Annotated in this window: 109 protein-coding genes (1 of these 109 cut by a window edge); 56 read left to right on the top strand and 53 right to left on the bottom strand. The window is 70.4% G+C overall.

From position 1 onward, the window contains the following. Positions 1-252: 252 nt before the first annotated feature. Entirely contained in the window at positions 253-462 is a 210-nt protein-coding gene (locus ABD987_RS18535; protein WP_345394521.1) for a hypothetical protein, read from the top strand. 39 nt (positions 463-501) lie between these two features. Here the strand turns inward: ABD987_RS18535 and ABD987_RS18530 are convergent, their stop codons facing one another. Beyond that, positions 502-780, bottom strand: coding sequence for a GlsB/YeaQ/YmgE family stress response membrane protein (locus ABD987_RS18530; RefSeq protein ID WP_345394518.1), 279 nt, complete (start codon positions 778-780; stop codon positions 502-504). An 82-nt stretch (positions 781-862) separates the two neighbouring features. Here ABD987_RS18530 and ABD987_RS18525 point away from each other — a divergent pair, with 82 nt between their 5' ends. After that, positions 863-1,426, top strand: coding sequence for a helix-turn-helix domain-containing protein (locus tag ABD987_RS18525; RefSeq protein WP_345394515.1), 564 nt, complete (start codon positions 863-865; stop codon positions 1,424-1,426). Further along, entirely contained in the window at positions 1,423-2,664 is a 1,242-nt protein-coding gene (locus tag ABD987_RS18520) for an MFS transporter (RefSeq protein WP_345394512.1), read from the top strand. Before ABD987_RS18525 ends, ABD987_RS18520 begins: the two co-directional genes overlap by 4 nt. Here the strand turns inward: ABD987_RS18520 and moeA are convergent. After that, positions 2,661-3,866, bottom strand: a complete 1,206-nt coding sequence (moeA, locus tag ABD987_RS18515; RefSeq protein WP_345394509.1) for a molybdopterin molybdotransferase MoeA — start codon at positions 3,864-3,866, stop codon at positions 2,661-2,663. The genes ABD987_RS18520 and moeA overlap by 4 nt on opposite strands. A 73-nt stretch (positions 3,867-3,939) precedes the next feature. On the opposite strand from moeA, the gene ABD987_RS18510 reads away from it, so the two are divergent. From ABD987_RS18510 to groL, 5 genes are all read left to right on the top strand, one after another. Beyond that, complete coding sequence (locus ABD987_RS18510) at positions 3,940-4,617, top strand: TIGR00266 family protein (protein ID WP_345394506.1); 678 nt, start codon at positions 3,940-3,942, stop codon at positions 4,615-4,617. A 2-nt stretch (positions 4,618-4,619) separates the two neighbouring features. Beyond that, on the top strand, positions 4,620-5,243 hold the full coding sequence (locus tag ABD987_RS18505) for an AIM24 family protein (RefSeq protein ID WP_345394503.1): 624 nt from the start codon (positions 4,620-4,622) through the stop codon (positions 5,241-5,243). Between the two features lie 103 nt (positions 5,244-5,346). After that, positions 5,347-5,553, top strand: coding sequence for a cold-shock protein (locus tag ABD987_RS18500; RefSeq protein ID WP_204093028.1), 207 nt, complete (start codon positions 5,347-5,349; stop codon positions 5,551-5,553). A gap of 66 nt (positions 5,554-5,619) precedes the next feature. Next, complete coding sequence (locus ABD987_RS18495) at positions 5,620-7,155, top strand: serine/threonine-protein kinase (protein WP_345394499.1); 1,536 nt, start codon at positions 5,620-5,622, stop codon at positions 7,153-7,155. A 236-nt stretch (positions 7,156-7,391) separates the two neighbouring features. Next, complete coding sequence (gene groL / locus ABD987_RS18490) at positions 7,392-9,020, top strand: chaperonin GroEL (protein WP_345394496.1); 1,629 nt, start codon at positions 7,392-7,394, stop codon at positions 9,018-9,020. A gap of 63 nt (positions 9,021-9,083) precedes the next feature. Here groL and ABD987_RS18485 read toward each other — a convergent pair whose 3' ends face one another. The 3 genes from ABD987_RS18485 to ABD987_RS18475 all read right to left on the bottom strand — a co-directional run bounded on the left by ABD987_RS18485 (position 9,084) and on the right by ABD987_RS18475 (position 10,034). Further along, positions 9,084-9,248: a hypothetical protein gene (locus tag ABD987_RS18485; protein ID WP_345394493.1), complete on the bottom strand. Its 165-nt coding sequence runs from the start codon at positions 9,246-9,248 to the stop codon at positions 9,084-9,086. A gap of 60 nt (positions 9,249-9,308) precedes the next feature. Then, positions 9,309-9,662 carry a hypothetical protein gene (locus ABD987_RS18480; RefSeq protein ID WP_345394490.1) on the bottom strand — a complete coding sequence of 118 codons (354 nt, stop codon included), beginning with the start codon at positions 9,660-9,662 and terminating at the stop codon, positions 9,309-9,311. A 144-nt stretch (positions 9,663-9,806) separates the two neighbouring features. Further along, a complete protein-coding gene (locus ABD987_RS18475) occupies positions 9,807-10,034 on the bottom strand; it encodes a PspC domain-containing protein (protein ID WP_345394487.1) in 228 nt (75 codons plus the stop codon). A gap of 139 nt (positions 10,035-10,173) precedes the next feature. Here ABD987_RS18475 and ABD987_RS18470 point away from each other — a divergent pair, with 139 nt between their 5' ends. Then, entirely contained in the window at positions 10,174-10,950 is a 777-nt protein-coding gene (locus tag ABD987_RS18470) for a nucleotidyltransferase domain-containing protein (RefSeq protein ID WP_345394484.1), read from the top strand. Positions 10,951-10,982: 32 nt separating this feature from the next. Here ABD987_RS18470 and ABD987_RS18465 read toward each other — a convergent pair whose 3' ends face one another. After that, positions 10,983-11,918, bottom strand: coding sequence for an o-succinylbenzoate synthase (locus ABD987_RS18465; RefSeq protein ID WP_345394481.1), 936 nt, complete (start codon positions 11,916-11,918; stop codon positions 10,983-10,985). Positions 11,919-11,987: 69 nt separating this feature from the next. Here ABD987_RS18465 and ABD987_RS18460 point away from each other — a divergent pair, with 69 nt between their 5' ends. Then, positions 11,988-14,795 carry an AfsR/SARP family transcriptional regulator gene (locus tag ABD987_RS18460; RefSeq protein ID WP_345394477.1) on the top strand — a complete coding sequence of 936 codons (2,808 nt, stop codon included), beginning with the start codon at positions 11,988-11,990 and terminating at the stop codon, positions 14,793-14,795. A gap of 519 nt (positions 14,796-15,314) precedes the next feature. Here ABD987_RS18460 and ABD987_RS18455 read toward each other — a convergent pair. Both ABD987_RS18455 and ABD987_RS18450 read right to left on the bottom strand, forming a co-directional pair. Further along, positions 15,315-16,076: a DUF4253 domain-containing protein gene (locus ABD987_RS18455; RefSeq protein WP_345394474.1), complete on the bottom strand. Its 762-nt coding sequence runs from the start codon at positions 16,074-16,076 to the stop codon at positions 15,315-15,317. A gap of 773 nt (positions 16,077-16,849) precedes the next feature. Beyond that, positions 16,850-18,496 carry a DNA repair helicase XPB gene (locus tag ABD987_RS18450; protein WP_345394471.1) on the bottom strand — a complete coding sequence of 549 codons (1,647 nt, stop codon included), beginning with the start codon at positions 18,494-18,496 and terminating at the stop codon, positions 16,850-16,852. Positions 18,497-18,575: 79 nt separating this feature from the next. Between ABD987_RS18450 and ABD987_RS18445 the strand changes: the two genes are divergently transcribed. Next, complete coding sequence (locus ABD987_RS18445; RefSeq protein WP_345394468.1) at positions 18,576-19,205, top strand: LppU/SCO3897 family protein; 630 nt, start codon at positions 18,576-18,578, stop codon at positions 19,203-19,205. On the opposite strand, the gene ABD987_RS18440 is transcribed toward ABD987_RS18445, so the two are convergent. Continuing rightward, on the bottom strand, positions 19,202-20,161 hold the full coding sequence (locus tag ABD987_RS18440) for an ABC transporter substrate-binding protein (protein WP_378214078.1): 960 nt from the start codon (positions 20,159-20,161) through the stop codon (positions 19,202-19,204). The genes ABD987_RS18445 and ABD987_RS18440 overlap by 4 nt on opposite strands. A 197-nt stretch (positions 20,162-20,358) precedes the next feature. On the opposite strand from ABD987_RS18440, the gene ABD987_RS18435 reads away from it, so the two are divergent. Both ABD987_RS18435 and ABD987_RS18430 read left to right on the top strand, forming a co-directional pair. Further along, on the top strand, positions 20,359-23,163 hold the full coding sequence (locus ABD987_RS18435; protein ID WP_345394461.1) for a sensor histidine kinase: 2,805 nt from the start codon (positions 20,359-20,361) through the stop codon (positions 23,161-23,163). 14 nt (positions 23,164-23,177) lie between these two features. Continuing rightward, positions 23,178-23,852, top strand: coding sequence for a copper homeostasis protein CutC (locus tag ABD987_RS18430; protein ID WP_345394458.1), 675 nt, complete (start codon positions 23,178-23,180; stop codon positions 23,850-23,852). A gap of 6 nt (positions 23,853-23,858) precedes the next feature. Here ABD987_RS18430 and ABD987_RS18425 read toward each other — a convergent pair whose 3' ends face one another. Further along, the gene (locus ABD987_RS18425; RefSeq protein ID WP_345394455.1) at positions 23,859-24,599 is read right to left on the bottom strand and encodes an IclR family transcriptional regulator; all 741 of its coding nucleotides are present in this window, start codon (positions 24,597-24,599) and stop codon (positions 23,859-23,861) included. Positions 24,600-24,695: 96 nt separating this feature from the next. On the opposite strand from ABD987_RS18425, the gene ABD987_RS18420 reads away from it, so the two are divergent. Beyond that, the gene (locus ABD987_RS18420; RefSeq protein ID WP_345394452.1) at positions 24,696-26,006 is read left to right on the top strand and encodes an MFS transporter; all 1,311 of its coding nucleotides are present in this window, start codon (positions 24,696-24,698) and stop codon (positions 26,004-26,006) included. A gap of 11 nt (positions 26,007-26,017) precedes the next feature. Further along, positions 26,018-27,418: an acyl-CoA synthetase gene (locus ABD987_RS18415; RefSeq protein ID WP_345394449.1), complete on the top strand. Its 1,401-nt coding sequence runs from the start codon at positions 26,018-26,020 to the stop codon at positions 27,416-27,418. Here ABD987_RS18415 and ABD987_RS18410 read toward each other — a convergent pair whose 3' ends face one another. From ABD987_RS18410 to ABD987_RS18395, 4 genes are read right to left on the bottom strand one after another with little or no spacing between them, the layout of a single operon-like run. Beyond that, the gene (locus ABD987_RS18410) at positions 27,419-28,159 is read right to left on the bottom strand and encodes an ESX secretion-associated protein EspG (RefSeq protein ID WP_345394446.1); all 741 of its coding nucleotides are present in this window, start codon (positions 28,157-28,159) and stop codon (positions 27,419-27,421) included. Beyond that, positions 28,159-29,421 (bottom strand): PPE domain-containing protein, encoded by a 1,263-nt coding sequence (locus tag ABD987_RS18405; protein ID WP_345394443.1) that lies wholly within the window; start codon positions 29,419-29,421, stop codon positions 28,159-28,161. Before ABD987_RS18405 ends, ABD987_RS18410 begins: the two co-directional genes overlap by 1 nt. Position 29,422: 1 nt before the next feature. Further along, positions 29,423-30,025, bottom strand: coding sequence for a DUF3558 domain-containing protein (locus ABD987_RS18400; RefSeq protein ID WP_345394440.1), 603 nt, complete (start codon positions 30,023-30,025; stop codon positions 29,423-29,425). Next, the gene (locus ABD987_RS18395; RefSeq protein WP_345394437.1) at positions 30,022-30,516 is read right to left on the bottom strand and encodes a hypothetical protein; all 495 of its coding nucleotides are present in this window, start codon (positions 30,514-30,516) and stop codon (positions 30,022-30,024) included. The genes ABD987_RS18400 and ABD987_RS18395 overlap by 4 nt, the downstream gene beginning before the upstream one ends. Before the next feature lie 532 nt (positions 30,517-31,048). On the opposite strand from ABD987_RS18395, the gene mdlC reads away from it, so the two are divergent. After that, positions 31,049-32,638, top strand: a complete 1,590-nt coding sequence (gene mdlC, locus ABD987_RS18390; RefSeq protein WP_345394435.1) for a benzoylformate decarboxylase — start codon at positions 31,049-31,051, stop codon at positions 32,636-32,638. Positions 32,639-32,669: 31 nt separating this feature from the next. On the opposite strand, the gene ABD987_RS18385 is transcribed toward mdlC, so the two are convergent. From ABD987_RS18385 to ABD987_RS18365, 5 genes are all read right to left on the bottom strand, one after another. After that, on the bottom strand, positions 32,670-33,536 hold the full coding sequence (locus ABD987_RS18385; protein ID WP_345394433.1) for an ABC transporter ATP-binding protein: 867 nt from the start codon (positions 33,534-33,536) through the stop codon (positions 32,670-32,672). A gap of 20 nt (positions 33,537-33,556) precedes the next feature. Beyond that, positions 33,557-34,378 (bottom strand): ABC transporter permease, encoded by an 822-nt coding sequence (locus ABD987_RS18380; protein WP_345394431.1) that lies wholly within the window; start codon positions 34,376-34,378, stop codon positions 33,557-33,559. Beyond that, a complete protein-coding gene (locus ABD987_RS18375; protein ID WP_345394428.1) occupies positions 34,375-35,145 on the bottom strand; it encodes an ABC transporter permease in 771 nt (256 codons plus the stop codon). The genes ABD987_RS18380 and ABD987_RS18375 overlap by 4 nt, the downstream gene beginning before the upstream one ends. A 1-nt stretch (position 35,146) precedes the next feature. Further along, positions 35,147-36,163 carry an ABC transporter substrate-binding protein gene (locus ABD987_RS18370; RefSeq protein WP_378214079.1) on the bottom strand — a complete coding sequence of 339 codons (1,017 nt, stop codon included), beginning with the start codon at positions 36,161-36,163 and terminating at the stop codon, positions 35,147-35,149. A gap of 496 nt (positions 36,164-36,659) precedes the next feature. Next, the gene (locus ABD987_RS18365) at positions 36,660-37,628 is read right to left on the bottom strand and encodes an ABC transporter substrate-binding protein (protein WP_345394817.1); all 969 of its coding nucleotides are present in this window, start codon (positions 37,626-37,628) and stop codon (positions 36,660-36,662) included. A 923-nt stretch (positions 37,629-38,551) separates the two neighbouring features. On the opposite strand from ABD987_RS18365, the gene ABD987_RS18360 reads away from it, so the two are divergent. The 7 genes from ABD987_RS18360 to ABD987_RS18330 all read left to right on the top strand — a co-directional run bounded on the left by ABD987_RS18360 (position 38,552) and on the right by ABD987_RS18330 (position 45,693). Beyond that, positions 38,552-41,533, top strand: a complete 2,982-nt coding sequence (locus ABD987_RS18360; protein WP_345394425.1) for a nitrate- and nitrite sensing domain-containing protein — start codon at positions 38,552-38,554, stop codon at positions 41,531-41,533. 14 nt (positions 41,534-41,547) lie between these two features. Next, the gene (locus ABD987_RS18355) at positions 41,548-42,006 is read left to right on the top strand and encodes a roadblock/LC7 domain-containing protein (protein WP_345394814.1); all 459 of its coding nucleotides are present in this window, start codon (positions 41,548-41,550) and stop codon (positions 42,004-42,006) included. A 25-nt stretch (positions 42,007-42,031) separates the two neighbouring features. Then, the gene (locus tag ABD987_RS18350) at positions 42,032-42,820 is read left to right on the top strand and encodes a DUF742 domain-containing protein (protein WP_345394422.1); all 789 of its coding nucleotides are present in this window, start codon (positions 42,032-42,034) and stop codon (positions 42,818-42,820) included. Further along, on the top strand, positions 42,801-43,409 hold the full coding sequence (locus ABD987_RS18345) for a GTP-binding protein (RefSeq protein WP_345394419.1): 609 nt from the start codon (positions 42,801-42,803) through the stop codon (positions 43,407-43,409). Before ABD987_RS18350 ends, ABD987_RS18345 begins: the two co-directional genes overlap by 20 nt. A 407-nt stretch (positions 43,410-43,816) precedes the next feature. Beyond that, positions 43,817-44,239, top strand: a complete 423-nt coding sequence (locus ABD987_RS18340; RefSeq protein ID WP_285457988.1) for a roadblock/LC7 domain-containing protein — start codon at positions 43,817-43,819, stop codon at positions 44,237-44,239. Positions 44,240-44,245: 6 nt separating this feature from the next. Continuing rightward, on the top strand, positions 44,246-45,001 hold the full coding sequence (locus ABD987_RS18335; protein ID WP_345394412.1) for a DUF742 domain-containing protein: 756 nt from the start codon (positions 44,246-44,248) through the stop codon (positions 44,999-45,001). A gap of 122 nt (positions 45,002-45,123) precedes the next feature. Continuing rightward, positions 45,124-45,693: a hypothetical protein gene (locus ABD987_RS18330; RefSeq protein WP_345394409.1), complete on the top strand. Its 570-nt coding sequence runs from the start codon at positions 45,124-45,126 to the stop codon at positions 45,691-45,693. A 149-nt stretch (positions 45,694-45,842) separates the two neighbouring features. On the opposite strand, the gene ABD987_RS18325 is transcribed toward ABD987_RS18330, so the two are convergent. After that, positions 45,843-48,083, bottom strand: a complete 2,241-nt coding sequence (locus ABD987_RS18325; protein WP_345394406.1) for a helicase-associated domain-containing protein — start codon at positions 48,081-48,083, stop codon at positions 45,843-45,845. A 95-nt stretch (positions 48,084-48,178) separates the two neighbouring features. On the opposite strand from ABD987_RS18325, the gene ABD987_RS18320 reads away from it, so the two are divergent. The 5 genes from ABD987_RS18320 (at position 48,179) to ABD987_RS18300 (ending at position 53,035) form a co-directional block, all read left to right on the top strand. Continuing rightward, positions 48,179-48,361: a hypothetical protein gene (locus tag ABD987_RS18320; RefSeq protein WP_345394404.1), complete on the top strand. Its 183-nt coding sequence runs from the start codon at positions 48,179-48,181 to the stop codon at positions 48,359-48,361. A 101-nt stretch (positions 48,362-48,462) separates the two neighbouring features. Next, positions 48,463-49,863 carry an NAD-dependent malic enzyme gene (locus ABD987_RS18315; protein WP_345394401.1) on the top strand — a complete coding sequence of 467 codons (1,401 nt, stop codon included), beginning with the start codon at positions 48,463-48,465 and terminating at the stop codon, positions 49,861-49,863. Positions 49,864-49,987: 124 nt separating this feature from the next. Further along, the gene (locus ABD987_RS18310; protein ID WP_345394398.1) at positions 49,988-51,544 is read left to right on the top strand and encodes an alpha/beta hydrolase; all 1,557 of its coding nucleotides are present in this window, start codon (positions 49,988-49,990) and stop codon (positions 51,542-51,544) included. Between the two features lie 94 nt (positions 51,545-51,638). Next, positions 51,639-52,109 (top strand): cyclic pyranopterin monophosphate synthase MoaC, encoded by a 471-nt coding sequence (gene moaC / locus ABD987_RS18305; RefSeq protein ID WP_345394395.1) that lies wholly within the window; start codon positions 51,639-51,641, stop codon positions 52,107-52,109. Further along, positions 52,106-53,035 (top strand): molybdenum cofactor biosynthesis protein MoaE, encoded by a 930-nt coding sequence (locus ABD987_RS18300; protein ID WP_345394392.1) that lies wholly within the window; start codon positions 52,106-52,108, stop codon positions 53,033-53,035. Before moaC ends, ABD987_RS18300 begins: the two co-directional genes overlap by 4 nt. A gap of 471 nt (positions 53,036-53,506) precedes the next feature. Here ABD987_RS18300 and ABD987_RS18295 read toward each other — a convergent pair whose 3' ends face one another. The 3 genes from ABD987_RS18295 to moaA form a co-directional block, all read right to left on the bottom strand. Further along, on the bottom strand, positions 53,507-54,142 hold the full coding sequence (locus tag ABD987_RS18295; RefSeq protein ID WP_345394389.1) for a transglycosylase family protein: 636 nt from the start codon (positions 54,140-54,142) through the stop codon (positions 53,507-53,509). Positions 54,143-54,646: 504 nt separating this feature from the next. Continuing rightward, positions 54,647-54,898 carry a MoaD/ThiS family protein gene (locus tag ABD987_RS18290; RefSeq protein WP_345394811.1) on the bottom strand — a complete coding sequence of 84 codons (252 nt, stop codon included), beginning with the start codon at positions 54,896-54,898 and terminating at the stop codon, positions 54,647-54,649. Positions 54,899-54,935: 37 nt separating this feature from the next. Then, the gene (gene moaA, locus ABD987_RS18285; protein WP_345394386.1) at positions 54,936-56,009 is read right to left on the bottom strand and encodes a GTP 3',8-cyclase MoaA; all 1,074 of its coding nucleotides are present in this window, start codon (positions 56,007-56,009) and stop codon (positions 54,936-54,938) included. 101 nt (positions 56,010-56,110) lie between these two features. Between moaA and ABD987_RS18280 the strand changes: the two genes are divergently transcribed. The 5 genes from ABD987_RS18280 to ABD987_RS18260 are packed head-to-tail and all read left to right on the top strand — an operon-like array spanning position 56,111 to position 59,730. Beyond that, a complete protein-coding gene (locus ABD987_RS18280; RefSeq protein ID WP_345394383.1) occupies positions 56,111-56,599 on the top strand; it encodes a MarR family winged helix-turn-helix transcriptional regulator in 489 nt (162 codons plus the stop codon). Positions 56,600-56,650: 51 nt separating this feature from the next. After that, on the top strand, positions 56,651-57,055 hold the full coding sequence (locus ABD987_RS18275; protein WP_345394380.1) for a TOBE domain-containing protein: 405 nt from the start codon (positions 56,651-56,653) through the stop codon (positions 57,053-57,055). Then, entirely contained in the window at positions 57,052-57,852 is an 801-nt protein-coding gene (gene modA / locus ABD987_RS18270) for a molybdate ABC transporter substrate-binding protein (protein WP_345394377.1), read from the top strand. Before ABD987_RS18275 ends, modA begins: the two co-directional genes overlap by 4 nt. A gap of 34 nt (positions 57,853-57,886) precedes the next feature. Continuing rightward, positions 57,887-58,654, top strand: a complete 768-nt coding sequence (locus ABD987_RS18265; protein WP_345394808.1) for an ABC transporter permease — start codon at positions 57,887-57,889, stop codon at positions 58,652-58,654. After that, the gene (locus tag ABD987_RS18260) at positions 58,651-59,730 is read left to right on the top strand and encodes a sulfate/molybdate ABC transporter ATP-binding protein (protein ID WP_345394374.1); all 1,080 of its coding nucleotides are present in this window, start codon (positions 58,651-58,653) and stop codon (positions 59,728-59,730) included. The genes ABD987_RS18265 and ABD987_RS18260 overlap by 4 nt, the downstream gene beginning before the upstream one ends. Before the next feature lie 50 nt (positions 59,731-59,780). Here ABD987_RS18260 and ABD987_RS18255 read toward each other — a convergent pair whose 3' ends face one another. After that, on the bottom strand, positions 59,781-61,487 hold the full coding sequence (locus tag ABD987_RS18255) for a multicopper oxidase family protein (RefSeq protein ID WP_345394372.1): 1,707 nt from the start codon (positions 61,485-61,487) through the stop codon (positions 59,781-59,783). A gap of 386 nt (positions 61,488-61,873) precedes the next feature. Here ABD987_RS18255 and ABD987_RS18250 point away from each other — a divergent pair, with 386 nt between their 5' ends. Together ABD987_RS18250 and ABD987_RS18245 are read left to right on the top strand one after the other, a co-directional pair. Next, complete coding sequence (locus tag ABD987_RS18250) at positions 61,874-62,668, top strand: HAD-IIA family hydrolase (RefSeq protein ID WP_345394369.1); 795 nt, start codon at positions 61,874-61,876, stop codon at positions 62,666-62,668. 36 nt (positions 62,669-62,704) lie between these two features. After that, positions 62,705-63,511, top strand: coding sequence for a metallophosphoesterase family protein (locus tag ABD987_RS18245; protein ID WP_345394366.1), 807 nt, complete (start codon positions 62,705-62,707; stop codon positions 63,509-63,511). Position 63,512: 1 nt separating this feature from the next. Here ABD987_RS18245 and ABD987_RS18240 read toward each other — a convergent pair whose 3' ends face one another. From ABD987_RS18240 to ABD987_RS18215, 6 genes are all read right to left on the bottom strand, one after another. Continuing rightward, complete coding sequence (locus ABD987_RS18240; RefSeq protein WP_345394363.1) at positions 63,513-63,887, bottom strand: YccF domain-containing protein; 375 nt, start codon at positions 63,885-63,887, stop codon at positions 63,513-63,515. After that, complete coding sequence (locus ABD987_RS18235; protein WP_345394360.1) at positions 63,887-64,648, bottom strand: PhzF family phenazine biosynthesis protein; 762 nt, start codon at positions 64,646-64,648, stop codon at positions 63,887-63,889. Before ABD987_RS18235 ends, ABD987_RS18240 begins: the two co-directional genes overlap by 1 nt. Positions 64,649-64,735: 87 nt before the next feature. Beyond that, positions 64,736-66,181 carry a hypothetical protein gene (locus ABD987_RS18230; RefSeq protein WP_345394357.1) on the bottom strand — a complete coding sequence of 482 codons (1,446 nt, stop codon included), beginning with the start codon at positions 66,179-66,181 and terminating at the stop codon, positions 64,736-64,738. A gap of 14 nt (positions 66,182-66,195) precedes the next feature. Beyond that, positions 66,196-66,759 carry a DUF3558 family protein gene (locus tag ABD987_RS18225; protein ID WP_345394354.1) on the bottom strand — a complete coding sequence of 188 codons (564 nt, stop codon included), beginning with the start codon at positions 66,757-66,759 and terminating at the stop codon, positions 66,196-66,198. Then, positions 66,756-67,262, bottom strand: a complete 507-nt coding sequence (locus tag ABD987_RS18220; protein ID WP_345394351.1) for a hypothetical protein — start codon at positions 67,260-67,262, stop codon at positions 66,756-66,758. Before ABD987_RS18220 ends, ABD987_RS18225 begins: the two co-directional genes overlap by 4 nt. Positions 67,263-67,481: 219 nt before the next feature. Continuing rightward, positions 67,482-68,261: an ESX secretion-associated protein EspG gene (locus ABD987_RS18215; RefSeq protein ID WP_345394348.1), complete on the bottom strand. Its 780-nt coding sequence runs from the start codon at positions 68,259-68,261 to the stop codon at positions 67,482-67,484. A 132-nt stretch (positions 68,262-68,393) separates the two neighbouring features. Between ABD987_RS18215 and ABD987_RS18210 the strand changes: the two genes are divergently transcribed. Then, positions 68,394-70,046 carry an AMP-binding protein gene (locus ABD987_RS18210; protein WP_345394345.1) on the top strand — a complete coding sequence of 551 codons (1,653 nt, stop codon included), beginning with the start codon at positions 68,394-68,396 and terminating at the stop codon, positions 70,044-70,046. Here the strand turns inward: ABD987_RS18210 and ABD987_RS18205 are convergent. From ABD987_RS18205 to ABD987_RS18195, 3 genes are all read right to left on the bottom strand, one after another. Beyond that, positions 70,043-70,810, bottom strand: a complete 768-nt coding sequence (locus ABD987_RS18205; RefSeq protein ID WP_345394342.1) for a serine protease — start codon at positions 70,808-70,810, stop codon at positions 70,043-70,045. The two genes, ABD987_RS18210 and ABD987_RS18205, sit on opposite strands and share 4 nt — an antisense overlap. A gap of 241 nt (positions 70,811-71,051) precedes the next feature. Further along, positions 71,052-72,020 (bottom strand): R2-like ligand-binding oxidase, encoded by a 969-nt coding sequence (locus ABD987_RS18200; protein WP_345394339.1) that lies wholly within the window; start codon positions 72,018-72,020, stop codon positions 71,052-71,054. A 16-nt stretch (positions 72,021-72,036) separates the two neighbouring features. Then, positions 72,037-72,657, bottom strand: coding sequence for a TetR/AcrR family transcriptional regulator (locus tag ABD987_RS18195; protein WP_345394805.1), 621 nt, complete (start codon positions 72,655-72,657; stop codon positions 72,037-72,039). A gap of 126 nt (positions 72,658-72,783) precedes the next feature. On the opposite strand from ABD987_RS18195, the gene ABD987_RS18190 reads away from it, so the two are divergent. Continuing rightward, the gene (locus ABD987_RS18190; RefSeq protein WP_345394336.1) at positions 72,784-73,404 is read left to right on the top strand and encodes an HAD family hydrolase; all 621 of its coding nucleotides are present in this window, start codon (positions 72,784-72,786) and stop codon (positions 73,402-73,404) included. A gap of 55 nt (positions 73,405-73,459) precedes the next feature. Here ABD987_RS18190 and ABD987_RS18185 read toward each other — a convergent pair whose 3' ends face one another. Next, positions 73,460-73,696, bottom strand: coding sequence for a hypothetical protein (locus ABD987_RS18185; protein WP_345394332.1), 237 nt, complete (start codon positions 73,694-73,696; stop codon positions 73,460-73,462). 132 nt (positions 73,697-73,828) lie between these two features. On the opposite strand from ABD987_RS18185, the gene ABD987_RS18180 reads away from it, so the two are divergent. After that, positions 73,829-74,215, top strand: coding sequence for a cold-shock protein (locus ABD987_RS18180; protein WP_007033367.1), 387 nt, complete (start codon positions 73,829-73,831; stop codon positions 74,213-74,215). Between the two features lie 339 nt (positions 74,216-74,554). On the opposite strand, the gene ABD987_RS18175 is transcribed toward ABD987_RS18180, so the two are convergent. From ABD987_RS18175 to ABD987_RS18165, 3 genes are read right to left on the bottom strand one after another with little or no spacing between them, the layout of a single operon-like run. After that, complete coding sequence (locus tag ABD987_RS18175) at positions 74,555-75,031, bottom strand: DUF2771 family protein (protein ID WP_345394329.1); 477 nt, start codon at positions 75,029-75,031, stop codon at positions 74,555-74,557. 10 nt (positions 75,032-75,041) lie between these two features. After that, entirely contained in the window at positions 75,042-77,021 is a 1,980-nt protein-coding gene (locus ABD987_RS18170) for an MFS transporter (protein ID WP_345394326.1), read from the bottom strand. Between the two features lie 56 nt (positions 77,022-77,077). Beyond that, positions 77,078-77,845 carry a glutaminyl-peptide cyclotransferase gene (locus ABD987_RS18165; protein ID WP_345394323.1) on the bottom strand — a complete coding sequence of 256 codons (768 nt, stop codon included), beginning with the start codon at positions 77,843-77,845 and terminating at the stop codon, positions 77,078-77,080. Between the two features lie 51 nt (positions 77,846-77,896). Here ABD987_RS18165 and ABD987_RS18160 point away from each other — a divergent pair, with 51 nt between their 5' ends. Genes ABD987_RS18160 through ABD987_RS18150 form a run of 3 tightly spaced genes read left to right on the top strand, consistent with a single transcriptional unit; the run spans position 77,897 to position 82,418 of the window. Continuing rightward, the gene (locus ABD987_RS18160; protein WP_345394320.1) at positions 77,897-79,147 is read left to right on the top strand and encodes a DUF3027 domain-containing protein; all 1,251 of its coding nucleotides are present in this window, start codon (positions 77,897-77,899) and stop codon (positions 79,145-79,147) included. Positions 79,148-79,154: 7 nt separating this feature from the next. Beyond that, on the top strand, positions 79,155-81,989 hold the full coding sequence (locus ABD987_RS18155; protein WP_345394317.1) for a sacsin N-terminal ATP-binding-like domain-containing protein: 2,835 nt from the start codon (positions 79,155-79,157) through the stop codon (positions 81,987-81,989). A 9-nt stretch (positions 81,990-81,998) separates the two neighbouring features. Next, positions 81,999-82,418, top strand: coding sequence for a GNAT family N-acetyltransferase (locus ABD987_RS18150; protein WP_345394314.1), 420 nt, complete (start codon positions 81,999-82,001; stop codon positions 82,416-82,418). Here the strand turns inward: ABD987_RS18150 and ABD987_RS18145 are convergent. Continuing rightward, positions 82,415-82,642 (bottom strand): DUF2530 domain-containing protein, encoded by a 228-nt coding sequence (locus ABD987_RS18145; RefSeq protein ID WP_345394801.1) that lies wholly within the window; start codon positions 82,640-82,642, stop codon positions 82,415-82,417. The two genes, ABD987_RS18150 and ABD987_RS18145, sit on opposite strands and share 4 nt — an antisense overlap. Before the next feature lie 81 nt (positions 82,643-82,723). Here ABD987_RS18145 and ABD987_RS18140 point away from each other — a divergent pair, with 81 nt between their 5' ends. The 3 genes from ABD987_RS18140 to ABD987_RS18130 all read left to right on the top strand — a co-directional run bounded on the left by ABD987_RS18140 (position 82,724) and on the right by ABD987_RS18130 (position 86,061). Further along, positions 82,724-84,181 carry an NCS2 family permease gene (locus ABD987_RS18140; protein WP_345394798.1) on the top strand — a complete coding sequence of 486 codons (1,458 nt, stop codon included), beginning with the start codon at positions 82,724-82,726 and terminating at the stop codon, positions 84,179-84,181. A gap of 75 nt (positions 84,182-84,256) precedes the next feature. Continuing rightward, positions 84,257-84,697: a MarR family winged helix-turn-helix transcriptional regulator gene (locus ABD987_RS18135; RefSeq protein WP_345394311.1), complete on the top strand. Its 441-nt coding sequence runs from the start codon at positions 84,257-84,259 to the stop codon at positions 84,695-84,697. Between the two features lie 116 nt (positions 84,698-84,813). Further along, positions 84,814-86,061, top strand: coding sequence for an MFS transporter (locus ABD987_RS18130; protein ID WP_345394795.1), 1,248 nt, complete (start codon positions 84,814-84,816; stop codon positions 86,059-86,061). Here the strand turns inward: ABD987_RS18130 and ABD987_RS18125 are convergent. The 5 genes from ABD987_RS18125 to ABD987_RS18105 all read right to left on the bottom strand — a co-directional run bounded on the left by ABD987_RS18125 (position 86,058) and on the right by ABD987_RS18105 (position 91,304). Beyond that, positions 86,058-87,098 (bottom strand): hypothetical protein, encoded by a 1,041-nt coding sequence (locus tag ABD987_RS18125; RefSeq protein ID WP_345394308.1) that lies wholly within the window; start codon positions 87,096-87,098, stop codon positions 86,058-86,060. The genes ABD987_RS18130 and ABD987_RS18125 overlap by 4 nt on opposite strands. Positions 87,099-87,444: 346 nt before the next feature. Continuing rightward, positions 87,445-88,068: a superoxide dismutase gene (locus ABD987_RS18120; RefSeq protein WP_345394305.1), complete on the bottom strand. Its 624-nt coding sequence runs from the start codon at positions 88,066-88,068 to the stop codon at positions 87,445-87,447. 354 nt (positions 88,069-88,422) lie between these two features. Beyond that, positions 88,423-89,085, bottom strand: coding sequence for a biliverdin-producing heme oxygenase (locus ABD987_RS18115; protein WP_345394302.1), 663 nt, complete (start codon positions 89,083-89,085; stop codon positions 88,423-88,425). Between the two features lie 69 nt (positions 89,086-89,154). Then, entirely contained in the window at positions 89,155-89,778 is a 624-nt protein-coding gene (locus tag ABD987_RS18110) for a TetR/AcrR family transcriptional regulator (protein ID WP_345394299.1), read from the bottom strand. Between the two features lie 26 nt (positions 89,779-89,804). Further along, on the bottom strand, positions 89,805-91,304 hold the full coding sequence (locus ABD987_RS18105) for a glutamate-cysteine ligase family protein (protein WP_345394296.1): 1,500 nt from the start codon (positions 91,302-91,304) through the stop codon (positions 89,805-89,807). A gap of 209 nt (positions 91,305-91,513) precedes the next feature. On the opposite strand from ABD987_RS18105, the gene ABD987_RS18100 reads away from it, so the two are divergent. Genes ABD987_RS18100 through ABD987_RS18090 form a run of 3 tightly spaced genes read left to right on the top strand, consistent with a single transcriptional unit; the run spans position 91,514 to position 93,384 of the window. Next, positions 91,514-92,329 carry a TrmH family RNA methyltransferase gene (locus ABD987_RS18100; RefSeq protein ID WP_345394293.1) on the top strand — a complete coding sequence of 272 codons (816 nt, stop codon included), beginning with the start codon at positions 91,514-91,516 and terminating at the stop codon, positions 92,327-92,329. Between the two features lie 36 nt (positions 92,330-92,365). After that, positions 92,366-92,983 carry a DUF2537 domain-containing protein gene (locus ABD987_RS18095; protein ID WP_345394290.1) on the top strand — a complete coding sequence of 206 codons (618 nt, stop codon included), beginning with the start codon at positions 92,366-92,368 and terminating at the stop codon, positions 92,981-92,983. Positions 92,984-93,024: 41 nt separating this feature from the next. After that, positions 93,025-93,384, top strand: a complete 360-nt coding sequence (locus ABD987_RS18090; protein ID WP_345394287.1) for an MmcQ/YjbR family DNA-binding protein — start codon at positions 93,025-93,027, stop codon at positions 93,382-93,384. A gap of 87 nt (positions 93,385-93,471) precedes the next feature. Here the strand turns inward: ABD987_RS18090 and sepH are convergent, their stop codons facing one another. The 3 genes from sepH to ABD987_RS18075 form a co-directional block, all read right to left on the bottom strand. Beyond that, a complete protein-coding gene (gene sepH / locus ABD987_RS18085; RefSeq protein ID WP_345394284.1) occupies positions 93,472-94,338 on the bottom strand; it encodes a septation protein SepH in 867 nt (288 codons plus the stop codon). 196 nt (positions 94,339-94,534) lie between these two features. Continuing rightward, entirely contained in the window at positions 94,535-95,686 is a 1,152-nt protein-coding gene (locus ABD987_RS18080) for a sensor histidine kinase (protein ID WP_345394281.1), read from the bottom strand. Next, positions 95,683-96,348, bottom strand: a complete 666-nt coding sequence (locus ABD987_RS18075; protein WP_345394278.1) for a response regulator transcription factor — start codon at positions 96,346-96,348, stop codon at positions 95,683-95,685. The genes ABD987_RS18080 and ABD987_RS18075 overlap by 4 nt, the downstream gene beginning before the upstream one ends. A 147-nt stretch (positions 96,349-96,495) precedes the next feature. Between ABD987_RS18075 and ABD987_RS18070 the strand changes: the two genes are divergently transcribed. The 5 genes from ABD987_RS18070 to ABD987_RS18050 all read left to right on the top strand — a co-directional run bounded on the left by ABD987_RS18070 (position 96,496) and on the right by ABD987_RS18050 (position 101,645). After that, the gene (locus tag ABD987_RS18070; protein WP_345394275.1) at positions 96,496-97,023 is read left to right on the top strand and encodes a hypothetical protein; all 528 of its coding nucleotides are present in this window, start codon (positions 96,496-96,498) and stop codon (positions 97,021-97,023) included. After that, positions 97,020-98,099, top strand: coding sequence for a peptidoglycan-binding protein (locus ABD987_RS18065; protein ID WP_345394272.1), 1,080 nt, complete (start codon positions 97,020-97,022; stop codon positions 98,097-98,099). The genes ABD987_RS18070 and ABD987_RS18065 overlap by 4 nt, the downstream gene beginning before the upstream one ends. After that, on the top strand, positions 98,096-98,788 hold the full coding sequence (locus tag ABD987_RS18060) for an ABC transporter ATP-binding protein (protein ID WP_345394269.1): 693 nt from the start codon (positions 98,096-98,098) through the stop codon (positions 98,786-98,788). Before ABD987_RS18065 ends, ABD987_RS18060 begins: the two co-directional genes overlap by 4 nt. After that, complete coding sequence (locus ABD987_RS18055) at positions 98,785-99,993, top strand: ABC transporter permease (RefSeq protein WP_345394266.1); 1,209 nt, start codon at positions 98,785-98,787, stop codon at positions 99,991-99,993. The genes ABD987_RS18060 and ABD987_RS18055 overlap by 4 nt, the downstream gene beginning before the upstream one ends. Positions 99,994-100,127: 134 nt before the next feature. Next, a complete protein-coding gene (locus ABD987_RS18050; protein WP_345394263.1) occupies positions 100,128-101,645 on the top strand; it encodes an amidohydrolase family protein in 1,518 nt (505 codons plus the stop codon). Between the two features lie 3 nt (positions 101,646-101,648). Here ABD987_RS18050 and serC read toward each other — a convergent pair whose 3' ends face one another. From serC to ABD987_RS18020, 6 genes are all read right to left on the bottom strand, one after another. Beyond that, a complete protein-coding gene (serC, locus tag ABD987_RS18045; protein WP_345394260.1) occupies positions 101,649-102,785 on the bottom strand; it encodes a phosphoserine transaminase in 1,137 nt (378 codons plus the stop codon). A 186-nt stretch (positions 102,786-102,971) separates the two neighbouring features. Further along, a complete protein-coding gene (locus tag ABD987_RS18040) occupies positions 102,972-104,318 on the bottom strand; it encodes a serine hydrolase domain-containing protein (RefSeq protein ID WP_345394257.1) in 1,347 nt (448 codons plus the stop codon). A gap of 141 nt (positions 104,319-104,459) precedes the next feature. Then, a complete protein-coding gene (locus ABD987_RS18035) occupies positions 104,460-105,080 on the bottom strand; it encodes a response regulator (protein ID WP_345394254.1) in 621 nt (206 codons plus the stop codon). Next, on the bottom strand, positions 105,077-106,240 hold the full coding sequence (locus ABD987_RS18030) for a sensor histidine kinase (protein WP_345394252.1): 1,164 nt from the start codon (positions 106,238-106,240) through the stop codon (positions 105,077-105,079). The genes ABD987_RS18035 and ABD987_RS18030 overlap by 4 nt, the downstream gene beginning before the upstream one ends. Next, complete coding sequence (locus tag ABD987_RS18025) at positions 106,237-107,049, bottom strand: ABC transporter permease (protein WP_345394249.1); 813 nt, start codon at positions 107,047-107,049, stop codon at positions 106,237-106,239. Before ABD987_RS18025 ends, ABD987_RS18030 begins: the two co-directional genes overlap by 4 nt. Next, positions 107,046-107,885, bottom strand: a complete 840-nt coding sequence (locus tag ABD987_RS18020; protein WP_345394246.1) for an ABC transporter ATP-binding protein — start codon at positions 107,883-107,885, stop codon at positions 107,046-107,048. Before ABD987_RS18020 ends, ABD987_RS18025 begins: the two co-directional genes overlap by 4 nt. A gap of 179 nt (positions 107,886-108,064) precedes the next feature. On the opposite strand from ABD987_RS18020, the gene ABD987_RS18015 reads away from it, so the two are divergent. Genes ABD987_RS18015 through ABD987_RS18000 form a run of 4 tightly spaced genes read left to right on the top strand, consistent with a single transcriptional unit; the run spans position 108,065 to position 112,246 of the window. Next, positions 108,065-109,588, top strand: a complete 1,524-nt coding sequence (locus tag ABD987_RS18015; protein WP_345394243.1) for an MFS transporter — start codon at positions 108,065-108,067, stop codon at positions 109,586-109,588. A 36-nt stretch (positions 109,589-109,624) separates the two neighbouring features. Then, the gene (locus tag ABD987_RS18010) at positions 109,625-111,337 is read left to right on the top strand and encodes an SDR family oxidoreductase (RefSeq protein ID WP_345394792.1); all 1,713 of its coding nucleotides are present in this window, start codon (positions 109,625-109,627) and stop codon (positions 111,335-111,337) included. Positions 111,338-111,351: 14 nt separating this feature from the next. Beyond that, complete coding sequence (locus tag ABD987_RS18005; protein ID WP_345394789.1) at positions 111,352-111,951, top strand: TetR/AcrR family transcriptional regulator; 600 nt, start codon at positions 111,352-111,354, stop codon at positions 111,949-111,951. A gap of 4 nt (positions 111,952-111,955) precedes the next feature. Next, complete coding sequence (locus ABD987_RS18000; protein WP_345394240.1) at positions 111,956-112,246, top strand: CPCC family cysteine-rich protein; 291 nt, start codon at positions 111,956-111,958, stop codon at positions 112,244-112,246. Positions 112,247-112,336: 90 nt separating this feature from the next. Here the strand turns inward: ABD987_RS18000 and ABD987_RS17995 are convergent, their stop codons facing one another. Beyond that, positions 112,337-112,426: the 3' portion of a citrate synthase 2 gene (locus ABD987_RS17995; RefSeq protein WP_345394237.1), read on the bottom strand. Its footprint extends 1,056 nt past the window's final position; only the last 90 of its 1,146 coding nucleotides appear in the window; its start codon lies beyond the right edge, outside the window; the stop codon is at positions 112,337-112,339.

The following is a 112,426-nucleotide window of genomic DNA, read 5'->3' as shown; positions in this document are numbered from 1 at the left end:
TGGGCTCTCCGCAATTCGTGGTCGGCGTGAACTCCGGCGGCGCCGTCCGGCGGCCGGTGGTGACGGCCCAACGCTACCGCCCGGTGCGTCCGGCGGGTCCGCACGCCCCTGGTCGGCGGGCCACGCCTCCCCCGTGCGGGGTTCCCCGGCGGGGTGGGGGTGACCACATCGGGATAACAGCCGGTCGCCGACGCCGATAACACACGGTAGTTAGGGCCGCTAGGGCGCCCGCCGGACCAGTAGAGGGAATCCATGTCAGCCTGTCTCGAACCAGCCGACGAAGAGCTCGCCGAGCTGTTCACGGCCTGGCAGCGGGACATCGTGGCGGTGCCGATCCCCACGCTGGTGGACCCGGGGCAGGCGGCCGAGATCGTGGCGCGGGCAGGCCGGGAGCGCCGGGTGCATGCGCCCCCCGACGGCGCACGCACCCGAGCGCGGGAACAGGGGAAACGTCTACTCTAATCGGCCGAGCGGCGACGGTTGCCGATCGTGGGCCAAATGTTACGAACGGTTACGGCTGGCCCAGCCGGACGCCAGCCGGAGAATCAGCAACAGGAGGATCGCGCCGAGAATCGCGACGCCGAAGCTGGGGAAGTCGAACTCGAAGTCCTTGGTGTGCCCGGTGGCGATCCGGTAGACGAAGCCGCCGAGTGCCGCGCCGACGATCCCGACGAGCACGCTGACCAGGCAACCCTGGCGACGCCGTTCGCGGCCGCCCACCACCACGTTCGCCGCCCAGCCCGCCAGGGCGCCGAAGATGATCCAGGTCAGGATTCCCATGATCCGAGCCTACCGGCGACCGCGCCCCGCAACTGTACAAGAGTTATTGAACAAGAACTGTTGTGCAACTATTCTTGTGGGCATGCCCGAACGTGAGGCCCACGACATCCGCGACTCGCGGGTGCTGGCCGCGATGTCCCATCCGCTGCGCCGCCGCCTGCTCGACCTGCTGAAACTCGACGGCCCGGCGACGGCGTCGGTGCTCGCCGAGAAGACGGGCCAGGCCGTCGGAAACATCAGCCATCACCTGAAGGTGCTGGCCACCAGTGAACTCGTCGAAGAGGCGCCGGAACTGGCACGCGACCGCCGGGAGCGCTGGTGGCGGCGGGTGCCGCGCGGGCTGAGCTGGGACGCCCTGGACTTCCCCGGCGACCCGATCGCCGACGCCGCCGAGTTCCTCAGCCTGGACCGCGAGACCACGATCGCACGGCAGTGGCTGGCCGACCGGGAGAGTTACCCCGTCGAGTGGCAGGCCGCGTGGTTCGCCAACGAAACCTGGGTCCGGCTGTCCGCGGCCGAACTGGACGAGCTGAGCACGCGGATCCTGACGTTGTTCCGGGAGTACTCGGATCGGGCGCTTCCGGACGACGGCGTCGAGCGGCGTCCCGTCTTCCTGGCCGCGCGGGCTTCACTCGGTCAGCCGTGACGACGCTTGTCCGGCCGGGCCTGTGGCGGCACCGGGACTTCCGGCTGCTCTGGGCGGGTGAGACGGCGAGCCTGCTCGGCAGCGCGGTCGCGAGCACCGCGCTGCCGCTGGTCGCGGTCGTGACCCTGCGGGCGAGCACGTTCATGGTCGGGCTGCTCGCCGCGGTGGCCTGGCTGCCGTGGCTCCTGGTCGGGCTCCCGGCGGGGGCGTGGGTGGACCGGCTGGCCAAGCGGCCGGTGATGCTCACCTGCAACACGGTGTCGGCGCTGGTGTTCGGCAGTGTCCCGGTCATGGCCGTGTCCGGGGCGCTCACCATGTCGTATCTGCTGGTCGCGGCGCTGCTCGGCGGGATCACGAAGGTGTTCTTCACGCTGGCCTACCGCGCCTATCTGCCCGCACTGGTCGAGGACGCGCATCTGCAGGAGGCCAACGCCAAGCTGCTGGGGAGCGACTGTGCCGCCGACATCGCCGGGCCGGGAGTCGCCGGGGTGCTGGCGAAGGTGTTCGGACCGGTGAGCGGGATTCTCGTCGACGCCGTCAGCTTCGGGGTCTCGGTTTTGTGCCTGAGTTTCGTTCGTACGAAAGAAAACAAGCCATTCGTGGAAAAGCGGCGGCTTCGCGCAGAAATCGGCGAGGGAATTCGTTTTGTGGCACGGGATCCGTATCTGCGGCCATTGATGATCTTTGGTGCCACTTCGAATCTCGCCCTGGACGGATATCAGGCGATCCAGATCGTTTTCTTCGCCAGGGACCTCGGTGCGGGTCCCGGCCAGATCGGTCTGGTGCTGGCGGTGGACGGGGCGGGCGGGGTGTGCGGCGCGCTGGTCACCAGGCGGCTGGCGGCGCGGTTCGGTACCGCGCGGGCGTTCCTGATCGGCGAGGGCGTGGCTGCGCCGATGATGCTGCTCGGGCCGTTCGCGAGCGGCGGCGCCGGGCTGGTGTTCCTCGCCGCCGCCGGGTTCGGGCTCGGGTCCGGGCTGGCCGTGTCGAACGTCCTGCTCGGCACGTTCCGCCAGCGGTACTACCCGCCCGAGCTGTTCGGCCGGATCACCGCGACCTACGCCGCGGTGAACTACGGCACGATCCCGCTCGGCGCGTTCCTCGGCGGCCTGCTCGGCGAGGTTCTCGGCGTGCGGCCGACGATGTGGCTGATGGGCGGCGTGCAGCTCGTCGCGTTCGGCCTGCTGATGCGCGGCCCGTTCCGCGCCCGCCGCGACTTCCCCGCGCGCGTGCCCTAGAGCAGCAGGACGTCGACCTCTTCGCCCTCGGTGGCCGCGTCGACGTCCTCCGGGAGCACGATCAGGCAGTTCGCCTGCGTGAACGCGGCGAGCAGGTGCGAACCCGGCCCGCCCCTCGGCCCGACGATCCCGGTGACCTCGCCGAGGACCGGGGTGTAGACGCCACGGCGGTACTGGCGGCGGCCGCGCGGCGAGGTCATCGACTCGGTCAGCCGCGCCCGCACCCGCCGCCGGTCGACGTCGGTGTGTCCCAGCGCGGTGAGCAGCGCCGGCCGCAGGAACGCCTCGAACGACACGAGCACGCTCACCGGGTTGCCCGGCAGAGTCACCACCGGCACGCCGTTCCAGCGCCCGGAGCCCTGCGGCCCGCCCGGCTGCATGGCGATCTTGGCGAACTCGACGCCCTGCCCGGTCAGCGCGTCCTTGACCACCTCGTACGCGCCCGCGCTGACCCCGCCCGAGGTCACCAGCAGGTCGGCGTCGGCGAGCTTCGGTTCGATCACCGCGCGGAACTCGTCGACGTCGTCGACGACGCTCCGGATCACCTCGACCGCACACCCGAGCCCGCGGATCGCGGCCGCCAGCATGACGCTGTTCGACTCGTAGATCTGCCCGTGCCGCAACGGTTCCGGCGCGTCGACCAGTTCCGACCCGGTGGACGCGACGAGCACCCGCAGCGGCCGGTGCACCCGAAGCTCGGCGAGTCCGACGGCGGCGGCGAGCCCGAGCTGGGAGTGCCCGAGCACGGTCCCCGCGCGCAACGCCACGGTGCCCTCGGCGACGTCCTCGCCGAGCCGCCGGATGTGCGCGTTCGCGGCCGCCGGGGCGAAGATCCGCACGGTTTCCGTGCCGCGGTCGGTGTCCTCGACCATCACCACGGCGTCCGCGCCGGGCGGCAGCGGCGCGCCGGTCATGATCCGGTGCGCGGTGCCCGCGGCCAGCGGCGCGACGTCGATCCGCCCCGCCGGGATGTCGTCGGCGACCGGCAGCGCCACCGGCGTGTCCCGGCCCGCGCCCGCGACGTCGGCGGCGCGGATCGCGTAGCCGTCCATCGCGGAGTTGTCGAAGGGCGGCAGCGACACCCCGGCACGGACGTCCTCGGCGAGGATCAGCCCGGCGGCGTCGGCGAGGGGGACAGTGGTCGCGGGCGCGGTGCCGAGCAGCTCGGCCACCTGTTCCCGGTAGGCGTCGACGGAGATCACGTGGACCATCCTCCCCGCAGGCGCCACTCGTGCAACACTCTCCCGGCGTCACACGAGAGTTCGGGGAGAAGAAATGCAGGTTCAGGTCCGTCAGCAGCCGTCGTTCGCGGTCGCCCGTCTCATGCTCGCGCCCGGCGAGCCCGCCAGGGTGGAGTCCGGCGCCATGATGGCGACCAGCTACGGCGTGCAGGTCGAGTCGCGGGCGCAGGGCGGGATCATGAAGGGGCTCGGCCGGGCCGTGCTGGGCGGGGAGTCGTTCTTCATCTCCACCTACACCGCCCCGCAGAACGGCGGCTGGGTCGACGTCGCGGCCAACCTCCCCGGCGACATCCAGGTCGTCGAGCTCGACGGCAGGGTCGGCTGGTGCGTCACCCGCGGCTGCTGGCTCGCGTCCTCGCACGCGATCCAGACCGAGACGAAGTGGGGCGGGTTCAAGAACCTCTTCGGCGGGGAGGGCGGGTTCCTCACCCACGCCGCCGGGCAGGGACAGCTCGTCGTCGCCTGCTACGGCGCGCTGGAGACGATCACGCTGCAGCCGGGCGAGGTCGTCACCATCGACACCGGGCACGTCGTGGCCTACGCCGACACCGTGCAGTACCAGATCCGCAAGGTTTCCAGCGGCATCATCCAGTCCATGAAGAGCGGCGAGGGCCTCGTCTTCGACTTCGCGGGTCCCGGCCAGGTCATGACGCAGACGCGTAACCCGTCCTCGCTAATCGGGTGGATCCTGAGTCACGTCCCGAGCCGCTAGTCATGCGCGTACACACCAGGCACACGCCCAATTTCGGGGTCGCCCGCGTGTTCCTCAATCCCGGGGAGGCGGTGCAGGCCACCGGGGAAACGATGCTCGCGAGCAGCTACGGCGTCACCGAAACCGCGCCGGCGCGCGGCGGCGTGCGGACCGGCAGGACCGGGCCGTCGGTCTTCACCGCGCCCGGCGACGGCGGCTGGATCGACTTCGCGCCGGTCGTGCCCGGCGACGTCTACCCGCTCGAATTCGACGGCACGACCGGCTGGTCGGTCCACCGCGACGCGCTGCTCGTGCGCCCGGCGTCGGTCCGGCACGACCAGACCTGGCCACAGCTGCAGCAGTTGTTCGGCGCGGACTCCGGTTTCCTGGAGCACTACAGCGGGACCGGCCCGCTCGTGCTGGCCGCGCCGGGTCCTGCCGAGCAGTTCGAGCTGGCGCGCGGGGAACTCGTCACGGTCAGCCCGGACTACCTGCTGGCCTACCCGGACACCGTGCAGTGCAGGCTGCGGGCGGTGGATCCCAGTGGCGCGCAGTCGTTGCGGACCGGCGAGGGGCTGGCGCTCGACTTCGCCGGTCCGGGCACGGTACTGGTACAAGCCCGCAACCGTCGTCTTTCCCGAAGCTGACCTTGGGACGAATTGCCCATTGCCGCCACCCGTAATTCCGGTAGCGTGAACCGCACTCCATCCGTTGCCGGGCAGCGGATCCTTTGTGTCGAGGGAGGGCGCCGTGGCAGTCGGCACCGTCAAATGGTTCAACTCGGAAAAGGGATACGGGTTCATTGAATCCGCGGAAGGGCCGGACGTCTTCGTCCACTATTCGGCCATCCAGGCGGAGGGATTCCGGACCCTTGACGAAGGCGACCGGGTCGAGTTCGAGGTGCAGTCGGGCCGGGACGGGCGCAGCCAGGCGGCCGACGTACGGAAAGTTTCCTAACCCGGAAAGTGACCGGTTGGGCGAACCGGAAGCAGCCTCCGAAACCAGGGCGTTAGGCTGCGCTGCGTGACAGGCGATGTGTCGGGGGACCTCACCGGTCGCCGGCTGGGCAACTACCGGATCGACGGGGTGCTCGGCAAGGGCGGCATGAGCGTGACCTACAAGGCCACGGACGTCCGGCTCGGCCGCAAGGTGGCGCTGAAGGTCATCGGTGACCACCTCGGGGCCGACGCGGAGTTCCGCGAGCGCTTCGTGGACGAGGCACGCAACACCTCCGCGATCGACCATGCCAACGTGGTGCCGCTGTACGACTTCGGCGAGCTCGACGGCATGTTGTACATCGCCATGCGCATGGTCGACGGCGGGGACCTGGCCGGGCTGATCTCCTCCGGCCCCATCGCGCCCGTCCGCGCGTTGTCCCTGCTCGACCAGGTCGCCGACGCGCTGGACACGCTGCACAACCGCGGTCTCGTGCACCTCGACGTCAAACCGGCGAACGTGCTGGTCACCAGCAAGGAGACCACCCGCGAGCACGTCTACGTCGCCGACTTCGGGCTGACCAGGCGCGGCGCGACCGGGCACCGCACGCGCGGTGGGGACTTCCTCGGCTCGCCCACCTACGCCGCCCCGGAGCACCTGCGCGGCGAACCGCTGGACGGGCGGACCGACCAGTACGCGCTGACCTGCGTCCTCTACGCCTGCCTCACCGGGAGCCCGCCGTTCAAGGGCGACGTCCCGACCGTGATCAAGGGGCACCTCAACGGCGAACCGCCGTCCATCGCCCGCGTGGTCGCCCTTCCGGGGGCGATCGACGAGGTGATCCGGCGGGGAATGGCCAAGAATCCCGCTGATCGCTTCCCCAGCTGTGTTGAGATGATCGCGGCGGCGCGGCAGGCCCTCGGCCCGCTCGCGACGGCGGACCAGCCACCTGGTCCGCCGGGCTCCGCGCCGACGCAGGCTCCGGCGCGTCCCGGACCGCCGCACAACGCAGCAGTGCAGGGAGAAGGGGGCCCCGTGCAACCGTACGGAGGACAACAGCCCGGCTACGGCCAGGGACAGGGGCCGCAGGGGCCACTGCCCGGTCAGCCACCACAGCCGCCGCAGGGGCCGCCTGGGCAGCCCTCGCAGCCCCCGCAGGGGATGCCGCCCCAGGGCCCGCCCCCGGGATACGGCTATCCGCCGCAGGGCATGCCGCCCGGTCAACCGGGCCCGGCGCCGCAGGGCTACGGCTACCCCGGCCAGCAGCCCGGGTACCCCGGCCAGCAGGGGATGCCACCGCAAGGCCCGCCGCCGGGGTACGGCCAGCAGGGCGACCCGATGCGGCTGCGCCCGCCCGTGCCCGCCGGGGGCGCGGACACCTTCCAACAGGCCAAGCGCGGCGGCGCGACCAAGTGGATCCTCGTCATCGTGGGCGTGCTCGTGGTGGTCGGTCTCGTGGTGGGCGGCACCTTGCTGTTCGGCAAGGACTCGGGCAACGGGGGCGGCGGACCGGCGACGACCGCGCCGAACATCCCGGTCGGCCCCGGCGGTTCGGGTTCCACCGCGCCGTCACCATCGTTGAAGACCCCGCCGACCTCCATCTCGATCAAGCCGAGCTCCTGACCTGGCGTTCTTGCACTCTCACCCGGAGAGTGCTAAACACGAACCTGGCACTCGGCAGTGTCGAGTGCCAGGCGCGCGGTCACCGATCGCGTGCCTGAAGGCCGGGACGGTGAGGCTCGCTCCTACCGGGGCAGTCGTCCGTCGCGGGCACCGAGCCTGGCCGTAGGACGTGTCCTGCTGCTGCCGTCGCGCTGGCGGCGGACCAGCAGCGCCCAATACCGGAGGACCACACCACAATGGCCAAACTGATCGCGTTCGACGAGGACGCCCGCCGCGGTCTTGAGCGCGGCTTGAACACCCTCGCCGAAGCCGTCAAGGTGACCCTCGGCCCGCGGGGCCGGAACGTCGTGCTCGAGAAGAAGTGGGGCGCGCCGACCATCACCAACGACGGCGTCTCCATCGCCAAGGAGATCGAGCTCGAGGACCCCTGGGAGAAGATCGGGGCCGAGCTCGTCAAGGAAGTTGCCAAGAAGACCGACGACGTCGCGGGTGACGGCACCACCACCGCCACCGTGCTCGCCCAGGCGCTCGTGCGCGAGGGCCTGCGCAACGTGGCCGCCGGCGCCGACCCGATCAGCCTGAAGCGGGGCATCGAGGCGGCCGTCGAGGCCGTCACCGAGCAGCTGCACAAGGCCGCCGTGCAGATCGAGACCAAGGAGCAGATCGCTGCTACCGCCTCGATCTCGGCCGCGGACCGCACCATCGGCGAGCTGATCGCCGAGGCGCTGGACAAGGTCGGCAAGGAAGGCGTCGTCACCGTCGAGGAGAGCAACACCTTCGGCCTCGAGCTCGAGCTCACCGAGGGCATGCGCTTCGACAAGGGCTACATCTCCGGTTACTTCGTGACCGACCCGGAGCGTCAGGAAGCCGAGCTGGAGGACCCGTACATCCTCCTCTTCGGTTCCAAGATCTCCACCGTCAAGGACGTCCTGCCGCTGCTGGAGAAGGTCATCCAGTCCGGCAAGCCGCTGCTGATCATCGCCGAGGACGTCGAGGGCGAGGCGCTCGCCACCCTGATCGTCAACAAGATGCGTGGCACCTTCAAGTCCGTCGCCGTCAAGGCGCCGGGCTTCGGTGACCGCCGCAAGGCCATCCTGCAGGACATCGCGATCCTGACCGGTGGCCAGGTCATCAGCGAGGACGTCGGCCTCAAGCTGGAGAACGCCGACCTGTCGCTGCTGGGCAAGGCGCGCAAGGCCGTCATCACCAAGGACGAGACCACGATCGTCGAGGGTGCCGGTGACGCCGACCAGATCCAGGGTCGCGTCAACCAGATCCGCGCCGAGATCGAGAACTCGGACTCGGACTACGACCGCGAGAAGCTCCAGGAGCGGCTGGCGAAGCTGGCCGGCGGCGTCGCCGTCATCAAGGCCGGTGCCGCCACCGAGGTCGAGCTGAAGGAGCGCAAGCACCGCATCGAGGACGCGGTGCGCAACGCCAAGGCCGCCGTGGAAGAGGGCATCGTCGCCGGTGGTGGCGTGGCCCTGATCCAGGCCGCCGAGGCCGCCTTCGCGGGCCTGAAGCTGGTGGGCGACGAGGCCACCGGTGCCAACATCGTCAAGGTCGCCGTCGAGGCGCCGCTCAAGCAGATCGCGGTCAACGCCGGTCTTGAGGGCGGCGTCGTGGCGGAGAAGGTCAAGGGCCTCCCGCAGGGCCACGGCCTCAACGCCGCCACGGGCGAGTACGAGGACCTGCTCGCGGCCGGTGTCCCGGACCCGACGAAGGTCACCCGCTCCGCGCTGCAGAACGCCGCCTCCATCGCGGCGCTGTTCCTGACCACCGAGGCTGTCGTCGCGGACAAGCCGGAGAAGGCTGCCGCCGCTCCGGCCGACCCGTCCGGTGGCATGGGTGGCATGGACTTCTGAGTCCGGCTGCTTTTTCCCGGCGAAGCCCGGTTCACCCTCGTGGTGGACCGGGCTTCGCCCGTTTCAGGACACCGGGTACAGGTACAGCAGCACCGGGATCAGCACGCCGGTCGCCAGCAGGCCCAGCCCCCAGCCCCACACGATGACCGCGCGGCGGGTGAGCCAGGACACGACGATCGCGGCGAGCGCGGGGTTCTCGGGCGGCGGGTTCGCCGGGGACGGGTCCATGCCAGGAGGACGCCCGGCGCGCCGACCTGGTGGCCGCTGTCCGGCGTTCGCCGTGGCCGCTCAGAACACGGCGAAGAACAGCAGCAGCGCGGCGGGCTGGAGGGCGCCGATGCCGAGCAGGACGAGACCGCCCGTCCAGGCGCGCGCCGCCCGGTTCGTGGTGAACACGACCACGATCGCGGCGATCGCGCACGGGACGCCGACCGCCGCGGGCAGCAGCGTCCACCACACCGGCCCCAGGTCCGTCCGGCGCTGACAGCCGTCGGTCAGCAGGTCCCCGGCACAGCGCGCCAGGAGTTGCCAGAGGTAGGACATCGCGCCGGTGACCGTGGCGACCCCGGCCGCGAGCAGCGGGACGAGCACCCGCGCCGCGACGACGGCGGGCGGAACCGGCGGTCCGAGTTCGACGGTCATGGCGGGCACCCCCGTCCAGGATGGCTCCCCGCCGAGTACGGCAAAAGGCCCGGAGGCGGTTTCGCCTCCGGGCCGTTATGCCCCCTGGTGCACCCCGGACCGTCTCGGCGGGCGCCGGCCCCCTGACACCGGCGCCCGCCGCTGTCAGGAGTCCGAGTTCTCTTCGGGCATCAGGATCGCCGCGGCCGCGTAGACCACGAGCGCCGTGCCGAGCGAGACGAAGGTGCCGACGACGAGCCCGATCCGCACGATCGCTGCGTCGACGCCGAAGTACTTGGCCACACCGCCGCAGACGCCCGCGAGCATTTTGTCGGTCCGGCTGCGACGGAGCTGCTTGATGGACTTTTCCGGGGTGTACACGCTGTTCGTCATGGCTCAATGTTCGCTCGCGGCGGGCCCTGCCACATCGGGGAACGGCCCGGAACCGGACCCTGGAGTCCGACCCTGAGTGGCCTCGGGGTCGGCGTAAATCAGATGCCGGGGCAGGGGGCCGGACGGTACAACTTCGGGCATGAAACACGACAGTCCCGAGTTCGCCGCCATCGCGGAACGGGGCACGATCCTGCGCTGCCAGGTCGGTTCCGGCCTGCACGGCACCGCCGTCGCCGGTCAGGACGACCGGGACGAGATGGGCCTGTGCGTGGAGCCCGCCGAGTACGTCGCGGGGTTGCGCCGGTTCGAGCAGTACCTTTTCCGTACCCAGCCCGACGGTGTCCGCTCGGGGCCCGGCGACCTCGACCTGATCGTCTACTCGCTGCGCAAGTGGATGCGGCTGGCGCTGACCGGGAACCCGACCGTGCTGTTGCCGTTGTTCGTGCCGGACAAGGAGATCGTGCGGATCGACGAGTTCGGCCGGGAGCTACGGGCCAACGCGGAGCGGATCGTTTCGCGCAAGGCCGGACTGCGGTTCCTCGGCTATTCCCGCGCGCAGCGCGCGCACCTGACCGGCGAGCGTCCCCCGCGGCTGAACCGGCCGGAGCTGATCGAGAAGTACGGCTTCGACACCAAGTACGCGATGCACATGGTGCGTCTCGGTGTCCAGGGCGTGGAACTGCTGGAGACCGGGAAGATCACGTTGCCGGTGCCCGAACCGTGGGGCTCGTGGCTGCGGGATCTGCGACAGGGCAGGCATTCCCGGCTGGAGGCGCTCGAAGTCGCGCGGGATCTGGAGGACCGGCTCGAGCGGCTGATCGGCGGTGCGTCGCCGCTGCCGGAGGAGCCGGACACGGCCTGGGCGGACGCCTGGCTCGTTGAGGCGTACCAGGCTTCGTGGCGGGCGGCCGCGTGAGCTGAAGGGCTTTCCCTTGGTTGGCAAGCCCTTCAGCTCAGGGCGCGTACCCTGGCGAGCCGGTCGCGCCAGTCGGACGCGAGCTCCGGTGGCGCGGCCACGGCGTCGGCGAGGTCCGGTTCCGGCGCGTGCCGGGGCACCGGCAGCTGTCCGTCCACAGGGGACAGTGAGCCGGTGCTGACATCGCCTGCCAGCAAGGAGATCGTGCCGAGGCCGCACGCGAAGCCGAGTTCGGGCAGGGCACCGGCCAGCGCCAGCCCGGCGGCGAGCCCGACGCTGGTGTCCACCGCGGACGACACCACGCACGGCAGTCCGCAGGCTTCGGCGACCTCCAGCGCACGCCGCACGCCGCCCAGCGGCGCCACCTTCAGCACCGCGATGTCGGCGGCACCGGCCACCGCCACCTTCAACGGGTCCTCCGCGCGCCGGATGGACTCGTCGGCCGCGATCCGCACCTCGACGCGGCGACGTACCTCGGCGAGCTCGTCGAGCGCCGGGCACGGCTGCTCGGCGTACTCCAGGCCGGCGGCGGCCCTGTCCAGTGCCTTGATCGCGGGTACCGCGGTCGCCACGTCCCACGCGGCGTTCGCGTCGACGCGGATCGCCCCGGCCGGGCCGAGCGCGTCGCGGACCGCCTCGACCCGCGCGCAGTCGTCGGCGAGCGACGACCGGGGATCCGCGACCTTCACCTTCGCGGTGCGGCAGCCCGACGCGCGGACGAGCGCGTGTGCCTTCTCCGGGGTGACCACCGGGACGGTGGTGTTGATCTCGACCCGTTCGCGCACCGGCGCCGGCCAGCCGCGCTCGCTCGCCTCCACCGCGGCGGCCAGCCAGGGAACGCTTTCGGCGTCGGAATAGTCGGAGAAGGGACAGAACTCGCCCCAGCCGGCGGCACCGTGGAGCAGGACGCCCTCACGCACCGTGATGCCACGGAAGCGGTTGCGCAACGGGATCGCGTAGATCTTCATCGTCGCCGATCATGCCACCCGGGGTGAACCAGCGGGAAACACGTGCTTGACGGGAGGATTCCGGCCAGAATGACGATCGTGGGCCTCGATTTCCGTGTGCTGGGTCCGGCCGAGGTCTTGGCCGAGGATCGGCCGCTGCAGCTGGGCGGCAGCAGGCCGCTGATCGTGCTGGCGGGGCTCCTGTTGCGGGCCAACCAGGTCGTGTCGGTCGACGAACTCGGCCGATGGTTGTGGGACGACGACCGCCGCCGGTCCAAGGGCGCGCTCCAGACCTACGTCCTGCGGCTGCGTCGCGCGCTCGGTGACCAGGTGGCGCTGCGTACCGAGCGCGGTGGCTACGTCATCGAGGTGGACGAGGGCGCGCTCGACCTGAGCCGGTTCCGCACGCTGGCCGAGCAGGGGAAGGCCGCCGGGGAGCGCGGCGAACTCCGCCAGGCTGTCACCTGCTACGCCGACGCGCTCGCGCAGTGGCGCGGCCCCGCGCTGCAGAACGTGGAATCGGAGGCACTGCACCGCGACGAGGCGGGCCAGCTCACCGAGGAACGGCTGCGGGTGCGCGAGCAGTGGGCCGACGCGGTGCTCGCGGTCGGCGAGTACGGCACGCTGATCCTCGCGCTGACCAGGATCACCCGGGAAAACCCGCTGCGCGAACGGTTGCACGAGCAGCTCATGATCGGGCTGTACCGCTCGGGCAGGCGCGCCGAAGCGCTCGAAGTGTACGACCGCATCAGTTCCGTGCTCGCCGAGGAACTCGGCCTCGACCCTGGCGCCTCGTTGCAGCGCACCCGGCAGCTGATCCTGACCGGCGAGGACGAGGAGGTCGCCGGTGTCCAGCGCGCGCACTACCGGCTCGCCGCGGAGCCGCCGGTGCCCCGCCAGCTGCCCGCGGACCTGCGCGCGTTTTCCGGCAGGGAGAGCGATCTCAAGGCGCTGCACGCGCTGGTGCCGGAGGCGCTGGACGCCGGCACGTCGACGCCGATCGCGTCCATCGAGGGGATGGGCGGCATCGGGAAGACCACGCTCGCCGTGCACTTCGCGCACGAGATCGGCGAACGCTTCCCCGGCGGCCAGCTGTACCTGAACCTGCGTGGCTACGGGCCCGGCGATCCGGTCGAGCCGCTCGCCGCGCTGCAGACGATGCTCACCGCGCTCGGTGTCCCGGCCGACGAGATTCCCTGCGGGCTGGACGATCGGGCCGCGCTGTGGCGTACGCACAGCTCCGGTCGACGGCTGATGATCCTGCTCGACAACGTCAACAGCACCGAACAGGTGCGTCCGCTACTGCCGGGGCCGGGCTGCCTGGTGCTGGTGACCAGCCGCTGGCAGCTGCGTGCGCTCGTCGCGACCCACGGCGCGCGGCGGATCGCGCTGGCGGAGCTGGCCGAGGAGGACGCCGTCGCGCTGCTGGCCTCCACGATCGGCGTGGACCGGACGAGCGCGGATCCGGTGGCGACCGAGCGGTTCGTGCGGTTCTGCGGTGGGCTACCGCTGGCGATCCGCATCCTCGCCGTGCGGGCCGGACAGTTCCCGGACCTGCCGCTCGGCGCGTTCGTCGCCGCGGTCGAGCGTGAACCGGACCGGCTGGGCTCGTTCGATCTCTCGGACGGCGACGGGACGAACATCCGCGCGGTGTTTTCCCACTCCTACCAGGCGCTGGACCCCGAGGCGGCGCGTCTGCTGCGCCTGCTCGGGACCTTCACCGGCGCCGACTTCACCACGCGCGCGGCGGCCGCGGCGGCGGGGCTGGACCCGGCGCGGGCCCGGCTGCTGCTGAGCATGCTGACCTCGGCGCACCTGCTCGCCGAACCGCGCCCCGGCCGGTACCAGTTCCACGACCTGATCCGCGCCTACGCGGGGGAGATCGCGCGACGGGTGGACGAGGACCGGACGCGGACGGCCGCGCTCACGCGGCTGGTCCGCTGGTACCTGGCCACGGCTTTCAACGCGTCGCAGGCGATGCGCCCGGAGCGGTTCTACCGGCTGCTCGACGCGGACGGCGCGGGCGGGCGCGAGTTCGGTGACTACCACGAGGCGCTGGACTGGTTCGGGGACGAGTGCGGCAACGTCATCGCGGCCGTGCACCTCGCCCGCGACCTCGGGTTGCACGGCGAGTGCTGGCAGCTCGCGTGGCTCGCGCAGTCCTACTTCGCCGCGAAGGCCCGGCTCGACGACTGGCGCGCGGTGTTCGAGGTCGCGCTCGAAGCCGCGCGGGCGGCGGGGAACCGGCCGGGCGAGGCGGGCATCCTCAGCGGGCTCGGTGTCGTCAACGGGGTGGCCAGGAACTACGCGGAGTCGCGGCGGTACCTGGAACAGGTGCTGGCGATCCAGCGTGAGCTCGGTTCGGCCGAGGGACAGGCGCGGGCGCGGTACAACCTCGCGATGGCCGCGCACAATCTCGACGACCTTCCCTGGGCCTACGAGCACGGAGTCGAGGCGTTGCGGATCGTGCGGGAGCTCGGCCTCCGCGCTTTCGAGGCGAGTGTGCTGCGCGCGCTCGGCGACATCTGCACGACGATGGGCGACCACGGGCAGGCGCTGGAGCTGGCGGAGAGCGCGCTCGCCGTCGAGCGGCCGAACGGCAGGCCCGAGGACGACCGGTTCTCCTTGCACACCAGGGGAACCGCGCTGATCGGACTCGGCAGGCGGGAGGAGGGCATCGCGTGCATGCGGCGGGCCGTCGACATGTTCTTCACCATGGGCGAGCAGTACGAGGCCGCAGATGTGCTGGCCCAGCTCGGTGCGATCCATCTGCGGTACGGCGCGCGGGCGGAGGCGCGGGACTACTGGCTGCGTTCGGTGCGGTTGCTCACCGAACTCGGTCATCCCGACGCCGACGACGTGCGTGCCAAGCTCGCGGCGCTCGTCAGCGGCTTCTGACCCGCGCGCGGAAACCTGCTGCGGGCGACCCGCGTGTCGACCCCCAGTCACAACACGCAGGCCACCCGCCCCCGCGTTCATACTCAACACGACGCCGCTCACTGTCCGCTGACTGTCGACCGTCGGCGTCCGCCGTTCGACGTGGGAAAGGCACCGCCGCCGGTCACGGTGAGGCATGGAAGTCCCATCGGTCGGGTGAGCCCGAGCCGGTGGACTGGGCCATTCGGCGGAAGCTGGCAATCATGGTTGGCTCCTCATCGGTCGCTGGGTTTCCGTCACCCGTGGCGCCGGGTGCGCAAGTGCTGGTGATGACAGCGGCGGCGAGCCGTCCAGAAGGCGGCCCGGCCCCGGATGGTGTGCTGACGCGCCCGGTCGTGGCGGCGCGAGTGGATCATGGACGCGTGTCCGGGGAAACCGGACGCGTGTCCTGAAAGCGCGCGCGTTGAAACCAGGCGCGTTGAAACCAGGCGCGTTGAAATCAGGGATATGCGGGCGGAGCGCGTGGTCAGTCCCATGTCGTCAGGCCCACGAGAACCGCCAGTGCCGTGCGCGGACCAGGCTCGCCGCGTATTCGCGGAGGTTGCCCGGCTGGCCGGTGAACGTGGGCAGGCTGAACGCGCGGTGCTCGGCGGCGACGGTGAGTGCCCGCGCCTGGGTGCGGGGCGGTGCCGCGACGGAGAGCTCCAGTGAATCGAAGCCGAGGACGATCAGCGTCGCGCCGAAGCGGTCTTCCCAGCTGCGCAGTACCGCGGACAGCTCGGCGACCTGATCGGTCGACTTGATCATCCCGGTCCAGCCGAGCAGTGCCGGGATGTCCGAAGGTCGCTCGGTCTGGACAAGGCCGAGCCGGTGCTGCCCGCGCGCGGCGAGCACCGAGCCGGTGTTGCCCGCCTCGGCCAGCGGATCGGACTTGCGGGCCGTCCGCCGGGCCAGACCGGGGAAGCGGTCGCCGAACGGACGCAGGCAGGCGCCCTCGCAACACGAACCGTCCCACCAGCGGGCGAGCACCGACTCCGGATCCGCCGAGCCGATCCGGTGCTCCGCGGGCGCGAGCCTGCCGCGATCGTCGATCCAGTCCTCGCCGTTGGCGGCGAACCGCTGGTCGTGCGGAATCAGCACCGGCCACAACCCGGACCGCTCGAACTCGGCGACGCAGCCGAGATAGCGCTCCGGCCGCGCCAGCGGCGTGTCCGACACCCAGAGGCGGCCGTGCCAGCGGCCGGGTGGCAGGGTCTGGACCGGCGGGGCCCCGGTGCCGGGGCGGATCGGTGCGATGGTCATGACTTCCCCTCGAACTGGTGTTCGGCTTGCGCTGCCGATACGAACACTAGTTCGAACCACCGACAGTTTCACTACCCCGATCGGAGGCTTCCCAAAACCCCAGGTCAACTGCGCTGCCGTGGCTCACCCGCACGCGGACGGTCCCCCTCCCACCCGGGGGGCGACCCCGAAATCAGTCTATCGAGGAGGGGTGACGAAAACGGGGGCGTCGCGAATCTGTGGACAGCCGGGGCGGTTGTGGACAACCCGGGCGTGGGCGGGTGGCGGGGTGCGAGGGAGCGGTCCGTGAATGCCACATTGAGGGACTCAGAGTCCCTCAATGTGGCATTCACGGACGGGGTTGGGGGCGTGGTGTTCGTGACGGCGTCGCGAACGGGGCGTGGGGGACGTTGAACGTCTCCAACGACGCGCACGAGACATCCTCACCCCGGCGCTCGCCCCCAGTGAGTGGTCTCTGAAGGCCACCTTGAGGGACTCTGACTCCCTCAAGGTGGCCTTCAGGGGCGTTCGCCCCTGGCCCGGTGCGGGGGCCCCGCAGGCGTGGCGTCGGTCCGTGAGGGACGCATCGAAGGACCTGGAGTCCCTCGGGGAGGCCCCCACGGACCGACCCGGCGAAGCCGAGCCCGGACAGGCCCGGCGAACCGGCCGCCCGTCCCGCGGCGCCCGCCCACAGCGCCCGCCCGACCGACCGCGGGGAAACCGCAATGCCGTGAAGGCCCCCTTACCGGCGCTCAATGCCGGTAAAGGGGCCTTCACGGAACGACGGCGAAGAGCTACAGCGGGCGCAGGAGGTCGTCCGCGTCCACGATCCGGTACGCGTAGCCCTGCTCCGCCAGGAACCGCTGGCGGTGCGCCGCGTACTCGGTGTCGACCGTGTCACGGGCCACCACCGAATAGAAGTGTGCCTGCCGCCCGTCGCCCTTGGGACGCAGCAGCCGTCCCAGCCGCTGGGCCTCCTCCTGCCGCGACCCGAACGTGCCCGAGATCTGGATGGCCACCGACGCCTCGGGCAGGTCGATCGAGAAGTTCGCGACCTTCGACACCACCAGCGTCTTCAGCTCCCCGCGCCGGAAGGCGTCGAACAGCTCCTCGCGCTCGCGGTTCTTCGTGGCGCCCTGGATCACCGGCGCGTCGAGTTCGTCGCCCAGCATTTCCAGCTGGTCGAGGTAGGCCCCGATCACCAGCGTCGGCTCACCGGCATGACGGTCCACAATGGACTTGATCACCGGGGTCTTCGTGCCAGCCGTGGCGGCGAGCTTGTAGCGTTCCTCGGTTTCCGCGGTCGCGTACGCCAGCCGCTCGGCATCCGTGAGCGTCACGCGCACCTCGGTGCACTCGGCCGGCGCGATCCAGCCCTGCGCCTCGATGTCCCGCCACGGGACGTCGTAGCGCTTCGGCCCGATCAACGAGAAGACGTCGCCCTCGCGGCCGTCCTCGCGCACCAGGGTCGCGGTCAGGCCGAGCCGGCGCCGCGACTGGAGATCCGCCGTCATCCGGAACACCGGCGCGGGCAGCAGGTGCACCTCGTCGTAGACCACGAGGCCCCAGTCCCGCGAGTCGAACAGTTCCAGGTGCTTGTACTCGCCCTTGGTCTTGCGCGTGATCACCTGGTACGTCGCGATGGTGACCGGCCGGATCTCCTTCTTCTCCCCGGAGTACTCGCCGATCTCCTCCTCGGTCAGCGAGGTCCGGGCGACCAGCTCGCGCTTCCACTGCCGCCCGGCGACGGTGTTCGTCACGAGGATCAGCGTCGTCGCCTCGGCCTTCGCCATCGCGGCGGCCCCGACCAGCGTCTTCCCCGCGCCGCAGGGCAGCACGACGACGCCGGAACCGCCCGCCCAGAACGCTTCCGCCGCCTGACGCTGGTAGTCGCGCAGCTCCCAGCCGTCCTCGTCGAGCGCGATCGGGTGCGCCTCGCCGTCGACGTAGCCCGCGAGATCCTCCGCGGGCCAGCCGACCTTGAGCAGCATCTGCTTGAGCCGCCCGCGTTCGGACGGGTGCACGATCACGGTGTCCTGGTCGATCCGCGCGCCCAGCATCGGGTTGATCTTCTTGTGCCGGAGGATTTCCTCGAGCACCGCGCGGTCGGTGGTGGTCATCACCAGCCCGTGCGCGGGGTGGTTGGCGATCTGCAACCGCCCGAAACGGCCCATCGTGTCGACGATGTCGATGAGCAGCGGTTGGGGTACCGGGAAGCGCGAGTACGTCGTCAGCGCGTCGACGACCTGCTCGGCGTCGTGCCCGGCCGCGCGGGCGTTCCACAGCGCCAGCGGGGTGATCCGGTAGGTGTGCACGTGTTCGGGCGCCCGTTCGAGTTCGGCGAAGGGCGCGATCGCGACGCGCGCGTCGTCGGCCATCGCGTGGTCGACCTCGAGCAGCACGGTCTTGTCGGACTGGACGATCAATGGGCCATCAGTCACACCACCCTTTATACGTTCCACGAGCCGCGCTCCGACCGGTGCCCCGCTGGTGGGAGGATGAACGCACAGGAGGGGACCCGTGACGACACCGACACCCGAACACAATCCGTTCCAGCCGCCGGAGTATCCGGCGGCGGGCACGGCCGCGCCCGCGACGGCCCAGGTCCCGGCGCGACGGCCGGTCAGCACGCGGGCGAAGGTCCTGATCGGGGCCGGCCTCGTCGTCGCGCTCGGCGCCGGGTCGGGTGCCGCGTTCGGCGTCGCGGCGCTGGTCCGGCTGTCCGGCACGCCGGTCGCGGGCAACTGCGTCTACCTGACCGACGAGGCGAGCGGGCAGCAGGCCTATCACGGCGTCACCTGTTCGGAGCAGCGCGCGACGTACAAGGTCGACAACGTCGTCAGCGGTCCGTCCACCTGCCGAGGCGGGGACTACCTGCGCTTCCGGATCTACGGCACCACCGGGAGCAAGAACGCGTCGAAGACGTTGTGCCTGGCGCTCAACGTCTCCTCCGGGGACTGTCTGCGCGAACTCGACGACGACGTGCGCATCAGTAAGGTCAGCTGCACCGACCCGGCCGCGCGGGCCCGCGCGACCGTGCACTTCGGCTCCTCCTCGGAGGACGGCTGTGGTGCGGAGGAGGACGCGCTGGTCTACGCGGGCCCGCCCGCGCGCACGGTGTGCCTGAGCCCGGCGGGCCAGAGCATCTAACCGTCCTGCCGGGGCAGCAGGCCCTGGACGTCCAGGCGGTTCGGGAGCGCGCCTGAGTTGTGCATCAGGTCGGCGACCCGTTGCAGACGGATGCCGTTGAGCGCCACCGGATAGCTGCCGAGCGAGATCAGCGCGGCCGTGGTCGGGTCGATGGTGGAAAACCGGGGCAGAGCCTCGCGTACGCGCGCGGGATCGGCCGCGTCGGCCTGCGCCTGGCCGAGCACCTTACGGAACGTCGCGAGCGTACGCGGGTTCGTCTGCGCGAAGATCCCCGAAGACGCGTACGCCGACATCGGGAACGACAGCGTCGCGCCGCGGTCGCCGTCGGCGAGGATGTGCGCGCCGAGTTCCTTCTCCGCGCGGGTGATGTACGGCTCGACCATCCAGGCCGCGTCGGCGGTCCTGGCCTGCAGCGCCTGCGGCATCTGCTCGAACGGGATGGGCTTGAGCTGCACCCGGTCGACGTCGACGCCCGCCGTGCCCAGCACCGACTTCGCGACCAGCGCGCCGACGTCGTCGATCATGTTCACCGCGATCTTCGGCGATTTCTTGCCGGTGGGCACGGTGTAGCCGGAATCGGGCAGGGTGACCAGCGCCATCGTGTTCGGGCCGGAGGTGTAGGCCTCTCCCTGCAACTGCAGCGAAGCGCCCGCCGCGGCCGCGCGGAACATCGAGACGTCACTGGCGAAGGCGACGTCGAGTTCGCCGGAGGACAGCTTCGGCAGGGCGTCGTCCTGGCCGACGTCGACGAGTTCGACGTGCAGGCCCGCCTGACCGAACTTCCCGTCCGCCACGGCGATCCGCAGCGGCGCGGTGTCGATGGCGTTGCCCACCCCGACGCGCAGCGTGGTCCGTTCCAGTGGCGCCGGGGTACTCGCGCCGGTGGAGCCGAACACGCCGCAGCCCGCCGTCGCCAGCACCGCGGCCAGTGACACTGCCATTCTGCGCATGATCATTCACTCTCACCTACCGAGAGAATCTGCCCGGATTGCTGGAGCTTAGGGTCCGTCCCCCATACGATCGCGGACGGGGCCGCAGCCCACCAGAGCGGCTTTCGGACTTTCTCGGAACGTTCTACTGTCCAGTAGGTTCGAGTAGCCGTCTCTCGATGTCGACCACGGGTGAGGTCCCCGTGGTGGGAAAAGGAAGCCAGGTGACCCGTCGCGACCAGCGTCCCCGCAAGGGCGGCGACGCGGCGGATCCGCATGCCCAGGTGGCGCAGGCCGGGGGGCGCTGGCGGCTGCGGAACTGGCGGCTGCGCACCAAGCTGTTCGCCGTGCTGCTCCTGCCGGGAGTGGCGGTCGTCACACTCGTCGGCCTGCGCATCAACAGTGATCTCCGCGAAGCCACCCAGCTCGCCGAGTTCGCCACGCGCGGCGGTGTCGACAGCACCGTCGCCGACGTCGTGCAGCAGTTGCAGCGGGAACGCGACCTGACGGTCCGGTACGTGGCGTCCAACCGGCCCGGCACCACCGGCGACCTCGCCGCCCAGCGCCAGCGTGTCGACAAGGCGATCGGGACCTTCGAGCGGACGCTGGCCGACAGCAAGCCCCGGCTCGGTGTGCAGGCCGCGGGTGGCCTGCAGGAGATGTCCGACCGGCTGCGCGTGCTCGGCGGCATCCGGTACTCGGCCGAGCACTCCGCCTACCCGGCGGACGCCGTGCTGCGCTCCTACAGCGGGGTCGTCTCCGGCGTGCTCGACCTCAGCGACGCGGCCGCCGCGGACGTCTCCGATCCCGAGCTGGGCAGGCTGCGGCTCGCGGGCAACGCGCTGGCGCGGATCAAGGACCAGATGTCGGTCAAGCGGGCGGTCATGGCGGAGGCGCTCGCGGCGGGCAACCTCGACCGCGAACGCACCCGCGCGCTGCTGGGCGCCGAGGCCGAGCTCGCCGCCGCGCGGTCGGACTACCGCACGTTCGCGACTCCGCAACAGCAGCGGATGTACGACGACACCGTGATCGGCCTCGTCGTCGACATCGGCAACAACATGGTCGAATCGGCCATCACCCGCGCCGCGAACGGGCAGGGCCTCGGCGGGCTCGACCCGGACCAGTGGGACACCTCGGCCACGCACACGGTCAACCTGACCTTCCGGGTGCAGCAGTCGCTGCTGGTGCAGCTGCAACAGCGGACCGACGCGCTCGCCGCGACGGCGAGGACGGCGGCGATCTGGGACGGCGGCGCCGTGCTCGGCGTGCTGCTCGTCGCCGGGGTGCTCTCGGTGGTCATCGCGCGGTCGCTGCTGCGGCCGCTGCGGATCCTGCGCCGTACCGCGCTGGAGGTCGCCGAACACCGGCTGCCCGCGGCGGTCGAAGGACTGCTCACCGATCCCGAGCCCGCGCCGGAGAACCTGCGGCACCGGCTGGCGGTCGCGCCGGTGCCGGTGTTCACGCGCGAGGAGGTCGGCCAGGTGGCGCGGGCGTTCGACGCCGTGCACGGCGAAGCCGTCCGGCTGGCGGGGGAGCAGGCGCTGCTGCGCGAGAACGTCAACGCGATGTTCGTGAACCTCTCGCAGCGCAGCCAGGACCTCGTCGAACGCCAACTGTCCGTTTTGGACAGAATGGAGGCGCGCGAGGAGGACCCGACCACGCTCGCCGGGCTGTTCGAGCTCGACCACCTCGCCACGCGGATGCGGCGCAACAGCGAGAACCTGCTGGTCCTGTCCGGGACCGACTTCCTGCGCGACGACACCGGTCCCGTGGTCGCCGACGAGATCATCGGCGCCGCGCTGTCCGAGGTGGAGGACTACCGCCGCGTCGAACTCGGCGCGGCGCCCCAGCTCGCGGTGCGCGGCGGGGCGGTCAACGACCTCGTGCACGTGGTGTCGGAGCTGCTGGAGAACGCGACCCGCTACTCCGGGCACAACACGTCGGTGACGGTGTCGAGCACGCAGGGCGCTTCCGGCGAGTGGCGGATCGAGATCACCGACCGCGGCGCCGGGATGCCGCAGGCGGAGATCGACCGGACCAACGCGCGGCTCGCCGAACCGCCGGACGTCGACGTCGAGGTGTCGCGCCGGATGGGGCTGTTCGTCGTCGCGACACTGGCCGCGCGCCACCACATCGACGTGACGCTGCGGGCGGGCGAGGACAAGGGGCTCGTCGCGACGGTCGTGGTGCCGGCGGCGCTGATCGTCGCGGCGCCGCCGCTGCCGGAACCGCCGCCACCGGTCATCGAACCGCCCGCCGAGCCCGCGCCGGAGCTGCTGGCCCCGCTGGCGCCGCTCGTGGCGGAACCCGAGGAGTCGCAGGAGACCGACGAGGGCGCGCCGTTCGGACCGGTGCCGGAGGCGGGCCCGCCGCGGCGCGCGCCAGTGGTCGAGACCACTCCGGAGTGGCCGTCCACCGACGAGGAGTCGCCCCTCGACCACGACGTCCCGACCGAGCGGATGCCCGCCTACCGTGACGTCCTTTCGAAGTGGTTCGACGCCGCGAGCGAGCCGGAAAAGCCGCGGCGGGCACCGGAACCGATGCCGGTCGCGGAACCCGTGCCGGTCGTCGAGCCGCGTCCGGTGGCGCCGGAACCACGGCACGCGCTGCCACCGGCGGAACCCGCCGCGGCGCCGGAGCCGGTCGCGGAGCCGTCGCCGGAACCCGAGGTCACCCCGGCCGAGGCCAGTGTGGACGAGCCCACCGATCCGCAGTTTCCGCCGTACGACCCGGAAACACCGCCGCCCGCGCCGCTGCCGCGCGTGGCGAGCGCCGAGGAGTCCGTCGAGGAGCAGTCCGCCGCCGCGCACGAATGGCCGACACACGCCGAACTCGAACAGGAGGACGGCGCGGAGGACACCTGGCCGATCCTGCCCGCGGCCGAGCCAGGGCAAGCCCCGGGGAAACCGCTGCCACAGAAGCCGATACTCTCGCTTTCCCCCGAAGCGGTGCGCGAGCGGATGTCGAGCCTTCAAGGCGGATTCCGGCGAGGCCGCCACGCGCGCGGGGACGACACTCCTACGGCGTAACGAACGGAAGACCCATGACCTCGGAGACCGGCCTGCTGGAAGTGATCGCGCTCGACGCGAACGACGCGGAGCGCGCGCAGGCGGGCGGGGCGGATCGTCTCGAACTGGTCACGGAGATGGCGCAGGACGGGCTCACGCCCTCGCTCACGACGGTGCGCGACGTGCTCGGGGCCACCGACCTTCCGGTGCGGGTCATGTTGCGCGACAACGGTTCTTTTGCCGCCATCGATCTCGACGGACTGCGTGCCGACGCCGTCGCGCTCGTCGAGGCGGGCGCGCGCGAGTTCGTCTTCGGGTTCCTGACCTCGGACAGCGAGATCGACGTCGAGGCCTGCCGGGTGCTGGCGAAGGAACTCGACGGTCTGCCGTGGACGTTCCACCGCGCGATCGACAGCTCTCGCGATCCGGTGCGTGCCTACGACTGGCTCGCCGACCTCGGCTGCGACACCGTGCTCACCGCGGGGCACCCGAACGGCGTCGGCTCCGGGCTTTCCGTCCTGCAGCGGCTCACCCGCCGCGAAGGCCCCGCGCTGCTCGTCGGCGGCGGTCTGCGGACGCAGCACGTACACCTGCTGCGGGCCGGTGGGGTGCGGGGATTCCACGTCGGCAGCGCGGTGCGTCCCGGAGGCTGGGAGTCCGAAGTGGACACTGGTCGCGTGCGTGAATGGGCCGAGCTGGTCAAGGGCTGAGGAGTCTCAGTAGGACAGGAACCGCTCGATCTCCGCCTTCGCGGAAAGGGCTTTCTCACCGTAGGACGCGTAGAGATCGGGCGTCAGCCTCGTGGTGGGGCCGGAGACGCTGAAGCAGCCACAGGTTTCGCCGCCGGCCGTCCGGATCGCGACGGCCACGGCGGCGATGCCCTCGTGGAGTTCCTCGTTGGTGACGGCGTAGCCGCGCCGTCGGATCTCCTCCACCTCCCGTCGCAACGCGCCGGGGTCGGTGACCGTGTGCCCGCTGACCTGGCGAAGTTCGCTGTCCAGGAAGGACTCCACGGCCTCGTCGTCCAGTGACGCGAGGTAGGCCTTGCCGTTCGAGGCCGCGTGCAGTGGCAGGCGCGTGCCCAGCTGGAGGAACGCGCGGAGCTGGTGCGGGCTGTCCAGCCGCTCGATCAGCACCATTTCGCCGCCGTCGGGCACGGTCAGGTGGATCGTCTCCCGCGTTTCGGCCTGCAACCGGCTGAGGATCGGCAGCGCGATCTCGCGCAGGCGCGGACCCGAGCTGACCGCGCTGCCGATGCTGAACGCCTTCCCGGTGATCACCCACCGCCCGCCGTCGCCCGGAGCCGGGCGGACCCAGCCCGCCTCGGCGAGTGTCTTGAGGCAGCGCTGCACCGTGCTCTTCGGGACTTCGAGCCGTCGCGCGAGTTCGCTCAGCCCGGCCGGTTGGGCCGCGGCGACCGCCTCGAAAACCCGCAACGCCGTGAGCACGCTGTTCACTTCGGACGCCCCTTGATTTTTCGGTGATCTGGCTCATACGCTACCGGTCCACATAGTAGCGCACCGGTCCGTAATGTGGACCACGACGAGGTGGTCATGACAACGATCAAGGAATCCGCCGACGACAGCCCGGCCGACCCCGCCCCGCCCGCCCGGATGAACCGCGCCCAGCGCAACGCCTTCTGGGGCTCCTTCGGCGGCTGGGCGATGGACGGCTTCACGCTCGCGATGTTCGGCCTGGTGCTCGCGCCGACGCTGACCGAGTTGCTTCCCCCGTCCGGGATCACCCCGGACGTCGCGAACATCGGCTTCTACGGCCAGCTCAGCGGCGCGCTGTTCCTGGCCGGCTGGGGATGTTCGTTCATCTGGGGCCCGATCGCGGACCGGTTCGGCCGCAGGCCCGCGATGATCGGCAGCATCCTGCTCTTCTCGGTGTTCACCGCGCTGGCCGGCTTCTCCACGAACGTCTGGGCGTGGATGGCGTTCCGGTTCCTGTGCGCGGTCGGGATCGGCGGCGAGTGGGCGATGGCCGCCACGCTGGTCGCCGAGGCGGTGCCCGAGCGGCTCCGGGTCAAGCTCGGCGGGGTACTGCACTCGGCCAACTACGTCGGGCAGCTGCTGACGGCGGTGATCTACCTGGCGTTCGGCCAGCAACTCGGCTGGCGCGGCCTGTTCCTGCTCGGCATCGTGCCCGCGCTGCTCGTGCTGTTCATCCGGCGCAACACGAAGGAGCCGGAAAAGTGGGCGGCGCAGGCGGAAACGGCCCGGCGCACCTCGCTGCTCGCCCCGCTGCGGAACATCATGAGCAGGGGATACCGGCGGCGGACCATCGGCAACCTGCTGCTGCTCGGGGCCTGCGTGATCGGCCTGTGGGCCACCGCGACCTACGTGCCCACCGCGGTGCTGGCGCTGGCCAAGGAGACCGGTGTGAGCCACGGCTCCCAGCTGGCGAGTCTCGCCGCGGCGATCTCGGCGGTCTTCACCGTCGTCGGCTGCATCGGGACGCCGTGGCTGGCCGACCGGCTCGGCCGCCGGGGCGCGCTGGCGCTGTTCTTCGCGCTGATGGTGATCGGCATCGTCGGGACGTACGGAATCGCCTACCCGGCGGGAAATCTGCCGCTGCTGTTCGTGTTCCTGCCGGTGCTCGGCCTCGGCGGGGCGAACTTCGCGGTGTTCACCGTGTGGCTGCCCGAGCAGTACCCGACGTTGTTCCGGGCCACCGCCTTCGCCTTCACCACCACGATTTCCCGGTGGTTCGCGGCGGTCGGCACGTTCGTGCTCGGCGTCGCCATCCGCGAGCTGGGCTCGCTCGCGGTACCGCTGGCGTCCACCGCCGTCGTGTTCGTCGCCGGCCTGTTCCTGCTACTGCTGGTTCCCGAGACCCGTAACAAACCACTGCCCGAATGAGGACGAAACCCGTGAACCACAGCAACCAGCCGCCCCTGCTGACCGCGTTGGCGGCGGCCGTCGGCGACGACCCGTGCGTCAGCGTCGGCGACGACGCGATGTCGCCCGGCGAACTGCGTGCCGCGGCGGCCGCGGTCGCGGACCGGATCGCCGGTGCCGACCGGGTCGCGGTGCACGCGACCGCCACCATCGAGACGGTCATCGCCGTGGTGGGCTGCCTGACCGCGGGGGTGACCGCGGTGCCGGTGCCACCGGACTCGGGCCCGGCCGAACGGCGCCATGTGCTGGCCGACTCCGCGGCGCAGTTGTGGCTGGGCGACGCCCCCGAAGACGTCGAACTCCCGGTCGTGCCGATCGACCGGGCCGCCCGGTCCGCGACGAGCTATCCGGAACCCGGCGCCGAAAGCGCCGCGCTGCTCGTCTACACCTCGGGCACGACGGGAGCGCCCAAGGGCGTCGTGCTCTCGCGCGCGGCGATCGCCTCGTGCCTGGACGCGTTGTACGACGCCTGGGGCTGGACCGCCGAGGACACGCTGGTGCACGGCCTTCCGCTGTTCCACGTGCACGGGCTGGTGCTGGGCGTGCTCGGCGCGCTGCGCGTCGGATCCCCGCTGAAACACACCGTGCGGCCCAAGCCCGCGGCGTACGCGGAGGCCGGGGGTTCGCTGTACTTCGGCGTGCCGACCGTGTGGTCGCGGGTGTGCGCGGAGCCGGCCGCCGCCCGCGCGCTGGGTTCGGCGCGGCTGCTCGTGTCGGGCAGCGCGCCGCTCCCCATGCCGGTGTTCGAAAAGCTGTCGGCACTCACCGGGGCGGCGCCCGTCGAGCGCTACGGGATGAGCGAAACGCTGATCACCCTCAGCACCCGGCACGACGGCGAGCGACGGCCGGGCTGGGTCGGGACGGCGCTCCCCGGTGTCCACACGCGACTGCGCGACGAGCGCGGCGGCCCGGTGCCCCATGACGGGGAGAGCCTCGGACAGCTCCAGGTGACCGGCCCGACGCTGTTCGACGGATATCTGGGTCTACCGGCCAAAACCGCGGAGTCGTTCACCGAGGACGGCTGGTTCCGCACCGGCGACATCGCCGTCGTCGACGCGGGCGGGTTCCACCGGATCGTGGGCAGGGAATCGGTCGACCTGATCAAGTCGGGTGGCTACCGCATCGGCGCGGGCGAGGTGGAGCAGGCACTGCTGGCACACCCCGGCGTGCGCGAGGCGGCGGTGGTCGGCGTCCCCGACGACGATCTCGGGCAGCGGATCGTCGCCTACGTCGTCGGCGAGGTCGCCGACGGCACGGCCGTGGCGGAGTTCGTCGCCGGGACCCTGTCCGTCCACAAGCGACCGCGTGAGGTGCGGGTGCTGGAATCCTTGCCGCGCAACGCGATGGGCAAGGTGCAGAAGAACCTGCTCTGATCAGTCCAGGCCACCGCGCAGCGCGTCGAGCGCGGCGGCGACGTCCTCGCTGGTCGCCGGTGTCAGCGTCATCCGTTCGTCGTCGTGCTCGGGCGAGGTGGTCAACAGCCAGCGGCCCTGCTCGGTGTCGTACACGCGCAGCGGCGCGCTGATCGCGTGGCGCCCGGCCGGCCCGCGGGTCTCGACGTACAGCTCGGCGATCAGCGACGGCTCCAGCGACGCGAATCGTTGTGCCCGCCGCACTTCCGCGCGTGACGCCGTGTTGTGGTCGGCCCGGCGATACTCGGAAGCCAGCACGCTGATCGGCGTCCCGGCCACCCGGCCGACGTCGGCGGGGAGGATGGAGGCCAGCACGACGGCGAGCCGCTCCGCATCGAGGGTACGGACGAAGATCTCGTCACCGTCGCGGACCGCGACCAGCGAGAACCAGGGCGAACCCGCGACGAGTACTCGCAGGCGGGTGTCGCCGACCAGATCGCTGAACCAGCCGAACCGGGCCTCCTTCGGCCGGGAGAGCAACTCCGCGACGTCCGGGAAGGAGGGTTCGTTGCCGTCCGACGGTTCACCCGAGTACTGGGCCGCGACGTCCGCCAGCAGCCGGTTCGCACCGGCCCGCTCGTTGTCGTCGAGCCAGACCGGTTGCGGGGCGAGGACCGGGTGCAGTTCCCCGCCCGTCGCCTCGGTGACCATCGCCGCGAGCTGGTCGGCCGCGAAGCGTTCCGGGGCCGCGAACCAGACCATCACTGACCGATGACCGGCGGGACCGGCGACATGCCGGTGCGCGGGTCGACGGCCTTGTCGCCCTCGTCGCCGGTGAGCTGGAAGGCGGCGTCGTCCTCGAGCACGTACCTGCGCCGGTGTTCCCTGTCCTCCTCCCGCTTGCCCTTGCCACCCTGTCCCGCGACTCCCGGCCCGACACCGGTGCCGCCGCGTGCGTTCGCCGTGCCCCGCGCGACCGGCTCGGCCACGCCGCCGCGCGTGCCGCCGGTTCCGGAGCCCCTGCCCTCACCGAGCGCCTTGCCCGCACCCGGCGCGCCGCTACCTGGGCCGCCGCTGCCGCTGCGTGGGTCGCTCGTCCGGCCGCGCTGCCCGGACCCGACCCCTGCGCCCGGCCCGAACGGCCCCGGGATCGGTTGCTTCGCTCCGGCTCCAGGCGGATTCGATGTCGTGGGTGGCTGATCGAGTCCCTGGCCGGCGGGCGCGGCGTCAGGTGCGGGCTTCGGCGGGGTGTGACTGTCCGGCGTGGTGACCTCGTCGCGCCCGCCGCCAGGGTGCCGCCCGGGTGGCGGGCCCGGTCTGTCCACAGTGGATCTTGCTGGTGTGACGACGGCGTGGCTCGGTTCCTGCGGCGCTTGGCCCCGGGCGTGACCGTCGACTGGCGGGTTCGGCGTCCGGTGGTTCGTGTCCCGGTTCTGCCCAGTGCGTCCGGTGCCGTCGAACCCGCGGACCGGGGTAACCGGGCTGACGGTGCCCGGCTTTCCCTTGTCCTCGGTGACACTGAACGCGCCGGGGTCGATCCTCCCGTAGTCCGTCGGCATCGCGCTGCCGTTGTGGCCTGACGCCTGGGCCCACTGGTCCATGACCTGGATGTTGTGTGCCGCGGCGTTCAGTGCCAGCTGGTGCTGCTGGAAGATCCCGGTCTGGTTTCCCGAGAGCACCTCGCTGAACGTCGCGGGATCCTTGGGCACCTCGGGAACTGGCTTGACGGTGTTCTTGGCACTGTGAAAACTCGAAATCTGGTTTTCCAGCAGGCCGTCCGCTGTCCGCAGTTTCATCGCGGCCTGGTCGTGTGCGATGACCAGCGGACCGGCACCGCGGGCAGCCGCACCGGACGCGTCACCCTGCCAGTGTTCCTCAAGCCGAGCGGCGGCCTGTGCGAAACTCTGCCCGAGAGTTTCGTAGGTTCCCCGGACGATATCGAGCTCGTCCTTCGCCGACTCCAGACCACCGGTTCCGGGAGCATGAGCGAAGTTCTCGTAGATCTGCTGGCCGCTCATCGACATGTCATGCCCCCTTCTTGATGGTGTCCAGCACCGCCGACGCGACATTCCTGACCGCGGTGCAGCTGTCGTCGCCGGGCCGCGCCTGAACGAGTACGAAGAAGTACAGCTGGTCGCTGGCTCCCACATTGAGCTGACAGTCCCCATCCTTGCGCCAATCGCCGATGGAGGCATAGACAGCCGGGTACCCGTCGACACTTGTGGGCTCGAAATAGCCCTTTTCCCAGTAGCCACTGGTTTTGAGCGCATAGAGGCGGCTCAATCCTTCCGGCACATTTGCGAAGTAGGTGACGTCAAGCTGGATGTCTCCCAGCTTGCCGAGCCGCCAGGCGCAGTCCGGGTTGCCGTCCGCGTTGTCGTGGCGTTCGCCAGGCCCCTTGGCGCCGAGACGCTGGTAGTGCGCTTGGGTGAGGCTGGTGCACGGATCGGCGAGATATTTTGTCACGTTGAGCGGTTGTGGGACCGCGGGAGCCTTGGCATTCTTGCCGTCTGGCACCGAACTGTCGCCAATGGCCGGCGTGGGATGTCCTTCGACCGTCGAGGAACAGGAAGAGGAGAGCAGGGCGAGCGCGAGTACTGCGGCGAGTGCGTTCGCGTTGCGATTCACCGCCCGGCATCCTTGCCGAAGAGCGCGACGGTATTGTCCTCGTAGTGCCGGAGCGTGGCACTGACGTCTTCGTCTCGCTGCGCGTAGGTGCCGTTCGCCTTGCGCATGCTGTCGATAAGGCCTTGGGCGTACATGGCCATCGCCTTGTTCTGGTCGGCCGCGCTGAGGAGCGAGTCTCGTGCGGCCATGGCCTGTCTGACCGCCGGAGGGTCGAGTGAAGGTGGTGTTGCGTGTCCGGCCGCTTCGCGCAGCTGTTGCTGCATCGCCTGGCTCTGGTTGCGGAGAGCCTCGAAGGCGCGGATCTGCGCTGCCAGCCCTTCCGGGTCGACCTGGTAGCCCGCGCCGCCGCTGGTACTGGTGGCCACGGGGGAGGCCTGCGGTGGGCCGCCAGGGAGGCTCGCCCGAAGATCTTCGTCGGCTGCGGCGTTCTTGCGTATAGTGCAATAGTCGTCTTCGGCCTGTTTTGACTTGCTGCCTGGCGTGAAGCTCATCGGTCCCCCTCCAGTACCGTTGTGCTTCTTCGACCATCGAGCCTAGAGGCTTCGTTCCGCGACGGCGATATTACGGAACGAGTTTCACTCGAATGGAAAGCTTTTTAGCAGGTTGTGGACGGCTTGTAAACAGGCGTTACCACCATGTGGGTGGCGGGTGGTAAACCTACGCACTCAAGTAGTAGATGGCGGCGGATTTGTACCGTGATTACTCCACCTGGTGTATCCATCGACAAAATCTGTCAGTGATCGCTTGTGTGACAATTTTTCCTGAATGGCAAGTATCGAGCGGAAACCGATGTGAGTTCGGTGCGCCACCGCGCAGTTCTCGCCGCTGGGAACAGCCCGGGAGACTCAAGTCGGGTAAGGCTGCCAACGGCCATCTCCCGCGCCGGGTTCGTTCAGGCCCGAACCATTGCGGGACGCCACGCGGGTCCGGGCACCGATGAGCGGCGGGGCAAGTTCCGGCGTCCCGGTGCAAACCTCGCCGATCACGGTGCACTTCGTTACCCATAGGGGATACCGTGACGGCATGGGAAAACGCACTGTCCGCGCGGCAACCAGGGAGCTGCTCCGTGAGCTGGGACTGACCACGGTCTTCGGCAACCCGGGCACGACGGAGATCCCGTTCCTGACCGACTGGCCGGACGACTTCACCTACGTACTCGGCCTGCAGGAGGCCGGGGTCGTCGCGATGGCGGACGGCTACGCGCAGGCCGCGCGGCAGCCGGTGCTGGTCAACCTGCACTCGGCGGGCGGTGTCGGGCACTCGCTCGGGCACGTGTTCACCGCGTACCGCAACCGGACACCGTTGATCATCCTCGCCGGCCAGCAGACGCGGTCCCTGCTGCCGGACGAACCGTTCCTCGGCGCGGTCGAGGCGACGAACTTCCCCAAGCCGTACGTGAAGTGGAGCTGCGAGCCCGCGCGGGCCGAGGACGTGCCCGCGGCGATCGCGCAGGCGTATCACATCGCGACACAGGCACCGCAGGGTCCGGTGTTCGTCTCCGTCCCGGCGGACGACTGGGACGTCGAGACGGCGAAGCCGATTCCGCACCGCCCCCGGATCCCCGGCTACGGTCCGGATCCCGACGCCATCGCCGAGCTCGCCTCGGCGCTCGACGCCAGCCGTGCGCCGGCGATCGTGGTGGGCTCGGCCGTCGACCAGGACGGCGCGGTGCCGGAGCTGGTCGCGCTGGCCGAACGGCTCGGCGCGGGTGTCTGGGTGGCGCCGATGTCCGGCCGGTGCTCGTTCCCGGAGGACCATCGGCTGTTCCTCGGCTTCCTGCAACCCGAACGCGTGCTCGCCGCGCGGACGCTGGCCGCGCACGACCTCGTGCTGGTGGTCGGCGCCCCGGCGTTCCTCTACCACGTCTACCGGGGTGAAGCCCAGGACGCGCTGCCGCCGCTGTATCTGCTCAGCGACGACGAACGGGTGCTCGCCCGCGCGGCTGAGGGCACCGGCATCCGCAGTACCCCGAAGCTCGGCATCCGCGCGCTGGCCGAGCGCGTCGGCGAGGTCGACCGCGTCGAGCCGAAACCCTTGGTACGGCCGGAGAAACCGGCCGCGACGACGCCGATCACGGCGGAGTACGCCTACGCGACACTCTCGGAAACGTTGCCGGACAACGGGATCGTCGTCGAAGAGACGCCGAGCCACCGCAACATCCTGCATGACTACCTGCCGGTCTCCTCGACCGACACCGGCTTCCTCACCGGCACGAGCGGCACGCTTGGCTACAGCCTCCCGGCCGCGATCGGCGCCGCGATGGCCCGCCCCGATCGCAAGGTGGTGGCGGTGCTGGGCGACGGTTCCAGCATGTACTGCGTCCAGGCGCTCTGGACCGCCGCGCGCGAGAACGTCCCGGTCACCTTCGTCATCCTGGACAACGCGCAGTACGCGGCGGTGCGCATCCTCGGCGAGACCGCCGACGGCGCGAAGCTGCCCGGTACCGGCCTCGGCGGGATCGACTTCGCCGAGCTGGCGGGCAGCATGGGTGTCCACGCGGTCACGGTCACCGAAGGTCCCGAACTCGCGGCCGCGCTGACCGCGGCGTTCGTGGACCAGCGGCCGACGCTGGTCCACGTGCACGTCGACCCGAACCTCGCGTCGCTCTACTGACTCCCGTTACGTCCACTGTGGACGTAACGGTTCACGACTGGGGCTTGGTCACCTTCGGGTCCGCTTCGGTGGCCTGCTGGGTGGCCAGGTCCCATTCGGCCGCGTCCGACAACGCGGCGGCGGCCTCGGGGGCCCCGCCGTGCAGCAGGCGGGCGACCTCGCCGCGCAGGGTGACGAACTCGGCGGACTCGCGGGTGGTGATCTGGTCGCGGTCGGCGGGCAGGTCCACCGTCAGGTCCGCGACGATCGACGCCGGGGACTTCGACAGCACCAGGATGCGGTCCGAAAGGTAGACGCTCTCGTCGATGTCGTGCGTGACCACGAGCACCGTCGAACCCTGCTCGCGCTGCACCCGCCGGGTCAGGTCCTCCAGCTCGAACCGCGTCTGCGCGTCCACCGAGGCGAACGGCTCGTCCATGAGCAGCAGCGCCGGGCGTCGCGCGAGCGCCCGCGCGATCGACACCCGCTGCTGCATCCCGCCGGAAAGCTGCCACGGGTACTTCTTCCCGACCCCGGCCAGTCCGACGTGCTCCAGCGCCTCCTGCGCCGCCGCGCGCCGTTCGGCCTTGCTCATCGGGCGCCAGCGCAGCGGGAACTCGACGTTCTTCGCTACCGAGAGCCAGGGGAACAGCGAACGGCTGTAGTCCTGGAAGACCACGGCGAGATCGTCGGGGACGCCGGAAACCCGGTCACCGTGCAGGGTGACCTCGCCGGACGTCGGCGCCGTCAGGCCGGCGACGCAGCGCAGCAGCGTCGACTTCCCGCAGCCGGACGGGCCGACGATGCTGGCCAGCTGGCCGGACTCGACGGTGAAGGACAGGTTGTTGACCGCGACGTGCGCGGCGGCGCCGGTGCCGTACTGGTGGTTGAGGCCGGAGACCTCGAGCATGGTTGACATTGACTGTCCTCAATAGACCTTTAGGTACGAGTGGGCTGCCAGGCCAGCACCCGGCGTTCCACCGCGAGGAACGCCGCGTTGAGGCCGTAGCCGAGCAGGCCGAGCAGGACCAGCCACGACCACATGAGCGGGAAGTCGAACTGCTGTTGCGCGGTCAGCAGCGAGCGGCCGATGCCGAACGACGAGCCGACCAGCTCCGAAACGACCATCAGCAGCAGCGAGATCGACAGGCTCAGCCGCAGGCCGGCGAAGATCTTCGGGGCCGCGGCAGGCAGCACCACCGAGGCGATCCAGTACCGCCGCGGTGTCCGCATCGATCGCGCGGTGTCCACTTTGACCTTGTCGACCGACCGGACCCCGTCCACGGTGTTGAGCAGCACCGGCCAGATCGCGCCGAAGACGATCGAGCCGGTCTGCATGCCAGGGCCCAGTCCGAACAGGATCACGAACACCGGGATCAGCGCGGGTGGTGGCACGGAACGGAAGAACGCGAACAACGGGCCGACGTAGTCGGTCGCGGTCCGCGAGCGGCCGATGGCCGTGCCGAGCGCGACGCCGAGGACACCCGCGGCGGCCCAGCCGCCGAGTGTCCGGCCGAGACTGGGGAACACGTTGTCGTACACCGCGTCGGTCAGGAAGACCTGGGACGCCGGACCGGTGAACCACAGGTGCGCCGCCGTCGTCACGATCTGGGTCGGTGGCGGGAAGAACGGGTTCGGCAGCAGCCGGGTCACCAGTTCCCACAGCACCACCAGCGCGATGAAGACCAGCCAGTTCCGCAGCAGCGCCGAAACACCGCGGCCGACGCGGGTGCCGACCCGGCCGGAGAACGTGAGACTCATACCGTCGCCTCCCTGTCCACCGTGCTCCACCGGAACAGCCGCTTGCCGAGCCGTTCGAGGCCGTCGTTGATGAGGAAGCCGAGCAGGCCCGCGACGACGGTGCCCGCCAGCACCAGGTCGAACCGGGTGCTGCCGGTACTCGCCTGGAGGATGAAGCTCCCGATGCCGAGCTGCGACCCGGCGAGGAACTCGGTGCTCACGATCGCGATCAGCGCGATCGTGGCGGACAGCCGGATCCCGGTGAACACGAACGGCGCGGTGTGCGGCAGCGCGACCGAGGTGAGCGACCGGGCACGGCTGGTGCCGTACGCCCTCGCCGTCTCCATCAGCACCGGGTCGATCTCGCCGAGCGCGTAGATCGTGTTGAACATGATGGGCCACACCGCGGCGTACACACCGAGCGTGATCTTCGACTCCGGGCCGCTGCCGATCAGCAGCAGTACCAACGGGATCAGCGCGACCGAGGGGATGGGCCGGAGGAACTCGACGACGGTCGCGGTGGCGGCGCGCAGGCCGGGAACACTGCCGAGCAGCAGCCCGGCGGGAACCGCGATCGCGACCGCGATGAGCAGCGCGATCGCCCACGCGAGCAGGGTCGCGATGACGTCGCGGAGGAACGACACGTCACCGAGCAGCTGGCCGATCGTGGCCAGCACCGTGCTCGGCGGGGGAAGGAACGTCTGGTCGATCAGGCCGGTCCGGCAGGCCGCTTCCCAGAGCAGGAAGAAGCCGACCAGACCGGCCAGACCACGGAGAAAGCGTGTCACGTCAGTTGGTGACCTGCGGGGCGATCATCGGCGCGGCGTCGATCTTGGCCGGGATCGCGCCCATCTGCTGCATCAGGTCCGGGACCCGCTGGAGACGCCGGGGGTCCAAAGTGGACACGAAGGTCGGCAGCGTGAGCAGCGACGCGGTGTCCTGGTCGACCTTGGCGTACTTGACCGCCAGCGGCTCGATCTTCGCGCGGTCGGCCGCGTCCCTGGTCGCCTTCTGCATGGCGCGCTGGAAGGCCGCGAGGGTCTTCGGGCTCTCCGTGACGAACTTGCCGAGCGCGCCGTAGCCCGCCAGCGGGAAGTCCTGCGTCGCACCACTCGCCGCGTCGGCGAGCGGGACGGCGCCCGCGGTCTTCCCGGCCTGGGTCAGGAACGGCTCGGCCAGGTATCCCGCGTCGATGTCCTTGTTCTTCAGCGCGGCCGCCACGTTCGACATCTGCATCGTGACCCAGTTGACCTTGTTCGGGTCGACGCCGTGGTCCTTGAGCACCGAGCGGGTGAGCAGGTCGGACGCGGTGTTCTTGGCGGTGATCGCGACCTTCTTGCCCTCCAGGTCGGCGATGCCCTTCACCGAGGAGTTCGGGCCCGTGATGATTTCGTTGCTCTTCGGGCTGGCCGACACCGCGTCCGCGACGAGCCGGATGTCCGCGGTGTTCTTGGCCTTCGCGCTGAAGAACGGCTGGTAACTGGAGAACGCGATGTCCGCTTCGCCGCTGATCAGCTTGGTGAGCGAAGCCTGCCCGTCCGACGCTTCGAGGACCTGGACGTCGAGGCCCTCGGCCTTGAAGTAGCCGCCGTCCGCCGCGAGCCGCAGCGGCGTGGTGTCGATGACGGACATGACGGAAACCTTGATGGTGGACTTCTCCAGCCCGCCCGAGCCCCCGCTCGACGTCGAGCCGTCCGAACCGCCGAGCAGGCCGCAGCCGCTCACGGTGGTCGCGACAATGGCCGCCAGCGCAAAGTGGATCGTGCGGCGCCGCACGGGGGCGCCGTTGGTGGCGGATGTGAACAAGGTCAGCTCCTCGCAGATGTCACGGTGTGGATGGATGTGTCGTCGCGCTGCACGTTCGGCCGTTCACCTGCTCCTGCGAGCACCCCGATGGCATCCCGAGTCGGACGTAGGTCGGTCATTGTGTACGCCGTGGATCTCGCTCGGATCACGGTAAGCGTTTCGTTTTTCGGTACACCGGCTGAATTCCGGGTCGCCCCCAGCATGCCGCGTCGGGTGTGACAGGTTGTCTCCGGGTGTCCAGAAGCGGACGTATCCGGCGCGTAGTGGCTCGCCACGCCGAGAGCTCGCGCCGGGTCGGCGGCGTCGACAATAGACAGCGTGCCGGCGGATTTAGCCCGCTGCGTGACCAAAAGCTCACTGCCTGTCGAGAGGTTCAGACCTTTGGTCGAAGAGAAACCGCTTTCTCCGGTGGGGCCGCGGCCGCCTTCGCCGACCGGCATCGGGCCGAGGGGCCGATGCCGCGTCGGGGCGGTCGTGGAGATTCTGTCCGGCACGGTCAGCCGACCACCTGGGGGACGATCATGGGCGCGGCGTCGACCCCGGTGGCGATGGCGCCCATCCGGAGCATGAGGTCGGGCACCCGCTGCAGCTGCCGCGGGTCCACTGTGGATCGGAAGGTCAGCAGCGTGGTGCGGGCGGCGGTCTCGGCGTCCACCCCGGCGTACTTCACCATGAGCGGCTCGATCTTCGCGCGGTCGGCCGCGTCGCGGGTCGCACTGAGCATGGCGCGCTGGAAGGCGGCGACGGTCTTGGGGCTCTCGGTGACGAACCTGCCGAGCGCGCCGTAGCCGGCGGTGGGGAAGTCCCGAGTGGACCCGGTCGCGGTGTCCACGACGGACACCGAGCCCACGGCCTTGGCGGACTGCGTGATGAAGGGCTCGGTGAGGAACGCGGCGTCGATGTCGCCGTGTTTGAGCGACGCGGCGACGTTGGGGAGGGCGACGGGCGTCCACGCGACGTGGGAGAAGTCGACACCGTGGTCCTGCATGACCGACTTGGTGAGGGTGTCGGACATGGTGTTGGGCGCGGTGATACCGATCCGCCTGCCCGCGAGGTCGGCGACGCTCCGGACCGGGGAGCCGGGGAGGGCGACGACGGCGGTGCTCCCCGGCGCGGCCGACGAGGCGTCGGCGACCAGCCGGATGTCGGCGGTGTTCTTGCTCTTGGCGGCGAAGAAGGGGGTGTAGCTGGAGTAGCCGATGTCGACCTCGCCGCCGATGAGCTTGGTCAACGCGGCCTGGCCGGTGGCGGCCTCGGTGGCTTCGACGGTGAGGCCCTCGCGGGCGAAGTAACCGCCGTCCTGCGCGAGCCGGAAGGGCGCGGTGTCGATGGTGGACATCACGGCGACCCTGATGGACGGCTTCTCGAGCCCGCCGGATCCGGCGGCCGGGGAGTGGTCCGGACCACCGAGCAGACCGCATCCGCCCAGTGCGGCCAGTGCCGCGGCGAAGGTCACCCCGGACACGGCGCGCGGTCCGCGTCGGCCGCTGGTGCCGGTGCCGGATCCGAACAAGGCGTGCTCCCTGGGGAGGAGTTCTCGGTGGTCGACCGAGGTACGCGTGGAGGTGTGCGGCCCTCGGAGGGGGACTCGCGGGTCACTGTAGAGAACGTGACCACATGCTCACAATGGGTCTATTTCAGAGCAAACCAAAGTGGTCTAGCTCACCCGTTCGGCTTCTTGCGGCGAACTCTTGGGCCACATGCAGTAGCCGTTAACCCTGCGTATAGCGGCATGATCACATCCAGCGATGTCCGGTTCGCTGTCCGATTGTGCAGGGAGTCCTCGCCGATTTTGGGAGGGTTACATCTTGCCCGGTCGTTCGCTACCCTCAGCACCTACGGTGATGTGCCTACCACCGATGTGGTGAGAGAGAGTGCCTGGATGGCCGATCAAGTCGATCCACGGTCTCGTCTGTGTTCCTCTTCGGGGGTAGGTCGTCCCTTCAGCCTGGCCAACAGAGCCGCCGCGCTGGTGGGTTAGGCCGTCGGATCGAATGAGAACCAGTGCAGGGACCGGTAACCGATGCTCGAACTGAACCGCTGCCGCTCGAGGGAGCGGGGTTCGACCGTCGCATTGTCGCGTTCTCGGCGGGGGGCAGTGACAGGAACCGGCGGGGATCTCGACCTATTCCCCCATTCGGGTAACCTCTTCCGCTGGAATCCCGCCGCCTGGACGGTGTCCCGGTGGCCGGGAGCGTGCGGTTAGAAGTGGTCGAAGACAACACGGGGCGCCCGGGAACTTCGGGGCGTCGGAACGAGCAGGGCTTTGCCAGCCCGGACGACAATGGTGGTGCGGCGGTGCCGAACGAAGACACCGCGGGGGTAGGAGGGACCCCTGCGCAGACTCTCGGAGCGGATCCGGGACGACGAACCGGGATCTTCACCGGTATGCGCAACTGGCGGCTGCGGACGAAGCTGGCCGCCATCCTCATCATCCCCACCCTGACCGCACTGGTGCTCGGCGCGCTGCGGGTCGTCGACGACGGCAAGCGCGCGAGCCAGTTCCAGCACACCGCGGACCAGGTCGCCTTCGCCGTCAAGATCACCACGGTGGTGCACGAGCTGCAGAGCGAACGCGCGCTCGCGGTCAGCAGGCTGGCCTCCGGTGACGCGCTCCGCCAGACCGGCCTCGACGCGCAGATCTCCCGGGTCGACCGCGTGGTCGACGACCTGCGTGCCTCGGCGAGCTCGCTGAACACCGACGACCAGGCCACCAGCGACCGGTACTCGCGCGGTCTCCAGCGGCTCGACGCGCTGCGCCCGCTGCGCGGCGCGATCAGCACGACGTCCTTCTCCGATCTGATGGTGTTCAACACCTACACCTCGATCCTCGACTCGCTGATCCAGCTCGGCCGCGAGGTCACCACCGCGGTCAGCGACCGCGACGTGCTCCGGCTCGGGTCGAGCACGCAGGCGGTCAGCGAGGCCAAGGAGTTCCTCTCCCGCTCCGACGCCTCGCTCGAGGTGGCCGCCTTCCGCAACGCCTTCCCCGGCGACCTGCTGGACCAGACCCGCGCCGCGGCGGCGTCCGGTGACGCCGCGATCTCGTCGTTCCTCGCGAACTCGACCGAGGACCAGCGCCAGCTCTACTCCGACACCGTTTCCGGCCCCGAGGTCGACGACCGGCGCCGGATCCAGACCTCCGCGTTCGCCTTCGCCCAGCAGGGCCAGCCGCCGAACATCGACGGCGCGCTGCTCGACAAGGACAGCAGGGTAGCCGCGGAGAAGCTGCGCGCGGTGGAGAGCAACCTGCTCGCCCAGCTGCGGACCCGCGCCGACGAACTGGCGAGCAACGCCTTCAGCTCGGCGATCGTCAACAGCGCGATCGTGCTCGCCGCGCTCATCGCCGCGCTGGCGCTGATGCTGCTGGTCGCCCGCCTGATGCTGCGCCCGCTGCGAATCCTGCGGACGAACGCGCTCGACGTCGCCTACACCCGGCTGCCCGCCACCGTGCAGGCGATCCTCGACGATCCCGACCCGATCAACGCCTCGAAGAAGGCCGTCGAGCCGGTGCCGGTCACCTCACGCGACGAGATCGGCGAGGTGGCGCGCTCCTTCGACGTCGTCCACGAGCAGGCCGTCAAGATGGCCGCCGAGCAGGCACTGCTGCGGGAGAACGTCAACGGCATCTTCGTGAACCTCTCCCGGCGTTCGCAGCGGCTGGTGGAACGCCAGCTCGGCGTGATCGACCGGCTCGAGGCCGACGAGCAGGACCCGGACCACCTCGCCAGCCTGTTCGAGCTCGACCACCTCGCGACCCGGTTGCGCCGCAACGGTGAGTCGCTGCTGGTGCTTTCCGGCGCCGGGCTGGCGAAGTCGGTGCCCAAGCCGGTGCCCGCCGCCGACGTCATCGGCGCCGCGGTGTCGGAGATCGAGCAGTACGCCCGCATCGAGGTCGGCATCGTGCCCGACGTCGCGGTGCAGGGCCTGGCGATCCACGACCTCGTGCACGTGCTCGCCGAGCTGCTGGACAACGCGACCTACTTCTCCGAGCCGGAGACGAAGATCATCGTGCGCGCGGTGGTCACCAGGAAGAAGGCGCTCGCGATCCAGGTCACCGACCACGGCGTCGGGATGACCGAGGACCGGCTCAACGAGATCAACCAGCGTCTGGCCGACCCGCCGGACCTGGACGTCTCGGTGACCCGGCGGATGGGCCTGTACGTGGTCGCGCGGCTGGCGCAGCGCCACGGCATCGAGGTCCGGCTGCGCGAGAACGAGGACATCGAAGGCGGCGTGATCGCCCGCGTCGTGGTGCCCGCCGAGCTGCTCACGCAGCTGCGGTCCGCGCCGCAGCGGCTCACCCCGCCGCCCGCCAACCGCGCCGAGACTTCGCTGCCGGGCCTCGTGCCGCCGATGACGCCGCTCGAGAGCACGCCGCCCCCGCCGTCGCTGCCCCCGGCTCCCGCCGCCGCGCCGACGCCCCCGGCCGCTCCGCCGCCTCCGGCGCGGGACCCCGCGGCCACGGCGAGCGGCGGCCTGGTGCCGCTGGACCAGCCGATCAGCCTCGACGACCTCGTCGCGGGCAACAACGCGGCCGGCCCGTTCACGAACGCGGCGGGTCCCTTCACCAACGCCGCGGGCCCGTTCACCAGTGCCGGGTCCTCGGCCGAGGAGACCCCGGCCTGGCCGACCGCGGACGACCTCGCGGGCCCAGGGAACGGCGAAGGCGCGAGCCTCGCCGAGTCGCGGTTCGCTCCGCTGGTGCTGCCGAAGCGCGAGCCGATGTACGTCGCGCCGGAGGAGTCGCAGCCCGCCGGTGACCTGGCCGACTCCGACGCCGCCGCCCTTGAGGACGATGTACCCACCCGGAGGCTGCCCATCTACCAGTCGGTCCTGTCACGCTGGTTCAGTGAGAGCGACGAGAACGGGGGCGCCGACGAGCTCGGCGCGTCGTCCGGAGCCGACACGCCCGATCAGGCGCCCGAGCCGGAAGTCGTGCCGGAAGCCGCACCGGAAGAACAGTCCCCGAGCGCGGCGGAGCCAAGCCCGGCAGCGGAGGAACCGCTTCTGCCGCAGGACGGCGACGACGGCTGGCACAGCGCGTCCGACGACGGCTGGAGCGCGGCGCAGTCACTGCTCGAGTCCAAGGGCGAGGAGATCACCACGGCAGGGCTGCCCAAGCGCATCCCGAACGCCTACCTCGTCCCCGGCTCGATCGAGCCCGCCCCCGTGGCCGAACCGGCGGTTTCGCTGGCCGACACGACCGTCGGACTGCCCGGCGCGGGTGCGATCACCCGCTCGGCGACGGCGGCACGGAGCAGGATGGCAAGCTTCCAACGTGGATACACGTCGGGGAGGCACGCGTTGAAGGATCGTGCGACCGGGATTCCGGGTTCGGCCGAGGACAGCAGTGAGGAGTCAAGGTGACACGGGCGGGTGCGATGCAGCCGGGTGGCGGTTCGGCACAGCCGAGCGGTCAGACGAGCAAGGCGGGCAGTGCCGGCAGTTTCGCCTGGCTGATCACGGATTTCGTGCACCGGGTGCCAGGAGCGGCCCATGCCGTCGTGGTGTCGGCGGACGGGCTGCTGCTGGCGGCCTCACGCGGGCTGCCGAAGGACAGGGCGGATCAGCTCGCGGCCGTCGCCTCGGGGCTGACCAGCCTCGCGCGCGGCGCGGCGAAGGTGTTCGAGGGTGGCGCCGTCGCGCAGACGGTGGTCGAGATGGCGAACGGCTTCCTGTTCCTCATGCAGGTGTCGGATGGTTCGTGCCTCGCGGTGCTGGGTTCGCCGGAGAGCGACATCGGTCTGGTCGTCTACGAAATGACGCTGCTCGTCGAGCGGGTCGGTCAGCAGCTGACACCGGAGATGCGGGCGCAACTGCAGGGCGCGACGAGGCGCTGACGGCTGGGGAACCGAGGAGAATGCCGTGGATGACGGACGCTTGAGGGGCGATGGCCGGCTCGGTGACGACTTCTCGGGTAGCTGGGCCGAGCGCAGCGGCGAGGACAGCCGTGAGGACTGGAAGTCGTTCCGGGAACGGGTCGATCGCGAGTGGCGGATGCGGCGCGGCAGCGGCCCCGGTGAGTTCGAGCCTGCCGGGTTCGAACCGGCCGGGAGCGAGTCGTCGCGACCGGAGGACCCCTACGCGGAGCACGATCCCGACCTGCACGCGCCGGGCAACCGTGACCGCCTCTTCGGCGGGCCGAGTTCCGAGCTCTTCGGCGGCGTGAGCGGTCCGCTGTACACCACCGGGGAACTGGCGGCCTACAGCGCGAGCCGGGACGGTTCGCAGGGCCCGGACTCCGCGGAGCTGGCCGCCGCGCTACCGCAGCAGGCGCAGAACGAGTACGTCGACGAGCAGTTCGAGGAGACCCAGTCCTCCGGTCTCGTCCGTCCGTACTTCCGGACAAGGGGCCGGACCCGGCCCTCGTACGACCTGGCCATCGAGGCGCTGATCTCGACCAGTGAGCATGGGCGCGTGCTCGACCGGGTGCGCGTTCCCGAACACCGGTCGATCTGCGATCTGTGCCTCGACACCCGCTCGGTCGCGGAGGTGGCGGCGCTGCTGCGGCTGCCCCTCGGCGTCGTCCGGGTCCTGATTGGTGACGTGGCGGGTCTCGGCCTGGTGCTGGTGCACACCAGCGGCGCGGCCGTCGGCGACCGCCCGAGTATCGAGTTCATGGAAAGGGTGCTCAGTGGGCTTCGGAGAATTTGACTCCGACGCGAACGCGCCGCAGGTGACCGGTCCGACGTCGTCGGCCAAGATCGTGGTGGCCGGCGGGTTCGGATCGGGGAAGACGACACTGGTCGGGGCGATCTCGGAGATCGACCCGTTGACCACCGAGGCCATGATGACCGAGGCGAGTGTCGGGCACGACGACACCACGGCCACCCCGAACAAGACGACCACCACGGTCGCCATGGACTTCGGCAGGCTCTCGCTCGACCAGGACCTGGTGCTGTACGTGTTCGGCACGCCGGGCCAGCACCGGTTCTGGTTCATGTGGGACGACCTCGCGGTGGGTGCCATCGGCGCCGTCGTGCTCGTGGACACCCGGCGGCTCGCCGACGCGTTCCCCTCGATCGACTTCTTCGAGAACCGGAAGCTGCCGTACGTGGTCGCGATCAACTGCTTCGACCGCCTGCTGCATCACCAGATCGAGGACGTCCGGCACGCGCTCACCATCGCGCCGTCGGTGCCGATCATGGCCTGTGACGCGCGGGAGCGGGAATCGGCCAAGCAGGTGTTGATCTCGGTCGTGCAGCACGCGATCGCGCACGATACGGCGTTGCGGGCGGGTTAAGGACGGAGATGGGAGAAGCGGATGCGGCCGTTGGGGTGAACTCGGCGTGCTTCACCCGCTTCGGGGAGTGGTGCCGCCGACCGGAGGATGGAAAGGGCCGTTTCCTTCGGTACGGTCGGGGCCGAAACTGCCCGATCAGGCGATCGGTAACGTGGTTGACCTGCACGGACAGCTCGCCACGCCCCGGTTGTCGTTACCCCTGCGGAGTGACCCACGGATGCGTGGTTCGGCATGCGTCGGCGCGGTCCGCGTCCGCGCGCGCACGTACGGTGCCGAAGTCGTCCATAATGACGGACTCGACACTCTTGGCGGGCCGAATACGCTGGAAGCGAGCGTCTTCGGCACGTGCCGGCGGACGCTTCGCTCGTGATGGGCACCCGCGAACGCGACGACAGCTTGGAGGGGCAGTGACGGCTTCCGGCCAGCAGCAGGGCACTTTCGGCTGGCTCATCACGGATTTCGTGCGCCGGGTACCCGGCGCCGCGCACGCCGTGCTGGTGTCGGCCGACGGCCTGCTTCTCGCGCCGTCCGAAGGACTCCCGCAGGAGCGTGCCGAACAGCTCTCCGCGGTGGCGTCCGGGCTGATCAGCCTCACCCAGGGCGCGGCGCGCTGCTTCGAAGCCGGTGGTGTGAACCAGACCGTGGTCGAGATGGAGCGGGGTTACCTGTTTCTGATGTCCGTTTCGGACGGTTCTTCGCTGGCGGTGCTCGCCGCGCCGACGTGCGACATCGGCACCGTGGCCTACGAGATGACGTTGCTGGTGGAGCGGGTCGGGCAGCAGATCACCCCGGAACTGCGCGCGCAGCTGCAGGGCGGCGTACGTGGGTAGCGTGCGATGAGGATCACCGGTTTCGACGACCCGGACACCAGCGGCTGGGAATCACTGCACCGGGGCACCGAGCGGGAAGGCATCGACTCGCCGAGCCGCTTCGACATGAGCACGCTGGCGATGCGTGTCGTGCCGAAGCGCCAGCCGCCCCCGCCTCCACCACCGCCGCGGCCACGTCCCCGGCCGGAGGGTTACGCCGATCCCGGCGCCCGCGGCTGGCACGCCCCGGGGTCCCCCGGGGTCGAACCCCGCCCCGTCGCCGAGCCCGTGCCCGACCCCGGCTGGGAAACCGCGAGTGGCCACGTCACCGCGGTGCCCGCGGAGCCGCGGTGGGATCCGGCCGACGGCTGGCAGGGCGCCCCGGTGCCCGAGCCCGGTCCGCTCGTCGCGGTCCCGCCACCCGTCGAGTTCCCGGCGACCCCGTCCGGTTCGCGCGTGCGCCCGTACACGCGGACCGGCGGCCGGACCCACTCCGAGCACAACATCGCCCTGGAGGCGCTGGTCTCCACCAGCGAGGACGGGCGGCGCTACCGCGGTGTGCGGTCGGTCGAGCACCGCCGGATCTGCGACCTGTGCCTGGACACCCGCTCCGTCGCGGAGATCGCCGCGCACCTGCGGCTGCCGCTCGGCGTGGTGAAGGTGCTCGTCGGCGACATGGCGGAGGCCGGGCTGGTGCTGGTCCACCAGACCCAGCTGGTGCTCGGCGACCGGTCCTCGCGCGAGTTCATGGAACGCGTCCTGGCCGGACTCCGCGCCCTGTAAGGGTTTCCGACGAACTGCTACGAAAGCGGCTGACAGCCTGGTTGCCTGGGGTAGTTGTCCGTGCGCGTCTTGTCGTAGGCGTTCCGTAGGCTCGGCCAGTGCGATGCGACAACAGCGCCACCTTGCTGGCCTTCGCGGACGAGTCCTACAAGGAGGCGTCCAGCGGTGGTTTCTACGTGCTCGCCGCCGCGGTCTTCTCCGAAGTCGTACATGGAGAGATCCGCGACGCGATGTGTGGGATCAAGGGGCGCCGCCGGGTTGGCAAGCTGCACTGGAACGAGATGGATTCGGCGCAACGCGAGGTAGCTGCCAAGACGCTCGCGGAACAGCCCGGATTTCATGTCGTCGCGATCGGCTCACCTGTGCCGACGAGACGTCAGGAACGGGCCAGGGCCTGGTGCCTGCGGCGGCTGGTCGTGGAACTGCACGGCTTCGGAGTGGACTCACTCGTACTCGAAGCACGGACTTCGGTGCTGAACGCACGTGACGTCGACACAGTGAAGGGCGCGCGGTTCGCGTTGCCAAGAGGAACGCGTTTCTGGGTGTCGCACTTGCCGGGGAGGGACGAGCCGCTGTTATGGGCCGCCGACATCGTCGCCGGTGCGATGCGTGCCGACAAGGAAGGGCGCTCGGCGTGCCGGCAGCTGCTGCGCGACTGCGTCTACGAGATCGAAGTGGAAACCGACTGCTGATTTCGGGATCGCGGCCTGGACATGCGTAAGGCCAGGGTCCTGGTCTGCCCCAGGTGCACCTGGCCTTGCGACTCACGTTCCGCCCACGACGAAACATTCGACGTTCAGCGTAACACAGCTCGCGGAAGCCGCATAAGCACGAGTCCGCGTCACTCCTCGACCAACGCGGCGGAAGTGATGCGGTGCAACGGATATCGCTCGTTGTCCGCGCCCTCCAGTACTCCGCTGCCGACGCGCACCGGTCGCACCACCCGCTGGCTCGCCGTACCCCGCGAGTCGACGAAGCCGATCCACACCTCGCGGCGTCCCAGCGTCGCGCGGGACAGCAGCTCCAGCGTCGCCGAGGTGTCCGCGCCGCCGCCGACCGGGGCGCGCACGGCGGCACCGCGACGGCGCGCGGAGGCGGCGTCGCCCGCGCGCAGGTTCGACACGATCCGCCCGGCCTGCTCGTCGGTCAGCACGGCCGGTTCCCCGGTGCCCCGCCGCGCGGCGCGGGCCTTGGCAGGCAGCCGTCGTCCGCCGTGCCGCAGGTCGAGGACGCGGCCGTCCGGGCCCTCGGCGGCGGGGGCGAAACCGGCGGCACGCAGCCCGTCGATCACCTCGGCGAGCGGGAAGGAGCTGATCAGCACGGTCGGCGCGATCAGCCGCAGGTCGTACTCCTCGGCGACCGGGTTCGCCAGCACCTCCGCGAGCAGCGCTTCGTCGTCACAGCGCAGGAAGGATCCGGCGGCCCCGCCCCGCAGGCGGCCGTGCCGCCGCGCGACGTCGTCGACGAGGTAGCTCAGCGCCTGCGGCACCGGGGTGGCCGACTTTGTGCGGAACAACGCGTGCAGCTCGTCCGCGGTGCGGCCGGTGTCGAGCGCGCGCCGCACGGACGCCTCGGTGATCCGGTAGACGGTGGCGTGCCCGGCGGATTCGACGTCGGCGACCGCGGCCATCTCGGCGGCCAGTTCGGGCTCCAGCGGCCCGGGCGCCACGACGGTCAGATCCGCCTGCACCAGCACGTGGTCCACCGGCGCGGGCAGCGCGTCGAGGATCGCCTCCACGGCACGCGGCCGGTCCTCGTCGAGCAACGCGCGCGCCGCGCTGGTGAGCGCGCCGAGGCCGACGAAGCCCAGCGTGGTGGCCTCGGCCATGGTCCAGCGGACCGTCTCGTCCCGCAGCCGTCCGCCCCGGCGCGGCGCGCGCCAGGCCAGCACCGCGACGAGTTCGTCCGTGCTCTTCACCCCGTCGCCCGCCGGGAGCTCGGCCAGCGCCGCGAGTACCCGCCGCCGCGCGACCGGCGCGAGCGGGCGCCGCAGTTCCTCCGACAGCGGCGCGATCGGCTTGTCCTTGGCGTCCCGCCCGCCCGCGAGCCCGGGCAGCCTCGGCAGCTCCAGCCACGCCTGGGCCAGGGTGATCCAGCGCTGTGCCGCCGGGGAGGCCAGCCAGGAGTCCATCAGCGTCGTCGGCACCCACTCCGGCGTGGCCGCCTCGCTGTCGGCGACCAGCCCGGCGCCGACGGCGAGCTCGGCCAGCAGCGTCGCGTGTGCTTCCTCGATCTCCAGGTCCTTGGCGAGTTTCCGCAGCTCGCGCACGCCGAGCCCACCGGACTTCAGCACCGGCGGCGGCTGCTCGGCCCATGAGGTCAGCAGCGCCTCGGTGTGCCGGAGCAGCTCCATCGCCTCGCCGGCCGCCGTTTTGTCCACTGTGGACGTCTGATGTGGATGGACCGGGAGGTCCGGTTCGGACAGTGACCGTTCGGTGAAGACGACGCCGCCACGCAGGGCGATCCCGAGTTCGCGGGGCAGCTCGACCGTCTGGTCGTCGCGCCGCAGCAGCAGTCCGCGCGCGAGCAGCCGCTGCACCGGGGTTTCCGCGCGCGCCAGCGGGAGGTCGTGCGTGGCGTCGCGGGTGCGGCCGATGGGCGGGCCGGCCGCCAGTTTCGTCAGCAGCGCGTGCTCGTCCGAGCCGACCTCCGCGAGCAGCGTCTCGACGTCGGCTCCCGCCAGCGCGGGCGACGGCGCGCCGAGCCCGGCGGGGAAGGGACCGAGCGCGTCCCGCGCCGACGGCGGTACACGCAGCGCGTCGTCGGAACCCCAGACGAGCGCCCGCGCCCGCAGCCGGGCGAGCGCGGCGGTGACGTCGGTTCCGACGAGCGCCGCGACGGCGGCGAGCGGCACCGGATCGGCGTCGGCGCCTTCGAGCAGGAGGGCGTCGAGCACGGCGAGGGTGAACGTGTCGAGGTCCTCGCAGGCCCGCGCGATCGAGCCGGGGGTGCCCGCGCGGGTGGCGAGCACGGTGGTGTCGGACGGGGGCGGGGTGGACAGATCACGCCGTGAGCGCAGCAGCGCGGTGAGCGTGTCGTCGGACTCCGCGCGCAGCCAGTCCGCCAAAGAGGTCGCGGGCATAGACGACCAGGATACCGGGCTGGTGCCGGTGGTCGAGCCGTGTTCAGGCAGACTGTGTACGCCAGCATCGGTCGGAGAAGCTCGTGGAGGGCGTTGTGGCGAAGGGTCAGCAGGACAAGAGCAAGGGCATCGACCCGACGTGGCCCGCGGAGAACGGTGAGCACCCGGTGACCGAGCTCGCCGCCGACCGCCAGGGCGCGCTGTCGCCGTTCGGCGACGTCACGTTCCCGCTCGAAGAGGTGCCCTACCGGCACCCGCGGACGGAGATCAACAAGTAGCGTTGTTACTGGTCAGTCACCCAGCTGGGGCCGCGTGGCGCCGGTCACGGGACTAGGGTTTCCCCCGTCCTATTCGGAGCTTCCCAGCGGGGGTAAGTGCCATGCCGGTTCCCGGTCCCGGGTATTCGATCACTGTCCGGGTCGAGGCCCCGGCGTCGTCCACCGCCGCGGGTGATCTGACCACCGCCGTCGGGCGGGTCGGCGGCGTGCTGACCGCGTTCGACGTCGTCGAGTCCCACGCGGACTCGATCGTGGTCGACATCAGCGCCAACGCGTTGTCGGAGAACCACGCGAGGGACATCACCGAGACACTGGACTCGCTGCCCGGCGTGCGGGTCCGCAAGGTCTCCGACCGGACCTTCCTCATTCACCTCGGCGGGAAGATCGAGGTCTCGCCGAAGGTCGCGCTCCGCAACCGTGACGATCTCTCCCGCGCCTACACCCCCGGCGTCGCGCGGGTGTGCCAGGCGATCGCGAGCAACCCCGAGGACGCCCGGCGGCTGACCATCAAGCGCAACACCGTCGCCGTGGTCACCGACGGCTCGGCCGTGCTCGGCCTCGGCAACATCGGCCCCGCCGCGGCGCTGCCGGTGATGGAGGGCAAGGCGGCGCTGTTCAAGAAGTTCGCCGGCGTCGACGCCTGGCCGGTGTGCCTGGACACTCAGGACACCGAGGAGATCATCAAGATCGTCAAGGCGATCGCGCCGGTGTACGCCGGGATCAACCTGGAGGACATCGCCGCGCCGCGCTGCTTCGAGATCGAGAAGCGGCTGCGCGAGCAGCTCGACATCCCGGTGTTCCACGACGACCAGCACGGCACCGCGATCGTCGTCGTCGCCGCGCTGCGCAACGCGCTGCGCGTGGTCGGCAAGAACATCGAGGACTGCAAGATCGTGGTCAGCGGCGTCGGGGCGGCTGGCTCGGCGATCATCCGCCTGCTGCTGCGCAAGAACCCGGCTGACATCGTCGCCGCGGACATCAACGGCATCGTGCACCCCGACCGCGGCGACCTCGACGACAACCTGGCCTCGATCGCGGCCGAGACGAACAAGCAGCGCGCGTCCGGCACGCTGCACGAGGCGCTCGTCGGTGCCGACGTGTTCATCGGCGTGTCGGCTCCCAACCTGTTCGGCGCCGAGCAGGTGGCCACGATGGCCGACGACGCCGTCGTGTTCGCGCTGGCCAACCCCGACCCGGAGGTCGACCCCCTGGAGGCGCAGCGCCACGCCGCCGTCGTCGCCACCGGCCGCAGCGACTTCCCGAACCAGATCAACAACGTGCTGGCGTTCCCCGGGGTGTTCCGCGGCCTGCTCGACGCGCACGCGCACAAGATCGACGACACCATGCTGCTGGCCGCCGCCGACGCGATCGCCGACGTGGTGGACAACGGCAAGCTCAACGCGTCGTTCATCGTGCCCAGCGTGTTCGACAACGCCGTCGCCCCGGCGGTCGCGGACGCCATCAAGAAGGCCGTGCGCGCGGAGGCCGCCGACCGGCCGTAGGGGAAACCCTGACCCGAGGCTCACCACCGTGGGGGACGGGGGATACGCCTGACGGTGGACGCCCCCACGGTGCCGTGTCCCTAGCCTGAATTTCGACGATGTCGTCGAATTAGGGGGTTTTGGGATGCGTTCGTCCGTCTCCCGCGGACTCGGCCTGCTGGCCACCGTGGTCACCGCGACCGCGATCGTCGTACCCGGTACCGCCGTCGCTGCCGACGGGAGCCCGCCGGTGCGGTGGGGCCCGTGCCCCGCCGATGTCGCGGCGCCGCAGCTGCAGTGCGGCACCGTCGACGTCCCGCTCGACTACCGGAAACCGGACGGGAAGAAGATCCAGGTCGCGGTGTCGCGCCTGGCCTCCGCGAAACCCGCGCAGCGTCGCGGGGTCCTGCTGATGAACCCGGGCGGGCCCGGCGGGCCGGGGCTGGCCATGCCCGCGCAGCTGGCCCAGGTCGGGCTGCCTGCGAGCGTGGCCGACAGCTATGACCTGATCGGGTTCGACCCGCGCGGGGTCGGCCACAGCACGCCGGTCACCTGCGACCTGAAAACGTTGCAGAGCAACGTGCCGCCGTACGCGCGTGACGCGGCCGACGTCGCGAAGCACGCCACGCTGGTGGCTGGCATCGCCCAGCAGTGCGCCACCTCGAAGACGGCGCCGATCCTGCCCTACATCACCACGGCGAACACCGCCCGCGACATGGACGTCATCCGGGCCGCGCTGGGCGAGAAGAAGATCTCGTACTACGGCGTTTCCTACGGCACCTACCTCGGCTCGGTGTACTCGACGCTGTTCCCGCAGCGGACCGACCGGGTCGTGCTGGACAGTGTCGTCGGGCCGACCGGCCTCGACGTCACCACCTCGCGCCGCTTCGCGCAGGGCTTCCAGGACCGCTTCCCGGACTTCGCGAAGTGGGCCGCGGCTCGTAACGACAGCTACGGGCTCGGCAGGACGCCGCAGCAGGTGACGGCGAACTACTTCGCGCTGGCCGAGCGGCTGGACCGGACGCCGGTCGGCGCGATCGACGGAGCCACCTTCCGCACCGGGGTGTTCGGGGCGCTCTACGCGAGCACGTCCTTCCCGAAGCTGGCGCAGCAGTGGCAGGCGCTGGTCCGAGGGGCCGTGCCCGCGGCCCTGCCCACCGAGGACGCCGCCCCGCCGCAGGACGTGATGGAGAACCTGCTCTCCGCGCAGCTGCACGTGGTCTGCAACGACGTCGCCTGGCCGCGGTCGGTGGCGACCTACCAGCACAACGTCGCCGAGGACCGGACGCGGTTCCCGATGTTCGGCGCCGCCGCGGCGAACATCTGGGCGTGCGCCTCCTGGTCGTCGGCGCCGATCGAGCCGCCGGTGAAGATCGGCGACAAGGGCCCGTCGAACATCCTGGTGGTGCAGAACCTGCGCGACCCGGCGACGCCGCTGTCCGGGGCGCGCGAGACCCGGCGCGCGCTGGGCGACCGGGCCCGGATGGTGACTGTGGACCAGGGCGGGCACGGGGTGTATCTGTTCGCGCCGAACGCCTGCGGCAACAACGCCGTCAACCGGTTCCTGGTGGACGGGCAGCGTCCGGCCCACGACACCGCGTGCGGTGCCGAAACCGGGAGCGCGTTCAGCGGGCTCTCGCCGGAGCAGCAGCGTCAGCGTGAGCAGGCACTGGAACGCCGCTCCGCACTACCTGTCCTCTGAGGTTCCGCGCAGGTCCGTGGGGGCCTCCCTGAGGGACTCCAGGTCCCTTGGGGAGGCCCCCACGGATCTTTCGCCGCGCAGTAGCCTCCTTCAGGTGAGTGAACTGAGCCATGTCGACGAGACCGGGGCGGCCCGGATGGTCGACGTCTCCGGCAAGACGGCCACGGCGCGGACCGCGCTCGCCGCCGGGACCGTGCGCACCACGGCCGAGGTACTGGGACTGCTGGCCGCGAACGGCCTGCCCAAGGGCGACGCGCTGGCGACCGCGCGGATCGCCGGGATCATGGGCGCCAAGAAGGTGCCGGAGCTGATCCCGCTGTGTCACCAGATCGCGCTGTCCGGGGTCAAGGTGGAGTTCGAGCTGGACGGCACGGACGTGCACATCCGCGCCACCGCGAAGACCACCGACCGCACCGGCGTCGAGATGGAGGCGCTGACCGCGGTCGCTGTCGCCGGGCTCGCCCTGCACGACATGATCAAGGCCGTCGACCCCGCCGCGACGCTCGACGACGTCCGGCTGCTGCGCAAGGACGGCGGCAAGACCGGAACCTGGGAGCGGCCATGACGTCCGCGCGTACCGCCCGCGTCGTCGTGGCCTCGAACCGGGCCGCGAAGGGGATCTACGAGGACAAGACGGGCCCGGTCATCGTCCGGTGGCTCACCGACCGCGGCTACGACGTCCCGGCGCCGGTGGTGGTCGAGGACGGCGAGCCCGTCGGGGTCGCGCTGCGGGCCGCCGTGGCGGACGGCGTCGCGGTCGTCGTCTCGACGGGGGGCACCGGGATCTCGCCGACCGACCGGACCCCGGACGTGACCCGCGGGGTGCTGGACTACGAGTTGCCGGGCGTCGCGGACGCGATCCGGGCCGCCGGGCTGCCCCAGGTGCCGACCGCGGTGCTCTCGCGCGGCGTGGCCGGGGTCGCGGGCAGGACGCTGGTGGTGAACCTCCCGGGGTCCAGCGGCGGGGTGAAGGACGGCCTCGGCGTGCTCGACGGCGTCCTGGACCACGCCGTGGACCAGCTCGCGGGTGGTGACCACCCCCGCGCGGCGCCCTCGGCGTCCGTGCCGGTCCGGGTGCTCCGGGCGGTCGTGACCGAAACGCCGCTCTCCGTCGAGGACCACGCCCAGCTCGTCGAGGACGCCGCCGCGGGAGCCGTGGTGACCTTCGGCGGGGTGGTCCGGGACCACGACGGCGGCCGCTCGGTGCGGGATCTGGTCTACGAGGGGCACCCGACCGCCACCGAGGTGCTCGCCTCGGTCGTCGCGGAGCTTTCCGCCCGCTGGACGGGTGTGCGGGCGGTCGCGGTGAGTCACCGGATCGGCCCGCTGGCCATCGGCGACGTCGCGCTGGCGTGCGCGGTGGCGGCCGAACACCGGGGACAGGCGTTCGCGGCGTGCGCGGAACTGGTGGACGAGCTGAAGGCCCGGCTGCCGATCTGGAAGCACCAGCACTTCACCGACGGCACCGACGAGTGGGTCAATTCGCCCTGAGCGGTCGCCAGCGCCGTTAAGGCCACCTTGTGGGCGTCCAACGCCCGCAAGGTGGCCTTAACGGCTTCTGGCCCGGTTCTGGGGCGCCGTAGGGGAGCAAGGGACCTTTGCTATCGCTCCGGGGCGGCGTCAGGGAGTCACAGTGGTACCAATGGTCACTTAAGCCACAACAGCCTCTTACTTCACGCCGGGCGCTGTGCTTCCGGTGCGGTGCCATGCGCCCCAATGTGGCGTTCGGTGCGTCAGACGCACCGAACGCCACATTGGGTGCGTTGAGCGCACCCAATGCCACATTGGGGCGTTCGTCCGCGTCACGGGGCCGGAGCCGGATACGCGGAGGCGCCCGCGGCCGGAAGAAGGCCGCGGGCACCTCGCGGAAATAGCCAGGACCCCACCGCCGGGGGAAAATCGCGGTGGGGTCCTGTCGAGTACGGCGAAGCCGCCGGACTCAAGCCTTCAGGCAGGCTCGGGTCACTTGGTGGCGAGCTTCTGGCCGACCACGATGAAGTCGGGGTTCGACACGTACTGCTTGTTCAGGTCCTGCAGCTTCTGGTAGCCGCCCTCGACCTTGAACTGCTCGGCGATCTTGGAGAGCGTGTCGCCCGCCGCGACGGTGTAGTCACCGTTCGGGTTCGAGCTGGCCACCTGGGTCACCGGGGCGACGGACTTGACCGGCGCCGGGGTGCTCTTCTTCGGGGTGACCTGCTTCTGCTGCTGCGGGGTGCTCTTCTTCGGGGTCACGGACTTGGCGGTGGAGCCGCCAGCGCCCTTGGCGCCACAGACCGGCCACGCGCCGATGCCCTGGCCCTGCAGGACGCGCTCGGCCACGGCGATCTGCTCCTCACGCGACGCGTTCTGCGCGCTGCCGGAGCCGCCGTAGGCCTTCCAGGTGCTCGGCGTGAACTGCAGACCGCCGCCAAAGCCGTTACCGGTGTTGGTGCTCCAGTTGCCACCGCTCTCGCACTGCGCGATGGCGTCCCAGTTGGTCGCCGACGCGGGGGTCGCGGCGATCGCGATGGGGGCGCCGACCGCGATGCCCGCGACAGCGACGCGAGCGATGTGGCGGGTAGCGGCGGACATCTTGCGGTGCTTGCCTCGGTAAGACATTTGAGTACTTCTCGTTTCCTGCGCCTACGAGACTGAGCTGAGGGTCAGGCCTGGGTTCGGCCTGTCCGTCCGTTGCCGGCCGGCTGACCTCGACTCCGCACGACGCGTCGTCTCGGTCCCCTCGTCCCTGTCCGGAATGCTTTCGCTCGGGGTATGGGTCCGGGGATCCGTCGGACAGGGCTAGGCGCTACGGATTCCCGGTCTTGCGTGGTCGGTCGGGGCCAACCGAAAAGCGACGGTACGTAACGAGAGCCGTGATCGGAAATTATTCGGGGTGTGACCTGTGTCACAGTAACAGCACAGAACCTTGCACGATTCGGTTATTTCCCCTGTTCAGAGGGCCGTTATCTGCTCGTTTCCTAGCCGAGATAAAACACAGATCGTGAGGTCTGCGTCACGTGTTTCGCGCAGCGAATGGCCCATTCGTGCGCGTGGCGAACGAAATAAGGCGGGCACCTTATCGATCTTCGCGGCGCGCGGCCAGCCCAAGGAATGACAAGCGTGTCAGCCACCCGCGAACGGGGGAAGGACATCCAGCCGGTCACTGTCACACAGCGTGCGACCGGTGTCCCGCACGGCGACCTCGTTCAGCAGGAGGCTCGCCGCGTCGAGGATGCGGCTGAGTCCGCCCGGGTGCAGCTCGCGCAGCAGCCGCACGGCGTCGGCCACGGTGGCGCCGCCGGGCAGCCGCACCTTCTCCTCTTCTGTACCCGCCGCGGCCCTCGCGGAGGCGAAATAGCGCACGAGTACCGACATCGGCGCCGCGGCGCCCTCAGCCGTCGTCTCCGTCATCTCAACCGCCGATCGCGCTCATCGGCCGGATCGGCTGCGCGAACCCGGCCTCGTTGATCTCGTGCCCGGCGAGCTTGCCCCACATCGTGCGCCGCCAGGCGTCCGCCACCTCTTCATCGCGCGCGCCCGCGCGCACGAGCGCGCGTAGGTCGGTCTCGTCGTTGCTGAACAGGCAGGACCGCACCTGGCCGTCGGCGGTCAGCCGGGTCCGCTCGCAGGCCGAGCAGAAGGGCCGGGTGACCGACGCGATCACGCCGACGTCGCCGGGGCCGCCGTCGACCAGCCAGCGCTCGGCGGGGGCGCCCCCACGCGCGACGGGGAACGGCGAGAGTTCGAACTCCGCACGGAGCATGCCGAGGATCTCCTCGGCGGTGATCATGTCCCGCCGGTTCCAGCCGTGCTGGGCGTCCAGCGGCATCTGCTCGATGAACCGGAGGTGGTAGCCCTCGGCGAGGCTGAACCGCAGCAGCGGCACGGCCTCGTGCTCGTTGAGCCCGCGCATCAGCACCGCGTTGATCTTGACCGGTGCCATGCCCGCGTCGCGGGCGGCGGCGAGGCCGTCCAGTACGTGGGAAAGCCGGTCGCGCCGGGTGATTTTGACGAAGGTGTCGCGGTCGACGCTGTCGAGCGAGACGTTGATCCGGTCCAAACCGGACCCGGCGAGCGCGGCGGCCCGCTTCGCGAGGCCGATCGCGTTGGTGGTCATGGACAACCGCGGCCGCGGTTCGAGCGCGGCGATCCGCGCGATCAGCTCCTCCAGACCGGGCCGCAGCAACGGCTCCCCGCCGGTGAGCCGGATGTCGGTGATGCCGAGCCGCTCGACGGCGATCCGCAGCAGGCGCAGCAGTTCGTCGTCGGTCAGCACCTGCTCGCCGGGCATCCAGTCGAGGCCTTCGGCGGGCATGCAGTAGGTGCAGCGCAGATTGCACCGGTCGGTCAGCGACACCCGCAGATCGGTGGCGACGCGGCCGAACGTGTCGAGGAGTTCCGGCTTGTCGGGACGGGGTTTCGCGGGCGTGCCTGCGGAGCCTCGGGTGCCGGGGACGCGAGGAAAACCGAGATCCACTGCTGTCATTGGCTCCAGCCTAACCCCGAACGTGACAAGTTAGACTGTTTCATGAAGTGAGCCGCTCGGTAGCCGAACGACCCGCGGCACACCGGTGAAAGGGTTACGTGATGTCGGGCACTACAGGGAAAACGTATCCCGTCAGCGCCGAAGAGCTCGGCAGGTTCGCGCAGCTGGGCCGGGAGGGCAGCACGCTCGCCGTGCTCCGGCACGCCAGGATCGCCGACCAGATGGGGCTCGCGCCCAGCGACCACAAGGCCTACGACCTGGTCAGCCAGGCCGAAGGGCCGCTGACCGCCGGCCGGATCGCCGAGCTCACCGGGCTTTCCACCGGCGCGGTGACCGGCGTCATCGACCGGCTGGAGAAGGTCGGGCTCGTCCGCCGCGTGCGGGATACGGAAGACCGTCGCAAGGTGCTCGTGGAGATCGTCCCGAACGCCGCGGCCAAGTTCGCACCGTTGTTCCAGTCGGCCTTGGAGGCGACGGAGCGGATCCTCGCCGAGTTCTCGCCCAGTGAACGGAAAGTGGTGGAGCGCTTTCAGAACGCGCTGCTCGACCAGATGCGCGCGGAGATCCTGGACAATTCCGGCTCCGCGTAGTTTCCACACCCGCCATGGCTATTCCGCAGGTGCGGGGATAATGTCCAAGGCATGCCGCAATTTCGGCTGTCCGAGGCAGCCAAACTCCTCGGCGTCAGCGACGACACCGTCCGGCGCTGGGTCCGTGCCGGTCAGCTGACCGCCACCGACGACGCCGCCGGGCGCAAGGTCGTCGACGGTGCCCAGCTCGCCGCCTTCGCCCGCGCACAGGCCTCCGGGCCCGAAGATCCCTCCGACGTCGGGCGGTCGGCACGCAACCGCTTCGTCGGGCTGGTCACCGAGGTCATCGTCGACAAGGTGATGTCCCAGGTCGAACTGCAATGCGGCGCCCATCGCGTGGTCTCGCTGATGAGCACCGAAGCCGTCCACGAGCTCGGCCTGCGCCCCGGCGTGCTGGCGGTCGCCGTCGTCAAGGCCACCACGGTCGTGGTGGAAACCCCGGAAGGAAGCCGATGAAGCTCACTGGTGCCAGGAACCTCGTCGCGGCCGTCGCCGCGGTCGCGCTCGTCACCACCGCGTGCAGCAGCTCGGACAAGGCCAGTTCGAACCCCGGTGGCCAGGGCACGGCGCCCGCGCCCGGTGGCACGCTCACGGTGTTCGCGGCGGCTTCGCTGACCGAGTCCTTCGGCGTGCTGGGCAAGCAGTTCGAGGCCAAGCACCCCGGGGTGACCGTGAAGTTCGACTTCGAAGGCTCGTCGGCGCTGGTGCAGAAGCTCACCAACGGCGCGAAGGCCGACGTCTTCGCCTCCGCCGACCAGGCCAACATGGACAAGGCCACCAAGGCGCAGGTGATCGACGGGCAGCCGGTGGTGTTCGCCACGAACAAGCTGACCATCGCCGTCGGCAAGGGCGACCCGAAGGGGATCAAGGCGTTCGTCGATCTCGCCAAGAGCGGCACGACCGTCGTCGTGTGCGCGCCGCAGGTGCCGTGTGGCGCGGCGACGAAGAAGATCGAGCAGAGCACCGGCGTGTCGATCAAGCCGGCGAGCGAGGAGCAGGACGTCAAGCAGGTGCTGGCCAAGGTGGCCTCGGGCGACGCCGACGCCGGGCTCGTCTACGTCACCGACGCCGCCTCGGCGGCGGGGAAGGTCGACAAGGTCGACTTCCCGGAGGCGGCGGGGGCGATCAACAACTACCCGCTCGGCGTCGTCAAGAACGCGCCGCAGGCCGCGCTGGCCAAGGAGTTCGCCGAGTTCGTGCGTGGTCCCGAGGGCAGGGCGGAGCTGGGGAAGGTCGGGTTTGGCACGCCGTGACCGAAGGGCCTTGACGGCAGCGCGTGTCCCAGGGGTGTTGTGGGTACCGGCGGTGGTGGCGCTCGCGCTGGTGGTGCTGCCGGTGGTGGGGCTGCTGACGCGGTCCGACCTGACCCGGCTGCCGTCCCTGCTGGTCCGGCCGTCGTCGCTGAGCGCGCTTCGGCTGTCGCTGGAGACCGCCGCGCTGTCCACAGTGGCCTGTGTGCTGCTCGGTGTGCCGCTGGCCGTGGTGCTGGCGCGTTCGCGGGTGCCGGGGATCCGGTTCCTGCGCTCGGTCGTGCTGCTGCCGCTGGTGCTCCCGCCGGTGGTCGGTGGGCTGGCGCTGCTGTACCTGCTGGGCAGAAAGGGCTTTCTCGGTGAGCTGATCGGCTGGGCGACCGGCGCGCAGGTGCCGTTCACCACGGCGGCGGTCGTCATCGCGCAGACGTTCGTGGCCATGCCGTTCCTGGTGGTGAGCCTGGAGGGCGCGCTGCGGGGCGCGGGTGACCGCTACGAGCGCATCGCCGCGACGCTCGGGGCCCGGCCGTGGACGGTTTTCCGCCGCGTCACCCTGCCGCTGCTGCTGCCCGCGCTCGGTTCCGGGGTCGTGCTCAGCTTCGCCAGGGCGCTGGGCGAGTTCGGCGCGACCATCACCTTCGCGGGCAGCCTGGAGGACGTCACGCGCACGCTGCCGCTGGAGGTCTACCAGCAGGCCGAGGTCGACGTCGACAGCGCGGTCGCGCTCGCGCTGCTGCTGATCGTGGTCGCGGTCGTCGTCATCGCCCTCGCCCGGCCGCGCGCGCTGGAAGGGGTGCGGTCGTGACCTTGGAGGCCGAGCTCGAGCTCACGCGGGGCGAGTTCGAGCTGGCGGTGGACTTCACCGTGCCCGAGGGGCACGTGCTTGCCCTGCTCGGTCCGAACGGCTCGGGCAAGTCGACCGTGCTGGGTTGTCTCGCCGGGCTGGTCACGCCGCGCCGCGCGCGGATCACCCTCGCCGGCCGCGCCCTCGCGGGGGATCGGCTGAACCTGGCGCCGCACGCGCGGAAGATCGGCCTGCTCGCACAGGACGCGCTGCTGTTCCCCCATCTGTCCGCAGTGGACAATGTCGCCTTCGCGCCGCGGTCGGCGGGGGCCGGAAAGCAGCGGTCGCGGGAGATCGCGCGGGAGTGGTTGTCCGAAGTGGACGCCGCGGAGTTCGCCGACCGGAAGCCGGCGCAGCTGTCCGGTGGGCAGGCTCAGCGTGTCGCGATCGCGCGGGCGCTGGCTGCGGAACCGGACCTGCTGCTGCTGGACGAGCCGTTCGCCGCGCTCGACGTCGATTCGGCGCCCGCCATCCGCGGGCTGCTGCGGCGGGTGCTGCGGACCGGGCCGACGACGGTGCTCGTGACGCACGACCCGCTCGACGCGCTCGCGCTGGCCGACCACGTCGCGGTGCTCGCGGGCGGCCGGATCGTCGAACGCGGCCCGACCCGTGCGGTGCTCGCCGCGCCGCGTTCGGCCTTCACCGCGCGGATCGCCGGGCTCAACCTGGTCGCCGGGACCGCGACCGCGGACGGGCTGCGCACCCCCGAAGGCGCCGTCGTCACCGGCATCCCGGCCGACGGCGCGGTCGAGGGCGAGGCCGCGGTCGCGGTGTTCGCGCCCAGCGCCGTCGCGGTCTATCCGCACGACGGCGAGCACCACGGCAGCCCGCGCAACACCGTCGACGCGCTGGTCGCGGCGCTGGAGCCGCACGGGCCGGTGGTACGGCTGCGGGTGCGGGGCGAGGGCTGGGCGCACGGCCTGACCGCCGACCTCACCCCGGCCGCCGTCGCCGAGCTCGCGCTCGAACCGGGATCCCCGGTCACGTTGTCGGTGAAGGCGGCCGCGGTCGCCGTGCACCCGGCCGCCGGCACCTAGCCGCGCGGTCCGTGGGGGCCTCCTCGGGGAGGCCCCCACGGACCGTCCCCTCACCCGCCGTGGTGATGGCCGCCACCCGGGTGGACGTGGAACTTCGCCACCTCCGGTGGATGCACCACGAACGGCCGCATCATGCCCTCGTCCTCGTGGTCGAGGATGTGACAGTGGTACATGAACTCGCCGGTGCCACCGCCGAAGTTGCCCGCGACGCTGACCCACTCACCAGCCTTGACGATGAAGGTGTCCTTCCAGCCCTCCTCGTACTTCTCCAGCGGGACGTCCACGAACGGGTCGGGCTTCCCGGTCTGCGGGTCGACGCTGCCGATCGGCCGCTTCGTCCGCTCGGTGGCCGAGTCGAACGTCGAGGTGAAGTGCTTGCGGAACAGCGCCTGGAACTCGGTCAGGTGCAGGTGGATCGGGTGTGCCGGGCCGCCGAGATGCAGAATGTTCCACACCGCCCAGCGGTCGTGGTTGATGAAGATGCCCGTGGTGTCGTCGAACAGCTTCCCGATGCGGCGGAACGTCCGCGGTTTGGGCGGGTTCGTCGTCGGGTCGAGCAGCTGGATGATCCCGTCCCCACCAGGATCGGGCGTGGTCAGCTCCTCCAGATCCCACATCTCCGGATGCCCGCTCCTGTTCAGCAGGAGCGCGATCCACACGTGGTCGTGGTCCTCGGGCAGCGTGTCGCCGTGCTTCAGCCGGACGTAGGACTTCGACAGCTTTTCCGGCAGCTTGAACGAGTCGTGCCGGTTCCGGTTGTCCACCCGGAACTGCATGAGATCCGGTTCGACCTTGCCCAGGTTCGGATCGAGGTTGGTCAGCCGGAGCTTCTTCCCCTTGAACCGGCTGAAGTCGATCAGCAGGTCGAACCGCTCGGCCGGGGCGACGGTGAGACCGCCGGGGTGGGTGGCGGTCTTGGCAGGCAGTGGTGCCGGTGCCGGCAGCAGCCCGCCGTCGGTCCCGATCAGGCGCACCGCGTCGTTCTGTGGCGCGCCGTTCTCGTCCACCAGGTTCAGCGTGTAGAACCGCGAGTTCGACGCGTTGAGCAGGCGGAACCGGTACCACCGCGCGTCCACGTCCAGATGCGGCCAGATCACGCCGTTGACCGTGGTGAACGGCCCGGTGAACGGGAGCAGCACGCCGCCGTCCAGCTCGGCCACCTTGTACAGCAGCTGACCGGTGAGCCTGCCGGTGACCGGGTCGGTGTCCAGGTTGCGGTCGGCGATGATCAGCGGGATCTCGCGGTCGCCGTCCGGGAGGTCGAGCTCGTCCTCCTCGTCGTCCCGGACCAGGTACATGCCCGCGAGGCCGGTGTGCACGTTGAAGCGCGTGATGGCCATCGCGTGGTCGTGGTACCACAGCGGCATCGCCTGCTGGACGTTCCCGTACTCGGTCAGCTGCGCGGTGCCCGCCAGGTGGGCGTTGTGCGCCCAGCCGTCGCTGCTCGCGTTGACCCGGGCGCCGTGCAGGTGCACGACGGTCCACGCGGGCAGGTCGGCGACGCCGTCGATGATCTTGTAACCGGGCTGGTCGAGCTCCCGGCCCGGCTTGCCCGACGGGTTGCTCCTGACCGGCCCCTGCACCGCCACGAGCGGAATCTTTCCCTCGATTTCGTTCTCCCACGAAATCCGCAGTCGCTTGCCGCTGCGCACTTCGATGGTCGGACCCGGGAATTCCCCCGCGTAGGTCCACAGTTTCGTCGGCGGCAGCTGGGAATGCAGCCGCTGTTCCTTGGTGACCATCGGTATTGTGATCATTTCATGGTGCCACCACGAATGCGGCCGGATCATCGGCGGAATCCGCAGTGGATCAAGGAACTTCGTCAGTCCCCAGTGCGGTTCACCGGGGGTTCCGGTGTCCGCTCGACGTTGGATTGTTTCTGTCATGGCTCGTTCCCGCCCTCCTGTTGACACAGTTGCCAAGGGCAGGATGAATTGCGCTGAGAGACATTGCTTCCCCCTGCTCGCACGAAACGATATTCGTGACTTTTAGTATTCCCCCAACCCCGTGTTGTGCCTGCCGAATTGCGACTCCCCTCGCGTTCGGCGGCTATTTCCACTGTAGCCCGTTCACTGGGACGGCGCACACGTGTCGTGGGCGATCGCCCGGGACCGCGCGCCGTTTTGCCCGTAGGATCCGGCCCATGAATGATCGGCAGTGGACTTACCTGAGCGACATGGACGGCGTCCTGGTCAGGGAGGAACACCTCGTTCCCGGCGCCGACGAGTTCCTCGCGGAGCTCCGGTCGAACGGGATCGGCTTCCTCGTGCTGACCAACAACTCGATCTACACCCCGCGTGACCTGCGGGCGCGGCTGCTGCGTACCGGCCTGGACATCCCGGAGGAGTCCATCTGGACCTCCGCGCTGGCCACCGCGAAGTTCCTGTCGGCACAGCGCCCGAACGGGTCGGCGTTCGTGATCGGCGAGGCCGGGCTGACCACGGCCCTGCACGAGGTCGGCTACGTGCTGACCGAACGTGACCCGGACTACGTCGTGCTCGGCGAGACCAGGACGTACAGCTTCAGCGCGATCACCCGCGCGATCCGGCTGATCGAGGGCGGGGCGCGGTTCATCGCCACGAACCCGGACGCCACCGGTCCGAGTCTCGAGGGCTCGATGCCCGCCACCGGCTCGGTCGCCGCGCTGATCGAGAAGGCCACCGGGCGCTCGCCCTACTACGTCGGCAAGCCGAACCCGCTGATGATGCGCAGCGCGCTGCGCAGGCTCGGCGCGCATTCGGAGTCGACGCTGATGATCGGCGACCGGATGGACACCGACGTGCACTCCGGGATCGAGGCCGGGCTGCAGACCATCCTCGTGCTCACCGGCATCTCCACCCGGGAGTCGGCCGAACGCTATCCGTATCGGCCCACCGTGGTCATCGACTCGGTGGCGGACCTGATCGGGCGTACCCGGGACCCGTTCGGCGAAGGCTGATCGTCAACCGTCGGTAGCAGGGCTTATCGTCGGGAGATGAGCAAGGACCGGTCCACGTACGTGGTGGGCGACGTGCACGGCCACCGTGACGCGCTGGCCGAGGCCCTCAGAGCCGAAGGGCTCCTCGACGACGAAGATCGCTGGGCGGGTGGTGCGGACCACCTGTGGTTCCTCGGCGACTTCGTCGACCGGGGCCCGGACGGCGTCGGCGCGATCGATCTGGTGATGCGGCTGGAGGCCGAGGCCGCCGAGGCGGGCGGCTCGGTGCGGACGTTGCTGGGCAACCACGAGATCCTGCTGCTGGGGATGTACCACTTCGGCGACGAGCCGGTGCCCTCGGACTTCGGTCCGCGCAGCTTCGCGCGCAGCTGGGAGATCAACGGCGGCCTCGCCGACGACCAGGACCGGCTCACCGGCGCGCACATCGAGTGGCTGACCAGCCGTCCGCTGGCGGCGCTCGCCGAGGAGCACCTGCTGCTGCATTCGGACACCCTGGAGTACCTCGGCTGGGGCGAGGAGATCGAGGGGATCAACGCCGGCGCGCGCGAGATCCTCGAAGGCCGTGACCTGGAGGCCTGGTGGGACGTGTGGCGGCGGATGACCACGCGCTACGCCTTCCGCGGCCCGGACGGCGAGGAAACCGCGCAGCACCTGCTGGACAAGCTCGGCGGCGAGCGGGTCGTGCACGGGCACAGCGTGATCGCCGATCAGCTGGGCATCCATCCGTCGCAGATCGAGGGGCCGTACCTCTACGCCGGGGGCAAGGCGCTCGGCATCGACGGCGGTTTGTTCGTCGGCGGCCCCTGCCTGGTCGTCGAGCTGCCCTACGAGCCGGAGGACTGAGTCAGGGCAGGTCGACGATCTCCTTGCCCAGCGGGGTCAGCGACACCGGGATCATCTTGAAGTTCGCGACGCCGAGCGGGATGCCGATGATCGTGACGCACAGCGCGATCCCGGTGAGCACGTGCCCGATGGACAGCCACAGCCCGGCGAACACGAACCAGATGACGTTGCCGAGGCAGGACGCGGCACCGGCGTCGCGGCGTTCGACCACGGTGCGGCCGAACGGCCACAGCGCGTAGTGCGCGATCCGGAACGAGGCGAGCCCGAACGGGATCGTCACGACCAGCACGCAGCAGATGACGCCCGCGACGAGATAGCCGAGCGCCATCCAGAACCCGCAGAGCACGACCCAGATGATGTTGAGGACGAAGCGCATCAGACGTGCAACTCCCCGCTCACGATCGTGACGGCCTGCCCGGGCAGCTCGACGCGGTCGCCGCGCAGTTTCGTCCGCACGACGCCGCCACGTGCGGACTCCTGGCGGCCGGTCAGCGCGTCGCGGCCGAGCCGCTGTGCCCAGTACGGGGCCAGCGCGCAGTGTGCCGAGCCGGTCACCGGGTCCTCGTCGACCCCGACCCCCGGCCCGAAGAACCGGCTGACGAAGTCGACACCCTCGGTGTCACCCGGGGCGGTCACCACCAGCCTGCCGTTCCAGGTCGCGGTCAGCGCGGCGAGGTCGGGGGTGAGCGAACGGACGGTCTCGGCGTCCTTCACCACCGCGAACAGGTTCTCGGCCCCGCGCCTGGTCTCTTCGACCTCGACCCCGGGCAGGATCGCGCTCAGCTCGTCGTCGGCGGGCCGCGGCGGGTCGGCCGGGAAGTCCAGCGTCACCCAGCCGTCCTCGGCCCGGCAGCGCAGCTCGCCGCTCCGGGTCGTGTAGACCTGCTCGCCACCGAGGACGTGCGTCGTCGCGAGGGTGGCGTGCCCGCAGAGTTCGACCTCGGCGGCCGGGGTGAACCAGCGCAACGGCTTCGGCCCGTCGCCGGTGATCACGACGAACGCGGTCTCGGAGTGCTTCATCTCCGTGGCCACCGCCTGCATCCACGCGGGATCGGCGGGCGCGTCGAGCAGGACGACTCCGGCGGGATTACCCGCGAAGGCGCGATCGGTGAAGGCGTCGACCAGGGAGAAGTGCATGGATTCCACGATATCCGCGGCCGGGGCCCGGCGGGGTACCTGTGAGAAGGTCCCCGCCGGCGCAACCCCTTAGGGGTCCGGGGCGGTTCAGCCGCCGATGACCGGCGGCACGATCTTCTCACCGTCGGGCCCGCGGTCCGGCTTCACCTCGAACACCTCGTCGTCCTGCAGCGGCATCTTGTTCTTGTGTTCCTTGTCCTCTTCCTTCTTCTTGCCGCCCGCGCCCGCCGCGCCGGGAGCCCCGGCCGCGCCGGACTTGCCCGCGTTGGCGGCGGCGGTCGCACCGCGCTCGAGACGTTCCCCAGCGACCTTGCCCGCGCCGGTGCCCTTGCCACCGCCCGGTTCGCCACCGGTGGTTCCCTTGCCCTGCGTGTAGCCGCCACCGGAGACCCGGGACCCCGCGAAGTTGCTGCCCGCGCGGCCGGACCCACTACCCGGCTTGCCGCGCGTGATGTCGCCACCGCCGGGATTGCTGACGGGCGGGGCACCGGCGAGCCCGAAGTCGCCGCGCCCGATCGGCCCCGGCGTGGTCAGCGGCGGCCGCATGGCCGGGCCCCCGCCGGGAAGGTTGGGGTTGCCCGTGCCCGTGGTGATCCCCGGCGACGGGCCGTAGCTGTTGCCGCCGCCCGAATACGGCGTGGATCCGCCGGTGAACTGGCCTCCGCCCGGGGTGCCCGGCGTGCCGGTCCCCGGCCCGATGCCGCCGGTGGTGCCGGTGTTGCCGCCGAACCCGGTGGTGTGCGCGCTGCTCGCGGTCGTGCTGTCGTTACCCGGCTGCGGCGGCGGGGTGTAGGTTGGCTGGGTGGAGGCGGTCTCCTGGTACGTCGAGTCCAGGTTCTGCATGATCTCCACCGCGCGGCGGTGTGATTCGTCGGACTGCTGCTGCTTGGCCGTGATCCCGCTGAACGTCTCCGTCGCCGCGGCGTGATCGCCGCTCATGTACTGCTGGACGGCCTTGTCCACCTCGGCGTCCTGGTTGAACCCGGTGGGCTCCGGCATGTTCGTCTTGGCGAAGTGCGCCGCCGCCGACTGCTGCGAATACCGGTTCGACGTCAGCTGGACCGCGTTGCTGGCCTGTTCGGCGTGGCTCGCGGTCGACTGGAAGAACCCGTGCGCGCCCGACGCGGCGTCACCCTGCCACTGGGCCTGCGCCCCACTGCCCGCGTCGGCGAACGCGTTGGACACGTCGGCCAGCCAGTCGCCGAATCCTTTGGTGGTCTCGCTGTATCCGTTGATCTGTTCCAGGTCCAGGTTGTCGTGGGCCATGCCGTAGAGCTGCTCGTGCGACATGCCGGGGTAGTGCTGCTCCGGTGTCGGGTAATCCGACCGGGGCGTCTGGCCCTGCAGCAGCGCGTGACCCTGGGTGACCGAGTACACGGAGGCCATGTCCTGGGTCTGCCGGTCGATGCCGCCCTGCGCGTCCCACTGGTCCTCGGACCCCAGGTGGTGTGCGTTCTCGGCCAGCTTGCGCTGCGTTTCGGCGTAGAACTCACCCGCCGACTGCTGGTGCTGCGCCCGGTGCGGCTGGTTCATGACGGAAGCTCCCCTCACGCCTTCGGCAACAGTGGATCGACCTTTTCCGCTAAGCCCTGGACAAGTTGGCATGCTCGTTCAGTGTCAGTGCCGACGACCACGAGCAGATTTATGCGCGAGTCGGTGGCGACCTGCATGCCGATCTCGCACATACCGCGAGAGTGGAGTGGTTCCTGCTGCAGTACTGCGGGACGGTTACCGTTGATTTTCCCCGGCTTAGCCTTGGCAGGGTTATTGATATTCTCGTTGATCTTCTGGCCGGGGTAGAACCCCAGGCTGGCATCGATTGGATCCTCGGTGTTGGTTAGTGGCTTTTGCGCTGCGCAGACGTGCTTGCGATCTGAAGGACTTGGGGCGGCTGGCCCGAAACCCTGGCCTGTCAGCAGTTGGTCCAGCGTTGTGCACTGGTTCATCCCAGTGAACGGGTTGTTCGAGGCGGTGGTGGCAGGGCTTGAACTGGCCGGGGGTGGGCTTAGTGCTGACGGGGTGGCTTTGCCGTCAATCTGGCTGGAACACGCGGCAAGCGTGGTAACCGTGACAGCCAAGGTCGCGATGCTCGCGAGGGTGCGTCGGCTCACTGGTGTTCAAGTTCCTTGTTGATCTTGGCAAAGGAGATGCTGTGGGCTTCTTCGGTTTCGCGGTAGTTCTTTCGTGCGATTAGTAACGCTTCCTTGGCCTGCTTGATGCCATCGTGCATGAGGTCGAGATTCGGCAGCAATGATTGTGGGTTACCGTCGCTGCCGGCAACTATAGCGTTGAACGCAGCGACCTCTTTCGCGTATTTGCTGTCCCCCATTCGGGCAGCCCGGGTAAGGTCCTCAAGGCGACTTCGCCAGCGGCCGAAATCCTTGAGGAACAGGTCGCAGGCTTTGAGGTAGGTCTGTAAGCCTGCTTCGTTGATCGCGAAGCTGCCGTTCTCGGCCATCTTCTTCAGTTCGGACCCGCCGGTCGCGAGCCGTTGGGCTGCATCGGCATCCATTGGCTTGTGCAGCATTTCGTTGAGATACTTCGCACCGGCGTCGCCGGCTGCTTGATCCGAGCCTGGCACCGAGCCCGCGGTGCCCCACGTCGTTTCACCCATGGCGCCCTCCCGCACCCTCCGTGACCACCCTGCGTGGCCTACTGGCACTGTACTAGTGACCAGCCGGGGCTGTCTGTGGTTCCGTGGTCGTGGTGACCGGAAGAAGCGGGTGAGCCCGAGGCTCCTGATCTGCACGATGGCCCGGTGAGTGACAGCGGGGGATGAGCGTGCCCGGTTGTCTTGGTGTCCAATGTGGACGCCAAGGGCGGAGATGAACGGCTAGCGGTCGACCTCGGCGATGGTTTCGTGCAGCCAACGGCGCAGGTGCGAGCCATCGGACGGGACGTACCTGAGCCGCTTTTCGCCACCGGACAGCGGTTCGGTGAAGACGAGGAAACGGCCACCGTCGGAGTCGAAGAAGGTGACCACTCCTTGGTTGTGAAGCGCCGAGTGGCCGGTGCGCACGTGAAGTTCGACGCTGCCGAGCCGGTGCGGCGGCCACTGGTTGAACGAGACCAGGGCCTCCTGCTCCGCCCTGCTCGGCTCGGTGGTGAAGTCCTCGGTGCTGAAGTCGCGCTCGGCCTGCGGCGCGGGCTTCGCGTGGCGTGTGATGGTCACCGGCCGGACCGGAACGGCTCGATACGGCGGCAGGGTGCCGACCACCGCGTCGACGAGACGGTCCGGGCGGATCTGCAGGAAGGTGATGTCGTCGCCCACCTGCTCGGAGAGGACGCCGAGACCCTCGGCGACGGCCGCGCGGTAGTAGACGCGGCGCCGGTCGGAGAGTTCGACCGCCCGCACGATGATCAGCACGTCGGGCTGGGTCCAGGCGCGGAGCGTGTGGGCGACATCGACGTCCAGTTTGTCCCGATCGGCGAGGTGCCGGGCGCGCATGGCGTCCCACGCCTCCGCGTTCAGCCGGTCGTAGGTGGCGATGGCGTCGTCGCCCGCGGCCTGGACGGCACTACGGATGTCGAACGGAGCCCAGCTGGCAGGCAGCCCCGCCCGGCGGACGGCGACATCCACCTCGAGCATGCCCAGCGAGAATTCCTCCGGCACGGTCCGATCCCTCCGCCTTATCGAGCCTGACGCCGAGGGTAGCGGACTCGTTACCGCCGAACCGGCCCGCTGGCAGGCGCGTACCGCTGTTCTTAGACTCAGCCCGCAGCCGCCGACGTCTGGGAGGTCCCCATGCCCGAAATCACGCCCAGCTACGCCTCCGGGGTCTCCGACGTGCCGCTGCTCGGAGACACGATCGGGGGCAATTTCGACCGCACGGTGGTGGCGTTCGGTGACCGTGACGCGCTGGTCGATCGCGCGGCGGGGCGGCGGTGGACCTACCGGGAGCTGGCCGAGGAGGTCGACACGCTCGCGCTCGGGCTGGTGTCGCTCGGCATCGGCAAGGGCGACCGGGTCGGCATCTGGTCGCCGAACCGGTGGGAGTGGACGTGCGTGCAGTACGCCACCGCCAAGATCGGCGCGATCTTGGTGAACATCAACCCGGCCTACCGGTCGCACGAGCTGGAGTTCGTGCTGAACCAGGCCGGGGTGAAGCTGCTGGTGGCCGCGGCGTCGTTCAAGACCTCGGACTACGCCGCGATGATCGCCGACGTGCGCCCGAAGTGCGCGGCGCTGGAGCACGTCGTACTGCTCGGCGGTGACGACTGGACGGCGCTGACGGACGCGGGGCGGCGGGGCGATCGGGCCCGGCTGGTGGAGCTGCAGGCTGGGCTCTCGGCGGACGACCCGATCAACATCCAGTACACCTCGGGCACGACCGGCTTCCCGAAGGGCGCGACCCTCAGCCATCACAACATCCTGAACAACGGCTTCTTCGTCGGCGAGCTCTGCGGTTACACCGAACAGGACCGGGTCTGCATCCCGGTGCCCTTTTACCACTGTTTCGGGATGGTGATGGGAAATCTGGCCTGCACCTCGCACGGGGCGTGCATGGTGATCCCGGCTCCGGCGTTCGAGCCGAAGGCCACGCTGGAAGCGGTGTCGGCGGAGAAGTGCACCTCGCTCTACGGCGTCCCGACGATGTTCATCGCCGAACTCGCGGACCCCGGTTTCGAGGACTACGACCTGACGTCGTTGCGGACGGGCATCATGGCGGGCTCGCCGTGCCCGGTGGAGGTCATGAAGCAGGTCATCGAGCGGATGGGCATGGCCGAGGTGTCGATCTGCTACGGCATGACCGAGACGTCCCCGGTGTCCACGCAGACCAGGGCGGACGACTCGATCGAACGCCGGGTGTCGACGGTGGGCCGGGTCGGCCCGCATCTGGAGGTCAAGGTCGTCGATCCGGAAACCGGGCGCACGGTGCCGCGTGGCGAGCCGGGGGAGCTGTGCACGCGCGGGTATTCGGTGATGCTCGGCTACTGGGAGCAGGCGGACAAAACGGCGGAGGCCATCGACGCCGCGCGCTGGATGCACACCGGTGACCTGGCGATCATGGACGACGACGGGTACGTCAACATCACCGGGCGGATCAAGGACATGGTGATCCGGGGCGGGGAGAACCTGTACCCGCGGGAGATCGAGGAGTTCCTCTACACCCATCCGGACGTCCTCGACGCGCAGGTGATCGGGGTGCCGGACGAGAAGTACGGCGAGGAGCTCATGGCCTGGGTGCGGATGCGCGAGGGCGCCGAGCCGCTCACGGCCGGCGCCCTGCGGGAGTTCTGTTCAGGAAAGCTCGCGCACTACAAGATCCCGCGTTACGTGCACGTCGTCGACGAGTTCCCGATGACCGTCACCGGAAAGGTCCGCAAGGTCGAGATGCGCACCCAGGCCGTCAGCATCCTCGGTCTGGAGGCGGCCGCGAAAACGCGCCACGCCTAGCGGTTCTGCTGGATCCACTTGCCGTACGCGGCCACGCTGGTGAAGACGTCGGGATAGCCCTTGGCACAGGGAACTCCCCAGGACACGACGCCGACCTGCTTGCCGTTCGCGACCAGCGGCCCGCCGGAGTCACCCTTGCACGCGCCCTTGCCCTTGGGGCTCGTGGTGCAGAGGTTTCCGGCGCTGATCGGGAGCGAGGTCGGGTTCTGGTGTGCGCACGCGGTGTGGCCGAGCACGTGCATGGTGAGCGTCTGCAACTCGTTCGGGATGGTGCCGGGGAAGCTCGTGAGTCCCCAGCCGCTCAACGTGACCTGGTGGCCCGCATCGGGATTCGAGGTCGCCGGTTCCACCGGCCGGACGGTGGAACCGAACGGAAGCCCGGTGGAGAGCTTGAGGATCGCGATGTCGTTGACGATCCGCTGGGCGTCGTACTGCTTGTGCGTCACGATGGTCTTGACCCTGGACTTGACGCCGCCGCTGTCGAGTTTGGTGCTCCCCGCGACGACGTACAGCTTGCTCGCGTCACCGTGGAAGTCCGCCACGCAGTGCGCGGCGGTGAGCGCGGTGTGCTTGTCCAAAATGGACGCCCCGCAGAAGTGTTTGCCGCTGAAGGAGTCGCGGAGGCTCAGCTGGTAGGGGAACTCACCCTTCGACGCGGGCCGCCCGCCCACGATGTCGGTGTCCGCCGCGGCGGGTGCCGCCGTGATCGCCGCACCGGCGAGCAGCGCCGCCGCCATCGTGCCCATCGTCCTGAAACCCCACATCGGTATCCCCGTCCGCGTTAGGTGAATGAGCAATGCGCTTTTCGACGCTGCTACGAGGATCACCGAGATGTAAGTCCACGACCGGGTGGCAGCGCCGAACGGTCGCGCTTCCGGGGTAATGCTCTTTCGGGCTAAGGGAGATCACCTGAACGAGTAGCGGACGATGGCGGGAAAAAGAAACCGCGTCCGGTGGTTGAGTGAAGGGGGTTTTCCGCGTGGGACACGCGGAAAACCTTTCACGTCAGCTCGCGTTCGCGGCCGCCTCGGCGAGCGCCTTCTCGTCTTCCTCGCCGAAGGTTTCTTCCAACTGTTCGGGCGAGTAGTCGACGTCGATCTGTTCGACCGGCATTCCCCGCGCCGATTCGATCGCGCCCAGCCGCCGCTGCGCGCGGTCGGCGGCGTACTGGATCAGCTCCTCAGGATCGTTGTCGAACGGCACCTCCTCGAACTGGTCCTGAACCCACTGGATCATGTTCAGCGCGTGCGGGAGCAGTTCGCCCATTCGCTGCTGCACGGCGTCCCACAGTGAGTCGTCGGCGGCCACGTGCCGTCGGCAGGTGAAGGTGCCCCAGGCCATGTGACGGCGCTCGTCGTCGCCGATCCGCCGTACCAGTTCCTGCATCCCGGGCAGGATGTCGTGCTGGGTGCAGATCAGTTGCCACGAGTAGTACCCGGTCAGTGCGAGGCTGCCCTCGATGACGTGGTTGTACGTGACGCTCGCGCGGATCTGGTTGAGCGGGCTGGGGTCCTCGTCCAGCGCTCGCAGCGATCGCGGCAGCTCCTCGTAGAAAAGCTTGCGGTAGTGCGGATTCTCCCCGACGAACGGGTGGAGGTCCCCGGTCAGCCCCACCGCGTCCATCCAGCGCCGGAACACCTCGGTGTGCTTGGCCTCCTCGAAGCAGAACTGCGTCAGGTACATCTCGTCGCCGAACCGGCCGGTGGCCGACATCGCCCGCAGGAAGGGCTGGATGTCCTCGGTGACCGCCTCCTCCCCGGCGATGAACTGCGCGACGAGGTAGGTCGTCGACCGGCGCTGCTCGTCGTCGAGGGACTCCCAGCCCTCCCGCTCCCGGCCGAAGTCGATGTCGGCCGGGTTCCAGAACTTCTTGTTCCCCTTGACGAACAGCCGCAGCGGGAACGAGTCCCAGTTCAGCCCGCCCTTGCGCAGCGAGGAGAATCCGGTGCGAAGCTCGGCGAGTGTGTCGGTCATGGCTGGCCCCTTCGTGTCACTCCGATGTGTACACAGTGGACGGTTGGGAATCCTTGGCGGTGAACCGCGCGACGGCGGGTTCGAGCACCGCGACTACGGCGTCCGCGGCCTCGGCCGCCGAGTGCGTCGGCAGCGTGAGGTGCGACAGCGAAAGCCGCACCACCGTCTCGGCGAGCAGCGCCGCCGACGCGGCGGACATCCCCGGCTCGAACTCGAGGTACTGCTCGGCGGCCAGCGCCGCGGCCGCGGTCAGGATCGGCTCGCCCTTGGTGGTGAGCAGCGGAAGCAGGTCCTCGCCAGCTTCGGTGCCGAGCGCGGCGGCGACCAGGCGGTTCTCCCTGGCGTGTTCGATCGTGTAGACGACGGCACAGTGAATGGCCGCGAGGAGGTCGGCCGAGGACTCCGCGCGCTGCCGGATGCCGTCGAGGAACTCCGACGCCGTGCGCAGGGCGACGGCCTGGACCAGTGTCGCCTTGTTCCCGAACTCGTTGTAGACGGTTTGCCTGCTCACCCCGGTCCTGGCGGCGACGTCGGCCATACGCAGCCCGGCGTACCCGTGCTCGGCGAGCAGTTCGGTGGCCGCTTCGAGCAGCGCTTCCCGCAACGACGCCTTGACGCGGTCGGTGAAGCTGGTGATCTCGCCCACACCCTCAGCTTGACACAGGTCATCTCGGTGTCAAGAGCATTGACCTGAAGGAGGTCCGTGTACACCGGTCTTCCTGGGGAATGGGGTCCTGTCGGGGGCGGCGGCTACGGTGGCGGAGTGGGAATCACCGTGGGGTTCGACCTCGACATGACACTGATCGACTCGCGGCCGGGCATGCTCGTGGCGATGAACACGCTCGGCGCCGAGTCCGGGCTGCCCCTGGACGGGGAGCACTTCGCGGCCAACCTCGGCCCGCCGCTGGACGACAGCCTGCGCGGCTTCGGTGCCCCGGAGGACCGCATCCCCGCGCTCGTCGACCGTTTCCGTGAGCTGTACCCGGACGTGGTCGTGCCGGTCACGATCGCGCTGCCCGGCGCGGCGGAGTCCCTGCGGGCGGTGCACGCCGCGGGCGGGAGCACGCTGGTCGTCACCGGCAAGTACGCGCCGAACGCGAAGCTGCACATCGACGCGCTCGAATTCGAGGTCGACGAACTCGTCGGCGAGCTGTGGTCGACGCGGAAGGCCGAGGCGCTCCGCGAACACGACGCCAGGATCTACGTCGGTGATCACCTGGGCGACGTCCACGGCGCGCGGGCCGCCGGCGCGGTCGCGGTCGGTGTCGCCACCGGTCCGTGTTCCCGCGCGGACCTGGCAGCCGAAGGCGCCGACGTGGTGTTCGACTCGCTCGAGGAGTTCCCGGCGTGGTTCGCCAGGTGGCTCGCCGAGGAGGCGGGGTGAACTATCCATCCATGCCCCCGCCGCCACCCTCGACGGAGCGGCGGGGCCGCACTGGCTAGCTTTTGGACCGCGCCTCGCGGACCAGCGCGATCAGCCCCAGCAACAGCCCGAGCGGAGTGATCACGCCGGCGGCGACGCTGAGCCACACCGGCAGGTTTTCCAGGCCGGCGGCGAAGAGGACGAACACTGCCAGCACGGCCAGCATCCCGAGGCCGAACAGGCCGATGCCGATCCGCATCAGGAACGGCTTGCCGCTCGCTTTCACAGCGGTCTCCTTCGTCGCGGTGCTCATAGCGCAGAGAGTAGCCGCCGGTATCCACTTCTCCCCAGGGCCTGTGTCGGGATACGCTTAGCGGACGCGCGCCCTGGGTACGCCCCGGGCGCGTTCGTCGTGAGCAGCACAGCAGAAGGATTGGTGAGGGAAGTGCCGACCGGCAAGGTCAAGTGGTACGACGCGGAGAAGGGGTTCGGCTTCGTCACGCAGGACGGCGGCGCCGACGTCTACATCCGCAAGGCCGCGCTGCCCCAGGGTGTCGAAGGACTCAAGGCCGGTCAGCGGCTGGAGTTCGGCGTCGCCGACGGCCGCCGTGGTCCGCAAGCCCTTTCCGTTCGGCTGCTGGATCCGCCGCCCTCGGTCGCCGAGGCCCGGCGGCGTCCGGCCGAGGAGCTGCATGGCCTGATCGAGGACATGATCAAGCTGCTCGAACTCAAGGTGCAGCCGGACCTGCGGCGCAACCGCTACCCGGATCGCAAGCACACCAAGCAGATCGCCGAGATCATGCGCGCGGTCGCCAGGGACCTCGATCCCTAAACCGCCCGCTCGTGCGGTGGGTCGGACGCTGGGATCGCGGACGGCCGGGATGTGCTGAAGGACGCCTTGGGTGCGTTCGCTGCGCTGAAGGCGTCCTTCACTGCGCTCAACGCACTGAAAGCGTCCTTCAGCACCCGGCGCCCCGGAAGTCGGCAGTCGCAGCGTTGAGTGTCTCGAATGGCCCATTCGCGACGTCGGAAAACGCTACTTCGGGCCACTTTTCGCGTCTTTTGCCCACTCTGACCTGCGGAAAGAGAGCAAGGGACCTTTGCTATCGTTCTATGCGCGTGCATGCAACGCTAGTAAAGGTCCCTTGCTCTCGCCGTGGGGCGTGAGCTGTCAGCCGGGCTGGACCTGGAGTGACCACAGGGCCGTGATGATCGGCTCCGCGTCCTCCGGGTTGCCGGTGCGGGTGACCACCGATGCCTGCGCGATCTCGACGACCTGGATCTGGTCGTCCTTCGACGGCGGCGTCACGGTGTAGGCGTAGCGGTCGCGCGAGGTGACGATGTTCTCCATCAGCGGCTGGAGTTCGCCCTTGCTGTTGACGTACTGCGCGGTGACCTTCCACAGCGACTCCGCGATGTCGCCGGGTACCGAGATCTGGACCGGGCGGCCGGGACGGACCTTCAGGCTGCCCGCGGCCTCCGGGTTCGGAGCGCACTGGCCCGCCTTGAGATCGCACTGGGTGATCGGGGCCACCCGGATCGTGTGACCGTCGGCGAAGAAGGTCACCTCGGCCGGGCCGGGGGCCGAACAACCGGCCACCGCGAAACCACCGGCCGCCAGCAGGGCCACCACCCGAGAACGTCGCATGGCTCGAAGACTACGAGCCCGCCTGCCGCCGCGGCCCACCGGGGACCGGCCTGCTGCCGGTCGCCTGCGGGTGCTCCGCGCGGTTGCCGCCGAGGCCGGGCACGAGCGATCCGCCGCGCTGCACCAGGAACGTCTGGACGAGGCCGATCACGAGCAGGATCGACACCACCAGGAAGCCGATCCAGTACGTCGGCGGCAGCAACAGCCCGACCGCGCCGCCGAAGCACCAGGCCAGCTGCAGCACGGTCTCCGAGCGGCCGAACGCCGACGCCCGCGACTCCTCCGGCAGGTCCTCCTGGATCACCGCGTCGAGGCTGATCTTCGCCAGCGCGCTGGCGGTCGCGCCGATGAGGCCGACGATCGCCGCCGTGGCCAGCCCGGAGGCCAGTGTCGCGACGATGGTGGACAGCACACACGCGGCCACGCAGCCGAGCAGCACCTGATCCGGCGAGCCGAAGTGCAGCCGCGAGCCCAGCGCGTTCCCGATGAACCCGCCCGCACCGGCCGCGGCGCCGATGACGCCGAGCAGCAGCAGCTGGGTGAACGGGCTGTTCCCGGTGCCCTCCATCTGCGACTTCACCGCGAACGCCGCGAACATCATCAGGAACCCGGTCAGCACGCGCACGCTGCCGTTGGCCCACAGCGCGACGACGATGTGCCGCCCCATCGGCTGGCGCTTGCGGCGCTCGCGCCTGCGATCCGGCTGCGCGGACAGCGACGCGGGCACCTCACCCTCGGTCACCTCGACCCAGCCGGGGATCCGCATCGACTGCACCGCCGCGCCGACGCAGATGAGCATGGTGAACCACAGCGCGCCCTGCGCGCCCCACAACGCGTTGATCCCGCTCGCCAGCGCGCCGAACGCGCCCGCGGCCACCAGGCCGAACACGGTCAGCCGCGCGTTCGTCTTCGACAGCGTGATCTCCGGCGGCAGCACCCGCGGCGTCACCGCCGCCTTGAGCACGGTGAACGACTTCGACAGCACCATCATCCCGAGCGCGGCCGGGTAGAGCAGCCAGTCGTCGAAGTGCAGCGCCATCACCACGGCCATCAGCGCCTGTCCGACCGACGAGACGCACATCGCCAGCCGCCTGCCCCGCTGGATCCGGTCGAGCGCCGGTCCGATCACCGGCGCGACCAGCGCGAACGGCGCGATCGTGATGAGCAGGTAGAGCGCCACCTTGCCCTTGCTCTCGCCGCTGGTCGCCGCGAAGAACAACGTGTTGGCCAGCGCGATCGCCATCGCCGCGTCGCTGGCGTAGTTGAGCATCACCGCGTAGGTGAGCGACGTCAGCCCGGACTTGTCGGCGCCGTCGGCCTTCGTCGCGCGCTGGAACGCGCCGACCGCCTGACCGGTGAGCTGGCGGCTGCGCAGCGCCGCGACCCGCGTCACGGTGATCTTCTTCGGCATCCGCGGCACGCCGCCCGCCGCCGCGGTCGTCCGCGACGCCGTTTCCTCCTCGGGAACGTCACGGGGAACGTCGCGGGGGATGTCACGCGGCTCGCCGGCGTAGCCGCCGGTGTCGTAGTGCTCGTACTCGTCGCTGCGCGGCCGTTCGGCGTAGAAACCGTTCGGCGGCGTCGGCGGACGCTCCCGGCGGACCGGCTCGGTCCGCCGTTGTGAGGGATCGGGCGGATACGGCCGCGCGCCGCGCGAGGGCGGCGGCTGGTGGTACCCCAGCGGCACCGCGCCGGTCGGCGCGTCGTCGGCGGTCGGTGTCGGCGCTGGTGGCGGCGGCCGGTACGCGGGAGACGGCGGCGGTGGCACGTCGTCGTAGAAGCGGCTGCGCGACTGCTCGGCCGGGACCGGCTGCGCGGGCGGGACCGGATGCTCGACGCGGGTGGGCTGCGGCGCGTCCCGCCACGGGCGCGCCTGGGTGGCGGCGCCGGGCTCCGGCGTCCACTTGCGCTTGCTCTTACGGCCACGACCAGCACCCGACCGGCCGGACGAACCGCCGTCGGGACCCGAACGCGAACCGAAGATACCCACGAGTCAATCCTGCCTTACCGCTGGTCGTTCGCGCCCGCTCAGTCCTGCTTTCCGGATCAGGCCGGGACGAACCTCACCCGGAACATCGAGGGCCAGTACTTCCCGGTGATCAGGAACTCGTCGGTGCCGGGGATGGCCGCGATTCCGTTGAGGACGTCCTCACCAGCGGTTTTGGGCTCATACAGGCCGGTGGCGTCGATCTTCCCGGTGACCCGGCCGCTCGCCGCGTCGACGCGCAGGATGGTGTTCGTCTGCCAGACGTTCGCGTACACCGCGTCACCGACGCACTCCAGCTCGTTGAGCTGGGGCGTCCCGACCTCGACCGAGCCGGTTTCGGCGAACGTGACCGGATCGCGGAAGGTCAGCTTCGACGAGCCGTTGCTCATCACCAGCCGCCCGTCCGTCTGGTGACACAGCCCCCAGCCCTCACCCTCGAACGGGACGCGCCGCAACTCGGCGAACGTCTTGGTGTCCCGCTCGATGGCGAAGCCGTCTCGCCAGGTCAGCTGCCACAACCGCGGCCCGAGCACGGTCACGCCCTCGGCGAACAACGGCGAGGGCAGCGCGACCCGGGTCGTCGGCGGACCGCCGGCGGGACCCGCGGTCAGTGTCGACTTCCCGACGTTCCCCGCGCTCTCGTACAACGTGTCGCCCGCGAACTCGAGCCCTTCGGTGAACGCCGACGTGTCGTGCGGCAGGGTCGCGAGCACCTGCACCCGGAGTCTCTCCTCGGCGGGAGACATGGCGGACGGCGCGGCGGGCGCGGCGGCGCAACCGCCGAGGGCGGCGACGAGGAGCAACGAGACAATGATCGGCTTCCGCACGACACCTAGCCTGACATGGGCGGTCGAGACGCGTGCGGCACAATTGGCACCATGACCCTGCTGTTGACGCTGGACGACGGCTCGATCCACCGCAAGCTGACCGACGCCGTGGACTTCGCGCGCGCGGCACTGCTGGAGGAGGCGCCCGCCGAGCAGGTCGGCGCGCACGTCGGCGTCGACCGCGAGGACGCCGTGTCGGTGAGTCACCTGTTCGAGGCGGCGGTGCCCGGTTACCGGGGCTGGCGCTGGTCGGCGACCATCGCGCTGGCGTCGGTCGACGGTCCGGTCACCCTCAGCGAGATCGCGCTCGTTCCCGGCCCGGAGGCACTGGTCGCCCCGGCGTGGGTGCCGTGGGAGCGCCGGGTCCGCGCCGGTGACCTCGGGGTCGGCGACATCTTCCCGGTGGACAAGGACGACCCGCGGCTCGTGCCCGCCTACGTCCAGTCCGACGATCCGGCGGTCGAGGAGGTCGCGCAGGAAGCCGGTCTCGGCCGGGTCCACGTGCTCTCCCGCTTCGGCCGCGAGGACGCCGCGACGCGCTGGCACACCGGCGAGTTCGGTCCGCGGTCGGACATGGCCCGCAGCGCGCCCGGCTCCTGCGGCACCTGCGGTTTCTTCGTGCCGCTCGCCGGTTCCCTGCGCGGCGCGTTCGGCGCCTGCACCAACGACATCGCCCCGGCGGACGGGCACGTGGTCGACGTCGCCTACGGCTGTGGCGCGCATTCCGAGGTCGAGGTCGAGGTGACCTCGTCGGTCCCGGTCGCGGAACTGGTCTACGACGACTCCCTGCTCGACTTCGCCCCGGCGCCGGACCCCGAGCCCGCCCCGGAGCCGGAGGCCGTTTCGGAGCCCGAGGCCGCCGCCACGGAGACGGAGGTCGCGAGCGAGACTTCCGAGACTTCCGAGGCCGCGCAGGTCGTGCCGGAAGCCTCGGTCGCCGAGGCCGAGGCCATCGCACCTGAGGCTGAGACCGTGGTGCCTGAGGATTCTTCGGTCACCGAGGACGCCGTCGCGGAGCCCGCGGCCGTCGCCGTGGTCGAAGCCGTCGGGACCGAGACCGACGACGTGACGGCCGTGGCCGAGGAGACCGTCGCCGCCGAGCCGTCCCAGGTCGAGCCAGTCGAGGTCGCCCCCGAGGCGAGTGCCGTGCCCGGAACCGTCGTGCCGGTGACGGAGCCGGTCGAGGCCGCCGAAGCCGCGCCCGAGCCGGAAGCCGCGCACGAGGCCGCTGCCGAGGCGGCTCCGGAGACCGAGCCCGCGAAGGAAACCAGCGAAGCAGCCGGTGAGCAGCGCGACGTCTGAGCCGCCCGTGACCGATCCGTTCGGCACCGAGCGGTTGCGCGCCGCGGTGCTGCGGTCCTGGCAGGACTCGCCGACCCGGTTCGTCGAGGACACCAACGCGGAGGGTGATCTCCGCGTCGGCGCCTACCGCGACCGGCTGTTCGTCGAACTCGCCCAGAACGCCGCCGACGCCGCGCAGGCGGCCGGCACGCCCGGCCGCGTTCGAGTGTCCGTTGTGGACGGTGAGCTGCGGTTCGCGAACACCGGGGCGCCGCTGGACGCCCGCGGTGTCGAGTCGCTGGCCTCGCTGCGTGCCTCGGGCAAGGACGCCGGGGAGACCGTCGGCCGGTTCGGCGTCGGGTTCGCGGCCGTGCTGACCGTGTCGAGCGAGCCGCGTGTCGTCTCGCGGACGGGTGGGGTCGCCTTCTCCGCGGAGCGCACCCGCGCGGCCGCCGGACGCGAGGGCGACGTCGCGGTGCTGCGCCTGCCCTGGCCGGTGCCGCCGGAGGAAACGCCGCTGCCCCAAGGATTCGACACCGAGGTCCGGCTGCCGCTCCGGGCGGGGACAGGCGCCGAAGAGCTTCTGCGTGGCCTCGCCGGGGACGTCGGCGACCTGCTGCTCGCCCTGCCGTGGCTGGCCGAGTTCGACGTCGACGGCGAGGTGTGGACGCGGACCGTGGACGGCGCCGTCGTGGTGATCGGCGGACCGCGCGGCGACCGGACGCGCTGGCTGACGCATCGCGGGGCGGCGGTCTGGGCGGTGCCGGTCGGCGAAACCGGCGTGCCGCGGCCGCTCGGCGAGGACGTGCTGCACGCGCCGACCCCCACCGACGACCGGCTTTCGTTGCCGGCACGGCTGATCGCGCCGGTGCCGACCGAACCGTCCCGGCGCCGCGTGCTGCCCGGCGAGGCGCTCACGACGGCACTGGAGACGGCGGCGCGCGAGTACGTCGGCCTGGTTCGCCTGCTGCCGCCCGAACACCGCTTCGCGCTGGTGCCCGCCGCTGGGTTTCCGAAGTCCACTGTGGACGCGACGATTCGTGAGCTCGTCCTCGCGGTGCTCACGGACCAGCCGTGGCTGGCCGGGCAGTCCGGCGGTGAGCTGGCGGGACGGCAAGCCAGGGTGCTCGACGCCGACGTCCCCGGGCTCGCGCCGCTGCTGAAGGACCTGATCCCCGGATTGGTCGCCGACGCGCCGCCGGGCGCCGCCGCGATCCTGAAGCCGGTTTCGGCCGAGCCGTGCACCATCGGCGACGTGCTCGACGCGCTCACCGGTGTCGTGCGGGAACCCCGGTGGTGGCGCGAGCTCTACGCCGCGCTGGCGGTCGCCGTCGACACCCACGTGCTGGCCACGGACGCGCTGGAGGGTCTCCCGGTGCCGCTGTCCGACGGCCGGACCCTGCCGGGGGCCAGGGGCGCGCTGCTCGTCGAGGGCTCGGCCGAACTGCTCGAACTACTGTCCGATGTGGACGTTCCGGGCCTGCGGCTGGTCCATCCCGAGGCCGCGCATCCACTGCTGGAACGCCTGGGCGCCAAGCACGCCGACGCGCGGGAGCTGCTGGAGTCCGATCAGCTCATGGACGCGGTGGAGCGCAGCGTCGAGGACATCCGGTCCGGTTTGGACGGGATGACGCTCGCGGGCGCGGTGCTGCGGCTGGTCGCCGACTGCGGGGACTCCGCGCCCGCGTGGGCGCGGGCACTGGCGCTCCCGGCCGAGGACGGCTGGCGTCGCGCCGACGAACTCGTCCTGCCCGGCTCGCCGCTGCTGGACATCTTCGACGAAGAGGTCTTCGACGCCGATGACGGCGCACTGTCCGTTGTGGACGAGGAATTCGCCGAGGACTGGCCGAAGGAGACCCTGGTCGCCGTCGGGGTGCTCGATTCCTTCGCCGTGGTCGGCGACGCCGATCCGCACGAGCCCGACCACGACCTTCCCGACGAGGAAGAATGGTGGGATTCCCGCTCGCGGCCCCCGGCGACGGTGCTCGCGATCCGGGATCTCGATCTCGTCGCCGACGACGCCTGGCCCGCCGCGCTGCGGCTGCTGGCCGCGCGGCCGGAGACCTGGCGGGCGCTGACCGAGCCGGACGGGCACGCGGGCTGGTGGCTGGCCCGCAACGCGCTGCTGGCAGGCGAACCACCGAACGCCTGGCGGATGCCGGACGCCGTCACGCTGACCGGTCTCTACGACGAGGTCCCCGACCTCGGCCTGAGCCGGGAAGTCCTGCTGGCCGCCGGGGTACGCACCGGACTAGAGCTGTCCTCTGTGGACGAAGTGCGCGAACTGCTCTTCCGGCTCGGCGATCCGGGTCGGCGGATCTCTCCCGGCCTCGCCGCGCGGGCACACGCCGAACTCGTCGAATCCCCGGTGGACGTGCGCGAGGTCGACCCGCCGGAGGGTGTCCGCGGCGCGGACGGCACCGTCGCCGACGCGCCGGACGCGGCCGTGCTGGACGTGCCCTGGTACGCGGCGGTGCTGGCACCGGGCGCGATCGTGGTCGCGCCCGAGACGCCGGAACGGCTCGCCGAGCTCCTGGACCTACCGCTCGCGAGCTCGCTTCCGGCCGAGGTGACCAGCGAGGGCGAGTACGTCCCGTGGGCCGAGCTGCCCGCGCTGCGGCTCGCCGCCGATCAGCTCGGCGAGCGGATCCCGGACGGCGGCGTGATCCTGCACGAGACGCTGACCGTGTCCTGTAAGGACACTGAGCACGACGTTCCGTGGTGGTCCGGCGACCGGCTGCACGCGGCCGACACCTCCGAGGGACTGGCCCGTGCCTTCGCCTGGGCCACCGACCGCTGGGCCGACCGCCACCTGCTCACCGCGCTGCTCGACGATCCCTCCCCGGCGACGCTGCAGAACTGAGGTGACCCCGTGCTCTCGCTGCGTGTGCTCACGGTCGAGGACTGGCAGGCGTGGCGGGAGATGCGGCTGGCGGCGTTGCGGGACGCGCCGGAGGCGTTCGGCGCGGCACTCGCGGACTGGACAGGGCCAGGGGACACGGAACTGCGCTGGCGCCGACGGCTCAGCGGCTCGTTCAACGTGCTGGCCTCGCTCGACGGCGAACCGGCCGGAATGGCGAGCGGTATGCCGAAGGACGATGTCGTCGAGCTGATCTCGATGTGGGTCGCGCCGTTCGCGCGCGGACGCGGGGTCGGCGACGCGCTGGTGGTCGCGGTGGTCGAATGGGCGCGGGAACACGGCGCCGAGCGGGTGACACTGCGGGTGGCACCGGCCAATCGGTACGCCGCGGCGCTCTACCGGCGCCACGGCTTCCGGGTGCGCGGGCGCTAGAGCCGCTGCGCGCTCTTCGAGCCCCGGCGGGCCGCCGCGCGCTGCCAGGCGATGATGGCCAGCCCGATGAACCCGAGCACCACACCCGACAGCGCCGTCTGCACCCAGACACCGCTTGTGGTGAAGAAGAGCACGACCAGCGCGACAGCCCAGAGCGATGTCCCTACGATCACCACGGGCGTCAGGTCGGTCAGCCGCTTGGGCAGCTCGGGCGTGACCCGCAACGAGCTCGTAACGTCCGGAGAATCGATCGGTTCACCCACGTGGGAAGGGTACCCCGCGAGGGCCAGGAGGGTAGGCAGGCGATGGCGCGGCAGCGGACGGCGTCCACTCTGGACCGTTACTTCAAGATCAGCGAGCGCGGTTCCACCGTGTCGCGTGAGCTGCGCGGCGGGCTCGTCACGTTCGTCACGATGGCCTACATCGTCGTGCTCAACCCGCTGATCCTCGGCAGCTTTTCGGCGCAGGACGCCGCCGCGCACAAGGACATCGCGGGCGCCATCCTGCCGGTGCCGCAGGTCGCCGCGGTCACCGCGCTGGTGGCCGGGGTGCTCACCATCCTGATGGGCCTGGTCGCCAACTACCCGTTCGCCATCGCCACCGGGCTCGGCATCAACTCGCTCGTCGCGGTCACCATCGCCCCGCAGATGACCTGGCCGGAGGCGATGGGCCTGGTGGTGATCGAGGGCGTCATCATCGTGGTGCTCGTGCTGACCGGCTTCCGGACCGCGGTGTTCCGCGCGGTGCCCGCCGCGCTGAAGTCGGCGATCGCGGTCGGCATCGGCATGTTCATCTGCCTGATCGGCCTGGTCGACGCCGGATTCGTGCGGCGGATCCCGGACGACGCGCACACCACGGTCCCGGTCGGGCTCGGGATCGGCGGGTCGATCGCGTCCTGGCCGACCGCGGTCTTCGCGGTCGGGCTGCTGGTCACCGGCATCCTGGTCGCGAAGCGGGTCAAGGGCGCGATCCTGATCGGGGTGCTGTCCTCGACCGTGCTGGCGATCGTCGTCGAAGCGATCTTCAAGGCCGGGCCGTCCAAGGGCGTGGACCCGAAGGGCTGGAACCTCGGCTACCCGGCGTTGCCGGACACCGTGGCCGGGCTGCCGAACCTCTCGTTGCTCGGCGACGTCTCGTTCGGCGCGTGGGCGCGGCTGCCGATCATCACCGTGGTGTTGCTGGTGTTCACGCTGGTGCTCGCCGACTTCTTCGACGCGATGGGCACCATGACCGGCCTCGGCAAGGAGGCCGGGCTGCTCACCAAGGACGGCCAGCTGCCCAACGTCGGCAAGGCGCTGTTCGTCGAGGGGCTGGCCGGCGCGGCGGGCGGGTTCGCGTCGTCGAGCTCGAACACGGTGTTCGTCGAATCGGCCTCCGGCATCGCCGAGGGCGCGCGCACCGGCCTCGCCAACGTCGTCACCGGCGTGCTGTTCCTCGGCGCGATGTTCCTGACACCGCTGTACCAGATCGTCCCGGTCGAGGCGGCCGCCCCGGCGCTCGTCGTGGTCGGCGCGATGCTGATGACCCAGGTCAAGGAGATCGACTTCACCGACTTCTCCATCGCGCTGCCCGCGTTCCTGACGATCGTCGTCATGCCGTTCACCTACTCGATCGCCAACGGCATCGGCGCCGGGTTCGTCAGCTACGTGGCCATCCGCGCGGTCACCGGCAAGGCCCGTCAGGTGCATCCGCTCATGTGGGCGATCGCGGTCGCGTTCATCGCGTACTTCGCGGTCGGGCCGATCCAGGCCGCCTTCGCGTAAATCGTTTGCCTGGTCAGGCCCGGTCGTGGTGAGGTTCACCCGTCGGGACGATGTTTCGTAAGGTATGCTAACGATATGTCCGGCGACACGCACGAGCGCTCCCTCGCGAGCCGTCTGCGTCTCGCGGTGGTCCGGCTCAACCGCCGGCTCCGGGCACAGCGCGTCGGGGACGACCTGAGTCTCACCCAGGTCGCCGCGTTGTCCACGCTGCACAAGTGCGGCCCGCTGACCCCCGGTCAGCTCGCTGCGAAGGAAGGCGTCCAGCCGCCCTCGATGACGAGGGTGATCGCCGCGCTCGAAGACCTGGGGTACGTGGAGCGCAGGCCGCACCCGACCGACGGACGGCAGGCCATCGTCGAGCTGTCCGAAAGCGGGCTGACCTACGTGCGCAAGGCGATCTCCGTGCGCGAGGCGTGGCTGGACCGGCAACTGGCCCAACTCGGCGACGAGGAACGCGAAGTGCTTTCCCGCGCCGCCGAGATCATCGACAGGATGGCGGGGAACGAAAAACGGTGACGACAACGGGTAGCGGAACAGACTGCCAGTCCAAGACCTCTGCTACCCGGACAGCGGCTCCACCGTCCCCTTCGCCGGATTCCCCGCCCCGCCGCAAACGCGGTGTCTTCGACTCGCTGCGGGTCCGCAACTACCGGCTGTTCTTCTCCGGCCAGATCATCTCGAACATCGGCACCTGGATGCAGCGCATCGCCCAGGACTGGCTGGTGTTCACGTTGTCGGGCAACAACCCGATCGCGCTCGGCGTCGCGGTGGCGCTGCAGTTCACCCCGACACTGTTCCTCTCGCTGTGGGCGGGGGTGCTGGCCGACCGGGTCGACAAGCGCAAGCTGCTGATGATCATCCAGGGCGCCAGCTGCGTCCAGGCGGTGGTCCTCGGTGTGCTCGACCTGTCCGGTGTCGCCGCGCTTTGGCAGGTCTACATCCTGTGCCTGACGCTGGGCTGTACCTCGGCGCTCGAGGTGCCGACCCGCCAGTCGTTCGTCGCCGAGATGGTCGGCCGCGACCAGGTCACCAACGCCGTCGCGCTGAACTCGACGATCTTCAACATGGCGCGCATCGTCGGCCCGGCGATCGCCGGGTTCGCGATCACCTGGGTCGGGACCGGCTGGCTGTTCATCGCGAACGCGGTGAGCACGGTCGCCGTCATCTCCGGGCTCGCCATGATGGACCCCGGCAAGCTGTTCCGCGGAGCCGCCGTGCCGAGGGCGAAGGGCCAGCTCGCCGAGGGGCTCCGCTACGTCCGGCGCCGGTCCGACCTGGTCACGGTGATGGTGCTGGTGTTCTTCGTGAGCACCTTCGGCATCACGTACTTCTCCTCGCTGCCGATCGTCGCCGCGAACGTGTTCCACACCGGCGCGGACGGCTACGGCCTGCTCTCCACGCTGGTCGCGGTCGGCACGTTCACCGGCGCGATCATGTCCGCGCGGCGCGGTACCAAGGGCAGGCCGCGGGTCCGCGTCATGCTGCTGGCGGCGCTGGCGCTCGGCGTGTTCGAGATGATCACCGCGTTCATGCCGACCTACCTGAGCTTCGGCATCGGTCTCATCCCGCTCGGCTTCGCCACCATGACGTTCCTGAACACGGCGAACTCGCTGGTGCAGACCTCGGTCAGCCCGGAGATGCGCGGCCGGGTCATGGGCCTGTACGTGCTCGTGCTGATCGGCGGCAACCCCGTCGGCGGCCCGATGACCGGCTGGATGGCCGACGCCTTCGGTGGCCGGTCGCCGTTCTACCTCGGCGGGGCGATCTCGGTGCTGGCCGCGGTGGTGTGCGCGATCGTGCTGATCCGGCGCGGTGGGGTGAACCTGCCGGTGCGGCGGCTCGGCACCGGCCTGCGGATCCTGAAGCGCGACCGGGTTTAGCGGCCCAGCAGGGCCGGGAGCACCTTCTCGACCAGCGTGCGCAGCCGGTCGTCGTTCGTCGCGCGGGCGAAGGAGGCGTAGAACCGCACGGCCTGATCGTCGTCGTCGACGAGCTTGACCTGCACGTAGTTCTTGCCGAACTGCGCCGGCCGTCCGGCGATCCGGTCCGGGTATTCGGCCTTGCCGCCGGTGGTCTCGCTGTAGTCGGCACTGGCGTTGAATCCGTCGCCACGGAGCTGGCATTCACCGCGCATCGACGGTTTGGTCTTCTCGACGTCCACACCGAGTTCGTGCGCGAGCTGGGTGCAGAGCTGCCAGGCGACCATCGGGTAGGCGCCGTCCACGATGCCGAAGCGCGGTGTCGGCGGGACCGACCGCGGCGGGATCCCGGTCAAGCTCTCCGTGTCCTCGGGCAGGGAAAGGCCCGGCGCGGTCGTGGCCGCGATGACGCCCTCCGCGATCGCCTTGGCCATTCCGCCGAGGTCGCGTTCTTCGGTGTCCCGGAAGTCCTTCATGAGGTGGACGTACAGCGTCGGGTTGACCCAGGTCCCCGGCCGGTTGCCGGTCAGGGCGAGCATCAGCGTCGCGCCCACGGTGCTGTGTTCCAGGTAGCCGCGTCGCCCGCTGATCGTGATCGGGTCGCTGCGGACCAGGGGCGTGGTGGCCCCGTTCAGGTCGACGGTCACGTCGAGGGTCGTGGTGACCACGTGGCACCGGCCGGTCAGATCGACCTCCGTGCGTACCGGGCCGCCGAGGATCTCCGGCCAGCGCTGGGCGGGCAGCGCCCGGCACAGCACCTGTCCCGCGGTGGCGCGCGGCAGCGCGGCGACCATCTCGCCGGTCGGCATCGGGATCTCTCCGCGCACCGCGACGCCGCCCTGGGTCGGCCAGGGCGCGGGGAAGTCCTTCGGCGGATCGCTCCGGCCGAAGATCGGCCCGAGCGCCAGCCTGGCGATCAGGGCGAGCCCGGCGAACGTCGCCAGCACGCCGATGATGATCGCGATCGCGATCCAGTTTCGCCTACCCACGGTGACCACGAAGCGACGCTAGCCCGCGCGGCTCTCGGCGTCCGGCGAACGGGACATGTCACTCGAACGGGTGAGTTCCGGGTTGGTGGCAAGATCCCCTTGCCTCGCTAGTGAGGTTAGGCTAACCTCATACATGTCCGCTTCGTGGTGGGAGCGGCAGTCAGTTCGGGAACGGACGGAGCCCCGCACCTCGGGAACCCCGGGGGGCGGGGCTCCGTTCATTGATGCGCCCCATGGTCGGGACCGCGGCGGCCGGCGTCAAGGGCCGCTCACGCGCTGGACGTGGCTGCCTGCGCATGGGCGCACGAAAACGGGGCCCTTCCGTGGAAGGGCCCCGCATCGTGGTGGGAGTGGTTCAGCCGAGCAGCAGCCCGTTGCCGCCCGCGACGGCGTTGTCGAACCGCTTGCTGATCTCGGCCCAGTTGAAGACGTTCCACAGCGCCTTGACGTAGTCCGGCTTGACGTTCTTGTAGTCGAGGTAGAACGCGTGCTCCCAGACGTCCACCAGCAGGATCGGGGTGGTCGGCAGGATCAGGTTGTTGTGGTGGTCGCGCAGCTGCTGGGTGATCAGCGTCTTGCCGATCGGGTCCCAGGACAGCGCGCCCCAGCCGTTGCCCTGGATCGTGGTCGACACGGCGGTGAACTGGGCCTTGAACTTGTCGAACGAGCCGAAGGCCTCGTCGATCGCCGCGGCCAGTTCGCCGGTCGGCTTGTCGCCGCCCTCCGGGGAGAGGATCTTCCACCACACCACGTGGTTCGCGTGCCCGGCCAGGTTGAACGCGAGGGTGGTCTCCAGGCCGACGATGTTGCCGAAGTCGTTCGCCTCGCGGGCGGCTTCGAGCTTCTCGAGCGTGTCGTTCGCACCCTTGACGTAGGTCGCGTGGTGCTTGCTGTGGTGCAGCTCGTTGATCTCGCCGGAGATGTGCGGCGCGAGGGCGCCGTAGTCGTAGTCGAGAGCGGGCAGCTCGTAGCGGGCCATTGGCCCTCCTTCTGTCTTCGACGCAAGTTTTCAGTACCCGAACCTAGTAGCACACGCCCGATCTCGGCGACCGGGGGCGGTGCCTCGCCACAGCGTGGGACTACTGGCCGTTCGCGGCTACCCGAGGGTGTGCCGCCTGAAACCCACTCTGCTACCTCGACTTAACTTGAGGTCAACGTGCTGTGATCGTGATCATCGACGAGACGGTCCTTTTCGGCTCTGCGAAGCCAATTGTTCGGCACACCTAAAACAGCGGCGCTGTCCGTCGTCGATACGCGAGCCGATAGCGAAGTCCGTGAATGCCACATTGACGGACTCAGAGTCCCTCAATGTGGCATTCACGGACCGTCGGGCCTAGGCGGCGAGGCGGAGTTCCTCGGCGAGTTCGGTGAACACGGCGATGTTGCACTCGAAGGCGACCAGTGTCTCGTCGACGACGCGGGCGCGTTCGACCTCGCTCCACGGCGCCGAGTCGAGGTTCGCCCGGTAACGGTCGCGGAACCGCGGGGCGCTGCCGATCTCGTCGAAGTGGTAGAACAGCGAACCCTCCTCGGTGACCTCGTACTGCTTCGCCAGCAGCCGCCGGATCGCCTGGCCGCCCGCGATGTCACCGAGGTAGCGCGTGTAGTGGTGGGCCACGTAGCCGCCCGCCCACGCCGACGCCTCCCGGACCCGGCTCGCGTACGCCTCGGTCGCCGGGAGCGGCCGGATCGTCGAGCGCCAGTCCGCGCCGAGCAGATGCGCCAGATCGCGTTCGAGGTTCGGCACCCGGCGCAGCTCGTCGAAGACGAACTCGCGGCCGACCGGGTCACCGGCCATCGCGTCGCTCATCTCCTCGATGGCCTGGTAGATGAAGTAGTACTGCTCGGCCAGCCGGGTGTAACCCGCCAGGGGCAGCTCTCCGCCGAAGAGCGCGTTCATGTAGACGGAGTGGTTCGCCCGGTCGTGGACGGCGAGGGTCGACGCGCGCAGTGTCGCGGAGAACGGGCGGGCTTCGAGGTCCGTGGTGACCGGCATGAGGCGCCTCCTGCTGACGATGATCTGACGCGCTGTCAGAATCAGCGTACGACACCCTGCCGGGTTAGGCTACCCTAAATCGAGAGCCGGATCCGGAAGTTCACGCGCGCCGACCGCGCGGAGCACGAACCGGACGGCGGCCTCGATCGTGCGTTCCAGCTGCTCGGACGGCACCTCGATCACCTGACGGCTGCCCAGTGCCGCGGTGATCATCGGGATCAGCACCCCGGTGTCCTCCGCGGGCCAGCGGCCCGCCGCCGCGCCCTCGGCGAGGATGTCCCGCAGGCACGCGGTGATCGGATCGGCGTGCGCGCTGATCCGGCGGTACGCCGAGGGGGCGAGCGCGGATTCCAGCGCGGTACCCGGTGGCAGGTGGTACTCGGCCAGCACCCGCAGTTGGAGCCGGACGAACGTGGCGAGCTGCCCGGCCGGGTCGTCCTGCGCCGCGATGGCCTCGGTCAGCCTGTCGACATAGCGATTCGCCTCGTCCTCGACGAAGGCGATGAGCAGGCTTTCCTTGTCCGGGAAGTGGTTGTACAGCGCGGTCCGGCCGAGTCCGGCGTCCGCCGCGATCCCGGACAGGGTGATCGCGTCGAAACCGCGTTCGTACAGCTGTGCGCGCAGCACCTCGAAGACACGCGCCCGGACCTCGCGCCGGTGCGCCTCGATCGACCCGCCCAGAATCTTCGGCATAGCGACCGATTATCGTCCCTGTCGCGTCAATCCGTGAGCGACCAGGTGTGTACCGGGCTGCCTTCGGCGGAAAGTTCGAGGTAGCGGCGCAGCATCCGGCCCAGTGCGGCTTCCCGGTCGGCACCGCGCTCCTGTGCGCGCAGGACGTAGTCGCGCTGCCACGACGCGCCGGTCCGCCGCGCGAGGCAGCGGCGCTCGATGACACCGAGATACCGCTCCCGCGCCTCGTCCGACACGCCGGAGCGGCGCAGCCCGTCGTGGGCCAGTGGCAGCAGCACCCGCAGGGCGAGTTCGTCCGGCGGGATCCAGCCGATGCCCGGCCAGTACAGCTGCGCGTCGAAGCCCCGGCGCGCGCCCGCGTACAGGTTCTCCTCGGCGGCCTGGAACGACATCTGGCTCCACACCGGGCGTTCGGCCTCGGCCAGTGACCGCTGCGCGCCGTAGAAGAACGCCGCGTTCGCGACCATGTCCAGCACCGTCGGCCCGGCGGGCAGCACCCGGTTCTCCACCCGCAGGTGCGGCAGGCCGTCGACGACGTCGTACACCGGCCGGTTCCAGCGCCAGATCGTGCCGTTGTGCATCCGCAGTTCGGTGAGTTTCGGAGCCAGTCCGGCGTCGAGTGTTTCGATCGGGTCCTCGATATCGGTTTCCGGAAGCAGGCCGGGGAAGTAGCGGACGTTCTCCTCGAACAAATCGAAGATCGAGGTGACCCAGCGTTCACCGAACCACACTCTCGGCCGAACGCCCTGGTTTTTCAATTCCTCCGGGCGGGTGTCGGTGGCCTGCAGGAACAACGGGATCCGTGTTTCGTACCACAATGCCTTGCCCAGCAGGAACGGTGAATTCGCGCCGAGTGCGATCTGTACGCCGGCCAGGCACTGTGCCGCGTTCCAGTGCGGGGCGAATTCCTCCGGGGCGACCTGCAGATGCAGTTGCACGGACGTGCAGGCCGCTTCCGGCAGAATCGACTCGGCGTGGCTGCGGAGCCGTTCCGGCGATCGGCCGGGCAGCGCGGCGCCTTCCATGCACAGTTCGGTGCGCTCCCCGCGCGCGGCGAGGATCTGGTCGTTCAGCAACGCGTACCGCGCCTTGTTGGTGAGCCACTTCTGATCGAAGTGCTCGTGGCGCAGGGTCGGCAGGATCCCGATCATGGCCAGCGCCGAGCCGGTCTCGGCCGCCTTGTTCTCGGCGGCGGACAGGTACGCGCGGAGGTCGGCTTCCAGTTGCAGCGCGGAATCTCCGGCGAGTAGCCGCGGCGGCACGTTGAGTTCGAGGTTGTGCTGGCCGAGCTCGGCGGTGAACGACGGATCGTCCATCGCCTCCAGCACGGCGGTGTTGGACATCGACGGACGCAGCTCGCTGTCGACGAGATTGAGCTCCACTTCCAGCCCGATGCTCTTGCGGGGGAAGGAAAAACTCCCGTCGGTGAGCATGCGGGCGAGGGTGTCCAGACAGCGTTGGACCTTGCGGCGATACCGTCCGCGGTCGAGCGGGTTGAACGGGTGTGCCGCCAGGTCCATCCCCATGACCATCCCTGTTTTCGTCGGCCGAGGTAGCGGGAGCTCGGGTCTCCCGGGCGACAACCGTTGCACAGCATGAGAATCTCGGCTAGCGGCCAAACTGGTGCTCTCTGTCACTTCGGGTTAACGCTCCGCAAAAACCCCCCGTTCGTACCACGTCGTTCGTGACATTCGGCCCAGCGCGGGGCGCGGCAGGTGGGTGACAAACTGTGCGGGTGGCCCAGCTGATCTTCACCGAGGACCGGGACGACCCCCGGCTCGACGACTTCCGTGACCTGTCCACTGCGGACCGTCGCCCGGATCGCCCTGGTGGCAAAGGACTTGTCATCGCCGAGGGCACCGTGGTGGTCGGCAGGATGCTCGAGTCCCGTTATCCGGTACGCGCGCTTCTCGGTGTGGAACGGCGATTTCGCGAACTGGACCACGCACTCGCGCGGGTTGACGTACCGGCGTATGTGACCTCCGCGGAAACGATGGCCGAGGTCGTCGGGTTCCACCTCAACCGGGGCGTGCTCGCGGTCGCCGACCGGCCCGCGCCGCCGACCGTGGCCGAGGTCGTCGGCGGTGCCGACGTCGTCGCGGTGCTGGAAGGCGTGGGAGACCACGAGAACCTCGGTGCGCTGTTCCGCAACGCCGCCGCGCTCGGCGTCGGCGGGGTGCTGCTCGGGCCCGGCTGCTCGGATCCGCTGTACCGGCGCAGCGTCCGGGTGTCGATGGGGCACGTGCTGCGGGTCCCGTTCACCGGCGTCGACGCCTGGCCGGGCGGGCTGGATCTGTTGCGTGCTCAGGGTTTCCGGGTCGCCGCGCTGACTCCCCGTGCCGGTTCGGTTCCGCTGCGCGCGGTCCGCGAGCACGCGCCGGGCCGGATCGCGCTGCTGTTCGGCGCCGAAGGACCGGGGCTGACGGAGGAGGCGCTGGCCGCCGCCGATCTCGCGGTCCGCGTCCCGATGGCGCCCGGCGTGGATTCGCTCAACGTGGCCACCGCGGCGGCTGTCGCGTTCTACGAGCTCCAGGCCGCTGTGGCCCGCTAAGGTGACGGCACCGTCGCCACACCGGGAGCGAATGACATGGAATTGCGGGTCAAGGGCGAACGCGCGGTGCTGGCCGGGCCGGGCGGCGAGCAGGCGCGGGAGGTCGATCCGCACCGGCTCGCGATCGGGTCCGACCTCGCGCAGGCACTGCACGAGTGGGCCCGGGTCGCCTCGGCGGTTTCCCGCGCGGAGGCCGGTGCGGGCGAACCGGCTCAGGTCGTCTCCCAGCGTGGCAGGCAGCTCGCCGCGCGGCTGGCCACTGTGATGGGCACCACCGTGCGGTTCGTGGATCCGGTGACCGGCGGCGAAACCGTGGTCGAACCGCCGTCGCGGGCCCAGGCCACCCGCGCCCGGTTCGCCGAGCAGTTGTTCGGCCCGAGGGGGCGGGGCGACGAGCCGACACCATGGCTCACCGGGCTCACCGTGTCGTTGTTCGCCGCGGTGCTGGTGGTCGTCGCACTGCTCGCGCTGGCCGGGACGCTGGCGCGGGAGACCAGCAGCTGGCTCGCACTGGCCGCGACGGTCGTGGTCACCGCGGGCATCGCGCCCTCGCTGTGGCTGGGCAGGCGGGTCCCGATCGTGCGCTGGGCGGTGTTCGGCGCCGCCGCCGGGATCGTCGTCGCGTGGATCGCGGTCCTGGTCGTCGTGCTCTGACGGATCTTGGGCGAAGCGGCCCGGCCGGGGATACTGGCGCGGTGGCCGACGATTCGCTGACGAGGCTCCGGAAGCTGTGTCTCGCGCTCCCGGAAACCACCGAACGGCTCAGCCACGGCGAGCCGACCTGGTTCGTCCGGGGCAAGAAGACGTTCGTGATGTACGCCGATCGCCACCACGACGACCGGCTCGCGTTCTGGTGCCCCGCGCCGCCGGGCGCGCAGGAGGAGCTGACCGGGGCCGAGCCCGACCGGTTCTTCCGGCCACCCTACGTCGGGCACCGCGGCTGGCTCGGGGTGCGGCTGGACGTCGACGTCGACTGGGCCGAGATCGACCAGATCGTCCGTGACGCCTACCGCCTGGTCGCCCCGAAATCCCTGGTCCTGCTCCTCGACGCCTGAATTCCCGCGCGGCTCATGCGCCCCAATGTGGCGTTCGGTGCGTTGAGCGCACCCAATGCCACATTGGGGCGTTCGTCCGGGGCGATCTCAGCCGCGTTGGGTGCGGACGCCGAGCAGGACGTCTTCCCAGGACGGGACGATCGGGTGATTCTTCTTCGCCTTGCCCCGCTGCGGCTGTCCGCCCGCCGCCACCGCGTCCTCGTCCTCCGCCGGGACGCGGGGGATCTCGCGGGTGTCGTCCTCGGGGTCGTGCTCCGGCTCCGTCCGCGGTGCCTCGATCGCCTTCACTTCCAGTGCCTCCGCGGAGTCGAGTGTCGGCTGCACGGCGGGTTCGCGCGCCGGGTCCAGCGCGCGCACGGTGCGCGGCGCGCGGTAGGAGTTCGGGTTGAGCAGGCCCTCGGCGTTCTCGTCCAGCGCGTGCGCCGTCCCGCCGTGTGCTCCCGGCGAGAACGACCAGTGCGCCCGGTTGTCCGAACGACCGGCCTTCCACTGCAGCACGACGACCCAGCGGCCGTCGTCCCCGCGCCAGGAGTCCCACTTGGCCTGCGTGTAGTCGTGGCCGCGGACGCCGAAGGCGTAGGCGATCACCTCGCCGAGCGTCTGCACGTCGGGGCCGTCCTCGCGGACCGGGTGCGCGCTCTGCGCGAGTTCGGCGGTGCGGGACCGCTCCAGCAGGACGGGGTAGGCGAACCGCTCGACGCGCTGCACCGGCACCCCGGCACTGCTCGCCACCTGCTCGACGGACTCACCGGCGCGGATTCGCGCCTGGATCTCGCGTGGCCGCATCTGGCTCTCCAACTCGATCTCGATCTGGCCCAGCCGGGTGATGTCACCCCTCGCCGCCGCGCGCAGTCTCTCATCGGCTGGGAGCAGAAAGCGCGTACGGCTCGCCGGGTCTTCGCACACGATGGACTTCCCGTCCTCGTGCAGCCCGACCACCCGTAGCGCGCGCATTGTTCGCCTCCCCGATTCTTCACCTTTGTGGGTGCTCACGTTAGAACGGCGCGTCGGCTTGACGCGCGAGGCGCGCCGAGTCAACACCGATCTGTTTCACTCTTGATCTTGATGTCACGTATCTTCGGCCACCGTAGCGAAAACCGCAGGTGTGACGCGCCGGACACGGTGCGTCACGAACGGGTGTACTTCGTGGTCAGCCGGGCAGCCGGACGTCGACCGTCAGCCCGCCGCGCGGATTCGCCCGCGCGCTCGCCGCGCCGCCGTGCGCCTCGGCCACCGAGCGCACGATCGACAGCCCCAGCCCGGCGTGTGCCGCCGAGCCGGTGCGGTCGGTACCGCGCCGGAACGGCTCGAACAGCTCCGCGGCGGTGCCCGCCGACACCTGCTGCCCGCAGTTACGCACTGTCAGCGCGGGGGTGCCGCTGACCTCCACGTGTACCCAGCCGTCGCGGACGTTGTAGTCGATCGCGTTGCTCACCAGGTTCGTCACCAGCCGTTCGAGCAGCACCGGATCGCCGGGGACGGTCCGTCGCCGCAGCCGGGTCTCCACGGTCACCCCCGCCTCCTCGGCCTGCGCCGACGTCGCCCGGACCACCGAGCGCACGACCTCGTCCAGCCGCACCGGTGTCCGGGACGTCAGGCCGCGGTCGCTGCGCGCCAGCACCAGCAGGCCCTCGATCATCCGCTCGCTGCGCTCGTTGGTGTGCAGCAGGTGCGCGCCGAGCCTGCGCAGTTCCGGGGACACTTCCGGGTCCGCGAGCGCGACCTCGACCAGCGTGCGCTGCACTGCTAGGGGCGTCCGCAGCTCGTGGGAGGCGTTGGCGACGAACCGTTTCTGGCTGTCGAACGATTCGGCGAGCCGGTCGAGCATGCCGTCGAAGGTGTCCGCGAGGTCCTTGAGCTCGTCGTCCGGGCCTTCGTGGTTGATCCGCCGGTCGAGCTTGCCCGCCTCCAGCTTCCGCGCGGCCGAGGTGATGTCGTGCAGCGGGCGCAGCGCCCTGCTCGCCATCAGCCAGCCGAAGAACACCGCCAGCGCGGCCGTGACCAGCAGCGCGATCGCCGAGCCGAGCACCAAAGTGGACAGTGTGGAGCTGCGGTAGTCGGTGGCGATGTCGGTCGCCACCCCGGCCACGGCTCCGGGCCGGTTGAGGTCAAGCGTCGTCGCCGGGAGTGCCACGCCCGCCGGCATGCGGGCGAGCGCGGTGGTCGCGAACTGCGCCGGTTCCGGCAGCGACCCGCCGACCAGCAGGTAGTTGATCACCAGCAGTGCGACGCCCGCCAGCAGGAACAGCCCGCCGTACAGCGCGGTCAGCCGGGTGCGCACCGACAGCCGGACGCGCCTCACGCGGTTCCCCCGAACCGGTAACCCGCGCCGGGCACGGTCTCGATGACCGGCGGCTCGCCCAGCTTGCGCCGCAGCGTCATCATCGCGACCCGGACGGCGTTGGTGAACGGGTCGGCGTGCTCGTCCCACGCCTTTTCCAGCAGGTCCTCGGCGCTGACCACGGTGCCGTTCGCGCGCATGAGCACCTCCAGCACCGCGAACTCCTTCGGCGACAGCGGCAGGAAGCGCCCGTCGCGGGAGGCCTGGTGCCGGGGCAGGTCGAGCACGACGCCGTCGCCCTCCAGCACCGGCGGCAGCGCGGGCCGGGCCCGCCGGGACAGCGCCTGCACACGGGCGACCAGTTCGGCGAAGGCGAACGGCTTGGTCAGGTAGTCGTCGGCGCCGAGCCCGAGGCCGCGGACCCGGTCGGTGATCTCGGCGGCCGCGGTGAGCATCAGCACCCTGGCCTCGCCGCCCGCGGCGAGCACCGCCGCGCAGACCTCGTCGCCGTGCACCTTGGGCAGATCACGGTCGAGGACGACGACGTCGTAGCCGTGCACGCCGACTCTTTCCAGCGCCTGTTCCCCGTCGTAGCAGACGTCGACCGCCATCGAAAAACGGCGCAGTCCTTCGGCGATCGAATCCGCGAGCAACCGCTCGTCCTCCACTACCAGCACACGCACACCGGACAGTGTGCACCGCGGGGACATAAGCACCGGATAAACAACTTCGCTTACCGCGCGGAAATCACCCGGCCCGTAGAAATCCGCTCCGAGGCGGGTCCGGTTCGTCGGGGGCCGGATCCGCCCACGACCGAAAGGAAGTGACGAATGAAAGCGCGGATGGCGGTTCTCGGTGCCGGGGTGGCACTGGCCTTTCTGACCGGGTGTTCCTCCGGTGACGGTGGTGCGAAGGTCGCCTCGATTTCGACGCCGCCGAAAAGCGGGAGCCAGGCGCCCGCGGCCAACAACGGGGGAAACGCCGACAAGGCCGCGGACATGGACGCGATGCGTGCCTACGCGAAGTGCATGCGTGAACACGGCGTCGACATGCCTGACCCGACGGACGGCGGGATGATGTCTCTCCCTGCGATGCAGCCCGGCGACACGAAGATGGAGGCCGCGACCACGGCCTGCAAGAAGCTCCTGCCCAACGGCGGCGAACCCAAGAAGCTGACGCCGGAGGAGCTGGACAAACAGCGCCAGCAGGCCAAGTGCATGCGGGAGCACGGGGTGAACATGTCGGATCCCAACCCGGACGGCGGCGGCCAGGGCATCTCGATCGACGCGAGTGACGGGAAGTTCGAGGAGGCGGCGAAGGCCTGCGGGCTCGGGATCGGGATGTCGGCGTCGAAATGAACCAGCACAGGACTCGCCGCCGGACGCGCTGGTTCGTCGCCGCGGCGGCCGCTGTCGTGGTGCTCGGCACGACGGCGGTGGTGATCATGACCCAGGTCGCCTCCGGCAGCACCGGCGCGGCGCCGCCGCCCAAGCCCGTCGCGACGGCGGAGGTGGTCAAGACCGACCTGAGCGAGGAACAGGACGCCGGCGGGCAGCTCGGGTACGGGAAGGAAACCCCGGTGGCGGGCCGGAAGAACGGCACGGTCACCGCGCTACCGTCCACAGGGGACGTCATCGGCCGGGGAAGGCCGGTGTACCAGGTGGACGCCAAACCGGTCCCGCTCTTCTACGGGAGCCTGCCGTTCTACCGGGAGCTGTCCGACGGCGTGAGTAACGGGCCCGACGTCAAACAGCTCGAAGAGAACCTGGCGGCGCTCGGATTCGGCGGATTCGGTACCCCGGACGAGAAGTTCACTTGGGCCACCGCCGCGGCGGTGAAGCGGTGGCAGAAGTCGCTCGGGCTCGACCAGACCGGGACCTTCGGCCAGGGCGACGTCGTCCTCGCACCGGGTGAGATCCGCGTGTCGTCGGTGTCCGCGCAACTCGGTGGCCCCGCCACGGGCGACGTGCTCAAGTACAGCGGCACCGGGCGGGTGGTCGAGGTCAAGCTCGACGTCGCGAAGCAGAATCTCGCCGCGAAGGACGCGAAGGTGTCCGTGGTGGTCAACGGCCGCACGACGACCGGCACGGTCACCGAGGTCGGCCGGACCGCCGAGACCGGCAAGGACGCGCAGGGCCAGGACGACGGCAAGCCGAAGGTGATCGTCCGGGTCGCACTGGACGACCCCGGCGTGGCCGGCGCGCTCGACGCCGTCCCGGTGAGCGTCCGGTTCACCAAGAACGTCCACAAAGGAGTCCTCGCGGTCCCGGTCGGCGCGCTGCTCGCGCTCGCGGAGGGCGGCTACGCCGTCGAGGTGGACGAAAACGGCAAGCGCAGGCTGGTCGCGGTCAGGACCGGGCTGTTCAGCGGGGGCAAGGTCGAGGTCGGCGGGGACGGACTGGGTGCGGGTATGCGGGTGGTGACCACGTCATGACACCGGTACTCGCCGTCCACGAGGTTTCGCGGACCTATCCCGGTGGTGTCACCGCGCTGCACGACGTCTCACTGTCCCTTTCGGACGGTGAGATGGTCGCGATCGTCGGGCCGTCCGGGTCCGGGAAGTCCACGCTGTTGCAGCTGATGGGGACCCTCGACCGGCCGAGCACCGGCCGGATCGAGATTCACGGGAACGACGTCGCCGAGCTGCCCGATCGCAAGCTCTCGGCGCTGCGTGCACGGTGGATCGGGTTCGTGTTCCAGCAGTTCTTCCTCAGCGAGGGGGTCAGCGCGGTGGACAACGTGTGCACCGGGCTGCTCTACAGCGGTGTGCCGAAACGGAAACGCCGGGAGAAAGCGCTTGCCGCGCTGGACAGGGTCGGGCTGGCCCACCGGTCCTCGCACTTTCCCGGCGAGCTGTCCGGCGGGGAGCGGCAACGGGTCGCGATCGCGCGCGCCGTGGTCAACACCCCGCCGATCCTGCTCGCCGACGAACCGACCGGGAACCTGGACACCGGCAACGGCGCGGCGGTGCTCGGCCTGCTGGGCCGGCTCAGCGCGGACGGCACCACGATCGTGGTCATCACGCACGACCGCGAGATCGCCGCCGGGATGCCGCGGCGGATCGAGATCCTCGACGGCGCGCTGCGGCTGGACACCGGGGCGACGGCGGGGGCGCTCAGGTGAGCGCGCCCGTCGCGCCGCCGCCCCCGGTGCGGCTCGGTCCCTCGGACGTCGTTTCCCTCGGCGCGCACGGGATGCGTACCCGGCCGGTACGCGCGGTGCTGTCGGCGCTCGGCATCGCGATCGGGGTCGCGGCGATGGTGGCCGTGCTCGCGGTCCCGGCGTCGGCCTCGAAAGCGTTGCAGGACAGGCTCGCCGCGATGGGCACGAACCTGCTCACGGCGGGGCCGGGGAAGACGTTGTTCGGTAAGCAGGCGAAACTCCCCGACGGCGTCATCCCGATGGTCAGGCGGATCGCCCCGGTCACCGGCGCGGTCGAGACCGGCCGCGTCGAGGCGAAGGTGCGCCGCAACGACCACATCCCGAAGGACGACACCTCGGGTCTCGCGGTGCTCGCCGCGCATCCGGACCTGCTGCCGGTGCTCGGCGGCACGGTGCGCTCCGGGGAGTTCCTGACCCCGGCGAACCAGCGGTACCCGGTGGTGGTGCTCGGTTCCGAGGCCGCCGCCCGGCTCGGCGTCGACCACGTCGACCCGGCGCGCCCGCCGCGGGTGCTGATCGGCGACGCCTGGTTCACCGTGGCCGGAGTGCTCGGCCCGATGCCGCTGGCGCCCGAGGTCGAGCGCGCGGTGCTGGTCGGCTGGGAGGCCGCGAGCACGCTGCTCGGCTTCGACGGGCACGCCGGCACCGTGTACGTCCGGGCGCAGGAGTCCGAAGTGGACACCGTGCGGTCGGTGCTCGGCGCGACGCTGAACCCGGCCGCGCCCAACGAGGTCGAGGTGCGGCGCCCCTCCGACGCGCTTGCCGCGCAGCAGCTGACCAGGAGTACCTACGACGCGCTGTTCCTCGGCCTCGGCGGGGTCGCGCTGCTCGTCGGCGGGGTCGGGGTGGCCAACACGATGGTGATCTCGGTGCTGGAACGCCGTCGCGAAATCGGGCTGCGGCGGGCACTCGGGGCCACGAAACGGCAGATCCGCGGCCAGTTCCTCGCGGAATCGGTGCTGCTGTCCGGACTCGGCGGGCTCGTCGGCGTGCTGATCGGTGTCGCGGTCACCGCCGGGTACGCGCTGAGTCAGGGCTGGCCCGCGGTGCTCCCGCCCGTCGCGCTGGCCGGCGGGGTGGTCGTGTCCGCCGTCGTCGGCGCCGTCGCCGGTGCCTATCCCGCCATGCGCGCCGCCCGCCTGCCGCCCACCCAGGCCCTCGCCTGACCTTCCGTGGGGTTCTCGCCGAGTGCGTTCGGGGGAACCCCACGGGATCGTGCGAAATTCAGCACGATGGAGGTCCCCCGTCACGTACGGGCCCGGTTCAATGGGAAAGGGGATCTTGCTGAAAGGTGTGGCCCGTGGTGGCGTGCGAGGTGGGCAGGCGTGACTTTCTGCGCTGGCTGGCGATGAGTGGTACCGGTCTCGCGGCGGCGGGGGTGGCTCCGGCCCTGTTCGCGCAGGAGGCCGCGGCCGAAGGCTCCGACGTCGTCGTGCTGACGCCGGTGACGTTGATCGACGGGACCGGTGCCCCGGCCCGGGCCGAGGTCGCGATCGTGCTGGTCGGTGACCGCGTCGCCTGGATCGGGGCGCCCGGGGATCTGCCGCCGACCGAGGGTGCCGTGGTGCTCGACGGTCGCGGCAAGTACGTCGTTCCCGGCCTGTGCGACATGCACACCCACGGGGCCGACGTGGCCGTTTTCCCGCCGCTGCACGTGGTCAACGGCGTGACCACGACCCGCGAGATGTGGGGTTACCCGGAGAACCGGGCGATCCGGGACCGGATCGAACGCGGGGAACTGCCCGGTCCCCGGATCGTGCTCGCCAGCGGCATCGTCGACGGGCCGGTGTCACTGCTGGACGCCCCGGTCGTCCATGTGTCCACAGAGGACGAAGCGAGGGCGGCCGTGCGCGCCGCGAAGGCCGAGGGCGCCGAGTTCGTCAAGGTCTATTCGTACCTGGGCCGGGACACCTTCGGCGCGATCGCCGACGAGTGCGGGCGGCTGGGGCTCCCGTTCGGCGGGCACTGGCCGTATCGCGTCAGCATTCCCGAGGCCAGCACCGCCGGCCAGCACAGTTTCGAGCACATGTACGGGATGGGGATCCACACCTCGGCCCGGCGGGACCAGTTCCTCGCGCGGCTCGCGGGCGAACCGTTCGACCCGGCCGCGCCACGCGCGTTCTACAACCTGGTCGCCCGGCTCGACCGTGAGGGCACGCTCAGCCACAGCCCCGCCCGCGCGCGGGCGCTGTACGAGCTGTTCGTCCACAATGGATCGTGGTTGTCCCCGACGCTGAGCGTGAACCGGGTCATTTCCCTGCCCGCGGAAACCTACGCGCACGATCCCCGCCTGCGGTACGTCCCGCCGTCACTGCGGGACTACTGGAAGGACCGCATCAAGGTCTTCGCGCCGTCCACCCCGCAGGAAATCGCCGAGCAGGAAGCCTATTTCCACGCACTGCTCGGGCTGGTGGGCGACGCCTACCGCGCGGGCGTCGGCCTCATCGGCGGTACGGACTGCCTGAATCCCTATGTGTTCCCCGGGTTCAGCCTGCACGACGAACTCGGGTTCCTCGTCGAGGCGGGCCTGCCGCCGATGCGGGCCCTGCAGGCGGTGACCCGCGACGCGGCGCGCTATCTGGGCAAGGAGGACACCCTGGGGACGGTCACCGTGGGCAAGGCCGCCGATCTCGTGCTGCTCGACGCGGATCCGCTGGCCGACATCGGCGCGGTGCGCCGGATCGACACGGTGATCACCCGCGGCAAGGTCCTCGGCCCCGCGAAGCGGAAGAAGATGCTCGCCGACGTCGAAGCGGCCGCACAGAACGGTGCCCCGGCCGCGAGGGCCGGGGCACCGATGCGTGGCTGCTGTTGCTGAGGGTCAGGAAAGCCGCTCGACGACGTACTCGACGCTCTGCGTCAGCCTGCTGATGTCGTCCGGGTCGATCGCCGGGAACAGGCCGACGCGCAGCTGGTTGCGGCCCAGCTTCCGGTACGGCTCGGTGTCGACGATCCCGTTGGCGCGCAACACCTTCGCCACCGCGGCGGCGTCGACGTCGTCGGTGAAGTCGATGGTGCCCACGACCTGGGAGCGCAGCGCGGGGTCGGCCACGAACGGCGTCGTGTAGGCGGTCTTCTCGGCCCACTCGTACAGCCGGGTCGAGGAGTCCTTGGTGCGCGCGGTGGTCCAGTCGAGGCCGCCCTGGCCGAGCATCCACTCGATCTGGTCGGCGAGCAGGAACAGCGTCGAGACCGCCGGGGTGTTGTAGGTCTGGTCCTTGCGCGAGTTGTCCAGCGCGGTGGTCAGCGAGAGGAACTCCGGCACCCAGCGGTCGCTCGCGCCGATCTCGCCGATCCGCTCGACCGCGGCGGGCGAGGCCAGCGCGATCCACAGGCCGCCGTCGGAGGCGAACGACTTCTGCGGCGCGAAGTAGTAGACGTCGAAGTCCTCGGCCTTGACCGGCAGGCCACCGGCGCCGGAGGTCGCGTCGATCGCGATAAGCGCGTCGTCGCTGGCTGTGATGTTGTCGGGACGGCGCACCGGCACCGCGACGCCGGTCGAGGTCTCGTTGTGCGCCCAGCCGACCAGGTCGGCGCCGGGCTGGTAGGCGATCTCGGGCGCGCTGCCCGGGTCGGCCTTGACCACGATCGGGTCGGCCAGGAACGGCGCGCCCTTGGTGACGTTCGCGAACTTCGAGGAGAACTCGCCGTAGGTGAAGTGCTGGGCGCGCTCGCGCACGAGGCCGAAGGCGGCGGCGTCCCAGAACGCGGTCGTCCCGCCGTTGCCCAGGATCACCTCGTAGCCCTCGGGCAGGGAGAACAGGTCGGTCAGGCCCGCGCGGACGCGCCCGACGAGGGACTTGACCGGCTTCTGGCGGTGGGAGGTGCCCAGGTAGGTGGAACCGGAAGCCGCCAGCGCGCTCAGCTGCTCGTCGCGGACCTTCGACGGTCCGCAGCCGAAGCGGCCGTCAGCCGGCTTGAGCTCTGCGGGGATGGTCAACTCAGCTGCGTCGGTCATGTGCGCAGTCTCTCAGGCGGGGCCGCCCCCGCCCTCCCCGGTACCCAACCTGTTCACCATGTGGACACCGCGAATCCCACATTGCGGCACATGTGCGCCCAAACGGGCGCGCAGGTCCCACGCTTACGCCTCGCCTGGTTCCCAGTAGGTGAGAAACGAGTCGGGCGTGGGATCGGCGCGGCCGGGTCAGCGCCAGCCGTCGGGGTCGACGCCGCCGGGGATCGGGGCGGCCGGGTCGTACGCCGTCCGGGTGAAGATGAACGTCGCCAGGTCGAGGTGGTTCGGGACGCCCTCGGCGGTACGTCCCACGGTGAGCGTTTCGCCGGTGTAGTAGCCGTCGAGGCCGAGCCAGGTGTCCTCGCCGTCCGGGCGGAACCGCGACGCGCGCCCGGCGCCGTTGACCGGGGACAGCGAGAAGCAGCCGTCCGGCAGCAGCCGCAGGTGATACGGCGTCGGGCCCCAGTGCCACAGGCCGGTCAGCTCCAGCAACTTCGGGTCCACAGTGGACGGCTGCCACTCCTCGGGGAGCGCGGGCTCCAGTTCCTCGGTCATGGTGATCAGGTCGAGGCTCAGCTGGGTGATGCCGACGCCACCGGTCGAGTTCGTCAGCACCAGTGAGCCGACGCCGGTGTCCGGGTTGATCAGCGAGCACGCGAGGAAACCGGGCATCGATCCGGTGTGCCCGGTCAGCCGCCGTCCCTGGTAGCGCAGCGCCATCAGGCCGAGCCCGAATCCGGTCGTCCACGAGTCGCCGTCGTCGACGGTGACCATGGTCCGCATCTCGGCGATGGTCTCGGGGCTCAGCACGCCGTCGCCGTTCCCGCCGAGGAAGGCGGTCCAGCGGCCGAGGTCGGTGACCGTCGCCCACAGCTGCCCGGCCGGGGCCATCGCGCCGGCGTCCGGCGACGGCTCGGGCAGCAGCAGATCCGCGAACGGGTGCACCGCGAACCCGTCCGCGTGCCTGCCCTCGGGGTGCGGCGTGGTGCGGGACATGCCGAGCGGGCCGAGGACCTCGCTGCGCAGCACGGTGAGCCAGTCGGTTCCGTGCTTGTCGGCGAGCAGCTCGCCGAGCACGCCGTACCCGAGGTTGGAGTAGTGGAACTTCGCGCCGGGCCGCAGTTTCGTCGTGTCGGCGTCCAGGGTCCCGAGGAGCACCTCCCAGTCCGAGCCCAGCGTGCGTTCCCACCACAGGCCGGGCGACTCGGCGGTCAGGCCGGAGGTGTGCGAGAGCAGCTGCGCGATGGTCGCGGCGCCGAACGGGGTGCCGGGAAGGTGGCGTTCGAGCGGGTCGTTGAGGTCGAGCGCGCCTTCGTCGCGCAGCCGCAGGACGGCGGTGGCGACCATCGTCTTGGTGATCGACCCGAGCCGGTACTGCGTGTCGTCGTCCGGCCGCGCGTCGCCGACCCGGCCACGCGCGCCGGACCAGACGATCGACCCGTCACGGACGACGGCGGCGACCAGGGACGGGGCACGGCAGGTGGCCTGCTCGTGCGCGACGCGGCGCAGCAGGGCGAGTTCGGTCGAGGCAAGCATGACCAGCATTCTGCCCGAGCCGACCCTCCAGGTACGCGAGTCGTCCGTCCAGGTACGCGAGATCGCCGCTCAATCACGCGAGTTACGCCTTCAATCACGCGAGATCGCTCTCCGAACACGCGAGTTCGCCGTCCGTACGCCTCAGCCGAGCAGGCCCCGCGCCATCGCCGTGGTCACCGCGGCGGTGCGGTCGGACACGCCGAGCTTGCCGAACACCCGCAGCAGATGCGTCTTCACCGTGGCCTCGCTGATGTGCAGCGCCCGCCCGATGTCCGCGTTCGTCCCGCCCTTCGCGACCAGCCGCAGCACCTCCGCCTCCCGGGCGGACAACGGCGGCGGCTCCGGGTTCCGCACCCGGTTGACCAGCTTCCCGGCCACCGACGGCGCCAGCACCGTCTCGCCCCGTGTCGCCGCCCGGATCGCCCCGGCCAGCTCGGTGCGCGACGCGTCCTTGAGCAGATACCCGGACGCGCCGGCCTCGACCGCGCGCAGGATGTCCGCGTCCGTCTCGTAGGTGGTCAGCACGACGACCCGCCGTTCCGGCGCCTGCCGCAGGATCTTCCTGGTCGCGCCGACCCCGTCGAGGCCGGGCATCCGCAGGTCCATCAGGATCACGTCCGGCTGCTTGACCCGGTCGAGTGCGACGGCCTCGTCACCGGAGCCCGCCTCCCCGACGACGGTGAGGTCCGGTTCGACCTCGAGCATCCCGCGCAGTCCCTCGCGCACCACGGGATGGTCGTCGACCAGCATGATCCGGATCACGCGGGCACCTCCAGCTCCACGTCCGTCCCCTTGGAATGTCCACTGCGGACGCTCAGCCGCCCGCCGATCTGCTCGGCGCGGGACCGCATCCCACGCAGGCCGAACCCGTCCGCCGGGGCGGCGGGGTCGAAGCCGGTGCCGTCGTCGTGCACCAGCAAGCGTACCCATCCGTCCACAGCGGACACCCGGACCAGCACCGAGGACGCCGACGCGTGCTTGCGCACGTTGGTCAGCGCCTCCTGCGCGGAGCGGAGCAGGACCACCTCGACGGCCGTCGGCAGTGTCGGCAGTGGACTGTCCACTTCGTACGAAACGGCCATGGTGTGCTCCTCGGCGAGCCGATCGAGCAGGCGGCGCAACGCCTCCTCCAGTGAGCCCGCCGTCAGGTCGGCGGGGGCGAGCGCCGCCACCATGGCCCGTGCCTCGCCGAGGTTCTCCCGCGCGGTGCGCGCGGTGAGTTCGAGATGCCGCCTCGCCGCGGCCGGGTCGGTGTCCAGTTCGGACTCGATCGCCTGGGTGAGTGCGACGATGCTGGCGAAACCCTGTGCCAGCGTGTCGTGGATCTCGCGGGCCAGCCGCTCGCGCTCGGCGGCGGTGCCCGCTTCCCTGGACAGCCGGGCGACCTCGGCCTGGCTGGTTTCGAGCCGGGTGATCAGCTCCGCGCGGGCGCTGCTTTCCTCGATGATCCCGGTGATGTAGCGGCCGGTGAGCATGCTGAAGAAGAGGAGGATCACGATCATCGGCACCAGGAAGCGCAACACCGGCGGCTCGATCCCCTGGCGGGTGATCGAGGCGACCGGGCTCAGCACGATCGCCACCGAGGTGAGCCCGGCGGCCGGTTTGAAGTCCAGCGTCATGTACACCAGCGGGCAGACGATGAACAGGCCGAAGCTCGCCGTGGAGTCGGCGAACATGGCGACGGCGATGAGCAGCAGGATGACCCCGGCGAACAGCCATCGCCGGGTGTCGCTTCCTTCGCGGAAGAGGGAGCGGCGTCCTTCGAGCAGGTAGGCGAGCGCGATCCCGGTGAGCGCGGCGCCCGCGACCAGCTTGGCAGCGGGCGCCGCGTCGTCGAGCAGGACGTACACCAGGGTCCCGGCGTAGGCGATGCAGAACACGACGTCCCACAGCCAGTGGAACCGCTGCCAGGCCGGCCTCATCGGCTCTCGTTCGTCCACCGGAACGTCAGCTTCGCCAGCAGCAGCCCCGCCACGCACCAGGCGCCGAGCACCAGCGCCACCATCGGAAGTTCCCATGTCCCCGCCATTTCCTGCGCCGCGGCCTCCGGGGGCAGGAACACCGAACGGAATCCCTGGCAGACCCACTTCAGCGGAAAGACCGACGCGACGTAGACCATAACCTTCGGCAGGTTCGTGATGGGCGTGACGAACACCCCGGACATGAACTGCAGCACCAGGTACACCAGGTTGACCAGCGCCACGACGCCCTGGGTCGAGCGGGCCACCGAGCTCATCACGATGCCGAGCAGCGTGCACGACACGATGCCGAGCGCGAATACCCAGGCCAGCGTCAGCCACTGGGCGGGCTCGGACGGCAGGTGCAGCTTGAACATCAGCACCGCCACCGTGATCATCAGGACCGACTGGAACGCGCTGGTCACCGCGACCAGCACCATCTTGCCCACGAAGTACGAGCCCGCCGACATCGGCGTCCCGCGCAGCCGCTTGAGCGCGCCGGTTTCGCGGTCGCTGGCCAGTCCGATGCCCATGCTGTTGAACGACGTCGAGACGATGCCCGCGCCGATCATGCCCGCGGCGAGCAATTGCCCGGAGCTGATCGACGCCTGCGCGGTCGGACCGTCCAGAATGGACCCGAGCAGGATCATCAGTATCGCGGGCAGGGAGAAGGTGAAGATCACCTGTTCCTTGTTGCGGAAGAACTGCCGCAGCTCCGCGCCGCCGCGGAGCAGGCCGAGCGAGAACGTGCCGGGCAGGGCGAGCGTGGTCATTCAGTGTCTCCGATGAGGTCGAGGTAGATGTCTTCCAGGCTCGGCCTGGTCACGGTCAGCTCACCGAGCTCCCCACCCCCAGCGGAGAGCTCGGTGACGAGCTTGGTCGGGTACGCGGTGCGCTCGACGTGCTCGCCGCGGTGGTCGACCCAGCGCACGGTCGCCTCCGCGCCGGCACGCCCGCCGAGATCGCGCGGGGTGTCCTCGGCGACGACGCGGCCGTGGGCGAGCACCGCGACCCGGTCGGCGAGCGCCTCGACCTCGTCGAGGTAGTGCGTGGTGAGCAGGATCGTGGTGCCCTCGCCGGCGAGTCCGGCGATCAGCGCCCAGAACCGGCGGCGGGCCTCGGGGTCGAACCCGGTCGTCGGTTCGTCGAGGAACAGCAGTTCCGGGCGGCCGACGATGCCGAGCGCGACGTCGACCCGGCGCCGTTGCCCACCGGACAGCGACTTCACCCGGGTGCCCGCCTTCTCGGTCAGCCCCACCTTCTCGATCACTTCCTCGGGATCGCGCGGATTCGGGTAGTACTTCGCGAAATGCCGCACGGTCTCGGCGACGGACAGCTCGGCCGCGTCGGTCGCGGTCTGCAGCACGATGCCCAGCCGCGCCCGCCAGGCCCGCCCGGCGCGGCCGGGGTCCTCGCCGAGCACGCTGACCTCGCCCGCGGTCCGGTCCCGGTGTCCCTCCAGGATTTCGACGGTCGTCGTCTTCCCCGCGCCGTTCGGCCCGAGCAGCGCGAACACCTCGCCGCGCCGGATGTCGAGATCGAGTCCGGACACCGCGACGTGCCCCGGGTACTCCTTGCGCAGGCCGCGCACGCTCACTGCTGTGGTCATGGTTCGAGTCTGTCGCCGGGGCGGGGGTGCGCGGGACGTCCGGGAAGTGGAATCCGGTTGTCCACCGAACGATGGACAACGGGATCGGCGGGCACCGGCATCGACGCGTCCTACTTTCGACGGACGTGCCGCGTTCCCGACCGGTTTTAGGATGCGCCCGTATCTCAAAAGGGGTGAGGGTGGCTGAACAGGGGAAGCGCCGCCGCGAGGAGAACGAGCTCGCGGCGGCGCTGGTCAAGGGACCCGCCGAGGTGCTGGACTTCTTCCTGCCCCTGTGGGCGGGGATCCAGCTCGGCGGTTCGGCGGCGGAGATCGGCGCGCTCACCGCGCTGGAGACGCTGGTTTCGCTGCTGGCGCGGCCGATGGCCGGGATGCTGGCCGATCGTGTCGACCGCGGCCGGGTCGCCGCCGTCGGTGCGGTCCTTTACGGACTGTCCTTTGTGGTGTACGCGACGACGCCGGGAATGGGAGTCGCCTACGCGGGAGCGGTGCTCGGCGGCGCGGGCGGCGCGCTGTTCTGGGTGGCGCTGCGTGCGAGGGCGGGTGCCGGACTGTCCACAGACGACAGTGTGTTCAGCAGGCTCTTCGCCGCCGAGGGCGCCGGGACGTGGATCGCGTTCGTCGTCGCGATGACGCTGGTCAAGTGGCTGGACTACCGGGGTGTCTTCGCGCTGGGCGCGGTGGCCTGCGTGCTCGCGGCGGTCGTGCTGGGCTTCTCGCGCGCGGACCGGGGCGCGCTCGTGCCGGACGCGCCGCGGCTGGGACAGCTGGGCAGGCGGCTGCGGCCGATGCTCGGCCTGGTCGCGTTGACCGCGCTCGCCGAGGGCGGGGTCGCGCTGCTGCTCCTGCTGCACCTGCAACGCGGTCATCACCTGGAGCTGGGGCAGATCGCCGCGGTGTTCCTGCCCGGGTTCATCGTCTACACGCTGCTGCCCGAGTACCTGCACGGGTTCGTCCGCCGGGTCGGCCGGACGCGGGTGCTCGCGCTGGCGATGCTGGCGAGCGCGGTGTTCGCCGCCGGGCTGGCCTTCGCGCCGAATCCGGTGACGATCGCGGTGCTGTGGGTCCTTTCGGCGGCCGCGTTCGCCGCCGCGGTGCCGGTGGAGCAGGCCGTGGTGGCCGAGGCGGTGGGTGTCAGCCTCGGCCGGGGCATGGGGATCTACGAGAGCGCGACGTTACTCGGAGCGACCGTCGGCACCTTCGTGGCCGGGCAGCTCTACGACGCCGGGGGCACCGGCTGGCGGATCGCCTGCTTCGGCGCGGCGGGTCTGCTCGTGCTCGGCGCGTTCGTCGTCCGGGGTGCGGTGCGACGCGTCGGAGTCGCGGAGTTTCCCGTGGAACAGCCGAAAACGCCGTCACAAAAGGAAAAACCGGCTCCCGAAACCGCTTTCTCGACCTCGGAGGTGGCGGCGGCCCCGCCGCAAGGGGCCAACCCGGTGAAGCAGGCGGCGAACACCCGCGCGAAGCCGCTCGCGAACTGGGGTGCGCACCTGGCGGTGTTCGTCCTCGCGCAGGGCGCGCTGGCGTTCGCCGGGTACAGCTGGCCGGTCGAAGCGATCTTCGGCGGCCCGCACGAGGCGAGCTGGTTCTGGAACTGGAGTGGTCACTGGCTGTTGAACGCGGGCCGGATCTGGACCGCCGTGCTGGTGCTCGACACGGTGTGGACCTGGGGCCGGTTCGCGCTGCGCTCGCGCGCTTGTTGACAAACTGTCTAACATGACAGAATGTCTCACAAGTGGGTGACCGCCAGCGACGGTGTCCGCCTCTCGGTCCGGGTGACCGGCGCCGAGGACGGGCCCACGATCGTGCTGGTGCACGGGTATCCGGACAACGGTTCGATGTGGGACGGCGTCGCCGCCGAGCTGGCGCCCCGCCACCGCGTCGTGGTTTACGACGTGCGGGGCGCGGGCCGCTCGGACAAGCCGTCGGGACGCCGGTCCTATCGGCTGGACCAGCTGGCCGACGACCTCCGGGCGGTGCTCGACGAGGTCGCGCCGACCGGCCGGGTCCACCTGCTCGCCCACGACTGGGGCTCGATCCAGACCTGGCACGCGGTGACCGGTGACGCGCTGCGCGGGCGGCTCGCCTCGTACACCTCGGTCTCCGGCCCGAGCCTCGACCACGCGGGCGCGTGGTTCCGCGCGCAGGTCGCGAAGCCGACGCCCCGGCGGCTGCGGCACGCGCTCGGCCAGGGACTGCATTCCTGGTACATCGGGTTCTTCCAGCTTCCCCTGCTGCCGCAGCTGTTGTGGCGCACCGGGGCGATGCGCGCGATCATCCGGCGGATGGAGCCGGCGGAGGCGGCGCCGGAGACGGCCGACGGCGTGCACGGCCTCAACCTCTACCGCGCGAACATGCTGCCGCGGCTGTCCCGCCCCGCGCCCCGCGCCGCCGACATCCCGGTGCAGGTGCTCGCGCCCACCGGCGACGCGTTCGTCACCACGCCGCTGCAGACCGAGATCTCCCGCTGGGTCCCGGATCTGCGGGTCCGGCGGATCACCGGCTCGCACTGGGTCGTCCGGAGCAGGCCGAAGGTCATCGCCGACGCGGCGGCCGAGCTGGTCGACCACGTCGAAGGCGGGGAGGAGACCCGCGCGCTCAAGCGGGCCCGGGTGTCCGGATCGGACAGTCGCGGCCGGTTCGCGAACAAGCTCGTCGTGATCACCGGCGCGGGTAGCGGGATCGGCAGGGCGACCGCGCTGGCCTTCGCCGACGAGGGCGCCGACGTCGTCATCACCGACATCAACGCGAACGCCGCCGCCGAGACGGCGAAGCTGTTGCTGGACAAGGGTGTCGCGGTCGGTGAGTACACAGTGGACTCATCGGACGGCGAAGCGGTCGAGCGGTTCGCCGAGCTGGTCCGCGCGGAGTTCGGTGTCCCGGACATCGTGGTCAACAACGCCGGGATCGGCATGTCCGGGTCCTTTCTCGACACGTCCGAAAAGGACTGGGAGAAGGTCATCGACGTCAATCTGTGGGGCGTCATCCACGGCTGCCGCGCGTTCGCCGCGCAGATGGTCGAACGCGCCGAGGGCGGCCAGATCGTGAACCTCGCGTCGGCCGCCGCGTATCTGCCGTCGAAGATCCTTTCCGCCTACGCCACCACGAAGTCCGCGGTGCTGACGTTGTCGGTGTGCCTGCGGGCGGAACTGGCGGCCGAGGGCATCGGTGTCACCGCGATCTGCCCCGGCATCGTGAAGACCAACATCACCGACACCACCCGGTTCGTCGGGGTCGACGCGGAGGAACAGCGGCGGCGGCAGCGGGCCAGCTCGAAGCTCTACGCGCGGCGCGGTTTCGGACCGGAGAAGGTGGCGCGGGACATCCTGAAGGCGGCCGAGCGGAACACCGCGATCGCGCCGTCGACGCCGGAGGCCAAGGCGGCGCTGGTCCTTTCCCGGTTGACCCCCGGCCTGCTCCGCGCGGCGGCGAAACTGGACGTCACCCCGTGAGCAGGCCCCGGCGCATGTCGCCGCAGGCACGCCGGGACGACCTCATCCGCGCCGCGCTGGACCTGTTCGGCAGCCGCGCCCCGGAGCTGGTGACCGTCGACGACATCGTCGCGTGCGCCGAGGTCTCCCGGCCGCTGTTCTACCGGTACTTCTCCAGCCTCCGGGAACTCCAGGTGGAGGCGTTGCGGACGGTCACCGACGGCCTGATCGACCGGCTCGCCGGACTGGAGGAGGGCCCGCCGCCGGAACGGCTGCGCGCGGCGGTGCGGGGGCTCATCGACGTCGCGGACTCCTACCGCGCGGGGTACATCGCCCTGCTGCGCAGCGGTTCGGTGATCGCGACCTCGGAGACGAACGCGGCGATCGACCGGGTCCGCAACCGGGCGGTGGAGCTGATCCTGGACGCGCTGGGGGTCACCGAGCCGTCGCCGCTGCTGCTGCTGACCCTGCGCTGCTGGACCGCGGTGGTCGAGGGCACGCTGCTGAGCTGGCTGCAGGAGGGCGCGGTGCCGCGCGAGGATCTCGACGGCTGGCTCGTCGACCAGCTCGCCGCCATGCTCGCGGCCACCGCCGCCCACGACCCGACCGTCCCGGTCGTGGCGGCGGCACAATGACCGGGTGCACTTCGTCAACGTCAGGCGTCCCGCCGAGGGCGGTCCGTACGCCTGTCCGTGCTGTGGCTACCTGACGCTCGAAGAGCGCGGCGGGTACCAGATCTGCCCGGTCTGTTTCTGGGAGGACGACGGCCAGGACGCCCATGACGCCGACGAGGTACGCGGCGGCCCGAACGGTGCCTTGAGCCTCACCCAGGCACGGGCGAACTTCACGCGCATCGGTGCCTGTCGCGAACGCGACCTCCCGCAGGTCCGCCCGCCCCGCGACGACGAGCATCCGCTGAAGCCGCGTTAGTCCGTGAATGCCACATTGAGGGACTCAGAGTCCCTCAATGTGGCATTCACGGACCGCCGAGCAGCGGGGGGACGGCACGGCGGAAGTCGCTCAGTCCGCGATCGAGGCCCAGCCTTCGACCTCTTCGGGGCGGCGCGGGCCGGGGCCGACGTACTTGGCCGACGGGCGCACGAGCCGTCC

The organism is Amycolatopsis samaneae (assembly GCF_039541975.1).
Taxonomy (GTDB): domain Bacteria; phylum Actinomycetota; class Actinomycetes; order Mycobacteriales; family Pseudonocardiaceae; genus Amycolatopsis; species Amycolatopsis samaneae.
The sequence above is the reverse complement of the archived record's forward strand: the minus strand, read 5'-3'. Positions and strand labels throughout refer to the sequence as shown.

Bases quoted from the DNA above. Each gene is read 5' to 3' on its own strand.
- ABD987_RS18535 (WP_345394521.1), top strand. From the start codon at position 253: ATGTCAGCCTGTCTCGAACCAGCCGACGAAGAGCTCGCCGAGCTGTTC.
- ABD987_RS18530 (WP_345394518.1), bottom strand. From the start codon at position 780: ATGGGAATCCTGACCTGGATCATCTTCGGCGCCCTGGCGGGCTGGGCG.
- ABD987_RS18525 (WP_345394515.1), top strand. From the start codon at position 863: ATGCCCGAACGTGAGGCCCACGACATCCGCGACTCGCGGGTGCTGGCC.
- ABD987_RS18510 (WP_345394506.1), top strand. From the start codon at position 3,940: ATGCAGGTTCAGGTCCGTCAGCAGCCGTCGTTCGCGGTCGCCCGTCTC.
- ABD987_RS18505 (WP_345394503.1), top strand. From the start codon at position 4,620: ATGCGCGTACACACCAGGCACACGCCCAATTTCGGGGTCGCCCGCGTG.
- groL (WP_345394496.1), top strand. From the start codon at position 7,392: ATGGCCAAACTGATCGCGTTCGACGAGGACGCCCGCCGCGGTCTTGAG.
- ABD987_RS18485 (WP_345394493.1), bottom strand. From the start codon at position 9,248: ATGGACCCGTCCCCGGCGAACCCGCCGCCCGAGAACCCCGCGCTCGCC.
- ABD987_RS18480 (WP_345394490.1), bottom strand. From the start codon at position 9,662: ATGACCGTCGAACTCGGACCGCCGGTTCCGCCCGCCGTCGTCGCGGCG.
- ABD987_RS18475 (WP_345394487.1), bottom strand. From the start codon at position 10,034: ATGACGAACAGCGTGTACACCCCGGAAAAGTCCATCAAGCAGCTCCGT.
- ABD987_RS18470 (WP_345394484.1), top strand. From the start codon at position 10,174: ATGAAACACGACAGTCCCGAGTTCGCCGCCATCGCGGAACGGGGCACG.
- ABD987_RS18465 (WP_345394481.1), bottom strand. From the start codon at position 11,918: ATGAAGATCTACGCGATCCCGTTGCGCAACCGCTTCCGTGGCATCACG.
- ABD987_RS18460 (WP_345394477.1), top strand. From the start codon at position 11,988: ATGACGATCGTGGGCCTCGATTTCCGTGTGCTGGGTCCGGCCGAGGTC.
- ABD987_RS18455 (WP_345394474.1), bottom strand. From the start codon at position 16,076: ATGACCATCGCACCGATCCGCCCCGGCACCGGGGCCCCGCCGGTCCAG.
- ABD987_RS18440 (WP_378214078.1), bottom strand. From the start codon at position 20,161: ATGATCATGCGCAGAATGGCAGTGTCACTGGCCGCGGTGCTGGCGACG.
- ABD987_RS18430 (WP_345394458.1), top strand. From the start codon at position 23,178: ATGACCTCGGAGACCGGCCTGCTGGAAGTGATCGCGCTCGACGCGAAC.
- ABD987_RS18420 (WP_345394452.1), top strand. From the start codon at position 24,696: ATGACAACGATCAAGGAATCCGCCGACGACAGCCCGGCCGACCCCGCC.
- ABD987_RS18410 (WP_345394446.1), bottom strand. From the start codon at position 28,159: ATGGTCTGGTTCGCGGCCCCGGAACGCTTCGCGGCCGACCAGCTCGCG.
- ABD987_RS18405 (WP_345394443.1), bottom strand. From the start codon at position 29,421: ATGTCGATGAGCGGCCAGCAGATCTACGAGAACTTCGCTCATGCTCCC.
- ABD987_RS18395 (WP_345394437.1), bottom strand. From the start codon at position 30,516: ATGAGCTTCACGCCAGGCAGCAAGTCAAAACAGGCCGAAGACGACTAT.
- mdlC (WP_345394435.1), top strand. From the start codon at position 31,049: ATGGGAAAACGCACTGTCCGCGCGGCAACCAGGGAGCTGCTCCGTGAG.
- ABD987_RS18385 (WP_345394433.1), bottom strand. From the start codon at position 33,536: ATGTCAACCATGCTCGAGGTCTCCGGCCTCAACCACCAGTACGGCACC.
- ABD987_RS18380 (WP_345394431.1), bottom strand. From the start codon at position 34,378: ATGAGTCTCACGTTCTCCGGCCGGGTCGGCACCCGCGTCGGCCGCGGT.
- ABD987_RS18360 (WP_345394425.1), top strand. From the start codon at position 38,552: ATGCGCAACTGGCGGCTGCGGACGAAGCTGGCCGCCATCCTCATCATC.
- ABD987_RS18355 (WP_345394814.1), top strand. From the start codon at position 41,548: ATGCAGCCGGGTGGCGGTTCGGCACAGCCGAGCGGTCAGACGAGCAAG.
- ABD987_RS18335 (WP_345394412.1), top strand. From the start codon at position 44,246: ATGAGGATCACCGGTTTCGACGACCCGGACACCAGCGGCTGGGAATCA.
- ABD987_RS18325 (WP_345394406.1), bottom strand. From the start codon at position 48,083: ATGCCCGCGACCTCTTTGGCGGACTGGCTGCGCGCGGAGTCCGACGAC.
- ABD987_RS18315 (WP_345394401.1), top strand. From the start codon at position 48,463: ATGCCGGTTCCCGGTCCCGGGTATTCGATCACTGTCCGGGTCGAGGCC.
- ABD987_RS18310 (WP_345394398.1), top strand. From the start codon at position 49,988: ATGCGTTCGTCCGTCTCCCGCGGACTCGGCCTGCTGGCCACCGTGGTC.
- ABD987_RS18300 (WP_345394392.1), top strand. From the start codon at position 52,106: ATGACGTCCGCGCGTACCGCCCGCGTCGTCGTGGCCTCGAACCGGGCC.
- ABD987_RS18295 (WP_345394389.1), bottom strand. From the start codon at position 54,142: ATGTCTTACCGAGGCAAGCACCGCAAGATGTCCGCCGCTACCCGCCAC.
- ABD987_RS18290 (WP_345394811.1), bottom strand. From the start codon at position 54,898: ATGTCGGTACTCGTGCGCTATTTCGCCTCCGCGAGGGCCGCGGCGGGT.
- moaA (WP_345394386.1), bottom strand. From the start codon at position 56,009: ATGACAGCAGTGGATCTCGGTTTTCCTCGCGTCCCCGGCACCCGAGGC.
- ABD987_RS18280 (WP_345394383.1), top strand. From the start codon at position 56,111: ATGTCGGGCACTACAGGGAAAACGTATCCCGTCAGCGCCGAAGAGCTC.
- ABD987_RS18275 (WP_345394380.1), top strand. From the start codon at position 56,651: ATGCCGCAATTTCGGCTGTCCGAGGCAGCCAAACTCCTCGGCGTCAGC.
- modA (WP_345394377.1), top strand. From the start codon at position 57,052: ATGAAGCTCACTGGTGCCAGGAACCTCGTCGCGGCCGTCGCCGCGGTC.
- ABD987_RS18255 (WP_345394372.1), bottom strand. From the start codon at position 61,487: ATGATCACAATACCGATGGTCACCAAGGAACAGCGGCTGCATTCCCAG.
- ABD987_RS18250 (WP_345394369.1), top strand. From the start codon at position 61,874: ATGAATGATCGGCAGTGGACTTACCTGAGCGACATGGACGGCGTCCTG.
- ABD987_RS18245 (WP_345394366.1), top strand. From the start codon at position 62,705: ATGAGCAAGGACCGGTCCACGTACGTGGTGGGCGACGTGCACGGCCAC.
- ABD987_RS18240 (WP_345394363.1), bottom strand. From the start codon at position 63,887: ATGCGCTTCGTCCTCAACATCATCTGGGTCGTGCTCTGCGGGTTCTGG.
- ABD987_RS18235 (WP_345394360.1), bottom strand. From the start codon at position 64,648: ATGCACTTCTCCCTGGTCGACGCCTTCACCGATCGCGCCTTCGCGGGT.
- ABD987_RS18230 (WP_345394357.1), bottom strand. From the start codon at position 66,181: ATGAACCAGCCGCACCGGGCGCAGCACCAGCAGTCGGCGGGTGAGTTC.
- ABD987_RS18220 (WP_345394351.1), bottom strand. From the start codon at position 67,262: ATGGGTGAAACGACGTGGGGCACCGCGGGCTCGGTGCCAGGCTCGGAT.
- ABD987_RS18210 (WP_345394345.1), top strand. From the start codon at position 68,394: ATGCCCGAAATCACGCCCAGCTACGCCTCCGGGGTCTCCGACGTGCCG.
- ABD987_RS18205 (WP_345394342.1), bottom strand. From the start codon at position 70,810: ATGTGGGGTTTCAGGACGATGGGCACGATGGCGGCGGCGCTGCTCGCC.
- ABD987_RS18200 (WP_345394339.1), bottom strand. From the start codon at position 72,020: ATGACCGACACACTCGCCGAGCTTCGCACCGGATTCTCCTCGCTGCGC.
- ABD987_RS18185 (WP_345394332.1), bottom strand. From the start codon at position 73,696: ATGAGCACCGCGACGAAGGAGACCGCTGTGAAAGCGAGCGGCAAGCCG.
- ABD987_RS18175 (WP_345394329.1), bottom strand. From the start codon at position 75,031: ATGCGACGTTCTCGGGTGGTGGCCCTGCTGGCGGCCGGTGGTTTCGCG.
- ABD987_RS18160 (WP_345394320.1), top strand. From the start codon at position 77,897: ATGACCCTGCTGTTGACGCTGGACGACGGCTCGATCCACCGCAAGCTG.
- ABD987_RS18140 (WP_345394798.1), top strand. From the start codon at position 82,724: ATGGCGCGGCAGCGGACGGCGTCCACTCTGGACCGTTACTTCAAGATC.
- ABD987_RS18135 (WP_345394311.1), top strand. From the start codon at position 84,257: ATGTCCGGCGACACGCACGAGCGCTCCCTCGCGAGCCGTCTGCGTCTC.
- ABD987_RS18120 (WP_345394305.1), bottom strand. From the start codon at position 88,068: ATGGCCCGCTACGAGCTGCCCGCTCTCGACTACGACTACGGCGCCCTC.
- ABD987_RS18115 (WP_345394302.1), bottom strand. From the start codon at position 89,085: ATGCCGGTCACCACGGACCTCGAAGCCCGCCCGTTCTCCGCGACACTG.
- ABD987_RS18110 (WP_345394299.1), bottom strand. From the start codon at position 89,778: ATGCCGAAGATTCTGGGCGGGTCGATCGAGGCGCACCGGCGCGAGGTC.
- ABD987_RS18105 (WP_345394296.1), bottom strand. From the start codon at position 91,304: ATGGGGATGGACCTGGCGGCACACCCGTTCAACCCGCTCGACCGCGGA.
- ABD987_RS18095 (WP_345394290.1), top strand. From the start codon at position 92,366: ATGGAATTGCGGGTCAAGGGCGAACGCGCGGTGCTGGCCGGGCCGGGC.
- sepH (WP_345394284.1), bottom strand. From the start codon at position 94,338: ATGCGCGCGCTACGGGTGGTCGGGCTGCACGAGGACGGGAAGTCCATC.
- ABD987_RS18070 (WP_345394275.1), top strand. From the start codon at position 96,496: ATGAAAGCGCGGATGGCGGTTCTCGGTGCCGGGGTGGCACTGGCCTTT.
- ABD987_RS18065 (WP_345394272.1), top strand. From the start codon at position 97,020: ATGAACCAGCACAGGACTCGCCGCCGGACGCGCTGGTTCGTCGCCGCG.
- ABD987_RS18060 (WP_345394269.1), top strand. From the start codon at position 98,096: ATGACACCGGTACTCGCCGTCCACGAGGTTTCGCGGACCTATCCCGGT.
- serC (WP_345394260.1), bottom strand. From the start codon at position 102,785: ATGACCGACGCAGCTGAGTTGACCATCCCCGCAGAGCTCAAGCCGGCT.
- ABD987_RS18040 (WP_345394257.1), bottom strand. From the start codon at position 104,318: ATGCTTGCCTCGACCGAACTCGCCCTGCTGCGCCGCGTCGCGCACGAG.
- ABD987_RS18030 (WP_345394252.1), bottom strand. From the start codon at position 106,240: ATGAGGCCGGCCTGGCAGCGGTTCCACTGGCTGTGGGACGTCGTGTTC.
- ABD987_RS18025 (WP_345394249.1), bottom strand. From the start codon at position 107,049: ATGACCACGCTCGCCCTGCCCGGCACGTTCTCGCTCGGCCTGCTCCGC.
- ABD987_RS18020 (WP_345394246.1), bottom strand. From the start codon at position 107,885: ATGACCACAGCAGTGAGCGTGCGCGGCCTGCGCAAGGAGTACCCGGGG.
- ABD987_RS18005 (WP_345394789.1), top strand. From the start codon at position 111,352: ATGTCGCCGCAGGCACGCCGGGACGACCTCATCCGCGCCGCGCTGGAC.